This is a genomic window from Pseudarthrobacter sp. P1 (assembly GCF_050156935.1).
GTDB lineage: Bacteria > Actinomycetota > Actinomycetes > Actinomycetales > Micrococcaceae > Specibacter.
Window position 1 is genome coordinate 1309168 of the sequence record NZ_CP189584.1, and the last position, 111121, is coordinate 1420288.

Genomic DNA, 111121 nt, shown 5'->3' on the forward strand with positions numbered 1-111121 from the left:
GCACGACGCGCACACCGCCGCCCCGGCCAGCGCGGCCCGGGCCTGTTCGGTGGCCATCGTTTCCTGCACCACGCGCAGCAGGTCCTTGGCCTCGTGAAGGTGCAGGCCGAAGGTATCCGAGGAGAGGTGATCACGCTCGATGGTGAGCACGTCGCGGACCACGGCGGCGGCGTGCTCATCGTTGGGGTGGATGGTGACCGACACGGTGATTTTCATGGTGGTGTCCTTTGCGTCGTAGCCGGGGCGAGGTGGGCGAGGGTTTGGTTAAGGGCGCGGCGGTCGAACTGGTCCAGGCTCAGCAGCGGGGCCAGGCGTCGCAACTGGTCGAGGCCGTCGCCGCCGAGCGCCGCGGCAAGCGTGGTGTCGGGGTCGGCGTCGAGGACCTCGCGCAGGATGGCGGCCGCGCGCACGGTCGCGTCGAACACCCGGTGGGGTTGAGTGCGCTCGAGGTAGTCCCAGGGGCCGTCCCAGTCCTCGTCCGGGCCGGTGCGGCGCCCACCGGCACACCGCGGATACACGCGCCCAGGTGCGGCGTCGGCGATCTGCTCGACGCGCAGGTCCAGGCGCCACCCGGCGGTGAAGTTGTAGTCGTAGGCGAACCGCTCGCCCTCGCGCAGCCCCCACTCGCGCAGCCTCACCCGGCTGCCGCCGTAGCGGGGCTCGTGCTCCGCGCCGTGGACGGTGAACCGGCACAGGTGCTCCCCGGACCAGCCGAACGCGGTTTGCAACACCTCACCCAGCCCGGCGATCGTCATGTCATCGCGAACGATCAGGCGCCGCCAGATCAGCGGGCTGACGCCAGCCACCACGACGCGTAGCCGGTAGACCGCGGCGGGCGGGCCCGGTTCGAGCACCGGGTCACCCCTGCCCGTCGGACGCCGGGTGGGGGTCGACGCGGATGTGGCGGTAGACGGTCATCGGGGCGACCGAGCAGGACGCGGCGATCTCGGCCATCGTGAACGACCGCGAGTCATACATCCGCTGCGCCTTGTCGACCAAGGTCGGGGTCATCTTCGGTGTGCGGCCGCCGACCCGCCCGCGGGCGCGGGCCGCGGCCAGACCTGCGGCGGTGCGTTCGGCGATCAGGGCGGCCTCGTACTCGGCCATCAGCGCGAACATGCCGAACACCAGTTTGCCGTGCGCGGTCGTGGTGTCGATGATCCCGTCGGTCAGCGACCTGACCGAGACCCGGCGTTGGTCGAGGGTGGTGACGATGTCGATCAGGTCTTTAAGGTTGCGGCCGAGCCGGTCGATCTTCCACACCACCAGGGTGTCGGCGGGGCGCAGATCGGCCAGGCACGCCTGCCACTGCGGCCGGTCGGCCTTGGTGCCCGAGGCGTGGTCGGTGTAGACCTTCAGGCAGCCCTCGCCGGCCAGCGCATCCAACTGGGCCCGCGGGTTCTGATCAGCGGTACTGACCCTGGCATACCCGATCTTGTCTCCCACCAGGCGACCCTATCGCAACCCACCTGCGGACGGCAGTTTCGTGGGATTGATTCCGTGGCGAGCTCTGGTGCACCCCACCGCGGGGAAACACCCTCCACCACCAGCCCGTCCCGGGGTCTATCGCAAACGGTCGTCTCCGATAGACCCCCCACCTCCCACGGTTTTTCCCGCTCTCCCGGCCGGGTTGGAGAGGTGCCGGCATATCGAGCCGTATCTGATCGCGTTGAGCCGGGCACCGAACACCAAGAGCGGGGGCATCCTCTCTCCTGCCGAGCAGGCCCGCAGGATCCTCGCCGTGGCAAACTTCCTGCGGGAAATCACCGAATGGGGATGGTCGGATGCCCCGGCACGGCAACTGCTGTTCCGCTCCGATATTCCCCGCCTGCCCCGCCCTCTGCCCCGTTACCTGCCGCCGGACAGCGACAGGATGCTCGCCCACGCCCTGTTGGAATCATCCAACCGTCTGGTAGCCGATGCCCTGTTGCTGCAACGGGCCTGCGGACTGAGGATCGGTGAACTCCTGGACCTGGAAATGGATTGCGTCCACCAGCTCTCCGGCAACGGGGCCTGGCTGAAGGTCCCGTTGGGCAAGATGAAGACCGAGCGGATGGTGCCCCTTGATGATGACAGCGTGGCCCTGTTGGATCGGATCATCGCCACCCGGTCTCCGGGCCAGGCGATCACCCACCCCGTGAGCGGCAAACCCGTGCAGTTCCTCTTCACCCACCACGGGACGCGACTTCACGTTGGCTGTGTGCGCTCAGAGCTGGACCGCGCCGCGGCCAGCGCCGGGCTGGGGCACGTGACCACCCACCAGCTGCGCCATACCTACGCCACGGCCCTGATCAATGCCGGCGTCACCCTCCAGGCCCTGATGAGCCTGTTGGGGCACGTCTCGGCGGAGATGAGCCTGCGCTACGCCTCCCTCTTTGATTCCACCGTCCGCACCGAATACGAACGGGCCCTGGACCTGGCCAAAACCCGCATCGGCACCACGACCGGAGCGGGAAGGACGCTGCTGCCGATCACGGCCGTGACCGGCGGCAACTGGCGTGGGACACCGACCATCAAATCCCGCCTCGCCGGCGGCTATTGCCTACGCGCCCCGGCCCAGGAAGCATGCCCGTATGCGAACATCTGCGAGCATTGCCCCAGTTTCCGCACCGAGAACAGCAACCTGCCGGTGCTTCAAGCCCAACGCAAGGATGCCGCCCTGCTGGCCCAGGACGCCCGGGGCCGTGGCTGGGACAGCGAAGCACGAAGGCACCAAGCCCTGGTCAAACAGCTGGACCTGCTCATCGAGGAAACCGGCACGGCATGAACACGGAACCACTGAACGAGAGAATCGAAGCAGCCCTGCGCCAGCTCACCGGCCAGGGCGCCCGGATCAGCATCACCGCGGTTGCAGCCCAGCTAGGAATCCCGCGCTCGAGACTCTACCGCAACGCAGCGGCGCGCGAGCTCATTCACCAACGCATCTCCACGGCACACCGGGATGCGGGCGGAAACCTTGCCGCCGAGGTCAACCGTCTCGGCGTTCTCATCGATGCACTTGCCGCGCGGGTCCGCAACCAGGAAGAACGCCTCCGGCAACTCGAAGGCAGGCCGCACACCACACCGCAATAAGCCACCGCGATTAGCCGGTTATGGCGCAAGCCAACCCAAAATTAGCCGGTTAAGCCTACGACAACGCCCTGATGGAATCAACGATCGGGCTGTACAAGACCGAGCTCATCGACCGCGACCGCCACATGACCTGGAAGTCACGGCAGCAGGTGGAAAACGAAACGGCCCGCTGGATCCACTGGTACAACTCCGAACGGCTCCATTCCGGCATTGGTGATATCCCGCCAGCCGAATTTGAAAAAAACCATCAACAAGCGTGTATTCTGTCATCGCAGACTGCATAAACCGGGTCTCCATCAAACCCAGAGTGGTTCACACACCCGTGAGCGCAGCTCTCGCGCCAGGGTGGCGAACCCGTAGTCGAGGAGGTCGGGGTTGGCCACGGTGCGCGCAAAGAACCTTGAGATTGTCGCGTTCGAGGGCACCGTGCCAAACACGCCGGTCCCGGCGCGCAGGATGTCTAGGTCGGAGACGTGTTCCCCGCCGCCGGCGAGCATCACCGCCAGGGATCCCAGGATCGTGCCGGGCCGGTGTGTGGCGGCGGGCGGAACGAACTGGCCCAGCCGGTCCTCGCACAGGTCCCGGAACCCGAGCGGGTCAACGAGGGAGGTGACCACGTTCAGGCCGGCGTGGGAGACCAGCGACTGGCCGGTCGCGGCGACCGGAAGGGCGGGGAAAACTCCGGTATTCTTGGACATCAGAAAGGTGCTTCTTTCAGCCGGTGGAACAGTGCGTCAACAACACTATTTTCCCAGCCTGGGAAGCACCTTTCGTCGGTTAAACACACCCCCGAGGCGGCACCATCATGAAACCCCCGGGCTAAGGTTTTGGCGGGCGTCGTAGTGGCCTGTATTTGCCGGGTTTGATCTGGATGGTGCTTAACCGTGAACGCCACCTCGTTACCGGGGGCAGGCTTGGACATTCTCAGGGAGCTTGGATGTCCGGGTGACGGTTTTTGCGCAGTCGGATGAGGCGCAAGATGATGCCGGCGGCGAACATAAGGATGCCGAGCCCCACCGACAGTGGCGGAAGGGTCGCGACCAGGACCACACAGGCCAGTGCCCCGGTCACTTGGAGGGCTTTGGGGTAGCGGCGATCCGTGGCGGGCTGGGTGAAAGCGGCGATGTTGGCCACAAGGTAGTAGATGAGCACGCCGAAGGAGGAGAAACCGATCGCGCCGCGCAGGTCTGCGACGACGATGACTGCGCAGATCACCACGGCCAGGGCGGCTTCCGCCCGGTGCGGGACCTTGTAGCGGGGGTGGACGGCGGCTAGCCAGTGCGGCAGGTCGTGCTCGCGGGCCATGGCCAGGCTGGTCCGGCCAAGCCCGGCAATGAGGGCCAGCAACGCTCCGAGTGCGGCCACTGCTGCACCCACGCGGACGATGGGGGCAGCCCAGCCCCAGGACCCGTTCGCGACGGCCGCTGCCAGGGGTGTGGGGTTCCCGGATACTCCCTCGGGTCCGATGGTTGCCAGGAGCGTAACCGCGATGATGGCGTAGATGACGACGGTGATGGCCAGGGCGATCCCGATCGCGCGCGGGATGGTGCGCTTGGGGTTGCGGACCTCCTCGCCCATCGTCGCGATCCGCGCGTAGCCGGCAAACGCGAAGAACAACAGCCCTGCTGACTGCAGGATCCCGTACCAGCCGTGGGCCAGCAACCCGTCCCCAAGCATCTTCCCCGGATCGGGTGTGGAGCCGCCCCAACAGGCGGCAACGGCTATGGCCAGGGCCGCGATGACGCCTATGACCAGGATCCGTGTCAGCCCCGCGGTCCGGGTGACCCCGTGGTAGTTCACCGTGGCCAACAGCACGACGGCGGCGATTGCCACCGGCCGTTCCCAGCCGGCCGGGGCGGCATAGGCGGCAAACGTCATCGCCATGGCCGCTGCACTGGCCGTCTTGCCGATCACGAAACCCCACCCGGCCAGGAAGCCGGACCATGGCCCCAGACGTTCGCGTCCATAGACGTATGTCCCGCCCGACGTCGGATAAACCGCGGCGAGCTGCGCTGAGGACGTCGCGTTGCAAAAGGCCACCACGGCCGCAACGACGAGCCCGATCAGCAGGCCAGATCCGGCCGCGGCCGCGGCCGGGGTGAAGGCCGCGAACACTCCTGCCCCGATCATCGACCCGAGGCCGATCACGACGGCGTCAAAAGTGCCCAGCCGGCGAGCCAAGGCCTGGGGGTTGCTCACCGGTGTTCTCCTTCTGGAGGCTTGGGCAGGACTTCGGCGGCGAGTTCGGCAATGGACCGGCGGCCCTCATCCAGTGCGTCCAAGCCGGCCGCCGTGGCCCGGTAGACCCGGCGCGGGCGCCCATCGACCACTTCCGGCCGGGAGAGCAGCAGGCCCTCGTACTCCATCCGGTGCAGCGTCGGGTACAGGGTTCCAGGGGAAATGGTGTATCCGTGGTTCGCCAGTTCCTCGGACATCCAGGCGCCGTGGATGTCTTCTTCGGCGGCGTGGTGGAGGATGTGCAGCCGCACCGCTGCACGCATCAATTCACGCATGAATCTCCCCAAGTATCGTAGATGGATATCGGAAGTTGATATCCAAAGTGAAGAATACCGCACCACCTTCATGCGGCTTGCCCGGGCGCGAAAAATTCTCGGAAAACACTCGAAATCGCCCGATAGGATCGTCCCGGCAACCGTCGGTACCCTAGCCGTCGGTGCCCTGGCCGTCGGTGTCGACTCTAGGTGGTGTGGAGGTTGGTGGGCCGGTGGTCGGTGCCGCGCATTCGGATGGCGACCACTATCCCGGAGGCGGCGGTCAGCGCCGCGACGACGGCAACGGCGGCCGGGATGCCGTAAGCGTCCGCGAGCAGGCCGGAGAGCAGGGCGCCGACGGCGAATCCGCCGTCGCGCCACAGCCGGTACACCCCGACGCTTCGGGCACGCCAGGCCGGGTGGGCGACGTCCCCGACGGCGGCCAGCAGTGTGGGGTAGACCATGGCGGTTCCCGTGCCGAGCAAGATGGCGGCAGCGAGCCAGAGATTGAAGCTGTGTCCCAGCGCGGTCATGGCCAACGCCGCGGCCTGAACCAGCATGCCACCCGCAATCAGCAGCTTGCGCCCGATCCGGTCCGAGAGGGCACCGGTGACCAGTTGCCCGGCGCCCCAGACCGCGGGGTAGACGGCGGCCAGGATGCCAATGCGTCCCACGGACAGCCCGGCGGTGGCGAACAGGATCGGGAACAGGCCCCAGGCCAGGCCATCATTGAGGTTATTGACCATTCCGGCCTGGCTGACCGCTGACAGGGATCTGTCGCGAAAGCTGGTGAGCGTGAAGACTTCCAGGGTGCTCAGAGACGCACCCGCACCGGCATGGCTATCGACGTGGTTCGCGGCTTCCACTGCTGCGTGCTGGCGGGTCTCCCTGACGGCCAGAACGGAGAGTCCGAGCCCGAGGGCAATGTAGGCGGCGCCGAGCAGGAACGGGCCCGGGCGCAGGCCGTTGGATGCGGCGATGTAGCCGGTGGCCAGGGCCGTGGCCGCCAGGCCCAGGTAGCCTGCGGCTTCGTTGAGCCCCATGGCCAGGCCGCGCCGTGCCGGGCCGACAAGGTCCATTTTCATGATCACCGTGGTGGACCAGGTCAGACCTTGGTTGATCCCGAGAATAATGTTTGCTGCCACGATCCACCCCCACGTCGGGCCCCCGACCAACATGAAGGGCACGGGCAGAGCGATGAGCCAGCCGGCCACCAACACGGGTTTGCGCCCGTAGCGGTCCGAGAGCGTGCCGGCAAAGTAGTTGGTTCCCGCCTTGGCCAGGCCGAAGGCGAGAATATAGGTCAGCGCACCGGTATAGAGGCCCTCGTGGAAAACCTGCTGCGCGAGCAGGGGCAACACCGAGCGTTCCTGCCCGAGCGTCCCCCCGACCAGGGCGTTGACGGCCACGAGCAGGATGAACTGGGCCAGGTTTGCCCGCAATCCCAACACAATGCCACTTTACGACCAAATGCGCGCGGTCGCCCGGGCAAGTGTGCCGGAGGTCGGCTACCGCACCAGCGAGTACATCACCGCCGGCCGGCCCACCGTGCACGACGGCGGGCAAACCATGCAAGAAATGACACGCGAGGAACTGCTGGCCCGCGCAGCCGCCGGGACCGTCACCGTCCTTGATGTCCGTCCCACGGAGGAATTCACAGCCGCCCACATACCCGGGGCGCTGTCCATCCCGCTGGAATTGCTGGAGCCAAGGCTGGGCGAGGTGCCCGCCGGGCGCGACATCGTTGCCTACTGCCGCAGCGCCTACTGCGTCCTGGCCTACGAAGCCGTGGACCTGCTGCGGGCCAACGGACACGAGGACCGCCGGCTACACGAAGGCATTCTCGAATGGCGCCTGCCACCGAGGGGCGTGCAGCATAGTGCAGGCAAGCGGCCCGGCGATGCCGCTGCGGCCGGGATCGGGGATGGCTGTGCCGGGCTTCGTCCGGCAGGTGTGTGGACAGGCCGGCCATGCGCATGTTCGGCGGTGGCCGCGATGACGGAAGCCCGCACATCATGGTCCACCCCGGCCAAGGCCTAACGTGGTATTTTTTCCGTTTTCTGAAGCGCCCCCAGATAGGCGTCCGGGTGCAGGGGTGCCGACGAGCTACTGGCAGGAAACATTCCCGGCAGATGCCACTGGGGCAGATATCGTGATGCTTTTTTCCTGCGTTTTGAAGGATGCTGCGAAAGATTTATCGAAGAACTGTTCATGGAGTGCGCTGACGACCACCTCTGAAGCCCGGTCAGGGCTCCCGGAGAAGATTGCCGCGAACCATGCATCCCCTGATTTCCAGAGGGCCAGCCGTGCTCTGCTTTGAGTTCGGCTGGTGTGAGTCCGGTCACGCTAATGGTCCACATACTGTGACAGGAACACTTGTTCAAGTCAATGGTTCGACTAAAGATTTCTGGCCTATTTCCCGACCCAGGGAGGCATTTTCAAGGATCTGACACGAACGCTTGACTTGAACAATTGTTCATGTAGGGTCTATCGAAGCACGGTGACCTGCCTCACTATCACGACGATGTGACTGGCATTCACCGGGACACGTCTTGACAGAAGATTTCCGACTCTTGAAACGGTTGAAGCCATGAATGATGCAGGCACCATTCAGTCCCCTCCAGTGACGACGGGGAATGCAGTGGATTTCTGGGCAGCGAAGCCTTTGGAGGCCTTGGGCGGCGAATATGGGCGGCTACGCTGCCGGTTCATCAATTCCCACCCTGTAGGCAGCTGGGACGACTTCATTCTCTCGGAATGGACGCTGGATTCCTGCGCCTGGGAGGACTTCCACCCCCACAGTGAAACCGCTTTCGTACTGGAGGGCGAACTCCATATTGAGAGCCGGGGCAAGACTGTCATCCTGCGGCCAGGCGATTCGGCCCGCGTCAACCCGGGCAGCCTGGGCCGGTACTGGGCACCCGTCTACGCGCGAATGATCACCATTTACGGTCCCAACCCCGAAGGCCTCGAATCGCACTCCTTCAAGTATTCCGAGGTCTGATCCCGACATTCCCGTATATGACGGGACAACCCAGGCACCGCCGAAGCACTTCAACGCCCGGGCTTCAGCGCGTTCCGGACCGCAACGAAGCAAAAACCTCTGTCAGCGGTAGAAGTCCCCACGGTTCCATGAAAGGCACGACAAATGACACAACACACAACGTCCATCTCAGCGACCCTCATCCGTGATGCGCAGAACGCTACAGATCTGGACGATTGGGGCCCCTGCCCTGAAGCGACCGGACCGCAGACGATGGACACCCGCGGAATCTACCTGTGGAAAGACGAAAACGGTAGCGAATCCGGCATCTGGGAATGCACCGCAGGCCCCTCCCGCTGGGTACTGGAAACGAACGAATTCGTCCACGTCCTCTCCGGCTCGATGACCATCACGGCCGACGGCGGCGAGCCCGAGCTCGTCGGTCCCGGCGACACGATCTTCATCCCCCGCGGCTGGAGCGGCAACTGGGAGATTCACGAGACACTGCGCAAGATCTACGTCATTTTCTGACAGGAACGGGAGCGGCCCCCGGGGCGCAACCCACCAATGATCAGTCTTACAAAAAGTAAGCCAGAGATTCACAACACCAATCACAGGAGAGATCATGGAAACCACAACACAGGGAACGTTCACCAAGGCCGGTTCCATCCACAAGGTGGAAACCGGCTTTATCGGACTGCCGTCAATGAACGTCCCGGGAGTCGAGGCCGCCATCGCCGACTCCCTCACCCACCCCAACGGTTCGGTCATGAGCTCCGGATTCTTCGAGCTCAAGGCCTCCGAGCCGCTGGTCTACACGTACACCTGCGACGAAATGAAGGTTGTCGTGAAGGGTGAATTCATCCTCACCGACCGGGCCACAGGAGAAGTGACCCACGCCAAGGAGCGCGACGTACTCTTCTTCCCCAAGGGAGCAGAAATTACCTTTGAGACCCCCGACTACGGCCTGGGCTTCTTCACCGCCCACGGCTCCATGTCCTAAGCGGCTCCGCCCATGGCCTCCGCCATCAGGCGGTCATGAATTAGTTCACTGGTACCGCCACTTGCCCCTGCAACAGCTAGCCAACACCTGCTGCTGCAGGGGCAAGGACGTCCCATGACGCGCATCAGGAGAGCTCTTCACAGACCCTAGGAGAACAATTGACTTGAACATTTGTTCATGTAAGAATAATTCCGACCTAGTGAGCCACGTCACAAGAGAGTATTGACCATGAGTAGTCAGACAATCGAGTCTTTGCAAGTCCTCGTCGCCAGGCCGGAGGAACTTTACGAGTTGCTTAACGAGGCAGAGGCCTTGCTCCGGCAAGCAGCAATGGCCCATGGGTCTGCCGGCATTAGGGTCACCCGGCATGACCCTGCCCGGTACACATTCGAACTCAGCGACACGGTCCCGTTTGGCGAGACCTGGGAGCAGACAGCCCGGTGACCTTCCTCGCGGGCCCTGCTGCCAGTTTGGTCCGTGCGGCAACAATGGCTCCGTCCTAGCGGACACGCGGGACCGGCCCTTCGTCCCGTCCGCCCCTCGAGCCATCGTCATCGAACTCAAATCAGGCAAGTTCGAACCTGATCACGCCGGCTGACTCAACATTCGCCCTCAGCGGGACTGGCGGTGGCACAGCTTCAACCCACTTCACCGTCAACTCCTGCATTGAGAGGTTCGCTGCCGTCCGCTTGAGTCAGTCCAATAGATGCTGCTGCTAGACAAACAGCGAGGAGAGAATTGTGACTACAGGTATGAAACGAGCAGGAGTTACCGGCTGGGATAGTGTCCAAGCCGGGGACAGAGTGCAGCTGGTCGGCAGCGGACGCCCACAGTATGTTGGACTAGTAGACGCCCGTACAGCGGACGGTGACATCATTTGGGTCCACGACCCTGTTGGTGGCCGCCGCCTGTTCCACATTCAGGATGGCTACGAACTACAGCCGGCCGCATCATGACCGAACCATTTTCCAATGACCGTCATACTGCTCAGGACCGGGAAGCGGACCAGATGCCAGGCCGCAACGGACTGCATCTTTCCAAAACAGAATGATGGTGGCGTATCGCCTAATCTCAGGCAGGGTCCGTGCCTCCCAGCTTGGGTTTCAGGGTTCTTCGACAGTGAAATTCAGGTCTGTCGTGCGGGAACTTAACCCGCCATGACAAGTGGTGCTCTCTGACCGCGGCGTAGTCAGGCAACAGGTCATTGCCTTGCAAGCATACGTTGCCACATACGGTATGACGGGTTTGGCCAGCCAGTCCGCTAATCCCAATAATGGTAATTCGGATCCAAGTAGAAATTGCATCTACGGAAACCGGCTGGCCCGTTTGTCTGCCAACACTGGTTCCAACAGCACTGTTCTCAAACAGGGTAATTGTAGAAATGGAGAGCTCAATGAGTCAGAAATTGCGTTGGGGTGTCATGGGCACCGCCCGCATCGTCCGCAAGACCATTCCGGCGTTGCAGGAAACGAAAAACGGTGAGGTCGTAGGGATCGCGTCCCGCACCGAGGAAAAGGCCAGGGAGTACGCCGACAAGCACGGCATCCCACAAGCGTTTGGCTCGTATGAGGCGCTGCTTGCTTCCCCGGACATCGACGCTGTCTACATTTGTCTGCCGAACGCGCTGCACCTCGAATGGATTCTAAAATCCCTGGACGCAGGCAAGCACGTCCTCTGTGAAAAGCCTTTGGCGATGAGCGGCGCCGAGTGCGAGGAGATTGCGCGCAAGGCCGACGAGACCGGGCTCAAAGTCCTAGAAGGCTTCATGTACCGTTTTCACCCGCGTTTCGAGAAGCTGCAAGAGCTGCTCGCGGCCCATGCGGTGGGCAAATTGACATTCGTCCACGTCGGTCACACCTTCGATGCGGGCGGGGACGACAACATCCGCTGGTATGCCGGGCTCGGCGGCGGCGCACTTTTCGATGCTGGATGCTACTGCGTCAACATGAGCCGGATGGTCACGGCGCAGGAGCCGGCTCGAGTCGCCGCCTTTGGCAACTACCGCGACGCCAACGACGACGGCCGAATCGACACCAGCATTGCGGGCATGCTGCGCTTTCCCGACGGCGCAACCGCGCTATTTGATACCGGAGTGAACCTCGAGCGCCGCAACTTTCTGGAACTCACGGGCACCGAGGGCCGGCTCTACCTCGACAATCCTTTTGGGCTCTTGGAGGAGGATTCGGTCCTGGAGGAGCATCACTTCGGGCAGGAGACCATCTATCACGGGGTCAAGGGCGAAAACCACTTCGTACGGATGGGCGAACACTTCGCCGACAGCGTCCTGAACGGAACGCCGCTCCGCTACGATCTCACGGACGCGGCAAACAACGCGCGGGTGTTGGAAACTCTCGACGAGGAAGCGAGGAAGCAAGAATAGGCGTAACCCAGAGCTCGCTACCCCCCCCGGCGGGATCGACCACATCGCCGGCCTCAGCGCAGACGCCATTACCCAAGTCTCCGATCTGCGCATAGGCCTACTCATCCCCCGGTGCTCGTGCCCAAAGCAGCAAGCTCACCATAGACCCGACTCCCGCGACATACACGGGAAGCCAGTCAGCAAAGGACCTACTATGGCGTCTCACGACCACTTCGCCCGGCTTAACCGGCCCAATATAGAGCGCACGTCGGAGCTGCTCAGCACAACGGGCGGGGCACGCACCGCGACTGCCCTGCACTGCACTGCCGTTCTGTTCGACTGCGACGGGGTGCTCGTCGATTCGGACACCGCCGTTGTGCGTTCCTGGACCCGATGGGCGCACGAGATGAACCTGGACCCAGAGGAAGTCCTCCCTACCGTTTATGGACGACGATCGGTCGATACCGTCGCACAATTCATCGCCCCGTCGAAGCGCCCAGCTGCCGTGGAACTGATCGACGCGCTGGAAATTGAAGACGCAGCTACCGCCACCGAGATCCCCGGCGCCGCCGAACTCCTGGCAGCAATCCCCGCTGGCCGGTGGGCTACAGTGACCTCCGCGTCACGCGACCTGGCCCACGCCCGACTATCCGCCGCCGGGCTCACCGCTCCCGAGGTACTGATAACGGCCGGAGACGTCCGACACGGCAAACCGCACCCCGAAGGCTACCTGGCCGCAGCACAACGTCTAGGCGTGCCGGCAGATCAGTGCGTCGTGGTCGAAGACGCCCCGGCCGGCATTCGAGCGGCACGCGCCGCTCAAGTGGCACACGTCCTTGGCGTCGGCAGCCGTGACATCTGCGAACACCATCCGGACGCCTTAGTCCCTGATCTACGGTCCGTGTACTGGACCCGTGCCGGCCTCGAAATCCAGTAAACAAATCAAATGTTAGGTATGCTCTAACCAGACGTCAGGAATGGGACAAGCCAACGACAACCCTGGATACGTCGGGATCGGGATTCTCTTGGTCGTGGGTTCGATTCCCGCCCCGGAATTTTTCAAGCTGAACGGTACCAACGGGAGTTATGCGGCTATTTTTTCTGTCGTTTCCAGTGGCCGGTTGATCCACGCGGGGCCGGGCAGTGCGAGGATTTTGGGGTCGGCGTTGGTGGTGAAGCGTTCGGGATGGTTCGCACGCGCCTGGGCGAGCGTTGCCGAGCGTTCCCTGGCCACGCCGGCGGCGTGGCCGTAATGGACGTTCGCGGGCGTGTGGAAGCCGATGCCGGAGTGCTGGTGGTGGACTCTTCTATGTCTGTCAAGCGGCTTCCTGCACCTTTTTGGCCTGAGCCGAGACAGTCAGAATCCTGAACACCCGACGGGCCAGATAGCGCTTGACGCAACGTCGGATTTCCTTGTCGGTTTTACCTTCGGCACGTCGTTTCTCGACGTAGTCGCAGGTTTCAGAGTCGCAGGTCATCCTGGTGATCGCAGCCATGTGAAGAGCACTGTTGAGCCTTCTATCGCCTCCACGGTTCAGCCGATGCCGAACGGTGTTCCCGGACGATGCAGGGATGGGATTCACGCCGGCCAGACAGGAGAAGGCAGCCTCGCTACGGACCCGTCCCTCGTGCGACCACACCACCAAACATTTCGCCGCGGCGACCGCCTGGAAACCCTTCTCCTCAAGCAGGGGTGCGGCCTCGCTGACCTTGACCAGCTCGTCCAGCTTTTGCTCGTTGGACTTCAACTGCTCACCGAGGTCCAGGATGTGTTTGGCGAGGCGGACCGCCTCGGAGCGGGCGATACTCAAAGCCAGTTCTTCCTCGCGTTCACGCCAGCGTGAGATCTCCTCGATCTGGACCGGGGTGAGCTTCCTGCGGGAATCACTTCCGAGACTGTTACTTCGTACCAGAGCGTTCAATGCGTTGATCGAACGGGTACGGCCCTTGGTCATGGATTCCCGGGCGGTGACCAGGATCCGCAAGCCCTGGCGGATCCCTTCGTTCAAGCGGGGACGGCGCAGTTTCTCAACCGGCAACGACAGAACTGCCATGGCCATCCGGTGGGCGTCCAAGGCATCGGTTTTACCGACGCCGCGGTTCTTCTTGGCATCCATGCGAGGAGCCTCGGCGATGGGGAATCCGTGGGCGGCCACGGTACCGGCGAGGATCGCACCGTAGGACGCGGCTCCTTCGATCACCCAGAGGGTGTCGGCGTCGGCGTTGGTGCGGCGTGCGACCCACTTGATGGCACGGTTGATACCGGCTGCGGTAGTCGGGAAAGACTGGGTATCCAGCAGTGCGCCATTGGTGGCGTCAAGGATGGCGTAGACATGGTTGCGTGCGTGAGTGTCGACACCCACGACAAACGGGTGGCAATGAGAGACGATAGACAGAGCGGTCACCGTGATTTTCCTCTTGTGATGGACTTGGTTGGTGGCCGTTGACGGCCGGTGCCAGTCCGGGTAGGAATCACGACGGAACAGAACTGTGAGGGGTCACGCCCGTGAGGGTGGACAATCTTCTAATCAAGCTACCGTGGTGGGCCGGACGGGTACCGGCCGAACCATCCTGGTAGACGGACAAGTCCACAAAAGGACACCCTGAGGGTCAGTTGTACCAAGGGTCACGCCTGCAGTGTGGAGCGGCCGGTAACTATCCTGCCAGCCAGTCCCAGACCAGCTAAAACAAGTCTCACAGTTGTACCAGTCCACGAAGCACCGATGAAGGCCCAGGCGTCATGGACTGACGCGAAGCGCTCCGGGAATTCCGGACCGTATTTCAGGGTCTTGAACAGCGACTCGATGTTATTCCGAATTCGGAATAACAGCGATTATCCCGTGCCCGTGATTATGCCGAGTACGGGCCCGTTGCGGGATGTTTGTGCTGGTCAGAGGGCTGCCGCGGCTTGAATCCCTCGGCATAATTCAGAGTGCGTCGAGGTAGGCAAGCAGCGAGTCGTCCGAGGGCCGGTATCGGTTTGGTGCCGCGTCTGGAGGCGTGGTCCGGTCCAGTGCGCGTTGTTTGATGGCGAGGTCGGCGTGCATGTAAATCTGTGTGGAGGCGATGCTTTCGTGGCCGAGCCAGAGTGCGATGACCGAGATGCCCACACCGGCTTCGCGTAGGAACATGGCGGCGCTGTGGCGAAGAACGTGTGGTGTGATTCGCCTGGTCGCCAGCGACGGGCAGTGGGATGCCGCCGCGGTGGCGTATTTGTTCACGAGCCATTCAACGGCATCGGTGCTCAGCGGTGTGCCATTCCGGCTGGGGAACAGCGGCGAGTCCGGTGGGGCGTCATTTGCCTTCAACCATTCCCGCAGCGTGGCCACGGTGCCAGCCGTCAAGGGCGTGGATCGTTGTTTGCGACCCTTCCCACGGCAACGAACTGGGCTCCGGTCCTCAGGATCACGTCGTCACGGCGCAGACCGGTGAGTTCGGTGACGCGCAATCCGGTTTGGACTGCGAGGAGCAGTAGCGCGTGGTCGCGACGACCGATCCAGGTGTCTTGGTCGGGGATGGTGAGGATCGCCTCGACCTCTTCTTTGGTGAGGAACGTAACGATTGCTCGGTCGAACCGCTTCTGTGGGATCGCCAGGACCCGCGAGATCAAATCGGCATGTTCGGGGTGCTCGAGCGCGGCGAAGCGGAAAAGCGAATGGATCGCGGCCAGGCGGGCGTTGCGCCTTCGTACGGTGTTTCCCCGCCCGGTTTCCAGATAGGTCAGGAACGCCCCGATCGTTGGGGCGTCGAGGTCGGTGAAGTCCAGGTTCGCGGGCGCGAGGTTCTTGCTGTCGTCGATGAACCCCAGGAGCAACCGGAACGTGTCCCGGTAGGCGGCGATGGTGGCCGGGCTGACTTGCCGTTGGGTCAGGAGGCGGTCGCTGAAGAACTTTTGCAAGGTGGGGGCAAGAGCGCTCATGGCAGTTCTCCAAGGAATTCTTCCAGACGCTGCCCGACGATGGCGAAGAGCTCGGGTGCTGCTTGGAGGTACCAGTAGGTGGAGACCGGATCACTGTGTCCAAGAACTGCTGGGAGCAGCGGTATGCGGGCATCAACATCGGCATGCTGTTGGTGCCAGTCGATCAGTTGGCGAACGGCATAGCTATGGCGGAGGTCATGAATTCGGGGCCGGGGCCGCTCCCCTCACCCGGTCAGCCCGGCTTGGTCGATCAGGTGCGGAAACGTCGCGTGAATCGAGTCCTTGTTCATTCTGGTGCCCCGGATTGAGACGAACACCGACGGTGACACCGGGTCCGGGAAATGGCGGTCGACGCAGTCGAAATAGCGCTGGAGTGCCCGGAGGGTTGTTTCGTGCAACGGCACCTTTCGGCCTCCTCGCTTGGCATGCCGGATTACCAGCAGTAAGTGCTTTTTGTCGAGGTCCTCGCGGGTGAGCGCCAGAGCTTCCCCAAGTCGCAGGCCGGTGACTGAAAGCAACCCGATGAACGTCTCGTAGGTGGCGGCACGCAGTGGCGGGTTCAGGGACCGGGAGGCCGCCATCAGCGCTGCAATGTCTGCGGCGGAGTACAAGTACGGCGCAACACGCTGCTGCCGGGCCGGCAGCAGACCGCGTGGGGGCACTTCTGTGTCCGGGTCCAGGTAGCGCAGGTACTCGGCGAAGCCGCGGATGATACCGAGGCGTTGATGCCACCAGATCGGCTGAGCGTTTACGGGCTGGATTGCCCATGCAAGGGCCAGTTCGGTCCTGACATGCCCGGCGCCCTTCTCGTGAAGGTAGCCGATGAAGTCCGGCAACAACGATGCGGCATCGACGAGTTTGAAGCCCAGACCACGACGCATGGCGAGATAGGAGTCGACCGCTGCGGAAAGATCGGTCATGACGCACCCGGCCAGGGCCGCGCCAGCTCGCGCGTCAGCGCGGGATCGACGGTTGCATAGGACACGGTGACCGCCATGCTCCGGTGTCTCATGACCTGCGCGATCTCCGGCCATGAAGCGCCGTTGCGCACCAGCGCGGTCGCGGCGCCGCGCCGGAGCCGGTGTGCACCCAATACGGGCAGCCCAACGCGACGGCACAGGCGCGACACCACGTCACCAACGCCAGTGGGACTCATCGCACCTTCCGGTGCTCTCATCTGAACGAACAAGGCGCGACAACCCGGCGGGAGCCGCCGATGGCCGTCATGGAGGTAGCGCACGATCGCTTCACCGACGTCGATGGGGATCGGGAGAAGCTCCTGGCGGTTGCCCTTTCCCCGAATCATGATTTCACCATGCCGCCAGTCGACGTCATCGACCCGCAAACCGGCCACCTCACCACGGCGCAGTCCCAGCCGCCACAGAAGCGTCAGAATCGCGCGGTCCCGCAGCCCGACGTCGCGGCTGCAATCACAGCCACCAAGCAGCCGTGTGAAATCGCCTTCGTCGAGTTCACACGGCACGTTTTGACGGTATCCGGCAAGATTCGGCAGGGCCGCAGCGAGCGGTTCGGCGGTGATGCCCGTGACGTGGAGGAACCGCAGAAAAGAGGCCAACGCGCCCACCGTCTTCTTAGACCACCCGACGCTTGAGCGTGCGGCCAGTGCTGCGATATAGGCGGCCACCTCAGCCGCCGAGAGCTCCTCCAACCGGGAATCCCGTTCCTTGCAGAAGCATTCGGCGACATGCATGTTGCCCGATATCGAACTCTCGGCAAGGCCACGCTCAGTGACCAGATAGCTGCGATACCGCTCAAGAAGCTGCGCGACGTGATCCACTGGTGATGGGACCTCGGGCGCAACGTCGATCCCACGCAAATAAGCGATCGGAAGCGCAAAATTCGCGACCGATACCAATGTCGTCAGCCCCTCGGCCCGTCGAGCCGCAACCAACCGCTCCACGCATACAGCATCCAGATCACCGACGGCCAAACCTTGGTTGAGCATCCAACGAGCCAGCACGGCGAACTGCCGCAACCTCCAGTGAACGGAGTCTGGCGCATAACCCCGACCTTCGAGGCTAACCCAATACCCCTCGACATACAACGAAAGTGGACCAGCAACACCAACTGACTGCCGCTTCTTCATCTTGGCCTCCTCTGAACGAAAAACCCGTACAGAGCAAGCATCAAACGCCTCAGGATTATGCCGAAGGATTCAAGCCGCGGCAGCCCTCTGACCAGCACAAACATCCCGCAACGGGCCCGTACTCGGCATAATCACGGGCACGGGATAATCGCTGTACGGGTTGTCGGGGATGTGCGGGGCCGAAATGCGACCGGGTGATATCCATGTCCACCAGCAGCGAGGCCAGGGCCTTGGACGTCATGGCGGCCCCGCCGTCGGCGTGCAGGTCACCTTCGGCTCCACCGGAGGCGTGGCCCGCTTTCTGCGGGTGATCGTCGCCTCGACATCACCGCCGGAGTCGGCGTAGGCCGTGGAGACCTTCACGACCGTATCGGTGCACACCCCGGCCCGGGCGGCGACGGCCTGCTGGGTGGGTGCCGGCCCGTCGCGGCAGGGGTTGTCTTCATCGAGCTCCCGCAGGATCCGGGCCCGGCGGACCTGCTGGGCCGGATGGGATCCCGTGCGGGTGAGCCCGGTCAGCATCCGCCGCTCCGACGGGCTGAGCCTGACCGGCCGTGACTTTGTCCTGGCCATGACGGCCCCGTTCCCGGCGGGCGGAAGGGGAAGAACCCGCCGCCACCATCATGCCTCAAGTACTACGAGCATTAGAAGCGACGCTCTACTAGTAGATCGTCGTGGCTAAGGTGCGCAGTTGGAGGGATGATGTTCCTGGCGGGTTCTTCCCCGACCGCCCGCCGGGAGCGAGACCACGATGTCCAGGACGAAGTCGCGGCCGGTGGCGCTCAGCCCGGCGGAGCGGCAGCTGCTGACGGCTCTGACCCGCACGGGCTCGCATCCGGCCCAGCAGGTTCGCCGGGCCAGGATCCTGCTCGAGCTGGACGAGAACAGCCCCGGCCGCCACGGGCCGGTTCCCGCCCAGACGGTGGTGGCCGAGCGGGCCGGCGTTGCCGTTGACACGGTCGTTAAGGTCTCCAAGGCCTACGCCGACCGGGGCGGCGACGTCGTCGCCACGATCACCCGGAAGAAGCGGGCCACGCCGCCGGTGGAACCGACCGTCACCGGCGAGGTCGAAGCCCGCCTGATCGCGCTGGCCTGTTCCGCCCCTCCCGAGGGCAAGGACCGGTGGAGCCTGCGCCTGCTCGAGAAGCACGTCGCGCTCATCGAGGACATCCCCGACCTGGACCACTCCACCATCGGGCGGGTCTTAAAAACGGAACTTCGCCCCCACCTGAAACAGTGCTGGACCATCCCGCCGCACGCCAACGGGGAGTTCGCCGCCCGGATGGAAGACGTCCTGGACATCTACGCCACGCCCTTCGACCCGGATCGGCCGGTGGTGTGCATGGACGAGAAGCCCTACCAGCTCCTCGCCCACGCCCGGGACCCGATCCCGGCCGCGCCCGGGCGCGACCGCAAGGAGGACTCGGAGTACGTCCGGTGCGGGACGTGTTCGATCTTCGTGTGGGTCGAGCCCCTGGCCGGCTGGCGGCACGTGGACGCCCAATCCCGCCGCACCATGCTCGACTGGGCCCACCAGGTCGAGCGCCTGCTCACCGTCGACTACCCCGACGCCGGGAAGGTCGTGCTGGTGATGGACAACCTCAACACCCACACGATCGGCTCGCTCTACGAGACGTTCGCACCGGCCAAGGCCCACGCCCTGGCCCAGCGACTCGAGATCCACCACACCCCCAAGCACGGGTCCTGGCTGAACATCGCCGAGATCGAACTCTCCGCCCTCACCCGCCAATGCCTGGACAGGCCAATGCCTGGACAGGCGCATCGACGACCTCGACGTACTTAACCACGAACTGGCCGCCTGGCAAGCCAGCACCAACGCCGACCAGCGGCAGGTGAACTGGCACTTCACCACCAGCGACGCCCGCACCAAGCTCCGCCACCTATACCCCGAATATTAGAGACGACGATCTACTAGTGCCAATGCCGTGTAGTTAGGGACTGTCGCGAAATTAGTTGCGTTTCTTCCCGGGGTGGTGCCATCTGAAGTATGGGCGTAACGGTGGAGATTGAACAGGCGCTGGCGGCGAAGTTCCGGGTGCTTTTCCCTCATCTGGATGAGCGGCAGCGTCGTTTGTTGATGGGGGCCGAGGCCCAGGTGTTGAGCCATGGTGGGATCCGGGCAGTGGCCCGGGCCGCGGGATCCTCGGAGCATACGGTCTCGCGGGGAATGCACGATCTGGATGCCTGTGAAGCACCGTTGGGCAGAACGCGTCTGCCTGGCGGGGGCCGGAAGAGGCTGTCCGAGATGGATGCCGGGCTGCGGCCGGCGTTGCTCGCGTTGGTCGAGCCGGACGAGCGCGGGGACCCGATGTCGCCGTTGCGGTGGACGACGAAATCGACCCGCATACTCGCCACGACGTTGACGGCCCAGGGCCACCGGGTCGGTGCGGACACCGTCGCCGGGCTGTTGCACCAGGAGGGATTCAGCCTGCAGTCCAACGCCAAGACCCTGGAGGGCAAGCAGAGCCCGGACCGCGACGCACAGTTCCGATACATCAACGATCAGGCCAAGGCCCACCGGGAGACGGGGACCCCGTTCTCAGCGTGGATGCCAAGAAGAAGGAACTTGTCGGTGACTACCGCAACGGGGGAAAGGAATGGCGGCGGGCGGGTGATCCTGTGCCGGTGAACACCCATGATTTTCCGGACGAGGACCTGGGCAAAGCCCTTCCGTACGGGATCTATGACATGGCGGCGAATGCCGGCTGGGTCAATGTTGGCACCGACCATGACACCGCCGCGTTTGCCGTTGAGTCGTTGCGGCGCTGGTGGAACGGGATGGGTCGCGAAAGCTACCCGCAGGCTCGGAGGCTGCTGGTCACCGCCGACGCCGGCGGGTCCAACGGATACAGGCCCCGTGCGTGGAAGGACGGGTTGGCTGCCCTGGCCACCGAGACGGGATTGTCGATCACTGTCTGCCATTTCCCGCCGGGGACCTCCAAATGGAACTCCATCGAGCACCGTTTGTTTGCGCAGATCACCATGAACTGGCGCGGCAGGCCCCTGGTCAGCCACGAGGTCATCGTCAACACCATCGCGGCCACGACCACCCGCACCGGTTTGCGCGTGCACGCCGAACTTGACACAGGGCGGTACCCTACCGGGGTCGCCGTCAGTGACCAGCAGATGGCGGACCTGCCGATCACCCGCCACGACTGGCATGGCGACTGGAACTACACCCTGCGCCCGGCGGCTCCGGAACATTCCGCCCATGAGACTGACGGGGAGCCCCCACGCCCGGACCACGCATGGCTGCACCATCCGGCCCTGACCGGGATCGAGTACCCTGCCTGGGAACAGCTGATCGAGCAATTGGGCGTGGCCCGACACGCCCAACGCGAAGCAGCCCTTCACCAGCGCCGCGGCCACGCCAGGCGTGCAACTGCCGGCACCGGCCGCAAAGCAGTCCTCACCTTGGCAGACCGCACCGCCATCACCCTGCTCTATCAGCGGTTCGCCCCGCCACAACGCACCCTCGCGCACCTATTCGGTGTGACCCAGCAGACCATCCACCGTGTCATCCAACAGACCCGTGCACTGCTCACCGTCATCGGCTACACCCCCGAACCCGCCGGCCTCCGACTAACCACCGCGGCCGAGATAGCCACACACGTAGCCAATGCCGGCGCCGTCATCCCGGAACAAACCAAAGCCACAGGTTAATAATCGACAGTCCCTTAAGCTCGGTTTGGTGTTGTCAAGGCGGTTGCGCCGGTGAGGATTTCGACGTCAATGACTGCCGTGTAGCTTCTCCGGTTGGGTTTGGGTCCGCGGGCCTGGTATTTCGAGATCGCGCGTTTGACGATCCGGGGGCAAACCCGCAGGCGTCGTGCGGGCAGCAGGTGTGCCAGGACGTTGCGTCCGATGGTCCCGACGAGATCAATGGTGGAACCGGTGGTCGTGTTCGCGGCCTGGATGATGAGGTCGGTGGCCGTGTCCAGGGCGATGCTGAAACTGGCCCGGTCCGGGTCGAGGCCGGGGTCGGTGTTGGTCGCGTCGGCCATCGCGGTGCGCAGCAGCTGGTAGGCGACCAGGAACGCATAGATTTCCTGCTCGATGCCCCCGGGGGTGCGTGAACGCAGCACCTTTCCGCCGAGCATGGTTGATTTCAGGTCCCGGAAGGACGTCTCGATCTCCCAGCGTTCGTGGCAGGGCCGGATGAGTTCCGGCGCCGGGGCCAGCCGGTGGTCGGTCAGCGAGGTGGCCAACCGGTAAAGGCTCCGTTGTGTCCCGGCGGTGGTCTTGACGGTGATCTCGGCGTCGATGACGCGCACCTCGGTGGGTCCGAGCCGTGAGAGGTAGGACCCGTCGGGGTAGCGGGCCAGCACCGGGAGCTTGCGCCCAGCCTTGATGCGCACCAGGAACGCGGCCCCGGTCCGGGCGATGCCGGCCAGCAGGTCCCGGGCGGCGAAATTGCGGTCAGCCAGCACGATCATGCCCGGGCCCATGCTGCGGAACAGGGCCGGGGTGTAGGTCGTTTCCCCGGTTCCGGTCGGCCCGAACACGGCATCGAGCAGCGTGCGGGTGCCGCAGGCCACCAGGGCCACCAGGCGGGCCTGGGGAAAGCCGGTCCCGCCGTGGTTCCCGGCCTGCTTGGTGTAGCGGGTGAGGACGGCCGGGGCATCGGGCAGCGTCAGGATCGTCCCGTCGATCGCGCAGACCCTCAACCCGCGGAACCGATCGCCCCCGGCACCGGTGATGGCCGCCGGGCCGCGGAGCAGGTCGAAGATCCAGCGCAACGGTGCGGCCCCGATCCGGCGCCGGGCCTGGGACAACGCCCCTGCACTGACCGGCAGCACCCCGCAGGCCAGCCCGGAGGTGAGTTTGCGCCAAACCCGGGCATATCCGAGGCCGGGAAACAGGACAGAGGCCAGCACAAAGTAGACCACCACGCGGGCCGGCAACGAACGGATCCGTCCCTGGATCCTGCCGGTGGCTTCCAAGGCGTGGTCGATCATTTCCGGCGGCAGGTGCCGGGTCAACTCACCCAGATGCCCCGCGGCGAAAGGACCGGCGGGTGCAGCGGGGGGATCGGGCATGGCAGAATGCATGGGAGCGGAGTTTTCTGTTTCAGTTGGTCTTGGTCGATTACCTGAATACCAGAAAACTCCGCCCTTTTTCTCCCACCGACACGCCGGCAAAGCCAGGCCTTGACTACGGCTTGCCCCCGTTAAGGGACTGTCGATTATTAACCTGTGGCTTTGGTTTGTTCCGGGATGACGGCGCCGGCATTGGCTACGTGTGTGGCTATCTCGGCCGCGGTGGTTAGTCGGAGGCCGGCGGGTTCGGGGGTGTAGCCGATGACGGTGAGCAGTGCACGGGTCTGTTGGATGACACGGTGGATGGTCTGCTGGGTCACACCGAATAGGTGCGCGAGGGTGCGTTGTGGCGGGGCGAACCGCTGATAGAGCAGGGTGATGGCGGTGCGGTCTGCCAAGGTGAGGACTGCTTTGCGGCCGGTGCCGGCAGTTGCACGCCTGGCGTGGCCGCGGCGCTGGTGAAGGGCTGCTTCGCGTTGGGCGTGTCGGGCCACGCCCAATTGCTCGATCAGCTGTTCCCAGGCAGGGTACTCGATCCCGGTCAGGGCCGGATGGTGCAGCCATGCGTGGTCCGGGCGTGGGGGCTCCCCGTCAGTCTCATGGGCGGAATGTTCCGGAGCCGCCGGGCGCAGGGTGTAGTTCCAGTCGCCATGCCAGTCGTGGCGGGTGATCGGCAGGTCCGCCATCTGCTGGTCACTGACGGCGACCCCGGTAGGGTACCGCCCTGTGTCAAGTTCGGCGTGCACGCGCAAACCGGTGCGGGTGGTCGTGGCCGCGATGGTGTTGACGATGACCTCGTGGCTGACCAGGGGCCTGCCGCGCCAGTTCATGGTGATCTGCGCAAACAAACGGTGCTCGATGGAGTTCCATTTGGAGGTCCCCGGCGGGAAATGGCAGACAGTGATCGACAATCCCGTCTCGGTGGCCAGGGCAGCCAACCCGTCCTTCCACGCACGGGGCCTGTATCCGTTGGACCCGCCGGCGTCGGCGGTGACCAGCAGCCTCCGAGCCTGCGGGTAGCTTTCGCGACCCATCCCGTTCCACCAGCGCCGCAACGACTCAACGGCAAACGCGGCGGTGTCATGGTCGGTGCCAACATTGACCCAGCCGGCATTCGCCGCCATGTCATAGATCCCGTACGGAAGGGCTTTGCCCAGGTCCTCGTCCGGAAAATCATGGGTGTTCACCGGCACAGGATCACCCGCCCGCCGCCATTCCTTTCCCCCGTTGCGGTAGTCACCGACAAGTTCCTTCTTCTTGGCATCCACGCTGAGAACGGGGTCCCCCGTCTCCCGGTGGGCCTTGGCCTGATCGTTGATGTATCGGAACTGTGCGTCGCGGTCCGGGCTCTGCTTGCCCTCCAGGGTCTTGGCGTTGGACTGCAGGCTGAATCCCTCCTGGTGCAACAGCCCGGCGACGGTGTCCGCACCGACCCGGTGGCCCTGGGCCGTCAACGTCGTGGCGAGTATGCGGGTCGATTTCGTCGTCCACCGCAACGGCGACATCGGGTCCCCGCGCTCGTCCGGCTCGACCAACGCGAGCAACGCCGGCCGCAGCCCGGCATCCATCTCGGACAGCCTCTTCCGGCCCCCGCCAGGCAGACGCGTTCTGCCCAACGGTGCTTCACAGGCATCCAGATCGTGCATTCCCCGCGAGACCGTATGCTCCGAGATCCCCGCGGCCCGGGCCACTGCCCGGATCCCACCATGGCTCAACACCTGGGCCTCGGCCCCCATCAACAAACGACGCTGCCGCTCATCCAGATGAGGGAAAAGCACCCGGAACTTCGCCGCCAGCGCCTGTTCAATCTCCACCGTTACGCCCATACTTCAGATGGCACCACCCCGGGAAGAAACGCAACTAATTTCGCGACAGTCCCTAACTACACGGCATTGCTACTAGGGCGTGTCTCCCAATGCGGCGCTCCAGATGACGACGGCGTGCAGGACGGCCGCTGAGCGGTAGGTGAGGGCCAGTTTGTCGTAGCGGGTGGCCAGGGACCGCCATTGCTTGAGGGTGTTGAAGCTGCGCTCGACCACATTGCGCCGTTTGTAGGCGTCCCTGTCGTATCTGACGGGGCGTCCCCCGGCGGAGCCCTTGCGTTTCCGGTTGGCCTTCTGGTCGTCCTTTTCCGGGATAACGCACTCGATGCCCCGCCCGCGCAGGTACGCCCGGATTGCTTTGGAGGAATAGGCCTTGTCGGCCATGGCCCGGTCCGGGCGGGTGCGGGCCCGGCCGGGACCGGGCCTTTCTACCTTCAGGGCCTCCATGAGGTTCTCAAACATCGGCGAGTCCCCGCCCTGGCCCGGCCCCAGCAGCAGGACCAGGGGACGCATGTTGCCATCCACCAGGGCGTGGATCTTGGTGGTCAGCCCGCCGCGGGACCGGCCGATGGCATGGTCCTCAGGCTCGTCGAGCAGATTCCTGTAATTCGACAGGTCCCCCTGTGTGGCGGGGCAGGTTCGTGCCGTGCTGGTGGGCACGGTTGACCGTGGAGTCGATCGAGACCTCCCAGTTGATCAGCCCGGCCGTGTCCGCGCGGGTCAGCAACGCCGCCAGGACCTTGTCCCAGGTCCCGTTGGCGGCGTTGCGGCGGTGGTGCTTCCACACGGTCTTCCACGACCCGAAATAGGCAGGGAGATCACGCCATGGGATCCCTGCCCGGTAGCGGTAGATGATGCCCTCGGTCATCAGCCGGTGGTCGTTGAAGGGTCGGCCCGGTTTCCCCGACGAATCGGGCATCAACGGGGCAATGGACTCCCACTGGGCATCGGACAACACGGAATAGCGAGAAGGCACCCATCAATCATGCCAAACCGCAAAACCACTGATTAGGAGACACACCCTAGTCCCCCGTGACGAGGTGTGATCGGCCTACGTGGAATTCCACGCAGGCCGATCACTAGGGGCTATTGGTCGGTGGCGTTGCCGCGCCCATGCCTTCTATGTGGGGATTATGTCACCCGTTGTCGCCGGCCGGTGTGGTGGTGGGGGTGTAGCCTTCCAGTTTGTTCGCAGCGAGTGCGTACTTGTTGGTGAACGTGTTGGAGATGGTGACCTTGGAAGTGTCGACGCCGATCGTCTTTTCCATGTCGAAGATCACCTTGGGGCCGCCGGCCGGCATGATGCCGTCGGGCAGGAACTGACCCTTGTCCTGATTCAGCGCGGACACGTACTGGTCCTTGCTGATGGTGTTGTTCTGGACGTAGGAGGCGGGCAGCTTGTCGGCGATTTCTGCGGCCGAGTGGCTGTTGATCCAGTGCATGGTGTCCACCAGTGCGTTGACAACTTTCTGTGCCTCGTCCTCGTGGGTCTTGACCCAGTCGGCCTGCGCCAGGAGACCCGCGGCTGGCGACTCCCCGCCGAGGGCGGCCTTGGCGCCGTCCGAGGTGGCCAGGTCGACGGCGGTGTAGGCGAGGTTCTTGCTCTCGAGTGCGCCCACGGTCGGCTGCGTGGTCATGACGCAGTCGGCGGAGGCGCGCTGGATGGCTGCGATGGCCGTTGCCCCGGAACCCACGGCGAGGGTGTGGTAGTCGTTCTTCGACAGACCGGCCTTGGAGGCGATGAACTGGGTGAGCTCATCGGTTCCCGAGCCGAGGTCGGTGACGCCGACGGTCTTGCCTTTGAGGTCGGCTGCTGAGTGGACGCCGCTGTTGGTCGCGCACATCAACCGTTCGCCTGGTGCGCCGGAGAGCTGCACGAGGTTGATCACGTTTTTGCCCTTGGACTGGAAGTCAACGGTATGGATATACCAGGCGCCGGTCATGTCGACCTGGCCGGAGGCCATCGCGTCCTCGGCGCCCACGCCACCCTGCTGCTCGGTCGAGAGCTCGACGTTCACTCCGTACTTCTTGTAATAGCCCAGCTGTTCGGCGAGCTGGTAGGGCAGATAGATCTGTTTGTCGATGCCGCCGACCATCAACTTGACGGTGGGCACCGGAGCGGAGCTGCCGTCGGCGGCGGCGCTGCCGCTTCCGGAGTTGCCGCCGCAGGCGGCGAGGCTGAGCGCGATGGCTCCGGCTGCGGCGACGGCGTAGATTCTGTGCTTCATCATTGGGGCACGTTTCCTTTTGTTATCCATTGGATGGTGGCGGTTGTTATCAGTAGGTGGAATGAGTGACGGAGATTTTCAGATGGCCTGGGCTTCGGAACGGTTCGGTGGCTGCCATTTCAGCAGCGCGTGCTCCAGCAGAGCGATGAGGTATTCCGCGCCGAGGGTGACCACGGCGATGATCACCATGCAGGCGAAGACCGTGTCGGGATCGAAGGTCCCCTGTGCCTGGCTGATGATCAGGCCGATTCCGTGCTGGGCACCGAGCACTTCGGCGACGAGGGCGCCGATGATCGCGAAGCCGAACGCCGTGTGCAGGCTCGCGATGATCCAGGTCATCGCCGATGGAATTGTCACGTGGATCGCGACCTGGAGCGGTGATGCACCCAACACGCGCACGTTCCCGACCAGGTTCTGATCCACCTCACGGACGCCCTGGAAGGCGTTGAAGAAGACGACGAAGAAGACCAGTACTGCCGCGAGCAGCACCTTCGGGAAGGTTCCGAGGCCGAACGCGACGATGAAGATCGACCCGAGCACGATCCGGGGGATTGAATTCACGATCCGGATGTACGGGCCCACGACTGCCGAGAGGTACTTGTTCGAGCCCAGGAGGATCCCGAGCACGACACCGACGAGGGTGCCGAGCAGGAAGCCGTAGAACGCCTCCTGCACGGTGATTCCGAGGTTCTCCCAGATGCTGCCGAATGCGGTGCCCTCTGTGAAGAGGTTGAGCAGGCTGTTCCAGATTCCTGTGGGCTGGCCGAAGAAGAACTTGTCGACCCAGCCGGCCGAGGTGAACCACTGCCAGCCTCCGATCACGATAACCGCCAGGGCGATACGGCCGGTCCAGATCCATGTGGTGCGGCGCGTCATGGCGCGCCGGGCGGAGATTTGAAGCCCGGTCGCCTGCTCGTGTGCGGGAGCACCGTTATGGGTTGTCGTTGTCATGCTGCTGCACCTGCCGATTGCTTGTAGGCCCGGGTGACTTCGTCTTTCAGGGATTCCCAGATCCGGCCCTGCAGCTCCAGGAAGCGCCCCTCGTGGCGGATCTGCTGGACATCGCCGCGCGGCCTGGGCAGATCGATGTCGAAGACATCTTTGATGGTGCCGGGGCTGCTGGTCATGATGACTACCTTGTCGGAGAGGGCCACCGCCTCGTCGAGGTCATGGGTGATGAACAGGACCGAGGGGCGCAGTTCCTCCCAGAGCTGGAGCAGCTCGTTCTGCATGATGGCCTTGGTCTGCACGTCCAGGGCGCCGAACGGCTCATCCATCAACAGGATCCTCGGGTTGTTGATCAGCGCCGCCGCCATGGCGACGCGCTTGCGCATGCCGCCGGACAACTGGTGCGGATAGCGGTCCTCGAAGCCGGCCAGGCCGACGCGGCGCAGCCAGTCCCTGGCGAGCACGGTGGCTTCGCGTTTGGGCGTGCCGAGCAGGACCGGGCCGATCAACACGTTGCCCAGGACGGTCTTCCAGGGGAAGAGCGCGTCCGCCTGGAACATGTAGCTGACGCCCTTGGTGATGCCGTCGACGATATGATCGTGGACGCTCACTGAGCCGGCGCTCGGCCGCTCCAGGCCGGAGACCTGAGCCAGCGTGGTGGACTTGCCGCAACCGGTCGGTCCGACGATCGCGCAGAACTGGCCGGGTTCAACCTTAAGCGTCACGTCACGGATGGCGGTGAAGGTCTCGCCCTTGGGCGTGAGGTACCGCTTGGTCAACCCGACGATGTCGATACCTGCCCCCTCGGCTTTCTCGGGGGCCGCGGGTGGCCGGTTGGGATGGTTAGAATTCATAACGCTAAGACCTCTCTGTCTTTCGGTTCATGTGACTGCTCGTTACCAGACACACCACGAAGGTGCGTCGGGAAATCGGGGCGGCCGGTGTTTCTTTTCGGTTCTGTGGCATTGTGGAACTGTGGTTTTTGTGGCCCTGGAGTCGGCTGCACGCTGCCAACTTCAGGCCCGCTCCGGCCGTCAGGGTCGGGGTCGTCGACTTCCGACAGCCCATGGGGCCCGGACCGCCGGCTGTGGCGGCCGTGCGGCTGCTTCGTTGCAGTTCCGACACCGTGGTCACTTGCATCCCTTCCTTGAGAGCCGCTTGTGTCCGTGATGTGGATCACGGAAACTATGTGAAGCTTAGAAAGTGATTGTTCGTGATAAAAGACTTCAGTAAGTTGTGTGCCTTAACGGCTAAAGTGCACGTTTTGTGCGTTTTCCGCCACAGGGTAAATGCCCGGCCGGGATGCGGATTCCGTTGAGCCCCGCGTCACGGGCACAGCGCCTCCGGGCCGGCGGCCATTCTTCGACCCTGACCACCCAGATCCTCCTGGCCTCCCTCTCGCTGCTGCTCCTCACGGTCGTCCTGGGCGGGTTTCTGTTCACGCTGATCAGCAACCAGACCCTGGACCGGCAATACCAGCTGCGTGCCTTGGGCATTGCGACCACCTCCGCGCAGATGCCGGAGATCCGCTCCGCCCTGGCGGCCGGGGATCCCAAGCACGTCATCGACGGGCTCGCCCGGGAGATCGCGACTGCCGCTCAGTCCGCCTACGTCGTGGTCACCGACCGCAACGGCATCCGGTTTTCCCACCCCGACCCGGCGCTGATCGGCCAGAAGCTGGAAGAACCCGTCGCCGTACTGGACGGCGAAACCCACGTGGGATTCGACGTGGGCAGCCTGGGCACGTCGGCCAACGCCAGGGCCCCGATCTTCGGGGCGGACGGCTCGGTGATAGGCCAGGTGTCGGTGGGCATCGAGGAAACCAAAGTCCTGGACAACCAGGCCCAGAACATCTGGCTGATCACCGGGTTCTCGGCGCTGGTCCTGGCCCTGGGCGTCGGCGGTTCACTGTTGCTCTCCCGCCGGATCAAGCGTGTCACCTTCAACCTGGAGCCGGCCGAGATCGCCTCCCTGCTGCAAGAGCGTGAGGCGCTGCTGCACGGGATCCGGGAGGCCGTCGTCGGCCTTGACGACGACGGGAGGGTGACGGTCATCAACGGGGAGGCCCGGCGGCTGCTCCAGATCGAGGGGGCGGCGCTGGGAAAACCGGTTGCCGAGCTGATTCAAGACGGGCGGCTCCGGGACCTGTTCACCGGCGCCCTCTCCGGCGCGGACCAAGTGGCGCTGATGGAGGACGCCCTGCTGGTGGTCAACCGCATGCCTGTCTCGATCGCCGGGCGGAGCATCGGCTCCGTCGTCACCCTGCGGGACCGCACCGAGATCGAGGCCCTGGTCCGGGACCTGCACTCCATCCAGGGCCTGATGGAGGCAATGCGCGCTCTGGAGCACGAATACGCCAACCGGCTGCACATCGTCGACGGCCTGCTGGAGATGGGGGAAGTGGACCAGGCCAGGAGCTACGTCTCGCAAATATCCTCCATGTCCAGGTCACTGGGCGAAGGGCTGCGCGCAAGGATCGAGCCGCCGGAGCTGGCAGCCCTGCTGCTGGCCAAGATCACCGTTGCCGCCGAACAGGACGTGCACATCGAGGTAACCGCCGAGTCCCGGCTGGAACGCCCACAGGTTGACCAGGCGGAACTGCTGACAATCGTCGGCAACCTCCTGGACAACGCCGTGGACGCGCTGGCCAATACTCCCCGGCCACGCACGGTGACGGTACAGTTTGACGACGCCGACGGCGTTTTCATCGCCGTGCGCGACAATGGACCCGGCGTCCCGGCAGAGAAGATCGACCAGGTGGTGGTGGATGGCTATTCCACCAAGGACCCACGGCCCGGCATGCGGCGAGGAATCGGGCTGGCCCTGGTGCGGAGAATTGTGCACCGGGCCGGGGGAACCCTCGACGTGTTCCCGGGGCCCGGCGGTAATTTTGAGGTGTGGTTGCCGGCAAACTCGCACATTGCGGACAAGGACAGGAGGACAGGCGTTGATCAAGACATTGGTGGTTGATGACGATTTCAGGGTCGCCGGAATCCACGCGGCCCGCGTGGCCAAGGTTGACGGCTTCGAATGCGTGGGCCAGGTGTACAGTGCCGCAGCCGCGCGGGAGGCAATCGCGCGGCTAAACCCGGACCTGCTCCTGCTGGACGTGCACCTTCCGGACGAGGACGGGCTCTCCCTGCTGCGGTCCCTGCAGGCGGCTGGAACCCCGGTCGATTGCATCATCATCACCGCCGCTCAAGACCTGGCTACCGTCAAGTCGGCCATGAGCAGCGGCGCCGTCTATTACCTCGTCAAGCCCTTCAGCTTTGACCGGCTCCGCACACAGCTGGAGGCCTACCAGAAGTGGCGGCAGGAGCTGGAATCCGCATCAACGGCCAACCAGGCAACCGTTGACAGTCTCTACAACGCCCGCTCGGCCGGTGTCAGGCCCGCTGCCCCGGCGCCGCGCCTGCAGCCCACCATGCAGAAAGCGCTCGACGCCGTCCGCGGCGCCGGCGCTCCCGTCAGCGCTGCGGAGATCGCCGACCGGCTCGGTGTCAGCCGCCCGACGGCCCAGCGTTACCTCAGCGCCCTGGAACGCAAGGGCCTTCTCATCCTGGACCTCACGTACGGCGGCACCGGCCGGCCGCTGAACTCATACACCGTGCCGTAGCCGTGGGAGCGGCCAAACCCTCTGTTCTGGTGTGCAAAGCCCAGATTGGACGGCGTATGCCGTGCTGAGACCTGCCTGCGGGAAGCATCAGCGGCCCTCCTAGCAGGAGGTTGTCAGCTATCAGCAGGGCCGGTTTGATGAGTTCAGGGTCGTTGTTGCGCACTGAATTGACCCTGTCGATGACCACTCCGGGATCCAAGTGTGGTTCGGGCATGGAGTCCAGCAACGCGCGCACGTCGGCTTCGGAGGTGGTTTCGGGGTCCAGCCAATCGGTGTAAAGGTCCGGTGGCACGATCAGTGCCCCGTAAAAAGCGTTCCCGGCGTCAGAATCATCATCGCCGTACAGCATCCAATCCCGCAATAATTTGTTGGCGAAGCCCTCGAACCCGGTCATTCCACCGCAATCCCTCACCTGTTCGGCCACTTTCGATCCGGCGCCGACGGGATGAATGGATCGCCGCAGGCAGCTTTGCGGACCTCGAGCAGCTGTGCCTGGACACTTACGACCGGATCGTGGTCTGAATTTGACGGACCTGGCCGTGGACGGCTGCCTAGTCAAGGCCCCCTGCAGCAGCGAGGCCGCTGGCCGTTCCCCGATGGACCGCGGAAAAGAAGGCACCAAACGCTCCCTACTGGTCGACGGGACAGGCATCCCGCTGGGTACCATGGTCGCGGCGGCGAACCGGCACGACTCATCCCTGCTCCGCCCGACCCGGGAAACACTCTCACGCTTCGGGTTCCACCTGCCCACAATGATTACCGTACGCTTGGACGCCGGCTACGACACACGCAAAACCCATGAACTACTTAATGAGCGTTGTTCCAGCCCGTGATGAATTGCCGGATCTTGCGCATCAGGTCCGTCACCGAGGTGAATGTGCCGCGGTGGATGACTTGGCGCTCGATGTTCCAGAACCAGATCTCGACCATTTTCAGCCACAATCCCCGACGTGGGCGTGAAGTGGACGTGGATGCGCGGGTTCTCCGCCAGCCACGACCTCACGTTGGCGTGCTTGTGCGTGGCGTAGTTCTATGTTGGCCTCCGGATTATGCAGACCCATAGGTTGCTGGCCTCTCGTTTCGGGGCGTAGCGCCGGAAGGAGTCGGCATAATCGGGGGCGGCACACCAGCAAGCACTGCCAACGGCCGAGGACTCGGGAGTAAAATGGTAGACACGGACGGCGGCAAACACGGCCCGACTGCGGGGATCACCATGAACCTGTTTCGCAGAATTCGCACTCGAACCTCAGACGGCATCGAAGGGTTCGGAAGAGGAACCCACCTTTTTCAACCGAAAACCAACGCAATCGACGACCTTCGACAATGGCGAAAATTCCCGGAAATACGCTGATTTTGACAGCAACGACACCACTTAAGATCCACGTCATGGGATTCTCTTGGCCGCGGGTTCGATTCCCGCCCGGGGCACCACATGGCCCTGACCTGCGGTTTTGTCCCGCAGGTCAGGGCGGGAACGGGCCAACTCACGTTTTTGAACGAAAACCTGGCCACGATATCTGCGCCGTGAGCACCCGAAACGGGCCCACGTCCTGCCCAAGCTCTTCCCAGACCGCCCTGCAAAGCCTCCCGAAAGCTTTCAAATGCAGTCATTGTGCGCCAAGGCGGGCCAGCTGCACATGGACCCAATTATTTGGGCCTCCGATCGGTGTTCTGGCCGGTTCCGAGGACGCATCCCAACGAGCCCACGAGCCCACGGCCAGCTGTCTTCCGTCACGTTGTTTGTCGATTGTGACGGCAGAAACAGCCTTTGAGACTTCCACTCGTTTCCACGTACTGCCACGTCAATAGACTCATTTCATGAGTGAGACTGCCGCCAATTCCGTGACCCTTCGCTTCCTAGCGGCCCCCACCGATGTCGGACACAGCGGCTCCGTGGATGCCGGCACCGTGCTGGAGTGGGTGGACAAGGCAGCCTACGCCGCCGCGGTGGGCTGGGCCAAGTCCTACTGTGTGACGGCCTATGTGGGCAACATCCACTTCGCGGCCCCTGTCAACAGTGGCGACATGGTGGAGGTGGAGGCAACTATTGTCTACACCGGCCGGTCGTCGATGCATATTCGCACGGTGGTGTCCTCGGGGGACCCCAGGGGTGGAATCCCCACCATGCGCAGCCAGTGCATGGTGATCTTCGTGGCCGTGGGCGAGGACGGCAAACCCGTCCCGGTGACACCGTTTGAGCCTGCCACGCCGGAGGAGATTCAACAGCGTGATGACGCCGTGGCCCGGATCAAAGTCCGGGAAGAGATTGTGGCGGCCATGAAGGCCCAGGAATATACCGATGCAGGAACTGCCGAGCGCGTGGTCTTGAGATTCATGGCCGCACCCACGGATGTGAACTGGGGTGGCAAGGTTCACGGCGGGATTGTGATGAAGTGGATCGATGAAGCCGCCTATGTGTGCGCATCACGATACTGCGGCAATGACACCGTGGCGGTGTTCTCCGGCGGCGTCCGGTTCTACCGGCCACTGCTGATCGGCCACGTGGTGGAAGTGGAGGCCCGGCTGGTCTACACGGGAACGAAGGGCATGCACATCGCCGTCCATGTCCGATCGGGAGATCCCAAAGGACGCGAGATGGACCTGACCACCTACTGCCTGACCGTGATGGTGACACGGGACGACGCCGGCAACTCGGTGCCAGTTCCGCCTTGGGTTCCCGTTTCCGAGGAAGACAATCGCCTGCACGACCATGCCCGGGATCTGCTCGAAATCCGCGGCCGGGCGCCAGGAAACAGGCTCCCCAACCACCTGTTGCCGGCTGGAAGCCCGACGACTCCAGGCAAGACGGTGGGGACCGTTTCGTTCTAGTGGCCGGAAGCGGTCCGTGTGCATCTGCGGGTTGCTCCAGTGACCCAGGTAAGTTCTAGGCGTCAGCGCTCTTGGTATCAAGGTGGGGACTTATTGGGCGATGTGCCGCAAAACGTTCCGTATGACCAACCGTGATGAAGGACCCTTTGGGCCTCCTCCCGCCGCGCGTCCACTAGATGCCTCCCCCGCCGGTTCAGACCGTGCGGGCGTACTGGGTGATAACAACGCGGACGGCCTCGCGACGGGACGCCAGGCCCGGCCGCCCGGAGACAAGCCCTGTGGCGTCGGATCGAGCCCTTCCAAATCCAGGGCATGGGCGAACAGCCCGGCTGCCGGGGTTTGGTGGGGACATCCGGGAATGGTGCGCAGTTCGATGTGCAGCCCCCTCTGTCTCGGAGGATGCGGGCGCCGTACCCATCGGATAACTTCCCGGGGAAGCAACGAAAGCAATCCCCGGAACCCGCGCACCGCACAATCACCCGCACCGCAGCCCGTCACGGATGGCAGCCCAGCGCTGCCGGCAGGCACATTCCTGAAGACGCGTTGCCTTTTCTGAATATGTTCAGAACAGTGGATGCATGAGCACCGTTACCACCAGCCGCACCGCCAACTCCTCGGACCTCTCCAGGAATCCGGCACAGGTCTTCCGCGCGGCGGATGAAGGCCCCGTGACCATCACCCGCCGCGATGGCGAACCCTTGACACTCCTGCGCTCCAGCACGGTGGAACGCGAACACGAAGCCCTCCGGCTGGCGGCAAGCCTGGTCGCCGCCTCGCTCGCTTCCGGGGAAACAACCTTCGCCGAACGGCTCATGGGCCCGTTCCCTTGGCTTGACTTCCTGCCCAGCGACCAGCGCGAGCAGTTCGCGGCCGAAATCGTTGACGTCTCACGGGCCTGCGCATCCATCTCAAGTTTCGACAGGCTGTTTGTCGTGCTGTCCGAGTGGACGGCGACGGCGGAGGCGGTCGCCTCGGGCTATACCCCGGACACCTAACTCGACTGGCTGGACGACGCCGAGAATGTTGACGGTCCCCGGGCAGGGCAGTGAACCCCACGACGGAGGCAGTCCCCCGCCCCTTGCGCCGCAACGAGTATGCAATCGCCTTCGGAACGTCAACGCCCGCAAAGGGTGGGTCGAGGTCCTCGCCGTCCAGCGCAATGCCGTGGTCTCCGCGTGGGAACGCCTCACCAGCAATCCCCTCGGGGACGACACCACGTGCCACGGCATGAAGGGCGACCTCGAATCCGTTCCGCACCAGGGTGCCAACCACGGCCGGCAATACGAGCTATCCAACGGCGCCAGGATCTGGTTCTACGTCCAGGACCGGACCGTGGTCCTCGTTGACGTCCACACCCACCACCCGAACGCCACCAAGTAACAGCGGGGCTTGTAGCGCACACCTAGCTCCAATGCCGTTCACTTAGGGTTCTTTGGTACTCGTTTGAGCGGCCGGTTCGACATCGTCCGTTTGACCACGCGGGGGCTGGTGCCGGCGCGGGGGCAGGAGTTCGTGCAGGATTTCCCGGCAGAAGACGGCGAAGGCCTCAGCCAGGCGTTGAGGGGGAAAAAGCCGGGCGCCCGGCAAGGGAACGCTTGGCTGCCCGGAGGGTCCGTGTGAAGGAGAACCGCAGCGGGTCCTCCTCGAAGTGCCGGGCGACGCTCCCGATGAGGGAGCGGATGGCGTAGTGCACGCACAGGTGGCCGTAGATTTCCTGCAGGACCCCGCCGGGGGTTTTGGACCCCAGCACCATCCCCGGCCCGCGCTGGCGGGTCTTGAGTTCGTCGAAGCTGGACTCAATTTCCCACCGTCTGGCATACGCCCCGGCGAGGTCTTGTGCCGGTGCCGCCTCCGGGTCCAGGAGGGTGGTGATGAGGCGGAAGCCGCTGACCTCCTCCCCGGTGGTGACCGTGTATTCGATGACCCGCACCCGGACCGGGTCCGTGTCCTTCCTCCTGTCCTTGGGGCTGGCATAAAGGTCCGAGAGGTAGGACCCGTCGGCCAGCTCCTCAACGACGGGCAGCAGGTTGGAGGCCTTGACCCGCCACAGCAGCGCCGCCCCGGTTCCGGCACTGTCCGTCCAGGCGGTGTAGGAGAAGAATCCCCGGTCGGCCATCAGCAGCATCGAGGCATCCAGGTCCGCCTGCAGGGCCGGATACAGGTCGTGCTCGGAGGTGGAAAGCCCGGCGACCACGGCCGAGAGGACCGCGTGCGTGCCACATTCGACCAGGCCGAGCACCCGCGCCTGCGGGTAGGCGCTCTTGAAGTCCGTCGTCGTGCCCGGACGCCCGTAGGCGCGTTCGTTGGCCGGCGTGTCCGCCAGGTCCAGGGTGGTCCCGTCCACGGCCACCAGCCGCCACTTTTGTAGAACCCGGGCCCGTCCGGTGCCGCGAACGGCGTCGCCACCTCGGCGAACAGCTCCGCCATCACCGTGGAGCCCAGCCGGGTGCGGGCCTTGAAGATCGCGGCCTTCGTCGGCATCTGCCATTCCCCGAACCGGCCCGTGAGCCACTCCATCCCGGCCAGCAGCGACCGCATCACCTCCTCGTACGACCCGGCCGAAAACAGCGCCAGGGACATCACGTAGTAGACCATCAGCCGGGAGGGCAACAGCCGGGTGCGCTGCTCGGCGGCCCCGGTCCGCTCAATCACCGCATCCACCACATCCGGCGGAAACACACCGATCGAGACGTGGTCGCTCAACCGCTCGGGACCCTCGCGTGTCACCCCGCCACTGCGCGCCATGCCGAAAGATTAACAAAAGGAGCCTAAGTGAACGGCATTGCACGTAGCTCCCTGTTTCGACAACGGCCGTCAGGGAAAAGCCGGTCAAGTTTTACTCGCGTTTTTCACCCAAAAACAACGCCCATCGATGGCATGCCAACGTGCCTGGAATTGCACTTATACCCCGGAAATCCGCGGAAAACGGCGTTTCCCAGCAACCAACAACACATCTGGCCAAAGTTTCTCTTGGCCGTCGGTTCGAGTACGACCCGGTGCAAAAAACGCGCCTCTGACCCGCGACGATGTTTCGCAGGTCAGAGTGCGTAAACCTATGCGTGGGGGGATCAGGCCTTTGCGCCAGGTACTCCATCGGACCGGCCAGCTGGGCCGTAGACCGCGACAGATCTTCATCACCTGAGCTGACTTCCGTGACATCCGATGGGAGCCCCTGAGTCCGTTCCCCGCGCGATATTTTCAGGGTCCCCATGACGGGCCGTGTGACAAGTGCCATAGTCGTCATATGGACCTGTTGGACAAGTTGGACAGCTGGACAGCTGGACAGCTGCAAAGGATCGAGTCGTACGAGTAGGCGCGGCCGAAGCGGTCTTCGCATCCCTCCGCAGCGCTATCGAAGGCGGCAAGATCCCTGTCGGCACCCGCCTCGACTCGGAGGCCTCGCTTGCCAAACAGTATGGCGTGAGCCGCACGATGGTCAGGGAGGCGCTGCGTTCATGCACCGCATTGGGACTTACGGCCACCCAAACGGGTAAGGGCACGTTTGTCATGGCTGACAAGGTGGCCCAAGACCTCAAACTCGGCAAATATTCGGCCAGTGCGCTCGTTGAAGCCCGCCCCCACGTGGAAGTGCCGGCCGCGGGCCTCGCCGCCCAACGCCGCAGCAGCGAAGACCTGGAGGCTCTTCGGGAAATCCTTCGGGAAATGTCCGAGGAGGACGATCTCCAGCAGTGGGTGCTTTTGAACACTGAGTTCCATGTGACCATCGCCCGGTGCAGCGGCAATGGCGTGTTCGAATCATTCCTGTCAGACATCTGCGACGCCATGGCTAACCAATCAAACACCCTTAACCTCGTGGCTGACCGGCGCAAGGAATCGGGTCAGGAGCACGCCCGCATTTTCGCTGCCATCGAGAGTGGATCAGTCGAGGAAGCATCCCAGGCCATGAGAATGCATTTGCACGGCGTTGAATACGCCCTGGGCACCATCGTTCCCGGAAGCGGTAGCTCCAGAGCCGGCCATACGCGCTAGATCCTAACCCCCGAATTTCACGCTCCCTACCCCTCCTGCTGCAATCGCGGCAAGCCCTCCGCGGCCTCCTTGCCGGGAACCACCATGCCCACCGAGCCGGCTGCGGCGTCATTCAGGCCTGCCCTGGTCCCACCATTTACCGTCCAAACCCGTCAACGAAGCCCTGTGAGGACCCAATGACCATCGCCCTTACCGCCCCGGACACCCGCTCCGAACACGACCTTCTCGGCGACCGGGATGTTCCCGCCGACGCCTACTGGGGCGTCCACACGCTGCGGGCGGTGGAGAACTTCCCCATCACCGGGCAGCAGCTCTCCAGCAACCCCAACCTCATCCGCGGCCTGGCCATGGTGAAGATGGCCGCCGCCTTGTCCAACCAGGAGCTCGGGCTGCTTGATGCCGGGCTCGCCCGAGCCATCGAGGAGGCATGCACCGACGTCATGAACGGCAAGCTCAGCGAGAGTTCGTGGTGGACGTGATCCAGGGCGGTGCCGGGACCTCCTCGAACATGAACGCCAACGAGGTCATTGCCAACCGTGCGCTGGAAATCCTCGGCCATGCCAAGGGCGACTACGGGCACCTGCACCCGAACGACCATGTGAACCTGAGCCAGTCCACCAACGACGTCTACCCGACGGCGGCCAAGGTGGGCACCATCTTTGCCGTCCAGGCGCTGGGGGCCGCGATGGCCGTGCTGGCCGAGGCCTTCGCCGCCAAGTCCACCGAATTCCGCGATGTCGTGAAGATGGGCCGCACCCAGCTCCAGGACGCCGTGCCCATGACCCTGGGCCAGGAATTCGGCACCTACGCCGTCATGATCGGCGAGGACCGGGCACGCCTGGCGGAGGCCGCGCAGCTGGTCCACGAAATCAACCTGGGCGCCACGGCGATCGGCACCGGGCTCAACGCCCCGGCCGGCTACGCGCAGGTGGCCTGCCGCCACCTGGCCCAGATCAGCGGCCTGCCGCTGGTGACGGCCCTGGACCTGATCGAGGCCACCCAGGACGTGGGCTCGTTCGTCCAGCTCTCCGGCGTGCTCAAGCGCATCGCCGTGAAGCTGTCCAAGATCTGCAACGATCTGCGCCTGCTATCCTCCGGCCCGCGGGCCGGGCTGGGCGAAATCAACCTGCCGCCCGTCCAGTCCGGGTCATCGATCATGCCCGGCAAGGTCAACCCGGTCATCCCGGAGGTGGTGAACCAGGTGGCCTACGAGGTGATCGGCAACGACGTCACCATCACCATGGCCGCCGAGGGCGGGCAGCTGCAGCTCAACGCCTTTGAACCGATCATCGTGCACTCCCTCACGGGCAGCATCCTCCACCTCGAGGCGGCCTGCCTGACACTGGCGGAGCGCTGCGTCCGCGGCATCACGGCCAACGTCGAGAAGCTGCGCCTGAGCGTGGGGCAGTCCATCGGGCTGGCCACGGCGCTCAACCCGCGGCTGGGCTACGCCGCGGCCACGGCCATTGCACAGGAAGCCCTCGTCACCGGCAAGGGCGTCGCGGAGCTCGTGCTCGAACACGGGCTGCTCAGTGCCGAGCAGCTCACCGAGCTCCTCAGCCCGCACCGCCTGGCCAACCTCACCAAATAACCTCCGCAGACACACCACCCCACCCGACCAAGGAGCAGGGGCACGCCGCCGTGCCCAAAAATCCCGACCGACTACAGAGAAAACGGCACTCGATGGCGAGGACCGTTCCAGCACCGGGCCACCAACCCCGGCCTCTACCCAAGGACTGACTATGAAAAACAAATCAACGATGTTGATCCTGGCAGCGCTCGTGTTCGGAATCGTCAGCGGTCTGCTGTTCCACTGGCTGCTGCCGGTGGACACGCGCGGATCCGTCGTGGCGGTCCTTGACACCGTGACGCACATGTTCTTGAACCTCATCAAGATGATTATTGCCCCGCTGATCTTTGCCACCCTCGTCTCCGGCATCGCCGGAGCGGCCAAATCCGGCGGGGTGGGCAAGCTCTTTGGCCGCTCGATGGTCTGGTTCCTGTCCGCCTCCGTCCTGGTGGGCGCGTTCGGATTCATCATGGCGCATGTACTCAACGTCGGTGCCGGGCTCCACCTGATGCCGGGAGGCGACGCGGGGATGGAAACGAAACCCCTCGATTACCAGGATTTCATTACCCACATCATCCCCACGAGCGTCTTCGCCGCCCTGGCGGCCAACAACCCCCTTCAGATCCTCGTATTCGGCGCTCTCTTCGGCATCGCGCTGCTGAATCTTCGGAAGAAGGGTCGCTCCTCAATAGCGGATGCCATCGATGAACTGATGGGCGTCATGCTGAAGGTCACCGGGTATGTGATGCGGGTAGCACCCGTCGGCGTTTTCGCCGGCATCGCAGCGGCATTCACCGCCCAGGGTCTCGATGCGTTTGCCACTTACGCGGCATTCATCGGCGGTTTCTATGTGTCCCTCTCGGCCCTGTGGGTCATCATGGTCGCCGTCGCCGTCGCTTTCCTCGGACGGGCGGCCTTCCGGCTGGTCCGGATAGTGCGTGAACCGATGGTCATCGCGTTCGCCACTTCCAGCAGTGAAGCCGCCCTGCCCAAGCTCATTGAAGGCCTGACCAAGTTCGGCATCGAGAAGCGCACCACCGGTTTCGTGCTGCCACTGGGGTACTCGTTCAACGTGGACGGCTCCATGATGTACATGACCTTCGCGTCGGTCTTCCTGATCAACGCCTATGGCATCAACATGGACCTTGGCCAGCAGATCGCGATGACCGCAATGCTCCTGCTCAGCAGCAAGGGCATGGCCGGCGTGCCGCGCGGGTCACTCGTCGTCGTAGCCGCCGTCGTCCCTGCCTTCGGTATCCCCGCCGCCGGAATTGGTGTCCTGCTGGTAATCGACCAACTCCTGGACATGGGACGCACCGCCACCAACATCCTTGGAAATGCCATCGCCACCGCGGTCATCGGCCGGAAGCACGACAAGTCCACTTCCTTCGTGGAAGCGTCGCGCGCGGAGGCCTCCGAGGATGCGAAGGTCACTGAAGATAACAGGGAACCCGAGCGCGTTCCGAGCCACTGACCGGATCCCGCCCGGTCAACCTATTTTAGCCAAGGAACCTACCCTCACACCGGCTGCAAGGCCATGGCCAATGACCGCTGGCTTTGAAGTCCAGAGCCCGATGGACGTGCGCCGCATTGAGCGGGAGGAAAGGGTGAGAAGCGCACCGGTCAGATCACAAATCATCGACTACCTGCTAAGCCATGGTGCAAGCAAAGTAGCTGACATCAGCGACGGCATCGCGTCCTGGCGGGGTGCAGTCAGATGCCATCTGGCAGGGCTGGAGAACGCCTCGATCGTCCGTTCCAACATTTCCCCCGGAGCCAGGGGCCGGCTCACGGCCTTCTACGGCATCACTCCTGGGAAAACGGGGTCGGACTCCTAGACTGACGGCGCTGACTGCCATGTTTGAGGACGACGGCGGGACCTCCCGCCGTCGTCCTCTGTACTCTTGCGGCCGGAATCTCATGCCCCCACGAGCCAGGGAGGATCAGCGGCTCCGCACGGTCGCCAACTGCCGGGGAAAGCGCTGCGCGCCGGAACGCCGTTCGCCCATTCCGAACAGATTCAACCGGAGAAACACCACGTTTGATTCCCAACTTGCTGACACTCGTGGGGTTGGGCAGCAACATATGTCTGCCGTGAGGCGATCCCGTCTCCTGGAGCAAAGCTGTAGCAAGCACGCTTCCGATACAATTCGGCCGGCTCGTTCAATGTCAGAAGACGAGTGCACGGATGTCCGAAACCGGGTGCACCATTCTTGCCGGCGCTACTGGTTCCGCACCGATTCACTGCCACGGAGTCATCACAGGTCCTTGGAACCGGGACAGCCTACCGGTGCATGGTCACTTTTGGACGCGTTGGCGGTAGTGCCGTGGGGTCTTACCTGCGTCGTTGAGGAAGTGCCTGTTGAAATTGGACAGGTTCGAGAAACCCACTTCGTAGCAAATGTCGGAGATGGGTTTGTCGCTGCGCTCCAGCAGGCGTCGCGCATGGGCTAGACGAAGTTTTCGCACCAGATCACTGAAGTTCTGGCCGGTGGAGCGTTTGAAGTATTTGGAGAACGTCGGTTCGGACATTCCCACCAGGGCCGCGGCCTCGGACATCTTGACGGTACCGGCATGATGACTGAACACGTACTCCGGGACGATGTCCACCACGGCCGCGGCCTGGCCGTCCAGTTGCGGTCTGAACCAATCCTCGGCAAGGTAGCGCCGTTCTTCCTGCGGTGTGCGCACAAGAATCGCGAAGAGTTCCAAAAGGTGGTGGAGCCGCTCCAACCCGGCGGAGGCACCCATCGCCTCGATGGACGCAGCCGCGGCCTCGGCGGACTGCCCGAGGAATTCGATCCCGCGGGCGGACTGTTCCAGCAGGGGTTTGATCTCGGCCAGTTCGGGAACAATGGATGCTGCCTGCTGGATCCATTTTCCGTCGAACTGGATCACCGCGTCCCGGTTCTTCAGCACTTCTCCTGGCTCCAGGTCGCTGACCCAGTCGTGTGGCAGCCCCGATCCCATCAGCGAAACATGCCCGGCCTCAAACGTGCCGATGTGGTCGCCCACAATGAATTTTCCGGTGCCTTTCCGGATCACGTGGATCTCGTACTCGGGGTGGTAGTTCCAGCGTGCCAGCGGGCTGGGATAGTCATGTTCGGTCCAACGGACCGAATGGCTGGGATCAGGCGGAATGACCTCCCGGTTGGCGCGCATGCCCAGCAGCCGTTGGGCAAGCCTGGCCGTTGCTCCGTCGGCAGTGTCCACGGAAGTCATGGGAATCCCCGTATGTCAGGGTTTATGAAATCTGGACAGCGCCCAGGGGCCCTCCCCCAGATTAGCGCCTGCCACAGGGAACGGTTGCGGAAAATAAGTATCAGAAATCGGCAACCAGGGCGCTAGTTGTGCCCCGTGCCTCACGCCTAATCTTGAGGAACATCAGCGCGGCTCATCGGATTCCCGGTCATGGGCCCCGCTCCAGTCCAGCACTTCGACACAGCAGTCGAGGCGTGGTGGCTGTGCACCCCCTGAAGAACAAGGGAGTCCTCAATGCGCCCGAAAATACGCCCCGCCTCACTGGCCGCCGGCGCCCTGTGCATCGCACTTTCCGCCTCGGCCTGTGCAGGTGCCGGCGGAGGCAATTCCGCTGGAAACCCGAATAGCATCAACGTCCTGATGGTGAACAACCCCCAGATGGCGGACCTGCAGCGGCTCACCGCGGATAACTTCACCAAGGAAACCGGCATCAGGGTCAACTACACGATCCTGCCGGAGAACGATGTCCGGGCAAAGATCAGCCAGGAGTTCTCCAGCCAGGCCGGTCAGTACGACGTCGCGTCGCTGTCCAACTACGAGATCCCCTTCTATTCCGCCAACGGCTGGCTCGCACCGCTGGACGAGGTGGCCAGGGACCCCCAGTTCAATCAGGCCGACATTCTTCCGGCCTACACGGCCTCTCTTACCGGCGAGGACGGCAAGCTCTACGGCGAACCGTTCTACGGCGAATCGTCCTTCCTGATGTACCGCAAGGACATTCTGGACGCCAAGGGCCTGACCATGCCGGCGAAGCCCACCTGGGATGAGGTCGCGGACATAGCAGCGAAGGTCGACGGCGCAGTCCCGGGAATGAAGGGCATCTGCCTGCGCGGCCAACCGGGCTGGGGCCAGGTCTTCGCACCACTGACCACGGTGGTGAACACCTTTGGCGGGACCTGGTTCGACAAGGACTGGAACGCGGAGGTCAATGCCCCGGAATTCACCGCAGCCGTCGAGTTCTACACCAAACTGGTCCGTGAGCACGGCGAGGCAGGGGCGGCCCAGGCTGGCTTCACCGAGTGCCTGAACAACATGAGCCAGGGCAAAACAGCCATGTGGTACGACGCCACCTCCGCCGCAGGGGCCCTGGAGGCCGACTCATCACCCGTGAAGGGAAAGATCGGCTACGCCCAGGCCCCGGTAAAGGACACCAAGTCCTCCGGCTGGTTGTGGACCTGGTCCTGGGCTGTGCAGGCGGCCTCAAAGAAGCAGGATGCTGCCGGGAAATTCATCGCCTGGGCCAGTTCGAGCCGATACGAGGAATTGGTCGCATCCGAGCTCGGCTGGGCGAAAGTTCCCTCCGGCAAGCGCATCTCCACCTACGAGAACACCGAATTCCAGAAGGCGGCTCCGTTCTTCGAGGCTGAACGCTTCGCCATTGAATACGCCGACCCGAAGAACCCCGGCGCCCAGAAGCGTCCCGCCGTCGGCATCCAGTTTGTGGGCATTCCCGAGTTCGCTGCTCTGGGCACCACCGTCTCCCAGGGTGTCAGCTCAGCCATCGCAGGCCAGGGCACCGTGGCCGACGCACTGGCCAAGGGCCAGGAAGCCGCACAAAAAGTCGGCAACAAGTACAAGTAGCCATAACCAAACCGCAGGAGAACATCATGACTACCGCAACAGCGCGCATCTCCCGGCCGGGACGCAATGCAGCCACACCTTCTAGAAACGCCCGGTCGCGGGAACGCGCCCTGGCCTGGGCACGGCGCGCACCCCTGCTTCCGGCATTGGTCTTCCTCATTGTCGTCACGCAGCTCCCGTTCGTGGTGACCCTGATCATCTCGTTCCTGAACTGGAACAGCCTCAGCCCTGGCAAGACCGCATTCGCCGGTTTGGAGAACTACGCCACGGTCCTCACCGACCCGGACCTCCGCCAGGCAATCTTCACCACCATCCTCCTCACCGTCTCGGTGGTTCTGGCGAGCCTGGTCATCGGGCTGGGCCTGGCACTGCTGCTGGACAAGAAGTTCATCGGCCGCGGTCTGGCACGGACCCTACTGATCGCCCCTTTCCTGGTGGTGCCCGTAGCCGCGGCCCTCATCTGGAAGCACGCCCTCCTCAACCCCACCTACGGGCTGATCAACGGCATCCTGACCTGGGTCTGGTCCCTGTTCGGCAGCGCCACGCCGCCCCAGGCGGACCTCCTGTCCCAGGCTCCTATGATGGCCGTCATCGTCTCGCTCGTCTGGCAGTGGACGCCCTTTATGATGCTCATCCTGCTCGCGGGCCTGCAGTCACGTCCCATGGACACCGTGGAAGCGGCCCAGATGGACGGCGCCACGCCATGGGCAATCTTCCGGCACCTCACACTGCCGCACCTGCGCCAGTACCTGGAGCTGGGCGGACTGCTCGGAGCCATCTACATCGTGCAGAACTTCGACGCCGTGTTCACCCTCACCGCAGGCGGACTGGGCACGGCCAACATGCCCTACGCCATCTACCAGACGTTCTACTTCGCCAACGAATACGGCCTGGCGTCCGCCGCCGGCGTCGTATTGGTCATCGGCACCATCATCGTGGCAACATTTGCCCTCCGCACCGTCTTTTCGCTCTTCAAGAAGGAGGCAGCACGATGAGCACGCTCACTCATGCCGCACCCCGTAGGACAACCACCGGCCCCACCGTTCTGCACACCGGTTTCCGGCGAGGCAAGTCACGCATGGACCCGACGCGCAACAACACCGCCGCCGGCATCGCGGCCTGGCTGCTCGCCCTGATCTTCGCAGCCCCCGTGATGTGGATGATCCGGACCTCCTTCCACTCCGAAACCGACGCAGCAACGAACCCGCCGTCCATCGCCGCGAACCTCACCCTGGACGCGTACAGGGAGTTCTTCGGGGAAACGTCCGGCGTCAGCCCGTGGCCGTCCCTGATCAACTCGGCCACCGCTTCCATCCTGTCCACGGTCCTCGTCCTGGTCCTGGCCATCCCCGCCGCGTATGCCCTTTCCATCCGGCCGGTGAAGAAGTGGACCGACGTGATGTTCTTCTTCCTCTCCACGAAGATGATGCCCGTGGCGGCTGCGATCCTGCCGCTCTACCTGTTCGCCAGGACGGTCGGGGCCCTTGACAACATCTGGTTCCTGATCCTGATCTACACGTCCATGAACCTCCCCATCGCGGTCTGGATGATGCGGTCCTTCCTCGCCGAGGTACCGGTCGAAATGCTCGAAGCCGCCCAGATCGACGGTGCGGGCTGCTGCTGACCCTGAGGAAGGTCGTCGCCCCGGTGGCCATGCCGGGCATCGCCGCGACAGCGCTGATCTGCTTTATCTTCAGCTGGAACGAACTGCTCCTGGCCCGGGTCCTCACCGGCGTCGTCGCGGGAACGGCACCGGTCTTCCTGACCGGCTTCGTGTCAGGCCAGGGACTGTTCCTCGCCAAGGTGTGCGCAGCCGCCGTCGTGATCTCCCTCCCGGTGCTGTTCGCCGGCTTCGCCGCCCAGGACAAACTCGTCCAGGGCCTCTCCCTCGGCGCCGTCAAATAGCGGCCCCCTTCCACTCCGATCCCTCAAGGACTACGCCGATGGCAACCTCAACCACCCACTCCCCGGCGCTCGGACAGCCCGAACTCCCGGCCACCATGCGCGCTTCCGTCCTCAAGCGCCAGGGCGAGATGGCCATGGAAACCCTGCCCCTGCCGCATCTGGACGCCGACCAGGTCCTGGTGCAGGTGGCCGCCGTCGGCGTCTGCGGCAGCGATGTCCACTACTACGAGCACGGCCGGATCGGCGGCTATGTGGTGGACCACCCGCTGATCCTGGGCCACGAACTCTCCGGACGGATCGCCGCCGTCGGGACCGCCGTTGACCCCGCCCGCATCGGCAACCGCGTCGCCGTCGAACCCCAGCGCCCCTGCCGCACTTGCAAGCAGTGTAAGGCCGGCCGCTACAACCTGTGCCCGGACATCGGGTTCTACGCCACCCCGCCGGTCGACGGCGCCTTCGCCGAATACGTGACCATCCAGTCCGACTTCGCCTACGACATTCCGGACAGCGTCAGCGACGAGGCGGCCGCCCTCATCGAACCGCTCTCGGTCGGTCTCTGGGCCTGCGAGCGCGCCGAGATCAGGCCCGGCAGCCGGGTCCTGATCGCCGGTGCCGGCCCGATCGGCATCATCGCGGCCCAGGCCGCCCGCGCATTCGGCGCCACCGAAATCTACATCACGGACATCGCCGAGGACCGGCTCGCCTTTGCGCTGCAGCACGGCGCCACGCACGCGCTGAACGCCAGGACGGACAGTGTGGAAGGGCTCGACGTCGATGCGTTCATTGACGCTTCCGGCGCACCCCAGGCGGTCCGTTCCGGAATCAAGGCCGTCGGGCCGGCCGGCAGGGTCATCCTCGTCGGGTTGGGGGCAGACGACGTCGAACTTCCCGTCTCCTTCATCCAGAACCGGGAGATCTGGCTCTCCGGCGTCTTCCGTTACACCAACACCTGGCCGCTGGCCATCCAGCTTATCGCCGACCGGAAAGTGGACCTGGACATCCTGGTCACCGGCAAGTTCGCCCTCGCCGAGTCCGAAGAAGCACTCAAAGCGGGCAAGCAGGCAGGCCAGCTCAAAGCCGTGGTCTACCCGGGCCGCTGACAACTCCCGCCACACGGTGACAACAGCAACCAACGTTCACTACCAAGCTGCAAGGAAGCACACATGCCGCCACACGAGGACAGGCACCGGCCCAAGGCCTCCCACAACGGGGCATTGGTCACCGTCATTGGCGAATCGCTCGTCGACATCATCGATGATCCGCACCGGAGTGGCTTCAAACCTGAAACCCATCCCGGCGGCAGCCCGCTGAACGTTGCCGTCGGGTGCGCGCGCCTAGGAGGGCGCTGAACAAGGGGCAATTCGGGGCCGCGGGTTTGGCTGTCGCACCTTTCCGGGGCCTTTGGCGGCCCGCTGGGGGTCTCCTTTCTGATCGCCGGAGATCTGGTTCGTGATTTTTGCGGGCCTTGTACCTCCGTTCGTGGCTCCCCGCGGCTGGGATTTGGCCCAGGACCGGGGTGGGGGCCCTTTCCGGGTCTTATCCCAGGGCCCAGGCCCCGTTGTGGCGGGTGAGGCCCAGTTTCAGGAGTCGCCGGAGGTTCAGCGCGGCGGTGCGGACCTGCAGCCAGGCGTTGTTCTTTTCAACTCCCCGGTATCTCAGGGCCCGGTTGCCTCCGGCGACCAGCCAGCCGATGGACCGTTCCACCAGGGGCCGGTGGGCCCGGTAGTCGTGCCGGAACCCGGGCTCGAGGGCGGCGGCCCGGTGGGCGCGCTGGCGGGCGTGGTGGACGGTGATGACGACCTTGCGCCCGCCCTTGGCCGTGGTGCATTTCTCCCGCAGCGGGCAGGCCTTGCAGGCGGTGCCGAAGTTCACGTTGCCTCTGGCGCTGATGGTGCGCACCTCACCTTTGGGGCAGGTGAGCGTGTTCTTTGCTTCGTCGTGGGTGAAGTCGTCCAGGTCGTAGCCGCCGGGCACTGCCGGGCGCAGCGGCCTGGGCTTGACCAGCCCCTGGTGCCCGGCCCCGTCGAGGTGTTCGAGCATGGGCCCGGAGCCGTAGGCCGAATCGCCAAGCATTTGGTAGTCAACCTCCGTATCCTTCATGGTCGGATCGGCGGCGGCCAGCCCGATTCCGGCCTCCGCGTCGCTGGAACCGGGGCCGGCGGCCCGGGTCATCACGGCGCTGGTGTAGAGCCCGGTTTCCGGTTCGGCAATGATGTGTCCCTTGAACCCGTCCATCATCACCGAGCGGGACTTGTGCGCGTGCCTGGCCTCGGGATCCACGATGGAGACCATCCGGTCCCGGGCGACCTTCCGGGCGATCCGCCACCGCCCGTCGGTGCCGTCGGAACCCTCGGCCGGCTCCACGTCCTGGCCCGAAACCAACGCCAGCAGCACGTAGGCCTGCGCCTGCGGCGAGTCTTCTTCCAGGGTGTCGGGATCCACCGCGCCAAGCAGGGCCAGGGCGTCGGTGACCAGCCCCGAGACCAGGGCGTCCTTCGCTTCCTTGTCGTCCCAGGCGATGTCCGGCTTGCCCACGTGCGAGTAATCGTAGGAGGTGGCATGGACCGCCATGAGCGTGGCCCCGTGCTCCATGGCCCTGCCGAAACGGCGGATCACGGCAATCAGCTGGGTGATGGTGTCCTGCCGGGCCACCGCATCGGCGAACACGGTCGAATCCACCGCCCGGCGGTGCCGGCCGGTGAGGACACCGGTCGCGGTGATGACCTGGGCGACGGCTTCGGTGATGCGGTGCGGGTTGCTGCTGCCGCGCAGGCGGTTGCGCCAATGCACCAGCGCCGTGGGATGGAACGCGGTCTCGGTCAGCCCGTACCCGCAGGCGGCCTTCCACCGCAGGTCAAAGGTCAAGGCTTCGGCGGCGGCCCGGTCCGAGAGACCCTCCAGGGCCTGCAGGACCAGGACGGTGCCGATGACCGCGGCCGGGATCGAGGGCCTGCCCCGGGTGGAGGGAAACAGGTCCTCCATCATCGAGTCCGGGAAAAGCTCCGAGCGGTGCCCGGCCAGAAACGCGTAGGCACTCCCCGGGGCCAACAGCTCCCCGGCCAGCGCCTCCACATCCAAATACCCGCGCTGGGCCTCTTCAATTCCTTGCATGCATCCAGTCTTAAGGACCAGGACCCGAAGTCCAGCAGGCGCGCCTTAAACCACCCAAATTGTTCAGCACAGTCCTAGGTCTCCGTACCAACCTCGTCACTCACTTCGCCGACGACCCCCACGGGCTGATGGTTGCCGGGCATCTGGCGAACAACGGCGTCGGGGCCATCGTCGGCGGATCATTGCCGACATCAACAGCCCTGGCGACCTTGGAACCGGGAGGCGCCGCCCAATACTCGTTCTCCATCAGCTGGGACATCAATGGGGCCTCCATACCGGCCCTGGCCTCGGTGGAGAACTCGATCCATGTCCACACCGGATCCATCGGAACGGTGCTTTCCCCCGGCAACACGTCGGTGCGCGGGCTTATCGAGGCCTCCCGCGCCCACGCCACCGTCAGCTACGATCCGAACTGCCGGCCCGCCACCAGCCCGGACGTTGCCGGCGCCCGCCACCAGGCAGAACATTTTGTCGCCGCCAGCGACATCGTCAAAGCCAGCGACGAAGACCTGCGCTGGCTCTACCCCGACCGGACACAGGAGGAGACCATGGCCGCATGGCTGGACCTCGGGCCAGCTCTGATCGCCCTCACCCGCGGCGCGGACGGCCCCGTGATCCTGACCAGGGGCGGGCGCGTGGAGATGCCGGGGGAATCAATCACCGTGGCGGACACCGTCGGGGCCGGTGACTCCTTCATGGCAGCTCTCATCTCCGGACTCGCGCAGCTGGACGCCCTCGGCACCCCCGCCCGGGAACGCCTTCATGCCCTCACCGCGGAGGACTTGCAGGCCCTGGCCGCCTATGCGAACAAAGCCGCAGCCATAACCTGCTCCCGCCCGGGCGCCAATCCACCCGCGTCAACCGAGCTGGGGCCCTTGACGGGATCCTTGGCCTCACCGGAAGGCCAGCCTGTGGCCGGGCGACCCTGACCCCGGGCTGCCCGACGATGGCGATGGTTTTCACTGCGCTCACCTTGCCGTGAACCTGAACCGACTCCTGCCCGACTCCTGCCCGGCTCCTGCCCGGCTCCTGCCCGTGACGGTCGAATAGTGCGCTGTTTCGCTGGCCGTTCCGGGAGGAACGATGACTCCGAACGGTCATCAGTTGCCTCTGAACGAGTCTCCCGCCTGAACTCCATTGGTCGATGCTGAATGGGTTCAACCGAATCGACACCACGCAGGATGCCCAACGAGCCGCCTCATCGGGTTGAGCAGCAAGACAGGCCACAGAGTCAACGAAACCCGGGGCAGTTCCTAGTGCTAATTCCGACTCGCAACCTGGCGCGTCTTGTCCCCCTGACGCGAGCCCTTTCATGAGTCTCGTCGATCCCTTGCGCCCCCCGGCCGCGTTTGTAGACTGAACGGGAATCCACCAATTCGGCTGGCACGGGACGGGAACGACAATGGCCACTTTTCGCGAACTCCACCACACCGGGGCGCCACTCCTGCTGCCCAATGCGTGGGACGTCGGATCCGCCCTGGCATTTGCGGCGGCCGGCTTCCCCGCCGTCGGCACCACCAGCTTTGGCATTGCGGCAAGTGCCGGCCTGCCCGACGGCGGCCGGTCCAGCAAGGCGGCAACCGCCGCCCTGGCGGCGCAGCTGTGCCGCCTGCCCGTCTACGTCACGGCGGACATTGAGGACGGCTATTCCGACGACCCCGCCGAGGTTGCGGAATTTGTGGCCCAGCTGGCAGCCCTGGGCGTGGCCGGGATCAACCTGGAGGACAGCAGGGACGGGCATCTGGTGGATCCGGCAGCCTCTGCCGCCAAGATTGCCGCCGTCACGGAACGCACTCCGGACGTGTTCATCAATGCCCGGGTGGACAACCTATGGTTTGCCGAAGAAGCCACGGTGGACGCCGTCCTGCTCCGTGCCCGTGCCTACGCCGACGCCGGGGCGGACGGGATCTTTGTCCCCGGACTTGCGGCCCCGGAGGACATCCGGAGCATCACGGCCGGGATTGGGCTGCCGGTCAATGTGCTGGCACACCCCTCGCTGACTGTTGCCGAGCTCGGGGAATTGGGGGTCCGGCGCGTGAGTTCGGGCTCCCTGCCGTACCGCGCAGCAGTGGACGCGGCCGTGAACATTGCCAACGCCTTGCGCGACGGCAAGGCGCTGCCGGCAGCCACCCCCTACTGGGAAATGCAGGAGCGCCTCGTGGCATTCAGTCAGGGCATCGCGGGCTGACCGCCGTCGGCGTGAACCCGAAAGCAACGACGGCGGCACCCGGGAACACGCCCGGCCCACCAGGTTTCGGCTCCGCTTCGCTGCGCTCAACCAGCGGAGTTCGGTGGTCGAGCGCAGCTGTCAATACGCTAAGGCATTACGGGGCGGGGATGGGGAAGAAAACCCGCGGATCCTGCAGCAGTGCCGGGTAGTCAAAGTCCCTACGGTCCATGATCTTGCTGACTTCGAAGTTGCGGCCAAAACGGCCGTCGTCGAGCGTAATCGGGCGGCCCTGCAACTTGCCCAGCGCGAACTTCGCGCCCCCCTCCAAGGGGATCAGCACCGTGGTGTTGCCGGGGACCGTCCGGAAGGCCTCGTCCTGGAGCTGGCGGTTGCGGGTGGGTTTCTTCACCAGTTGCTTGGGCACCTTGCGGGCGCCCTTGGCTGCCGGGCGCCGCGACTTTTCATCGGCGTAGACGAATTCGTAGCCGTCCGCCTCGGCGCTCACGGGTTTGGGCTTGCCCACTGCCGGCATACCGACCTTGTCGATCTTTTCCGGGTCGACGTCGTCCAGCGGCGCGCGCAGGACCCAGACGAAGTCCTCGTCCGGGTCTTCGGGCAGGAACTCATGCCGGGGCTCGGGCCAGAGGAGCTCCAGATCCGTGGGGGTGCCGGCGAAGGCCTCCGCGTAGAAGTGCGGGTCCTTCTGGAGCAGCTTGGAGCGATGGCTCAGGTGGAAGTCGTGATCACCCAGCCACGGCGGCATGGGGATCTTGTCCACATAGGCGGGGTGGGCGGCCTGCGGGGCGAATTCCTTGATGCTGTCCCGGGTGTTGTCCGGGTTGCCGCGGGCGATCCACTCGTCCGCCATGGCCAGGCCGTACATGGTGAGGGCCGGGACGTAGCCCATCCACATGCGGATGGCGGGGTGCGACTGTCGGCCGTAGCCCGGAATCACCAGCGCACGAAGAGCCTGCAGCGCTTCAACACGCTGCTTGCCGAGCCTGGCGGTGTCCAGTGCGGCGGCACTCTGCTGGAAATCGGAGTATGGGAGGTAAGTCTGCATCCATTCAGTCTGACGCCCCGCGCGCCATGTGCCAATTGCAATACCCATTCAGCGGTGGAGACTTACCACACAGACTCGCGGCTGGCGTGCGGAATTGCGTGGCGGCAACTGTCCCCGGCTTCGCTTGCAGACGCAGCGTTCCAAGCGGGAGGGAAGGATCAGGACGGACGGTGGGAAGACTGGCTGGCCCCACCAGTGAGCCGTGTCAGGACCAATTCCAGCGGAGGCCAGGTGCCGCGTCCACGGCGGGTGCGAGCGTAGGCCCGCAATCGTACGTCGGGTCTGGTGAGGGGCACGAGGGTGATGCCGGCTTGGGTATGGCGGTCTGCCGGAAGCAGCCCGATGCCCATTCCGGCAAGAATGAGGTCTTCGACGAGGTCGAGGGTGTCCGCCTGGTGTCTTACCCTGGGGTCGTACCCGGCCATGGATCCAATGATCCGCAGTACGTCCTCGTCGGCACGGTTGCGGGAATTGCCGATCCAGTCGTGGCCTCGAAAATTGTTAAAGACCGCGAGGGCATCCCCGTCGGTCTTCGGGCCATCGTGGGTCTGCACGGCCAGGCTCCACGGGGTGGACCACAACGGGAGGGAGTCGAGTGCTGCGTCGGATTCGGCTGGTGCCAGGTTGTAGTCGTAGGTGAGGGCAAGGTCCACCTCCCCCGCTGCCAGCAGCGCCAGCGCGGCGTCCGGCTCATGCTCTTTCACGATCACCCGCACCTGAGGATGGCTGGCGGTGAGCTCGGTGACGATTGGCATGAGACTCTTGCGGATCGCAGTGACGAAGCCGGCAACACGGACGGTGCCTGCGGGCTCGGCGTCGGGGTCGAGATCGGCGTGTGCGGCCTCCACCGCGGCAAGGATGGGCCTTGCGTGCTCTGCCAGGCGCCGTCCGGCCGGAGTCAGCCGGACACCCCTGCCAGCGGGTTCCACCACGGCGGCGCCAATTTCCCGGGAGAGCATGGCAATCTGCTGGGACACGGTCGAGGTAGTGGTGCCCAGCGCATCGGCGACGCCACGCATTGAACCGACGCGCGATAGCTCGAGCAGCAGTGGCAGTCTTCGGGTCTCCATGGAGTTCATTGTGCATGATTCTTGAACGGAATGTTGCGGATTATCACGTGGACGCGAACAGAGCGGATACTGTCTACTGGCCTTATGAGTCCAGCCCTCCAGCCAGCCCGCGTCGGTACATCCATGGCTCTGGCGGCCATGGTCAGCGTGCAGTTGGGGCTTGCCGCGTCCGTGGGGATAGCAGGCCAGATCGGTCCGGAGGGTGCGGCCTGGCTGCGTTTGGCGTGGGCCAGCATCATCCTGGTTGCCGTCGGCCGCCCTTGGCGGTCGTCGTTTACCCGTTCATCCTTGCTGACCTGCATTCTCCTGGGGATCGCCACCGGCGCAATGACCCTGCTCTTCATGGCTTCCGCGATGCGGATACCCCTGGGAACCGCCAGCGCGCTGGAATTTCTCGGCCCGCTGGCCGTAGCGGTGGTCCGCGGCCGGGGACGGGCACGGTTGTGGGCGTTCTCCGCCGCGGCGGGAGTGCTTCTGCTCACGGAGCCGTGGCACGGCGCGGCCGATCCGCTGGGTGTGCTGCTGGCGCTGGGCGCCGGTGCATGCTGGGCGGGATACATCCTGCTGACCCAGCGCGCCGGTGACCAGCTGGCGGGCCTGCAGGCCCTGGCCGTGTCCATACCTGTCGCCGCCGTCGTCGCAACCCTCGCGGCAGGTCTCACCCTGATCAGCCACATCGACTGGCAACTGCTGCTCGTCGGCATCGCGCTGGCGCTCCTGTTGCCCGTGGTTCCGTTCAGCCTGGAACTGCTGGCGCTGCGCAGGCTGACCGCAGCCTCCTTCGGAACCCTGATGAGCCTTGAGCCGGCCATCGCTGTGCTCATCGGAGCCACCGTCCTCGGCCAGGTCCCCCGCATCAGCGCCCTGGCAGGAATCCTGCTCGTGGTCGCAGCCGGCGTCGGTGCGGCCCGCACTGGGGCACGCCCGCAGGAAACCGGAACCGTCAAAGCCCAGGCCGTGGATGTCCAATGCCGCCAGGCCGATGAGGGGCATGCCTGAGGGCCGCACAAGGAAACACCGCGACGTACAACTTCAGCAGTTCCCCGCTGCCGCGACATTCACCATGCCGCGGCGGCAGGCGGCGTTGGTGGGTTGCTACACAGGGAAGACCCCGTGCCAGAGTGCCTGGGCTGTGTGTGGCGCGGGATCCTCCCTGTCCAGGCGGTGAGGCCTAGCGACTACTCACCTGGCCGAACAGCTTCGCGATGGGCGCCAGCACGAGCGGGCGGGCGGCGTACCACCCGGCCACAGTGATGGCGATTGCGGCCGCGAAGAGCCAGAACCCGACCCAGTTGACCACGTCGGTGCCGCCGAACATGTGGTTCAGGTTGCGCAGCGCGCCGGTCGAAAACACCAGGAACACGTGGATGAGAATGAACAGCACGAAGAACAGCATCGTCGGGAAGTGGACCGCGCGCGCGGCCTCCACCGGATAGATCTTGTTCAGCGTCTTCGCGTTCTTCGGCCAGAACTCACTCAGGCGCACACCCGTGACCGCCGCGAGCGGAGCCGCGATAAACACCACGAGGAAGTACATGATCTGCTGCAGGCTGTTGTAGTTCACCCAGCCGGTCTCCACGGGCCAGTCGAGTGTCATGTACTGCAGGAGCGCGGAGAGCGCGTTCGGGAACACCTCCCAGCTGGTCGGGACGATGCGCATCCAGCGGCCCGAGGCAAACAGCAGCACCACGAAGATGAGCCCGTTGGCCAGCCACAGAATGTCGAGCGCCTGGTGCAGCCACAGGTTGATGCTGACCTTCTTGCCACCGCCCTTGGGCGTCCAGAACGCCGGCGGCTTCGCCTGGGTGCGCACCTGGTAGCCGGATCGAATGATGAGCACGATCAGGAAAAGGTTCAGGAAGTGTGCCCACTGCGCCCACCACGGGAAGCCGGGCTCGGCCGCATCGGGCAGGCGGTACTCGCCGGGGTACCTCTCGAGGAAGGCTGGCACGCCCGGCAGTGTCGTCACTCCACGCGCGGCGAGCACGAGAATCGCTGCAGCGGCCACAGCGCCAACCGCGAGGAGCGCGACGCGCCTGCTCCACTGGCCCAGTGTGCGCGAACCGTAGAGCTTCGCCTGGGCCTTTGGCCCCGCGGGCTTCTCGGTGGCGACGGGCCTGTCCATCGAGGCGGGGCCGGCCGTGGCTGCGGGTTGCTTCGCGGCGACGGGCGTTGCCGCCGAGGCCGGGGCGGGAACGACGGCGGATGCCCTCACTGGCGCCGAGGGCACCGGCTCCGCAACGGCCGCCACAATGCCGGCAGCAGGAGCGGGGGCTAGTGGGATGTGTTCCGGCTCTGCCTGCACCGCCGGGACGGGAACGACGGCGGGCGCGGCGGCGACGGGGGCCAGTCCGGCCGGCGGCCACGGTTCGCCACCGGGGACACGGGGAAGCCCGCGGCGAAGCGGGGTTGTTCCCGTCGCCAGCGTGGCGGATGGGGTGGCAGGAACATCTGCAGGTGCAGGCAAAGCCGTCGCTGCGGGCACCGTCGACGCAGCAGCATCCGCGGCGGGCGCGGGCGTGGCGGCAACGGGCGCGGGCGTGGCGACGGCCACGGGAGAACCGGACAGAGCCGCCGCTGGTACCACAACCTCCCCCACTGGCGGCCAAGGCTCACCGCCCGGCACGCGTGGCAGGCCACGGCGCAGCTGCCGCGCCACCGTGACGCCCAGGTTAACCACGACGTCTGGGTTCACTGTGGCGCCGCCGTCCGCTTCAAGGACTGGAACGGACAACACCGCCACGGCCGCCACCTCCGGGGTAGCAGCAGGGATGGAGTGCGCAACGGCCACCTGCCCGGCGTCGGCCGCGCCCACCGCGGGAACAGACGCCGACAGAGTTGCCCCTTTTTCCGCAACCAGGTGTGCGGGCGACTGGCCTGCTGGAGGCCAGGGGTCGCCACCTTCGACGCGCGGCAGGCCCCGCCGAATGGACCGAGACAGAGGTGCCATCATTACTTCTTCCGAGCCTCAAGTGCGCTGATCAGCTGGGGCACGACCTTGAAGAGGTCGCCGACCACACCAAAGTCGGCGATCTCGAAGATCGGCGCGTCCCCATCCTTGTTGATGGCGACGATCGTCTTGGCGGTCTGCATGCCAGCCCGGTGCTGGATCGCGCCGGAAATGCCCAGCGCGATGTACAGCTGTGGTGACACGGACACCCCGGTCTGGCCGACCTGGAGCGACGGCGGGATGTAGCCTGCATCCACCGCGGCACGCGAGGCACCAACGGCGGCGCCGAGTGCATCGGCGAGCTGTCCAACGAGGGCGAACTGTTCCTCCGACCCGAGGCCGCGGCCACCCGCCACGACTTTCGCGGCACCACGCAGCTCCGGCCGCGAGGAGGCGCCCACTGCCTCCTCGAACGAGTCGATCCGCGCCGCCGGTTTCCCGGAGCCCGCCACGGCCAAGGCCTCCGTCAACTCAGGCTGAGCCGTGGCACGCGCCTCGATGGAGCCCTGGCGGACGGTTATCACCGGCGCCCCAAACGTGGATGTTGACGTCACGTTGTAGGCACCGCCGTAGACGGAGTGGTGTGCCACGACGCCCTCGTCATCACGTGCCACACCGATGGCATCGGCGGAAACCGCTGCATGCGAACGAGCAGCGTAACGGCCGGCAAGGTCGCGCCCATTCAGCGAATGCGAGATCAGGATCGCGTCCGGCTGCACCCGCTCCACGGCGGCGGCAAGCGCGTCAACGCTCGGCACTCCGAGCACGGAAGGATCCGCAGTCTCCGCGATCAGTACGCGCGTGGCCCCAAGGACTGCGGCCTCCGCGGCGGCAGTTCCAGCGCCGGGTGGGGCAAGTACCAATGCAACAGGTGTGCCAACTTCAGCGGCAGCACCGAAGAGGCCGGCGGCGGCCTTCTCGAGCCCACCGGAAGCCTGGGTTTCGACGACGACGAGGATTGCGTCACGAGGGAATTCAGTCATGTCGATGCTCCTTACGCCAGTCGGTTCTCTACAAGGAAGTCGGCGAGCTTCTCGCCAGCATCACCGGCGTCGATGATCTTTACGCCTGCCGCACGCGGGGGCTTCTGGGCAACCGTCAGCATGATCGAACGCGCCGCTTCCGGGTTGTCGGCTGTGATCCCGAGGTCTGCGAGGGTAAGCACCTCAAGGGGCTTCTTCTTAGCGGCCATGATTCCCTTGAAGCTTGGGAAGCGCGCACCCGGAAGCGCCTCGGTAATGGAGATCACCGCCGGCAGGTTCGCTGATACCTTCTGCACACCGGATTCAATGGGCCTGGTGCCGGACACCACGCCGTCGCCGATTTCCACGGAGCTCAAGCCGGTGGCGTGCGGCACGTCAAGCAATTCTGCAAGCATCGCGGGAATCATGCCGCCGGAGCCATCGGTGGAGACATTGCCGGTGATCACCAGGTCAAACCCCACACGGCGGATCGCTGCTGCGAGGGCTTCAGCGGTCAGTCCAAGATCCGCACCCCGGAGCGCCTCGTCACAGACGTGGGTGGCGCTCCCGGCACCCATCGCAAGCCCCTTGCGTATCGTTGCCGTCGCACCATCGGGGGCGAGGGAGAGGACTGCGACCTCAGTGCCTTCGTTCGCGTCGGCGTACGTCAGCGCCCGCTCCAAGGCCCGCTCACCAATCTCATCGATGACCGTCTCGCTGGCTTCCCGGTCGGCGAGGCCTGTTTCAAGGTTCAGTATCCGGTCCCCGTACGTGTCGGGGACCTCCTCTACTAGAACGACAATCTTCATCGATGGCTCTTCCTGTGGCGGGCTTGTCTCCATGGAGGAGACAAGTCGAATCTCCACCGAGTCTACGAAAGCAGGACCCTTCCTGGCTGACAAAGGCCGTGTCGTGCCGTGAAGTGCCCGGTGTTCGTCTTTGGCGGCGCCCATGTCGGAGGCGGCCAGAGCCGTGGCGTTCGAGTCGGCGAGGGTCATGGCATCTCCGACCTCGCGGTTCCCAGCCACATCGCGGCGGAAGGTGGGGCATGATCTTGCCCGATCGGTTCTTGGACAGCTCGGGGACGATCAGGACCTTCTTGGGCTGGGCGGGCGCTCCGATTCCACGGCCATCGCGACGGTGTTCCGGGAGATCCCCCACTGTGACCACCCATCCAATCGTTCGGAACAGGTGGCTCAGTTTTCAACCGTCACCGACAGGCAAATGAGCCAGCTCGCCACTCTGGATACCGATGCCAGCCTCTTCTTCTACCACCGCGACCCCGCCATGGTGAGCTGGTTGGGGGACGCAGGATCGACTGATCCGGTCTGGCTTCCGTCCGGGTGACCCTACCGGTCACCCGGATGGGTTGCTTTGTCCCTCATGCCGTACGCACACGCAACCGCAAGTAAACGCGACCCGCAACACCGAGGTGCTGGCCGGCATGATCAGCACATCCATCGGCTGTGCTGTGCGCCGCATCGAGGCCGCCGCGCCCGGCTCCTCCAGAGCCGATCAAGCCCGACAGCGTGAGCTCCCCTCGGGACCGCAGCCTCGTCACGGTCGCCCGCCCGATCACCAGCGGCAGCACCGACCAGCTTCACGGACACCTCGACCGGGCCAAGGCCAACAGCTTGGGCGCCCACGGATTCAACGTCTACGACGCCTCCGAAACGGAGATTTGCATCAGACTCCACCGGCCGCCCGGGGGCATCGCGCCGGAAGCCGAATCCCATGTTTCCATATTGTGGAAATCAAATACCCCATTGCGAAAACATCGGAACCTATCTACAGTTGTGTTCTACCTCACATTGAGGAGCGGAACTTGAGATCGGCCCCCCATCATGACACTCACCCCCGAGGCCCCGGCGGTCGCAGCACCCACCGTGGACGTGCCTGACAACGGCGTAAGGCACCACCCGCACGCCGACCACATCCTGCACGCGCCGCCGGCCGGGGCGCTGGCCGCGAACCTGCCCCCGACCAGCCCGCAGCTGTACAACCAGGACCTGGCCCCGACCCAGGCCGCCGGGCGCCGCTGGACCTCCTACAGCATCTTCACCCTGTGGGCCAACGACGTGCACTCGCTGGGCAACTACGGCTTCGCGCTGGGCCTGTTCGCGCTGGGCCTGGGCGGCTGGCAGATCCTGCTGGCCCTGGGCGTGGGCGCGGTGCTGTTGTTCGGGCTGTTGAACTTCTCCGGCTTCATGGGCCACAAGACCGGCGTCCCGTTCCCGGTGATGAGCCGGATCTCCTTCGGCATCCACGGCGCCCAGATCCCGGCCCTGATCCGCGGCGCGGTCGCGATCGCCTGGTTCGGCATCCAGACCTACCTGGCCTCCCTGGTGCTGCGCGTGCTGCTCATCGCCCTGGTCCCGTCCCTGGCATCCATGGACACCAACTCGATCCTGGGCCTGTCCTCGCTGGGCTGGATCACGTTCATCGCGCTGTGGATCCTGCAGGTGTTCATCGTCTCCTACGGGATGGACATGATCCGCAAGTACGAGGCCTTCGCCGGCCCCATCATCCTGGTCACCATGATCGCCCTGGCCGTGTGGATGTTCTTCCAGGCCGGCGCCTCCATCGCCTGGTCCACCGACCACGCCCTTCAGGGCGGGGACATGTGGCGGGAGATCTTCGCCGGCGGCGCCCTGTGGGTGTCCATCTACGCCACGTTCGTGCTGAACTTCTGCGACTTCACCCGCTCCTCCACGACCCGCAAGTCGATCGTCAAGGGCAACTTCTGGGGCATCCCGATCAACATGCTGCTCTTCGGCTCCATCGTCGTGGTCCTGGCCGGGGCCCAGTTCAAGATCAACGGCCAGGTCATCTCCAGCCCCTCGGACATCGTCCAGACCATCCCGAACACGCTCCTGCTGGTCCTGGCGGCCCTGGCGCTGCTGGTGCTCACCGTCGCGGTGAACCTGATGGCCAACTTCGTCGCCCCGATCTACGCCCTGACCAACCTGTTCCCGAAGAAGCTGAACTTCCGCCGCGCGGGCCTGATCAGCGCCCTGATCGGCCTGGTCATCCTGCCCTGGAACCTGTACAACAACCCGGTGGTCATCGTGTACTTCCTCGGCGGCCTCGGCGCCCTGCTGGGCCCGCTGTTCGGGGTGATCATGGCCGACTACTGGCTGATCCGCAAGGCCCGCGTCAACGTCCCCGAGCTGTACACCGAGCAGAAGACCGGCGCGTACTTCTACAAGAACGGGTTCAACCCGCGCGCCATCACCGCCTTCGCGATCGCCGCGGCGATCTCGCTGCTGATCGCCTTCGTCCCGGCCCTGGTGTCCCTGTCCTCCTTCTCCTGGTTCTTCGCCGCCGGCATCGCCGCGGTGGTCTACTACGCCATCGCGGACCGCAAGCGCACCTTCCAGGACGTCTCCGGCGAGCCGATCGCCGTCCCCAGCGTCCACTAACCGGCCCACCCCCGACACCCACGACCAGAGCAATAGATGAGCGGCCCCCAACATGTTCGTTGGGGGCCGCTCAACTGCGTGCCGCCAGTTCGCTCCGGCGTGGACGCTCACAAGGAGGAGAACTAGCCAGGGCAAAGCCTGTTTTGAATTCGTGCCCCCTCTTCGGCGGAGTTCACGCCGCGTGTGCCACACATTGAAGGTCTTTCCGAGCCCATCCTGGCCTACGATTCTTGGAAGAAGTTTTCATCTTTGAGGGTTCCTTTGTGGACCAGCGGCTGGGCAAGACGGACCTTCGGAGACGGGGTGGCGGCCCGGGGCATGCCAGTCCTCGTGCAGCGCCTGGGGCAGGTGTTGCAGGGGAACCGGCTATGTCCAAACGCCGTCTCGCGTCCGGCTGCTGAGGAGCGGCGCGAAAAACTCCGCAAGCTCCGCCGTCGCCGTCAGCGGCAGGACGTTGGCCACGTACTGGTCCGGTCGCACGACCACGACGACGCCGTCGCGACTGAGCCCGCGCACGTCGAAGATGTCCGCCGCGGGATCGGTGGCGTAGACCTTCTCAAGGTAGGTGAGATGGAACGGTCCGACCTGCGGCTTGAACGCCGCCGGCACGGCCCCGATGTCGACGCCCGTGTGGTCCTGCTGGTAGACCACCTTCACGTCGAACCACGCGTCCTGGTCGACGCCCGACGGCGTTGCGGCCAGCGGCGAGTCCGGCGCGTCCGCGATCCATGCTGCGAACTCGGCGACGGACGACGCCGTTCCCTGCTGTCCCGTTCGGGGCGTTGCCGCGTCAGCAAAGACGTAGATGCGCCACCGGCCGTCCGCCGTGGCCTGATGGCCAAGGTGGACCGGGTTTGCATCACACACCCGCACAACGGGAGCGGACTTGAAGCGTTTGCCGATGGGAAAGCCGGTGGCCAGGTCCTGGTGCGCGGGCGCAGCGATCAGCATCGAGGGGGCGTACTTGGTCATGAATCCGAAGGGGAACTCCGAGGTGCGCACGTAGAAGTCCTCCAGCTCGGAGGGGTTCTCGAACTCCTCGGGCTTCTTCGCCATCAGCGTCGACCACTCCTTGTCGAAGTCGATGAGGTTTTTCGCGACGACCTGGCGCTCGGCCGAATATGTGGACAGCAGGCTCTCGGGGCTGCGGCCCTCCAGTACATGCCCGAGCTTCCAGCCCAGGTTGAAGCCGTCCTGCATGGAGACGTTCATGCCTTGGCCTGCCTTGGCGCTGTGCGTGTGGCAGGCGTCGCCGGTGATGAACACGCGCGGCGTGCGGGTGCCGCGCTCCTCCGGGAGAACGTCGTCGAACCGGTCCGTCAGGCGGTGGCCGACCTCGTACACGCTGTGCCAGGCGACGTCGCGCACGTCGAGCGTGTAGGGGTGCAGGATCTCGTTCGCCTTGCCGATGATCTCCTCGATGGTGGTGCTGCGCACGGCGCCGTTGTCATCCTGGCTGACCTCCCCGAGGTCCACGTACATGCGGAACAGGTGGCCGCCCTCGCGCGGAATCAGCAGGATGCTGCCGCCCGTGCCGGACTGGATGGCGCACTTCATGCGGATGTCGGGGAAGTCCGTGACGGCAAGAGTGTCCATGACGCCCCACGCATGGTTGGCCTGGTCGCCCGCGAGCGTGCATCCGATCGACGCGCGGACCTTGCTCCGTGCGCCGTCGGCGCCAACGACGTACCTGGCCCGGACGGTGCGCTCCTGCCCCTCGTTGGGTCCGGCCGTGTGAAGGAGGGTGACGGTGACGGGGTAGTCGCCTTCGCCGGTGACAGTGAGGCCACGGAACTCGTAGCCGTAGTCGGGGCTCATGCGGGTGGGGGCGTTCGCCATGTACTCGGCGAAGTAGTCCAGCACGCGCGCCTGGTTGACGATGAGGTGCGGGAACTCGCTGATCCCTGTTTCGTCGTCGAGGGTGCGGGCTGCCCGGCTGATGCGCGAGGGGTCCGCGGGGTCCGGCTTCCAGAATGCCATCTCGGTGATGCGGTACGCCTCGGCGATGATCCGCTCGGCGAAGCCGAAGGCCTGGAAGGTCTCCACGCTCCGGGCCTGGATGCCATCGGCCTGGCCGATCGCGAGCCGCCCGCCGCGGCGCTCCACGATCCGCGTCGTGACCCCCGGGAACTGGGACAGCTGCGCGGCGGTGAGCATGCCCGCAGGGCCGCTGCCCACAATGAGCACGTCGACCTCGTCGGGAAGGTCGGCCGGCCGGTTGATGCCGACGCCGGCCGGCGGCTGGACTCGCGGGTCACCGGATACGTAACCGTGGTGGTGGAACTGCACGGGCTTTCCTCACTTCGCTGTGTGGCGGTCTGTCGCTGTCGACTTGTGTTCGATATTTGAACTGCATGTTCTATAAATGACTTTTGATCTGTGATTCACAACTGTAGGCCAGGTGTGGCGTGGGTTACAAGTGTTGTGAAAACTCCCGGAAACGGAGGCTGTCCCCGTCGATTCCCCGAGGATTGATATCGTATATGATTTCGTACCTGATTGGGAGTGTCTCGTGGAACTTGCCACCGACGACATCCGGGCCATCGCTCCACTGGGTGCGGCGGCGCAACGACCTGGAGGCGTTCATGGCCTACCGGCCAATGACAAGGACTCCACACGAAGGACCGGGCGGGAGCACAGGCTTGGTCACAGCTCGGACCGAGGCGATCAGGCCTGGTCGGTGGGCATGATCCACAGTTCGGCGATGGAGGCGTGGCGCGGCCGGGTGACCATGTAGGCGACGGCGTCGGCTACATCCTCCGGGGCGAGGACCTTGGTCTGCTCATAGAAGGGGTCGATCAGCTCGCCGCGAACCTCGGGGGTGTTGTGTGAACCCAGTTCGGTGTCCACACCTCCGGGCTCCAGGACGCCGACCCGCACGTGGCGCTGGGTGATTTCCTGGCGCAGGGATTCGGTGAAGCCGTTGACACCGAATTTTGTCAGGTTGTAGACGCCGTACCCGTTCCAGGCCACTCGTCCGGCGATGGAACTGATGTTGACGATGTCCGCGGTCCGGTCCACTGCGGCCTGTGCCTGGGCGCAGTCCGTGATGTCGGCTTCGATGGCCAGCGCCGTGCCACCCGCATTCTCGATTTCCACGGCGAGGGCCTCCAAGCGGTCACGGCGTCGGGCCACGAGCGCCACGGAGGCGCCAAGGGCGGCGAGCTGTCGTGCGGTCGCAGCGCCGATGCCGCTGCTGGCGCCGGTGACCAGGGCGGCAGTTCCGGCCAGTTTCGATGTCATGGCTGTGTTCTCCTCGGGCATGACGCAGGGCCAGTCTTGATGCGGCGGTCAGGCGTCGATGTGGGCGAGGTTGCTGGAGAGTCCGCGGTGGGCGTCGGCCTGGTCCTTCAGAGCCTTGGCCCGGTCTCGAATACCTCGACGGCGTCGGCACCGGCAGCGAACCGCAGCGGCGGCTCGTCCAACTCGGCCAAACGGATCAGGGCGTCGGCAAGCTTGGCCGGGTCCCCGCCCTGCTGGCCGTCCATGCTGCGCCAGGCAGCGACGGTCTGCCGCGTGCGCTCGGCGTAGTCCCCGATGGTGGATTCCGCATAGTGCGTGGATTCCGGGCTGAGCAGCTCGGTTCGGAAGAACCCCGGCTCCACCAGCATGGTGCGGATGCCGAACGGGGCGACTTCAGGCGCCAGGGACTCCGCCCAGCCCTCTACGCCGAACTTCGATGCGGCGTAGGCAGTCAGGAACTCCCCGCCCGCGATGCCGGCGGTCGAGGAGATCGTGACGACCAGGCCCGAACTCTGTGCCCGCATGACGGGAAGGGCCGCGCGGGTGACGCTCATTGGCCCGAAGAGGGTGGTTTCGATCTGTGTCCGAAAGTCCGCCGGAGTGATTTCCTCGAAGAATCCGGCGTAGAAGTTGCCCGCGTTGTTCACGAGGACGTCGATCCGGCCAAACCGGTCCACGGCGGCCGCGATGGCGGCCGTGGCGTCGGTGACGTCGAGCTTCACGGCCAGCAGGTTCTCGCCGCCGCCCACGGCTTGGGCCACCTTTTCCGGGTTGCGGCCCGTGGCGACAACCTTGTGGCCGGCGGCCAGGGCCGCCTTCGCGATGTCGGTCCCCATGCCGCGGCCGGCGCCGGTGATGAACCAGACCTTCATCTCGGCCAAGTTTTCCTTTTGCTCCGCGTTGGTCTTCAGTTCAGTCATGGGATGGTCCCGTCTTTCCTGGGTTGCGTGTTCCCGGCTGCGCGGAGGGGCGCATGCCGGGGACGGTGGATCCACCGGCGGGGTCGCCGGCGGTGGTTGTTTCGGGAGGCGCGATGCCGCCCAACTGGCGAGGAACGCCAGCGCGTTCTCGGACGCGGAGCCGGGTTCGGCTGTGAAGGTGAACAGGGTCTGTCCCTCATCGCCGGGAAGGTCCAGCGTCTCGTATTGCAGGGACAAATCCCCGGCGACCGGGTGGTGGAAGCGTTTGGTTCCCGTGGTGTGGATCCGTACGTCGTGCCCGGCCCATAACGCGGCGAACAACCCACTGCGCGTGGCCAGCTCCCCGACCAGATCGGTCAATGCCCGATAATGCGGGTTCCGCCCCGCTTCCGAGCGCAGCATCGCGACAGTGCTGGCCGCGATTGCGCGCCAATCGGGGTAGAAGCCATCTGCGCCCGGATCGAGGAAAAGGTAGCGCGCCTGGTTGGGGAGCCGGCCCGGAGTGTCCGTCCCCATAGGTGGGGCGGAGGTGAACACTGGCCCGTAGAGGGCACGGCCGAGCAGGTTTGCAGCCAGTATGTCTGAACGGCCGTTCTGCACCGTGGCGGCCACGCCGGTCAGACCATCCAGCAGACGAAGCACGCCGGGTCGGACCCGCTGCTCCGGCGGTCGGCGTGGCGCCCGTCGAGATGACGTGTTGGCCGTCCGCACCAGATCCATCAGGTGCGCCCGCTCGGCCGCATCAAGCTGCAGGGCAGATGCCACTGCCTCGAGCACCGAATCCGAGACGCCACGTAGGCTGCCGCGTTCCAGCCGCGTGTAGTAATCCGTGCTCACCCGGGCGAGCTGCGCCACCTCCTCGCGGCGCAGGCCCGGCACGCGGCGCAGTTCCCCGTAGCTGGGGATGCCGGCCTGCTCCGGGCTGATCTTCGCCCGACGCGAGACCAGGAACTCACGGATGTCGTCTTTTCTGTCAACATCCCCCACGCTACGCAGGCCCGGTCCACGGTGGCAGTGTCCATCAGACACCCCCAGCCTGAAACTTCAGGAGCCGGCCACCGCAACGAACTCCCACAACCGACCCTTCTCTGGGAAGTGTCAGCGTGCGGCTGCGCCGACCGCGATGACGCCGCCTTGGGGGTCGGCGATCACCGCGCTGCGGAATCCGGGCGTGTTCATCGGTGCCATCACGATGGTGCCGCCCAGGTCGATGGCGTGCTGGGCGATGGCGTCCGCATCGAGGACGGCGAAATTGACGCTCCAGTGCTGTGGAACCGCGATGCCGTCCGTGGCCGCCACGACGGCGACGACTCGGCCTGAGCGCCGCCACAGTGAGAAGGCGGCGTCCGGCACGGACTCGAGTTCCCAATCGAACATTGCTCCGTAGAATGCCTGCGCCCGCTGGACATCGCTCGTGTGCAGCGAGCTCATCGCCCAGGAGTTCGGCTCATTGGCCAGTTCAGCGCCGCCGCTCCCGCCAGCCTGCCGCAGGCAGAACGGCACGCCGGTGGCGTCGGCAACCACAGCAAAACTGTCCTCCGAGCCGGCCCCAAACGGTCCTGCCAGGCGCGTGCCGCCCTCGTGCTCGGCACGGGCGATGGTCCGTGCGACGTCGTTGACACGGACGTGGGTATTCCACGCCGGCGGAGACAGTGGTGGCGCCTGGCCGATCCCGGCCACCAGCCGCCCGCGGAGTCGCGCAGCGAAATAGTCGCCCTCGAGTCCGGTCGGCATCGGGGTGGGTTCGTCGAAACTCCAGCCGAAGAGCGGGCCGTAGAAGTCCATGGCGGCCCGGGGATCTGGCTGGAAAGTGTCGACCCAGCACGGCGCGCCGGCTGAGTGGGTCTCTCGCCCTGTCATGGGGGTGCCCTTCTGTTCGTGGAAATCCTTGCGATGGAGTCAGGTATGGCGGGGGTGGGTGAGTGCGGCGCGGACCGCATCGCGCAGGGACTCCAGGGTGGGCTGCCCGGACAGACCCTGCGGCGCCGGGTATACGCGGCACGTGACCGCAGGGTCTGTCTCCACCGGGAACAGGTCCACCCCGTCGATGGTGAACGTGGGCGAACCCTGGAAGCCCAGGTCCGAGGCGTCATCGTCGGTGCTGATCACCCGGACGGCCAGTGCCGCCGGGTCTGCGCCTTCGAGTTCCAAGGCGCAGGCAAACAGCTCGGCGGCGGACGTTGCATGGGGGCAGCCGGGAATGGTGCGCAATTCGAGGTCCATGCCGCCATTCTCCCGCCGGGGTCCAGATTCCGCACCGTTAGCCGTTGGTTGCGCCGCGTTTGGCGGCCAGCACCGTGAAATGCGGCGCCTGGGCCCGGGAGGTCTCGGTCCCCAGCCGCTCCCACAGCTCGCAAGCTCGCTGCGGGCCCCTCGTGGCAGTGGGCCCCCGCTCGACCAACGAAGCCAACGGTTTTTGAGCGAAGCCAAGCGAGGTTAGGGTGGCTGGCGAACGGGAGCCGAAACCCGGTGGGCCGGGCGTGTCCCCGGGAGCCGCCTGACCGACTGGATGGATGTTGGGCACGCACTCGGCCCCGTGGTCAGGTGCTGATGAACCGCTCGACTGCAGTTTCCGGGCGGAGCCGGTCTTGCGGGTCGATGTCTCCGGCGAATGCCAACCACTGGTAAAAGCGATCTCCACGGGCGACGAGCTCCTTGTAGAGCCGGAGCCGCAAGTCCTTCACCACAACACGGTACACAGGTACCGCTATCGCGTTGTTGAGTTCGTCAGGGTCGACGGCCAGGTCGTAGAACTCGTCGATTCCTTCGGGGTTGGCGATGTATTTGTATCGTTCGTCGCGGATCATGCGCTGGGCGTAGGGGAAATGGTGTCCGTGGAATTCGCACACCATTTCGGTCCGCCAGCCGTCCGGGAGCCCGTCGATGGTGGCCGGGATGAGGGACTCCCCCCGGACACCGCTGGTGTCCCCGCCCGCGATGTCGATGAACGTCGCAGTGAAGTCCTGCAGCGAAATGAATTTTTGTTCGCGGCCCGGTGCCTGGCCGGGACGGGCGAGGATGGCCGGAATCCGGTAGATGTCCTCGTACATGGCCGGGCCCTTGTCGTTGAGCCGATGGGCGCCGGTGAACTCTCCATGGTCGGCGGTGAACATGGTCACGGTGGAATCAGCCAAGCCGAGTTCTTCCACGGCGGCCATGATCCGACCGATTTCATGATCGATCATGGACACGTAGCCCCAGTAGACTGCCGTGAGCTTTTTCCACTCCTCCGTGCTGAAGGACTCCGTCGACCAGTATTCGGCATACGTCTGCTGCACCATGGGTTTGCCGTTGAACGTCTCCGCGAACGAGCCGGGAAGCTCAATGCCTGCCGGGTCCACCAAGTCGTACCATTTCCGGGGGATCAGGTAGGGCAAGTGCGGGCCGAAGATGTGGCAGGACAGGAAGAAGGGTTCGACGGCGGTGTTTCCGTTGCGGGCGGCGGCGAACTCGCGCAGCTTCGCGATGGTCTGGTCCGCGAGCCACGCCTCGAAGGTCGCCTCGGTGGGCTGGTCCGTAACACCGGCTATCAGGTGCCCCTGGGTGCCGTCCCGCTGGGTGGTGTAGACGGGGTCCACGATCCGGAATTCCGGAAAGCCGTTCTCCTCAAGCCAGGAAACATAGGCTGGATGGTCGAAGGTGTTCAGGGCGCCGGCCAAGTGCTCTCCCTCAAACCCGTAGAACTCCGGCCCACGGTGGCGGCCTACATGCCACTTGCCCACATGTCCGAGCCGGTACCCCTGTTTGATCAGCTGGTCGGCAAACGTGGGCGTGCCGTCCGGCAGCTCCTCGCGGTGGCCCGAATTCCATTCGTAGTTGGACAGCAGCCCATGTTCAAAGGGGTGCAGCCCGGTCAACAATGAGGAGCGCGCCGGGGTGCAGATAGCGGTGGGAGTATAGGCACGTTCGAATACCGTGCCCCGGGCCGCCAGTGCGTCCAGGTTCGGTGTGTGGCCCGTGGTGTTGCCGTAACAGCCGAGGGTGTCGATCCTTTGCTGGTCGGTCATGAGGAACAGGATGTTCCCTGCTGGGGAATTTTTCTCTGACACGGTGAACTAGACCTTCTTCGCGCCGACGTACAGCGCGCTGTCGTAGAACTTGTCCGGACTGGTCACCGCTGTGAGTTTCTTGTCTGTGACAAACTGCTCCTGCAGGTTGGTGAGCCACTTGCCGACTGTGCCGTCCGTGCTGAGCTTTTCCAGCTCGGCGCTGGTGAAGGTCTTGGCAACCCCGGCCTGTGGCTTGAGCACATCCTCGCCAAGTTTGAGGAATCCCGCTGTCGCGGTGATGGTGGCAGCCTGGTTGTCCTGCCGGTAGTCGTTGGACGCCTTGACCACACCGATGAACCGTGTGGCAAGTTCCTTGTCCTTCGCGGCGCGTCCCGGCTGTGCCACATACGAACTCGGGAAGGTCAGCTCGGAGACGAAGTCCTCGTTCTTGGCCAGTTCCACCATGTCCGGGATCTTAGTCTTGATGGTGTCGATCAACGGGTACCACAGGGCGGCGCCGTCGATCTGCTTGGACGCGAACGCTGACACGGCAGTGGAGGGATCCATCGGCACAATATTGAAGTCGCTGCGCTGCAGGCCTGCCTTCTTCAGGGCGAGGCTGAGCAGCTGGTCCCCGGAAGTCCCGGCCGGAACCCCGACCTTCTTGCCCTTCAGGTCGGCGAGCGAATTGAAGCCGGGCTGGGCAATGATGCGATCCGCGTTGGAGACGGAATTGATGGCCCAGATTTCGGCTTTGCCGGACGCCGGAAGCCATAGCGCACCGGAGCCGATGTACGCGACGTCGACGTTGTTGGTGCCCAGTGCCTGGATGGCGAGCGGACCGTTGGTGAACGGCACGAACTCTGCCTTGAGTCCGGCTTTTGCCCAGAAGCCCTGTTTATCTGCCACGGCCAGCAGCGCCGCACCGTTGTAGTCGGCAATGTAGCCCACCTTGATGGACAGCGGCGCCGGAGCTCCGGAGGGGGCCGGAGTGGCTGATGTGCCGGCACAGGCCGACAGGGCGGCAACGGCGCCAAGGCCCAACCCTGCGGTGAGGAAGTTTCTGCGGTTGAATTTGCTGTTCATGGATGCCTCCGTTGGAATTCGTGAATGAAAGTGCTGGTGCGGGTTTACGGTTCAGGCGTCTTCGGCGTGGCCGGGCTGGTTGTAGACCGAGTCCCATACCTGCGCCCGGAGATCGGCGTATTCGCGGGTCAGCCGCAGATTGTTGTCACGCGGGTAGGGCAAGTCCACATCGATCACTTTGAAGATCCGGCCCGGGCGGGCCGCCATCACGATCACCCGTGATGCCAGGTAGACGGCCTCATCCACGTCATGGGTCACGAACAGCACGGTGCGCCGTTCCCGGCCCCATGTTTCGAGCAGCTGTTCTTGCATGTGCACCCTTGTCAGGGCATCGAGCGCACCGAAGGGTTCGTCCATGAGGAGGATCTCCGGGTTCACCGCGTAGGCGCGGGCGATCGCGCAGCGCTGCTTCATGCCGCCGGAGAGTTCCTTGGGCAGGGCCTCCGCGAAGCGGGTCAGGCCAACGAGGTCAAGGTAGTGGTCCACAATCCGGCGGCGCTCGGCGGCCGGTTTCTTCTGCAGTTCCAGCCCGAACTCGACATTCTTTCGGACCGTGAGCCAGGGGAACAGTGCGTACTGCTGGAAGATGACGCCGGTGCGCGGGCTGGGGCCGTCCACGGCCTTCTCATCCACCACCACTTGGCCGCTGGTGGGCTGCAGCAGCCCGGCGGCCGCGTTCAACAGGGTCGACTTGCCACAGCCGGAGGGGCCGACCACGGTGACGAACTCGCCGTCGGCAATATTCAGGGAGACATCCTCGACGGCAGTGAAGCTGGTCTTGCCGACGACAAATTCCTGGTGGATGTTCTCAAATCGGATCATGGGTTTGGTATCGGTGCTCATGGTCTCTTCCTAGCGGCGCTCTTGCCAGCGGGTCAGCCGAGCCTCGACCAGGAGCAACGTCCGGTCCATGATGAGTCCCAACGTGCCGATGCAAATGAGCTGGACGAAAATGGTGGGCAGGTCGTAGTAGAGCTGTGCTTGCTGCATCCGGAAACCAAGACCGCTCTGCGCGGCGATCAGTTCCGCCGCAACCACGGTTGCCCAGGATGCGCCAAGGCCAATTCTCATGCCGACCAGGATGAACGGACTGGACGCCGGGACCACTACCCGGCGGAACACCACAAAGCTCGAGGCCCCAAGAACACGTGCCGCGTTGATCAGGGTCTTGTCCACTGTCACCACCCCCTGGAACGTCGCCACGACGCAGGAGAGGAAGGATGCCAGGAAGATGACGAAGATCTTGGGTGTCTCATCGATTCCCATGATCACAATCGCCAGCGGGATGATGGCCAGTGGCGGGACGGTGCGGAAGAACTGGACGTACGGCTCCACCGCGGCCCGGATCAACGGGTACCAGCCCATAAGGAAGCCGACCGGGACGGCCAGGACGGTGCCCAGCAGGAATCCGCTGAGGACACGGGCCAGGCTCGCGCCCACGTCGGAGGGCAGCACACCGGTGCTGATCAGCTCCCCGGCTTTCTCCAGGACGGCCTGCGGCCCGGGGATGACCACGGCGCCGGTCGCCGAGACGAGCGCCCACAGGCCGATGCCGCCAATCACGGATAGAACGCTGATGAGTTGCATGGATTTGCGCCCCAACCGGCGCTCGCCGGTGGGGGGCCGGGTGTGCGGTGAGGGGGATGCCTGGCTTTCGCTGTCAGGGTCCGGTGGTGCGTCTTTCAGGGTGCCTTCGGCGGCGAACTGCGATGTCATGCAGATCACTCTAATGCGCAACGTGACTAACGACAATAGGTTTTACGTTAATCGATGGGTCGTCCACCGGAACACTCTTGGAAGCTCCCTCAACGGGGCTATGATTCAGACATGCTCGAGTCCATGGAAACCGGTACTGCCGACAGGCAGCTCGTCGAAACGCTATTGGTCGAAGGGCCGTCCACCCGCCTCGCCCTGCAGCGCAGCCTTGGCGTTTCGCGCCCGACGCTTTCCAGCGCCGTCACCCGGCTTCTGGGCCGCGGGCTGCTGGAGGAATCAGGAATGGCCGCCTATGGCCAGGGCCGAAACGGGCGCCCGCAGGCGCTGCTGGCCCTTCGCAGAAGCGCCGGGGCGGCTGTTGGAATCGAGCTCGGACGTGCCCGCGTGGCGGTGACGGTTGTGGCCGTCGACGGCACGGTCCACGCGCAAAAGCTTGCCTCTGTCGACAGCGGCCTGTCCTTGCAGAGGCGCCTTGGTGTGGCTCTGCAGTCCCTGAGGACGCTCATTGAATCCGGGACCCTCCATCCTTCATCCATCCTCGGCATTGGCCTGGGTGTTGCGGGCCGCCATCTGCCGCCGACTGCGGACGAAGAGACCGAGGCCGCCGAGCCGGATGGCCTGAAGTTCGACAAGCTTCGCGGGCTTGTCCCCGCCCCGGTTCTCTGGGACAACAACACCCGGCTGGCGGCAATCCGGCATCTCGGCGAGCTCCCGGCCGGCCCGCCCGGCACCGGGCTGCTGTATGTGGTCCTCTCCGCCGGCATCAGCGCCGGCATAGTCGACGGACTGTCCATCTTCCGGGGCGGTCACGGCACGGCCGGTGAGCTGGGGCATGTCTGCCTGGACCCGGCGGGGCCGCTGTGCTGGTGCGGTTCGCGCGGCTGCCTAGAGGCGTGCATCGGGGTTGGCGCCGTCATGGACCGGGCGAAGGCGGCCGGGCTGGACGCCGTCGATATCGCAGCCCTGGCAGCATCGGCCGACGACGGCGATCCCCGCGCCCGGGGGCTTGTCGCCGAGGTGGGCAGCACCTTGGGCATTGCGCTCACGGGAGCGTCGATGCTCATCGATCCACAGCGCATCATCCTGAGCGGACAGCTCGCCAGGCTCGGCCAGCCGCTGCTGGCGGCGGCGAGGGCGGAGCTTGAGGCCCGGCGCCGCGCTGTCGGCCTGCCGGTGCCGGAGCTGGTGCTGCACGAAGGTTCCGAGTTCGATGCAAGCCACGGCGCGGCCCTCAGCGCACTGCACCGCTGGGGAGCTGATTTCATGTTCCATCGCATGTAAGACCGCCAGGGGCAGTGATGCAACGCCCGTCACTTATGTCGTAATGGTTGACTCTAATCAATACTTGCACTTGCTTTGGGGATCATTGCACGGCCTCAAACGGCAGGTGCCGAATTGCGCCAGGAGTCGCCTCTTGCATGTTGTCATTGCGGCTCCGGTAGCGGTGGTGCCTAGCACCTTACTGGTGCCGGCGACCTCGAAGACCCCATCTGGACACGCACCGGCCACCGGCGCAGGGGACACGACGGATGCCGCGTGCCATTGCCTTGGACGGAGAAGGGAGCATCCTTCGTCTGTAGAGCCGGCGGCTCATGGCTGCCCCAGCCTGCCTGGTCCGGAAAGCTTGCCGCGTCCACACAGGAGGCCCACAAGGGACCAACCCTTGAGTTGTACCGGAACGCCATTTCCCTGTGCCGGGACCTGCGCTCACCCGCCGGCGTGGAATGGATCGAAACTCCCGGGGCGCTTCATTTCCGGCGGGGACACTGGGAAAGCATCACCAACTTCGGCTCGGCTCCGATCCCTCTCCCCTCCGGAACGGTGCAGCTCAGCAGCAACCCGGCGTTGGGCCACTAGGCGCAGGCCATTCCGCCCGACACGACACTGTGGCTGACCACCAACCAGCATTCCGGGGAGAACTGACCGAACATCCGTACGGAACCGCGGCAGGCCGACGTCGGACGAGTGGCGGTGGTTCAGGATTCCGACCCGTCACGCACGAGCGGCCGGCCGCCGTCGTCGGCCGCTGACGGCAGGTCCGCCGAGTCCCCGGACTCCCAACGCAACAGGTCCCCGGGCTGGCAGTCCAGCCCCTCGCACAGGGCGGCGAGCGTCGTAAAGCGCACCGCCTTGGCGCGGCCGTTCTTGAGCACCGCCAGGTTGGCCGGGGTGATGCCGACGCGTTCGGCCAGCACGCCCACGGGCATCTTGCGCCGGGCCAGCAGCACATCGATGTCCACGACGATCGGCATCAGATCACCGCATCCAGCTCGGTCCGCAGGTGCCGGGCCTCGACGTCGCGGGCAACCGCCTGGGCCAGCAGCATCCGCAGCACGAGGACGATCAGGGCCGCCCCGGCGATCACCGCGGCCGCCCCGCAGATCAGGAGCACGACGCCCGGGGCCACGGCGTCGCCCGGGGCCAGCGCGGCGGCCAGGGCGAACATGAGCAGGGATGCCGCCGCGACGGCGCCGAACACGATGTCCACGTAGCAGAAGGCGGCATGGGAGAACACCGTCCCGCGGCGCACCATCGTCAGCAGGCGCCACACGCACACCAGGGTGGCCTGGACGGCCATGATTCCCAGCACCACCATGACGAGCAGGGGGACGCGCACGCCCGCGGCCTCCGGGCCGGCGTGCTCCAGGTCGGTGGCCAGCAGGGGCACCATCACCACCTGCACGAACAGCGAGCCGGCAGGCACCAGCGCCAGCCCCATGCCTTCCACGCCCACACCCTGCACGCGTCGTTCAGGCGGATCCCGGCTCCAGCGCGCCCGCGGGCGGGTCGAACGGCCCCTGGTCCAGGCGGAACGGCGGGTACGTGTCCGTCAGCAGCGCCACATACGTCACAGTGCGAAGCACCCACCTGTTGATGCCCATGAGCAGATTGAACAAGCCCACGCGGTACACGCCCGTGCAGAGCAGGATGACGGCGGCAACCAGGACCAGCACGCCCATCAGCGAGATGCCCGAGGCGGACGAGGATGCCCATGCACCCCCGGACAGCGCCGAAACGACCAGCAGCTGCGGCAGGGCCAGGAGCCAGGACTTCACCAGCACCTTCCAATGGGACAGGCTCGCCGGATAGGCGACGTCGAATTCCGCCGGGTAGGCGGTCCGGGCCAGCGTGAACGGCGGATACTCGTCCGTCCCCAGCACGCCGTAGGCATAAAAGGACACCCGCCAGTTCCAGCGCAGGACGCCAACGGCAAACTGGAACAATGCCGCCGGGTAGCGCCCGGTGACCAGGATGGCCACGCCGGCAGCCACTGTTACCACCAGGAATGCAACCCAGAGCACGGCCAGAACGGCATAGTGGGGAATGGCAAGGAACCACTTGACAAGCCACTTCCACCGGGACAACACCGGATCAAGCTGCCCGGTCAGTTGTGCGGGCATGGACGAGGGGTCTCCGGTCCGGTCTGACTCCAGCGGCGCGCCCGGGGTGATGGCACGGCCGAGTCCTACGGCTCCGAGGAGGATCATGGCCGCGCCGAGCGCCATTCCGGCGGGAGCCCAGGGAAGGGGAAGGGACGTGCCCAGCGCTCCCAGGGAGCCGGTGCCCACGAGGACCCCGGCAATGAGCAGGAACATCTGCGCCGCTGGCATGCGGCCCGCTGGCGGGCCGGCCTTCGCGGGGGTTTCAAACGGTACTGATGCGGACATGGCTTTCTGCTTTCGTGGGTGTTGCGTGATGGGTTTGCAGGCATGGAGGCCCGCCGTTGGGAGGTGTGTGGCGGCGGGCGGATTATTGCGGCGCCCACACCGTGATGGCGACCTTCCCGCGCGCCTTCCCGGCGACGAGGTAGCGCATGGCCTCCTCCGCCTGCTCCAGCGGGAACGTCCTGTCCAGGCACGGGGTGACCTTGCCGGCGTCGATAAGGCCAGCGATTTCCTCCAGGTCGACAGCGCGCTGCCTGGCGGCGAACATGGCCAGCCGTTGGGATACGAACGGTGAGAGGGCCAGCGCGCGCAGCTGCCGGCCCATGCCTGTCACGTTGCCGCCATGCTCACCACCCCCGACGACGGCGGTGCCGGTTGCCGTGAGTGCGCGGCGGAGCCGGGACAGGGCGGGGTTCCCGGCGAAGTCAAGAATGAGGTCGTAGTGGCGGCTGCCAGCTGCGAAGTCTTCCCGGGAGTAGTCAATGACATAGTCGGCGCCGAGGGAACGGACCAGGTCCATTTTTGATGTACTGCTTACCCCGGTGACGTCGGCGCCGAACGCCTTGGCCAGTTGGACGGCGTAGCTGCCCACGCCGCCCGAAGCCCCGGTGACCAAGACCTTCTGGCCGGCCTGGACTCGTCCGGCGTCGCGCAGCCCCTGCAGCGCGGTGACCGCAGACACGGGGACCACCGCCGCTTCCTCAAAGGTCAGGCCCGCCGGCTTCAAAGCCAGCTTGTCTTCCCTGGCCGTGGCGTATTCGGCGAAGGAACCGTTGCCAAAACCGAACACCTCCTCCCCCACCTTGAACCGGGTCACGGACCTGCCCACCGCGGCGACAGTACCGGCGAGATCCAGGCCCGACACCGGGTTCCTGGGCCTGCGCAACCCCAAGAAAAGGCGCATCACATACGGGCGTCCCGTCATCAAGTGCCACGTGCCCCGGTCGAGACCCGCGGCGTGGACCCGCACAAGGACTTCGTTGTCCTTGACCAGGGGCCGCTCGATCCGGGCCTGATGCAGGACGTCCGCATCGCCGTAGCGGTCCCGGACAGTCGCCAGCATCTGCCCGCCCTCCGCCCCCAGGCTGGCCGAATTTCCATTCCAAACCTCGTGCTTGCCTGCGCCTGCCATGAGTGTTTCCTTCCGTTGAGTGTGGTCCCAGCAAGCCCCAGCCTTACTTAGTAAGAAAGCGTATCGTACGCTGTACGAAAATGCGATAGTCTGGGGCCATGACGGCAGAAGAACTTGCTAAGGGGTCCCCGGACCGTGTCGCGTTGAGCCGGGAACGGGTGCTGCAGTCCGCTGTCACGATCGCTGATGAGGCCGGAATTGGGGCGCTGACCATGCGTTCGCTCGCCCAGGCCCTGGGTGTGAAGCCAATGTCCCTCTACTACTACGTCGCGAACAAGGGCGAGATCCTCGACGCGATCATTGACATGGTGTTCGATGAGATCGGCCTGCCCTCGAGCCAGGGTGACTGGCAGACCGAGATGAGCCTTCGCGCCAGCGCCGTGCGCCAGGCTTTGCGCCGCCACCCCTGGGCGATCGGACTGCTCGAGTCCCGCACGGCGCCGGGTCCTGCGACGCTCCGCCACCATAATGCGACTCTTGGCGTGCTGCGCAATGCCGGGCTTTCCGTAGCACTGACAGCGCATGCCTATGCGCTGCTCGACAGCTACATCTACGGATTCGCCCTGCAGGAGGCCTCGCTTCCGTTCGACGGTGCGGACACGGCGTCGGAAGTCACCGGACCCATCGTGGAACTGTTCTCCACGGGCGACTACCCGTACCTCGTTGAGATTGCCACCGAGCATGTGCTCAAACCCGGCTACGACTTCGGTGACGAATTCGAGATCGGACTCAACGTCATCCTCGAGGCCCTCGCACGGTGGATTCCAAAGGCCAGGGGTCATGGCAGTCCCGCTGCTTGAGACCAAGCTGACCGTCCCGAGGCAGCGGCGCTCGCTGGTGGCGCGGCCGAGACTCGGCGAGCGCCTGGACCGCGGCACGGAATCAGCCCTCACGCTGGTGTCAGCGCCGGCCGGATTCGGCAAGACGACGGTGTTGGCGGAGTGGCTGGCTGCCGATGCTGCGGCCGGACGGTCCGTTGCTTGGCTCTCACTTGACCCGCGCGACAACGATCCCGTCTCGTATTGGACGTACCTGATCGCGGCGCTGGGGAGGGCAGCGCCCGGGGTTGGCGCGACGGCGCTCTCCCTCCTGAAGCCGCCGATGCCGCCGATCGAGACCATCCTTTCCCTCCTGCTCAACGATTTGCAAGCCAGTACCGGCGAGGTGGTGCTGGTGCTGGACGACTACCACGTCATCCACTCGCGCGACGTCCAGGATGGGATGGTTTTCCTGATCCAAAACCTGCCGCCGCAGACGCACGTGGTGATAGCGGGCCGCACAGACCCGGCCCTGCCGCTCGCGCGCCTGCGGGGGCGCGGCGCTCTCGTGGAGATCCGCGCAGCAGACCTGCGCTTCACACCCCTTGAGGCTGCGGAGTACCTCAATGGCGTGATGGGACTGGCGCTCACTGCCACCGACATCGAAGCCTTGGGCTGGCGGACCGAGGGGTGGATCGCCGCACTTCAGCTGGCGGCCCTTTCCCTCCAGGGGCGTGAGGACGCTGCCGCGTTCATCGCCGGGTTCACCGGGGATGACCGGTACGTCGTCGACTATCTGGCCGAGGAGGTGCTCCGCGGCCTGCCCGGGGACGAACGGGACTTTCTGCTGCAGACCTCCATCCTCGAGCGGTTGGGCGGACCCCTGTGCGACGCCGTCACAGGTCACCTCGGGGGCAGGGCCACGCTGGACAGGCTGGAGCGGGGGAACCTGTTCCTGGCCCCGCTTGATGCCCAACGCAGCTGGTACCGCTATCACCAGCTGTTTGCCGATGTGTTGAGGGCACGCCTGATCGACGAGCACCCGGCCGAGGTTCCGGAGCTGCACCGCAGGGCCAGCACATGGTACGAGCAGAACGGCGAGCCCGCTGAGGCTATCCACCATGCCCTTGCCGCGGAAGATTTCCAACGGGCGGCCGAGCTGGTTGAACGCGCGGTGCAGGCCATGCGCCGGAGCAGAAGTGAAGCGTCCCTGCTTGGCTGGCTCAGGCTGCTCCCGGCGGAATTGTTCCGCGCCCGGCCCGTGCTCAGCGTCGGCTTTGCCGGGGCACTGCTCGCTGCCGGTGAGACCGCCGGCGTCGAAGAGCGGCTGCGCGACGCCGAGCGGTGGCTGGATCCTACGACAGGCGGCCGTACCGGAACCCGCACCCCCGCTGCGGGGATGGTGGTCGTGGACGAGGAGGAATTCCACCGCCTCCCGGCAACCATCGGCCTGTACCGCGCAGCACTGGCCCTGGCGCGGGGCGACTCGAAAGGAGCTGCGCGGCAGGCAAGCCAGGCGCTCGACGCATCGCCCCTGGAGGACCACCTCGGCCGGGCCGCGGCATCCGGGTTGTTGGGGCTCGCGGCCTGGACAAGCGGAGACTTGGAGTCTGGGATCCGGGGGTACGATACATGCGTGGCGGGGCTCCGGCGGGCGGGGCACATCGCCGACACCTTCGGGTGCGCGATCGCGCTGGCCGACCTCCGTCTGGCACAAGGCCGCCTCAACGAAGCCATGCGCACCTGCCGGCAGGCGGTGGAACGCGCAGCCGGGCCGGACGGCACGCTCCTTCGGGGTACGGCGGACATGCACGTCGCGATGAGCGGAATCCACCTTGAGCGCAACAGCCTGCCCGCCGCCACAGCGGAATTGCTGCGGAGCCAGGAGTTGGGTGAACATCTGGGCCTGCCACAGAACCCGTATCGCTGGCGGGTCGCGATGGCCGGGATCAGGCAGGCCGAGGGGGATCTGGACGGCGCCCTTGGCCTACTCGATGAGGCCGACCGCCTCTACGTCAGCGACTTTTTCCCGCCGGTGCGGCCGATTCCTGCCCTGAGGGCGCGGGTGCTGGCCGCCCAGGGCCTGCTGGGCGAGGCGTTTGGCTGGGCCCGCGAACACGGCATTTCGCTCGACGACGAGCCCAGCTACCTGCACGAGTTCGAGCACATCACCCTGGCCAGACTGCTCCTTGCCCGCCATGGCGCCGATGGGGCGCCCGGAGCCCTGGACGATTCAACCAGGCTCCTGGAACGCCTCCTGCACGCAGCCGACGAGGGGCAGCGAGCGGGAAGCATCATCGAAATCCTGGTGCTGCGCTCGCTGGCCCAGCGGGCGCACGGCGACATCCCCGCAGCGCTGGCTTCCTTGCAACGGGCACTGGCGTTGTCCGAGCCTCAAGGCTACGTCCGCATCTTCGCGAACGAAGGTGCCCCCATGGCAGCCCTGCTGGGAACGGCGGCCCAGCACGGAATTTCCCCGGCCTACGCCCGTCGCCTCCGGGCCGCCGCGGGCGCGGACACCACCCCCGCGCAAACAGGGCTGATCGAGCCATTGAGCGGACGCGAGCTTGACGTGCTCCGGCTGCTGGCCACGGATCTGGACGGCCCGGGCATTGCCCGCGAGCTCCTGGTGTCGCTGAACACCGTGCGTTCCCACACCAGCCACATCTATGCCAAGCTCGGTGTCACCAACCGGCGGGCAGCGCTCCGCCGCGCCAAGGATCTGGACCTGCTCTCCCGCAACGGATAGCGCAAGGCCCGGCGGGCCGCCGTCGTTCACGACCCTGGGGACGGCGCCGCGGCGAAACCACCACCCTAATCACCACATATGGTGATGCCCGCTCATCACCGCTGCTCCTACCTTGGAACCAGGTCAAGGAATGCCTGCCACCTTGACCCGGATCCAGTCAGCCAGCAGCGGCGAAGGGAGCATCATGGGCGACATGCCGCAAACCGGCCACGACGGTGCCGGATGGTACGAGATCCGCCTTCAGGGCCATCTCGATCCACGTTGGTCAGCCTGGTTTGACGATATGGGCCTGACCAACAACAGCGACGGAACCACGGCGCTCCGTGGACACATCGCCGACCAGGCCGCACTTCACGGCCTGCTCCAGAAAGTGCGCGACGCCGGCCTGCCGCTCGTCTCGCTCACCCCTCTCGACCCCGACCACCCCCAGACACCCAGCACCTCACATTGACAGGCAACACCAAGCCATTCAAGGAGATACCGCCATGGCCACCACCGACCGCACCCGCGCCACGCAACGAGTCCCCATGGACTCACTGAGAAAGACAGCACTCGTTGCCGGCGTGCTGTACCTGATCACCTTTTCCTCGATCCCGATCCTCGGCCTCTATGCCGGGGCAGGCGACCCGAACTTCGCTGCCGGCCCCGGCCCGGACACACCGATCATCATCGGCTGCATCCTGGAGCTCATTGTTGCCCTGGCCGGCATCGGCACCGCGGTGGCGCTCTACCCGGTGGTCAAGAGGCAGAACGAAGGGATAGCGCTGGGCGTCGTCGGGGCGCGGATCCTGGAAGCGGGAACCATGTTCGCCGGCGTTGCGTGCATGCTGGCCTTGGTGACATTGCGCCAGGCTGGCGAAGGGGCCAATGCGTTGGCCACCGGCCAGACCCTGTACGCCCTGCACAACTGGTTCTTTATCGGCCAAAACCTCATGCCGGCTGCGAATGCCCTCCTGCTCGGCTCCCTGATGTACCAGTCCCGGCTGGTGCCGCGGGCCCTTCCCATCATGGGTTTCATCGGTGCGCCACTGCTGATCGCCTCCACCGTCGCCACGATCTTCGGCCTCAACGACCTGTTCTCCGCATGGTCAGGGCTCGCCGCTCTGCCGGTGGCGGCCTGGGAGTTCTCGCTCGGACTCCGGCTTACCTTCAAGGGCTTCAAGCCCTCCCCCATCACCGCGGGAATGGGCCGCGCCGGTAGCCGCGCCACCCACCGCGACGCCGGCTAAGGAACCAGGAAACGGCCGGACCCACTACGGGTCCGGCCGTTTCCGCGCGGGCCCGCGATGCCGGAATCGATCCTTCCCAGATCTCAAACAGCACTGTATGATTTATTTGGGTCATCAAAAGGACTTGGTTGAGCCCCATCGCAGCGCGGAGGCATCGCACCGCACACCGAAATCCCCGCCACTCCCCTGGAGTTCCGCCATGCTGCCACACCGCCTTTTCCGCCGTACCGATGCAGCCCCCGGCCGGCCGCCCCGCCGTCGTCGTCGGCGACGGCGACGGCGGGCTCTCCGGGTGGCGGGAGTGGCCGCACTGACCGTAGCCGGGCTGCTGCTCGCCTCCACCTCGGTAAATCTCATTTTGGAAGGGGCTGAGAAGTCCAATCCAGCGGTGTATGGAGAGATGGTCCAGATCGATGAGGGAACCATCAACGTCTCCCGAAGCGGCGATGCCGGTCCGACGATTGTGCTCCTCAGCGGACTGGGGACCCCGTCCCCGGTGCTGGATTTTGCCCCGCTCATCAGGGAATTGGGCGGCTTCCAGACAGTGGTTGTTGAGGGGTTCGGCTACGGCTACAGCGACATGGATGCCCGGCCCCGAACCGTGGAAAACATCGCCGAAGAACTTCATGAAGTGCTGTCAAAACTCGCCATCAAAACCCCCTACACCCTCATGGGCCACTCGATTGGAGGCTTCTACACCTTGTACTACGCCAACAGATACCCGCAGGAGGTCTCCGCCTTGATCGGCATCGACCCCACCGTCCCGGCCGGCAAAATGTCCACCAGCGAGGAACCGAACTCCAGGGAAATGCCTGCCGAGAACAACTTTTGGGCACACATACCGTCGACAACGGGCTTGGTCCGCTGGGCCACGGCCCTGGGGTATGGGGAACCGGGCGGCGACAGCTACACGAGCGCTGAACGCCAACAAATGCGCCAGATGACCAGCTGGACCTTTGGGAACCAGTCTGTCACCGATGAAACCCTCCGGGTCGGAGAGAATGCCGCGAAGCTCCAGGACGCCAGGTACCCCGGGAACCTTCCAGTCCTGGACTTCATATCCCAGGAGAGCATGGATCAGAATGCGGACTGGCTCGGCGCGCATGAACGCCAGTTGGCCAATGTCAAGCGCCAGGAACTGGTTGTCCTCCAAGGCCCGCATTACCTGCACTGGACGCAGTCAAAGGTGATGGCACAAAAGATCAGTGATTTTCTAAGCCAAAGTGGCCCGAAGTGACTCCGCCGGCACTCCGCTCCGATGCCCAGCGCAATCGCGCAGCAATCGTCGATGCAGCCCTGGCCTGCCTTGCCGTCAACGCGCGGGCCAGCATGACCGAAATTGCCCAGACAGCGGGAGTGGGCCGAGTGACCCTCTACGGCCACTTCTCCTCGCGCAAAGAACTGATTGACGCTGCCGCGGCACAGACAATGCGCCGTGCCGAGGCGGAGCTTGCGCCGCTGAATCTCGACGGCGATCCCGCGGCGGCGCTCGACCTTCTCGTTCGGTCCTCATGGCGACTCATCGACGATTATCACGGGCTGATCGCGGCGGCCGAGGATGAGCTGGGCTCGGACTACATTCGCGAGCACCACGATGCGACCATGCTGTTGGTTCGACACCTTATCGAACGTGGCCAGCACGCTGGAGTGTTCCGGACCGATCTGTCATCACACTGGCTCACGGCGTGCTACTTTTCCCTACTTCACGGTGCCGCGGCAGAAATCCGGGCCGGGCGCCTCAAGGAATCCGAAGCGGCCACGGCTCTCCCGTCGACGATCAAGTCGCTCGTGGCCGTTCCCGCGGCAGAGGACTCCCGCGCACACTGACGCTGTTGTCCACTCCGGAAGGGTTCAGCGGTGCAGCGCTCCCCGCCGAGCTGCCGGGCGAAGACCGTCGAGTGGTGTAGCCGCGCCCTGCGGGAAGCTAGTGGGTTCGGGGCGACCGGCCCGGTGCGCGCCGCCGGCCCCGTGCGAATCGGGGCGGATGTTGCGGTCCCTCGGAATACGCCAAGGGACCGCACGGGGATTCCCGTGCGGCCTTCAGGCGTGCGCGCCGCGCCGGCGTGGGGGCCAGGCTAAGCGTTCCTGTGGCCCGACATCGAACGCATGATGAACATGATCACTGCGACGACTGCGACCACAACGCCAACCCAGAGCAGGAACTGCAGGGAAGGGACGAAACCGCCGGTGAGCAGCAGCACAACGGCCACGATGGCAACGACAATAAGTAGTGGGGACATGACAAACAGCTTTCTACTGGATGAGGGAATACCCCATCATTACCATCGTATCCCCATATGCGGCCAAGAGTATGTTATAAGCTCAGGTTTCGGTTGGCCTGGTGGGCGGAACCGAGCACTCACGATGAGCCGACGGTCGAGGTCCGCGGTGTTCGACATCCCGTAACCCGGCCAGAACTCTAGATGCCTGTGTCGTCGTCTTTCGAGTCCGTGTCAAATGGACTACCCGCAGCGGGCGGTGCGCCAGCCGCCAGACGGTCCGACTCCCGAGCTCCGATGACGGACTGTGCCCCGCCAGATCCGGCTTCGGCGGGTGAAGGCCGCGGCGGCACGGCCTGCTCCGTGCCCGCGGAACCCGTCCCCGACCGCCCCGTGGTCATGGCGGGATCGCCAAACACCTGCTCGACGGGCGCCTCGCCCGACTTGCTTTGTTCTGAATGGGAGTGCATCCCCTGCACAGCGGTGCCCGATTCAGCGATCTCGATGGCTTCGGCCACATCCGCACCACTGCGCACGGGGTCAGCCGTGACGTCGGCACCGGGTGGGCGGTGTCTAGCCCGCGACGAGGCGTCCTGCTCGCCGTAAGGATTCTCGGTCATCGGCTTGGCCTCCAAGAGTGACGGCTATCGATTTTCGGTAGTGGACAACTTTACTGCGCGATGGGCGGCCCGTCCACAGCGTTCCCCGAGGTATTGACGTGTGTACCCACCCGCCTGTGCCTGATCAGAGTCGGGGGTCATCCGTTTCGGTCGTGCGCCTGATCACGCGTTGCCCGTCCGATTGGCCTATCACCGATCGCCGTGTTGCGGTGGACCCACGGCGGCGCAAAGCGAAAACCAGCCCCAGTGCTACGACCACGACTCCTGCTCCCATGAGGATGTTTCCAACTAAGGGGACACTGATCCACGAAACCTCGATGTTCAGGGCAAACCTAAGAATTGCACCCACAACAATAAGTAGGATTCCTCCTCCGATACTCATGCCGTTCTCCTTTCACCACGCCGCCAATGGCAGGATGCCCGGTTCGCCCGATCGACAAACTTGCCCTCTCCCCCAAGGCCCAAGAGCGTATAGGACCATTGTGCTCCCGATATGATCTCCGGGCATCGCAGAGATTCCATTAGCCGTTTTTGGTACTTGCCCTCGCTCAAAACGATCACCGACCGATATACGGTCGGACCGGGTCCCCCGGTCACCACGTCAGCTCCATGATCCAGGGCTGCTGCCCGGACTCCGTGACGATCACGGCACGGGCTTGACGTGCGCGTTCGACCAGTTCATCAACGCCTGAATCGCTGGCCGCAGTCGTGTTGATCAAACACTCGCTGTACCCGAGTGCTGCGAATGAGCGTCTTCCCATTGTTGCCCCCGCGAATGTTGGTATCTCTGGCCAGCTCCAGCCGGGCAGAGACGGGCGGCAGCGGTTTTTGGGGAATCGCTGCCGCCCTGAGGCAAGGAGTCCTTCTCAAACGTGGATGGCCCTGGCGCTAGTCCTTGCGGACGGCGTCTTTGACATCTTCAACGGCGTCCTTCAGCTTTCCCTTGGCTTGGTCCATCTTGCCTTCGGCTTCAAGGTTCTTGTCGTCGGTGATTTTGCCGGCGGCTTCCTTCGCCTTGCCCTTGACCTTGTCCGCAGCACTTTCCACTCTGTCGTCGAGTCCCATGGTTTCCTCCTTTCTGGCTAATTGCTGGTCAAAACCCCCACCAATCGCGGTCGCGGTGGGGGGGATCATTTGGTGTCCTCCAGGTGGGTGCTTCCGTCCTCGTCCGTGAATGTCACCAACCCCTCCTCCATTTCGCCGACGGCACCGGCCCTTGGCGGTTCGTCGATGGCCGAGCGATCCGCATCGCCCAGGACCGCCCCCAGGCCTTGGGAGTCCTCTGTGACCTCCCCGCCTCCGAGCATCTCGCCGTCTCCGCGGGCAACGGCCAATTCTGCTGGAACGTCGTCGTTCGTGCTGGAGTGCGTTTCGTTGATCCCCCGGTGCCAGCTGACGCGGACGGAGACCGACCCGTCGCCGGGCCGCTCAATGTGGGTCGCGATTTCGTCGTCGCCGGCCCCCATTTCCCGCAGCCGGTCCTGATACGATCCGACGAGCGTTCCCAAGGATTCCTCCGTCCACTCCGTGGGACGCATGCGGGTGGAGATTTCAATGGGGTCGGCGGGTGTTGGCGTCATGGTGTCCTCCCTTATCTTTGAATCCTTCTGCGCTCCCACTGCCCGGCTCTCAGGAGTTTCGCAGCGATTCGATCAACTCGCTCTTGCGCTGCTTGGAGTAGCCCTTCAGGCCAATGTCCCTAGCCTTCTTCCTGGGCCTGTCTACCGTCCAGTCCTCATAATCGCCAGCCTTGCCGCCCTTGCGGCCAATAGCGCTGCGGCCCTCCTTGGCGGCGGCATTGGAAATTCTGGCAGCCTTTTACTTGGAGGCTCCGTCATTGCGCAACTCCTCATACAGCTCGGGGTCCTTCAGATGTGGATCGCTCTTTCCTGGCATGGTTTCCCTCCGGCCGGTTTCGGGGCCTGAATGGTGGCGCGTATGCCCAGGCAAACCAGTCTGTGGAGTGGACAGGGGGTAGACGCTGTCGTTTTCGTGATCTGCCCTCTCGGCAGCGCCATCGCCCTGCGTCATCGCTGGTTTCCCTTGGGCCGCTTGCTGGGAGATTCCACTGTCGTCCTTTCGTCGAGGGGTATTGCCCGGACGGTGGCGCGCTGCTGGCTCTAGACCCACGGTAGATCCGTTGCCAACCGGATGCAATGGAGGGTTCTTTCCGGCTGATGCCGACCGTGGCTTTTCCGCCGGAGGGTGTGGACTAGATTCCGGGACGGGACTACCGTCAAGTCAGATTGCGCGAGGAACCGCGTGCCTGTTTTGGCTGATCGTGGCGCGGGTTCCCGACCTGTCTGCCGATGAATTGATGACCAAAGGATGTGTGATGGACGCTTCGAAAGAACTGCGTGAGAACCTTCAGCAGGTGCTCGTTGATCTGATTGAACTCCATGTCCAGGGCAAGCAGGCGCACTGGAATGTCGTGGGCAAGAATTTCAGGGATTTGCACCTGCAACTCGATGAACTTGTGGCCCAGGCCAGGGAATTTTCCGACCGGATTGCGGAAAGAATGCGGGCCCTCCATGCCGTGCCGGATGGGCGAAGCTCCACGGTCTCGGCCACGACCCATTTGGCCGCGTTCCCCCCGGGTCTCGTACGGACCAAGGATGTGGTCGACCTGATAGGGGCCCGGTTGGAGCAGGCGGCGGGTACCGTCCGCAGTGTCCACGACCAGGTCGATGAAGAGGATCCCACCACCGCGGACCTCCTGCACGCGATCATCGCCTCTCTGGAGCAGCTGGCCTGGATGGTCGAGGCGGAGAACATGTCGCCCGGGCCGGCCAAGAACAAGAAGACACGCACTGCCAAGACAAAGTCCCCCTAGGAGGAGATGAGCGTGGCAGACGAGTTTCACCATTCAAGCCCATCGGACGGGGCAGCGGACGATGAGCGATTCGACGCCGGTTAGAGGACCCGTACCAGCGCCAGCTACGGAAGATGCACCGGCCCAGGCCACGAATCGGATGGGAAGACCCATCCTCCTTGGAGACCCCGCCAACCATCGCCCAAACGCCCTGAATGCCCTCATGCGGCGGGTCACCGAGGCCACCGGCGATCCTGTTGCAGCACTGGCCCTCGCGCAGGACCTCGGACGGGACATGCGCCGGCTGGATCGCCCTGGATTCCTGGGGCATTGGGAGATGTTGGCGACGTTGGGTTCCGTCGATCTCGGTGTCGCCCGGATTGTTGAACCGCACCTGGATGCCCTGAACATTTTGGACGAGGCAGATTCCATTCTGGCGTCCGACGACGATCTCAGTTGGGGTGTGTTCGCAGCGGAAGGAGCCGGCCATGGACTCAAAGCAAGCCTCATCAATGAGGAGTGGACCCTCGACGGGACAAAACCCTGGTGCTCGGCCTCCGGGCTCCTGACGCGCGCCGTCGTGACCGCTCACGACGGCGGAGAACGGAGGACTTTTGCCGTCGATCTGCGGCACCCCGGTGTCGTTCCGGCCGGGCCACCGTGGGCTGGGCGTGGCCTCACCGAGGTGCCCAGCGGGGCGGTGGCCTTCCACCGGGTGCCTGCGGTGCCGATCGGTGCAGCGGGGTGGTATTTCCACCGCCCGGGTTTCTCCTGGGGCGGCATCGGGGTCGCCGCCGTATGGCACGGCGCCATGGTGGCCCTCGCCCGACGGCTCTTGGAGCACTGCACCACCAGGGATCCGGACCAGATCGCCCTCATGCACCTGGGCATGGCCGACGCGGCCATTCAAAGCAGCGCCAATGCGCTCCGCACGGCCGCTGATCTCTTCCGCGCCCCTACCAGCACCCACCCCTCGGCCACCGCCGCCCGAACGCGGGCCATCGTGGTCCAGAGCGTGGAATCCGTCCTGGCTGTCGCGGCCCGCGGCATGGGCCCCGCCCCCCTGGCGTTCGAGCCCGGCCATGCAAAGCGCGTCGCAGACCTGTCGCTCTACCTTCGGCAAGACCACGGGGAGCGGTCGTTGGCCGGGCTGGGGGCGCTACTCGTCGCTGCCGAGAAGGAACCTTGGTGACGTTCACCCTGAAGGATCCAGGAACCCCGGAACACGAATGGCTTGACGTCATCCACCGTGGCACCGTCGCGCCTCTTGAGCTCGATTGGTCGGCCTTTGACACGATGGTGGTGGTTGCGGCCCATCCGGACGATGAATCCCTGGGGGCAGGAGGACTCATCTGCCGGGCCCGCGCCCACGGGGTTGAAATCGTGGTGGTCCTGGCCACGCGGGGGGAGGCATCGCACCCGCGATCGGTGGCGTTCCCGGCTCCCGATTTGGCGGAAATCCGGATCACGGAACTGGGCGAGGCGATGCGCCATCTGGCACCGCAGGCCCTCATCGACGACGTGGGCCTGGGCGATGGACACGTCACCGCCCATATTGGACAGCTTGAGGATGCCGTGCTGGCCAGGTGTTGGGGGAACCCCGGACGGGTGCTGGTCGCGGCGCCCTGGTCCGGAGACGGCCACTGCGACCATGAGGCCGCCGGCCTTGCAGCCCAACGGGCGGCCGAGAAGGCCGGGTGCCCGCTACTGGAATACCCGATCTGGTTGTGGTTCTGGGGCGCACCCGGTGGCGGCGGCACCCCGTGGGCCGCCATGCGCACCCTGGCCCTCAGCCCGAAGGAAATAACTCAAAAGTCCCTGGCCATGGGTGAGCATCGGAGCCAGATCGAACCGCTCTCCGACGCCGACGGCGACGAGACCCTGCTGACCGAAGATGTCCTCCAACACTTTCGGAGGACCTTTGAGGTCTTCATTGATACCCGGGGGCACTTCGTCCCCACCAACGAACGCCACACCTCCTGGATTGGCGCCCGGTTCGATGTGATCCATGCCCACGGGGCCGAACCATGGCAGGCGCCCACCTCATGGTACGAGCGGCGAAAACGCCAACTGACCATGGGTATCCTGCCGCGGGACACCTTCAAGGCAGCGCTGGAACTCGGATGCTCCACGGGGGTGCTGACGGCGGAACTGGCCGGTCGCTGCAACAGCATTCTCGGCCTGGATGTCAGCGCAGAAGCCGTCCGGACCGCCACCGCCAGGACAAAGGCCCTGCCCGGTGCACAGATCCGAAACCTCCGGTTCCCCAGCGAATGGCCCCAAGGCCGCTTTGACCTCTTCGTCCTCTCGGAGGTCGGCTACTACCTCACCGCCGGGCAGCTCACGGCGACGGTGGATGCCATGTGCCTCTCTTCCCTGCCCGGAGCGGTCCTGGCCGCCTGCCATTGGCGCCATCCCATCGACGGCTGGCCCCTCGACGGTGATGCTGTCCATCGGTTGCTCCGGGGTGACAGCCGCCTGGATCTCCTCGGATCGTACTCCGAAGAAGATTTCACGCTGCAAACCTTTACCGTGAAGGAGCAGCCATGACCGCCCCAATCGAGGCTATGGCCATCATCATTCCCGCCCGCAATGAACAGTCGCTTCTCGCGGCCTGCCTGGCCGCACTCACCGGTTCAATCGCGGGTTTCCACGAGGCCACCACCTCGGTGCACGTGAGCGTGACAGTTGTCTTGGACCGCACCACCGACTCCTCACAGGACATCCTCGCCGGCTTCCCGCAGATCAACGTGGTGGCCTCGTCCGCCGGTCGAGTCGGATCCGCCCGCAACCACGGCATCCGCCACGCCCTCAGCCTCGCCGAGAGCCCCCGGGAACGGATCTGGATCCTGAACACGGACGCCGACAGCACCGTCCCGTCTAACTGGATGAGCCAGCATTGGCGGCTCGCCTGCGAGGGGTCGGACGTCGTCACAGGAACGGTCGAACCCCACCGGGACGGGATGACCGCCCGCCAACTGTCCCTGTGGCACCGGGCCCACGACCTCTCCGAAGGCCATGCCCACGTCCACGGGGCCAACCTCGGGTTCAGGGCAGACGTCTACCAGCGCCTCGGCGGCTACAGGGACGTCCCGGTCCACGAAGACAGGGACTTTGTCGAGGCCGCCCGGACCCACGGCTTCCTGGTCCGGGCCACGGACCTCTGCAGGGTCCTCACCTCGGGACGGCGGCACAGCAGGGTCGACGGCGGCTTCGCCGGCTATCTGGCCCACCTGTCTGCCCAGGACGCCGGACTGCCAGCCATCTAACCGAAAGGATGCACCAATGGGCAAGTACATCAGGAGCTTTTGGACCGAGAAGCCCTGTCCGGCTGCCGCTTGATGTCATCCCTCGGAGCCCCAATCCACGATGTCCCGGCGGCCCGCGTGGCTGCCGTCGTCTACAACCCCGTCAAGGTGGATCTGGCGGTGGTCAAAGCCGTGATCGCGGCGGAGGAAAAAGCCGGCGGGTGGGGACCAACCCTCTGGTTCGAAACCAGCGGGGATGACCCCGGCCAGGGCCCTGCGAAAGAGGCCCTCGCTGCCGGCGCGGACCTTGTCATCGCAGCGGGGGGCGACGGGACCGTGCGGGCGGTGGCCGAAGTGCTCTACGGGAGCGGGGCGTCCCTCGCACTGCTGCCATCCGGAACGGCCAACCTTTTGGCACGAAACCTTGGCCTCACGCTCGATGGCCCCAAACACGCCATCCACACCGCCTTCACAGGCCACGACCGCGACATCGATCTCGCCCTCATCGATATTGAGCGTGACGACCAATCAACAACCCGGCACGCCTATCTGGTCATGGCCGGGCTCGGCCTCGACGCGAAAATGCTCGTGGGCACCGACGACAAGCTCAAGGCGAAGGTTGGCTGGCTTGCCTACGTGGGCGGGCTTCTGACAGCGATGCGCGACAAAGAACAGCTTCGGATGCGCTACAGCCTCGACGGCAAAGAAGCCCGGTCGGCCCGCGTCCACACCATCATCATCGGCAATTGCGGTTCGCTCCCCGCCGACATCGTCCTGCTTCCCGATGCAGCCATCGATGACGGCATGTTCGAACTCGTCCTGCTACGCCCCAAGGGCTTGTTCGGCTGGCTGCAGATCACCATCAAAGTCCTCTGGGAGAACGGCGTGCTCCGCCGCACCGAGGCCGGACGCAAACTCGGGGGACCCGGCAAAGCTGTCCGAGCCCTCCACTACGTCAAGGGCCGCAAACTCGCCATCCGCCTCACCCAGTCCCACGACATCGAACTTGACGGCGACAGCTTCGGCACAGTCCGGGCCCTCACAACCTGGATCGAACCGGGTGCACTCACAGTGCGGGTGGCGGTCGATGACCAAACCAGTGAAGAATAACCGGCCACCGGCGATCTAGCATTACCCCATGGATACCCATCGGGCCCCCGAGGCCGCCGCCAAACCAAGTGCGAAACGCGTCACCCGCAGGTGGCCGCTGGTCAGCGGCATCGCCGCACTAGCGCTTGCCTGTGGCTTGGGGGCACTCATCGTGCTGCGCAACAACGGGTTGCCCTTCTCCATCGACACCGGGTGGATGGAGGAGCTGATCGAGCACCGCGCACCCGTCTGGGAGGTCCTCTCGCTCACCATGAATGTTCTCGGCGGGGGTTTGGTCGCCATAGTCATTGTTCCGGTGCTCGTCATTGCCGCCCTGCTGCTGGTGAAACGCCCCTGGGCCGCCGGGTACTACCTTGTGGCCACTCTGGTGACGGGGGGCGCTGTGCAACTGCTCAAACATTTGTTTGGCCGTGCGCGGCCAGAGGACATTCTGGTGACCGTCGATTTCGGGTCGTTCCCCTCCGGCCACGTGGCCAACGCGGCGGTCATGGCCGCGATTCTTGCCATCCTTTTCCCACGCCTCTGGGTGTGGGTGGCCGGCATCGGGTACACGGTCGTGATGATGTTCAGCCGCACGTACCTGGGTGCGCACTGGCTGACCGACACCATCGGCGCGTTGCTCCTTGGAATTGGTGTCGCGATCGTGATCTGGGCGCCGTTGGCCGCGAAAATCGACGGCGAACACCAACTCGCACCGCCGCATCCCACGAACTAACAGCGCCGAAAACACCCCAGGCGTTGCGAATCGGGCACAAGGGGCCGCGTGCCCCGCGGCCAATGGGCGTTCAGGACAACCGGGCCTGGCGCGCCCGCGCGCAGCAATACAGGCCATAGGCGATGAGCCCTGCCCCCACCACAACGAGAATCGCCGCGCCAAACGGCAGCGCCACGAGGGCTTTCAGTGCCCCATCGAGGCCAGTTGCTTTGCTGGGGTCCAGGGTGGCTGCCGCGATGACGAAGAGTATTCCCACGGCACAGAGGGCGACCCCTTTCGCGACGTAGCCCACCACCCCGAGCATGATGACGACCCCACCGGCTGTTCCGGAGGGAACGACGATGTCGTCGGTGAATTTCTTCATCGCACCCTTGTAGAAGAAGTATCCGCCAATGCCGAGCACGCCAATGCCGAGCACGATCAGCAGTATGACGCCGCCGGGAGCAGCAAGCAGCCCGGCGCTGAAATCGTACGTTGCGTTGACCGCGTTCGTCGGCCGGCCCCTCGCAAAGGTGAAGGTGGTGGCGGCAATGGCAAAGTAGGCAACAGCCTTGCCGAATTCGCCAAGGCGGTGCGCCCACTTCCGTTTCTGGTCAGCACCCACCACGACGATGGTTTGAACGATCTGCCACAGCCCGAGTGCGGCCAAACCGACAACAATGACCCACAGCAGGGCGGCGCCGCCGGGAACCTCGGCGAGCTTGGCGAGGGCGCCGGATTGGTCGGCTTCACCGCCGCCGGCCCCGATCGCGACGCCGATGGCGATAATGCCAATCACGCCATGCAGCAGACCATTGACCGCGTAGCCGGCCCGTGCCAGCAAACGCAGCGGCCCGCTGCGCGTCGCGCTTCGTGCGGCCTTGGCCGCAGCTCCACCCGCCATGGGCACAGAGTAACACCACGTGCGCGGCGCATCCATGGCCATTTTGGCCACAGCGGGCCACGCCCGCCCCGGGGCCGCCCCACCCGCGGGCCGGGAAGCTTCATTGCCGGCCAGCCGTAGGCAGCACAGCGCCGGCGCGGTAGGTTTCTCTCAACGGAGAATCACCGGATGAAGGGTCCCACAGATGAGCATTGGCCAGTCCCCGGCATCAATTCCGGTGTCTTAGGGGTCCCGGCATGGCACTCCCCGACGATAGCGCCCCGGCGCCGGACGACCGAATGGCCGTGGCCGGCATTCGGCAAGGACGGGCAACCATTGGCCTCTTCATCGCCGCAGGCGTGCTCGTTGCCGTGGGCACGGCAGGGTTTCTCCTCCTGCTTGCAGCGGTGTCCGGAGGCAGCGGTCCGACCGGTGCCGACCGGGCAATTCTGGCCTGGCTGGTGGACCAGCGGACGCCGGCCCTCACCACAGCCATGTCCGTGACCGCGACGGTTTCGGGCCCGGTGGGGATGCCCATAATTGTTCTCGTCACGACTGTCGTATGGTCCTTGACATCCCGACGCCTGTGGCGTCCGGTGCTCCTGGCAAGCGCGATGGTCATCGGTGTCCTCCTCACTTTTGTTTTCACGCACCTCGCAGGCCGTCCCCGGCCCCCGGAAGAGTTCATGTTGATGGGCTTCGACCCCACGTCGTCCTTCCCCTCCGGCCATGCGGTCGGGGCGGGCGACTTCCTGCTGGCTGGCGGGTACCTGCTGTGCTCGCGGATCAGGTCGGTGGCCCGCATCGTCCTGTGCACGATCACCGCAGTCGCGGGCATCGTCTGGGTTGACCTCTGCCGCCTGTATCTGGGATACCACTGGTTTACCGACGTCGCAGCATCCCTTGGGCTCTCCATTGCCGTCCTTGGCCTGGTCATCGCCGCCGACGCGTGGAGGCAGGGCGGCGGAGAACGAAACGCGCACATCCGCGCGAAAGGCTTTCACCTGTAGCACGATGCCCTTCATATCGAATGGGCGGGAGCGTCCGGGTTTTGCTCTGGGGAAGGGTGGGAAAGCCACAGGAAATCCGCAGCCGTGAAACCGCCGGTGGACCGGGCCTTCAACCAGTGATCCCGCGGAGGTATTGACGTGCGGCCATGGGCGAATGGCGGGGCGGTGGATGCCCGCGGCCCCTGGCCCGGACTTGCCTGCGGTGGCTCAGCGTTCGGCGGCGGAACCCGTGCCCAGCAGACGGGATATTGCGTGGTCCGTGGGCCGAAGACCGGCCAGGTCTCCCGCCAGGTATGCCTCGACCAATCGTGGATCAACGTACGAGGCGCGGGCGACGGCTGGCGTATTGCCCAGCTGATGGGCCACAACCTTGATGGCGGCGACCACTGCCTGCTGGCTCGGGGTGCCGCCCGTCCGGGCCAGCTCCGCGGCCGCAACCATTGTCCCCTTCCACGTCCTGAAGTCCTTGGCCGTGTGTCCGGCGCCGGCGATCTGGGCAATGTATCCGTTGATGGCCTCGGCGTCGAGGGAGATCCACGAGCCGCCGTCCGGATATGCCAAGAGTGGCGACCTGCCGCTCCGCCGGGCCAAGGGGTCCAGGAACCGCGCAAGGACGTTATCGCTGATGGTCACGTCCCACGGTTGTCCGCTTTTGCCCGGAAATGACAGATGAATGGTGCCCTCCTGCACGCTGGCGTGCCGGCACTGCAGCGTGGACAGCCCGAACGAGCCATGGGAGGCCGCATATTCCTCGGAGCCGATGCGCAGTGCACCCAGGTCCAGCAGCCGCACCGCCGCTGCCAAGGTGCGCGTTCGTGCCGATGCAGACTCGCGCAAATGTCGCGAAACCCGCCGGCGGATCCCTGGCATCTGGGCACCCAACCGGGCAGCCCGGATGGACTTCTCGGTGTCGCGGGCGTCACGCCATACGGGATGGTAGATGTATTGGCGCCGGCCGGCGTCGTCCACGCCCACCGCCTGGATGTGGCCGTGCGCATCGGGACAGATCCATACGTCCCGCCAGGCCGGTGGTATGGCCAGGGCTTTGATCCGCAGCTTCTGCCTGTGTGTCACGGGTGCGTTCAGCGCTGTGCGGTAGGCAAACCCGCTCCCCGTGCGGCGGCGGCGGATGCCGGGCCCGTCCGGGTTGCTGTGCTTGAGGGCGGTCATGATCCTTCCAATCCAGCCGGCCGCGAGACGGTCTCCACGGCTTGGCTGGCGTCCGATTCCACATCCAGTCCACCGGCCGATCGTGGGTTCGCCCGTGGTTCTTTGGCCACGTCAATTCTCACGATGTTTGCACGGTTTTGCACGGTATGGGCATCGACGGCGGAGAAACGACGGCACGTCCCCGGATACACCGGTTCGGTGGCTGGTGGCGCGCCCGCCTCTGGGGCGTCGCGGGAGGACATGGTCGGTGCCGGCGAGGGATGGACACCATGGCGGCAGCGGGCTTACCGTACCGGTAGGAACCCCGGCGACGTGGACATTTGAGGCTTGGACGCGGAGGGTTCCCGGCGGCATGAGGGCCCTGGGCAGACCCCGCCCAGTGGAAACAGAGATGGGAACAGCCATGGATGAGACAAGTTCACCCGACACCAGCCACCCGCGGGACGGTGGCTCCGGCGCTCGCGCTTGGGAGGACGAGGTTCTTGCCGCCCCGGACCTCAGCCAGTTTGACGATGAAGACCCTGACAGCGCAGGGGAACCCGGGGCGGGGAGGCTCGGCGGAATCGACGACCAGCTTCGTGCAGAGCAGATGATCACCGAACCGGATCTGGAACCATTGGATGTTGACGTTGAGGACGGCTCGACGGAACAGCCGGAAGACTACAACACGGATTAGATCACTGGAGTGCCAGAGATATAGGGAACGCTTCGAAAGTGTCCCGCAGTGCACCGCAGGCGAAGAGTCGAAATTCGGCAGGCTTACCCTGATCCACCGGCGCCGCCAGGTTGGGACTGCGCCCCCCGCCTTGAACCGGCGGTGGGAGGCGGCAGTGGACATCAGCATCGATCCCCACCCGAGCAGCGTGAAACAGATTCCCCGGAACGGAAACGCGAAGGCACCCAGGAGTGTGCGGAGGCCGTCTTGGTCCATGGCCAAGACAGCCAGGTAGACCGCAATCAAGCCAAAGCCCGTGAGCCAGAGGACCCTTCCGCTGGGCGGGTGGTGGCTCCAATCCCTGAAGAACCTGATCCGCTCGTGGGAACTGGCCAGTACCGTGCCAAACACGGCCCACCCTCCGCAAAGCGGTAGGAACATCAAAGCTGGCAGCAGCTGATTGCCGCTGGCCCCTATGGCCGGCCCACGCCGTCGACCTTGCGGTCGAGGGCCGCGCGTTCGGCGGCGTTCCCGCACAACTCAATGGCCGCACGGAGGGCGGACCGCGCCTCGTCGCGCCGGCCGAGCCGGCTGAGCAGCTCGCCGCGGACTGCCGGGAGCAGGTGGGAGCCGGCCAGTTCGCCCCGTGCAGCAATGGCGTCGGCCAGCGCGAGCCCATCGGCCGGACCGGAGGCCATCGCGACGGCGACCGCACGGTTGAGTTCGATGATGGGCGACGGCGCCAACCGTCCGAGGGCATCGTAGAGGAGAACTATCCGCGCCCAGTCGGTCCCGGCCACGGAGGGCGCCACCGCGTGGCACTCGGCGATGGACGCCTGCAGACCATATGCGCCCAGTCCACGTCCGGCCGCCACGGCACGTGCCAGCGCCGCGCGTCCACGCCGGATCGCCGACCGGTCCCACAACTGCCGGTCCTGGTCCTCCAGCAACACCGGGTGTCCTGAAGCGTCGAGCCGCGCCGGAAACCGGGCGGCGGTGAGTTCCAACAGCGCGAGCAACCCGAATGCCTCGGGCTCGGGCGTGAGCCGCACCAGCACGCGGGCCAGCCGGCGCGCCTCACTGGCCAGCTCCGTGCGGATCCACTCCTCGCCGCCCGAGGCGAACGAGCCCTCGGTGAAGATCAGGTAGATGACCTGAAGCACCGAGCCGAGCCGCCCGGCCAACTCGTGCGGGGCGGGCACGACGAACGGCACGCGCGCGGCGGCCAGCGTCTTCTTGGCACGGGTGATGCGTGCCTGGATCGTCGCCACCGGCACAAGGAACGCCTTGGCAATCTCGGCGCTGCCCAGGCCGCCGACAACCCGCAGCGTCAACGCGATCCGCGCCTCCTTCGACAGCACGGGATGGCAGGAGATGAACATCAAGGCGAGCACGTCGTCGTCGATCGCCTCGGGATCGAACAGTGCGTCCGCTCCGGGCTCCTCCGCGTCGAGACCACGGGCGAGGACGGCGTACCGCTCATCGCGCGCGGCCCGCCGCCGGAAGAAGTCGATGGCCCGGCGGCGGCCCACGGTGAGCAGCCAGCCGGCCGGCTGGGCGGGCACGCCGTCGACGGACCAGGAGACGAGCGCCTCGGCAACGGCCTCCTGTGCGAGATCCTCCGCGAGCGGGAAGTCGCCCGTGTAGCGGGCGAGGGCGCCGACGATGCGGGCGGACTCCATCCGCCACACCGCTTCGACGGCGCCCCCCGCCTCGGTCGTGTTCATTGCTGCCCTAGAGACGCCCTAGAGCTGTCCGGTCTGCTCGCGCCAGGCGCGTTCCTTCTAGATCCAGGGGTTGTCCTGCGGGAACTCGTCGATCGTCGGCACGCGGCGGATCTCCGCTTTGCTGCCCGCCATGTACGGCATCCGCTTGGCCCATTCGACGGCCTCCTGCTTCGAGGCGACGTCGAGGATGTAGTATCCGCTGAACAGCTCCTTCGTCTCCCCGTACGGGCCGTCGGTGACCAGCGGCGTCTCGCCGGTGAAGTCGACGACGACGCCCTCGCTGGGGTCTTCCAGGCCCTCGGCCGCCAGCAGGACGCCGGCGCGGATCAACTCGTCGTTGAACTTGCCCATCGCATTCATGATCTCCGTGAAGTCGACGTCCTGGAACTTCGCCAACGACTCGTCGGTTGCCCGCATGATCAACATGTACTTGGCCATCTCGCACTCCTTGGTTCTGGAAAGTCGCACCTCGACCTTCTCACCCATAGGTCGAACGGCGCGAGGCCGGATCGACACAAGCCGGAGAATTCTTTGCTTGCTTTCCGGTAGGGAGCGCAGCCTGCAGCTACCCGGCGTTGCCGGGCCTCCCGGTCCTGGACCCGATGCGGCTGAGCTGGGGCCGGGTTGAATCATTGTCAACACCCGGCAACGGAAACCGCTTCCGCTGCGGGCTTTGCCATCGTGCTCACCTTCACCGGATTTCCCAAGGAAAGCTGCCGCCGGATCTGGCCCTCGCCAGGAACGGCTCAGCCGCGAGGTCCGCCGCCGCACCGACGTCGTCGAAATCTTTCCGGTCAGGACAGCCCTGATCCGTCTCTGGGTGCGGGTATTGCACAGCTGCCGGGCACACAGTCCTTGCCCGTTGACGCGGCCACGGGCCGGGTGTAGCTTCCGACATATCCACGGAGTTTGCGGGGCGCTAGAGACGGCAGCATCTTGTTGGCCGTTTCGAGGGGGGAGCGAGGCGGATATTTCATCCGCCGTTTGCCGCGACTGAACTTCGTACATGCACCACGGTTCTGCATGCCCGCCATCAAGCGGCCGGTCTATGTCGTGCAGTCAACCACATTCTGGGGAGAATCCATGTGCGCAAACTAGTGTAGTGTCTCAGTTTTGCTTGACGGCTTGGAGCGCAACCCGGCCACGAGCCACTTTTTCCAGGATCGACTCCGCATCCGCGGTCCACACCAAAGGCTTCGGGTCGGCATTGTTCACCTCGATGTATTCCTCGATCTTCGCAATCAAATCAGGCACTGAATGAAAGACCCCACGGCGTAGCGCCTTCTCCGTCAACTCCCTGAACCACCGCTCCACCAGGTTCAACCACGAGGATGAGGTCGGGGTGAAATGCAGGTGGAACCGTGGGTGTTTGGCCAGCCACGCCTTCACGTTCGCATGCTTGTGCGTCGCGTAGTTGTCGATGACCAGGTGGATCTGAAGGCCGGCCGGGACTTCCTTTTCAATGGTTTTCAGGAACACCAGGAATTCATCGTGGCGGTGCTTGGGAACGCAGGAGCCGATGACCTTTCCGGTTGCGACCTCCAGGGCCGCGAAGAGCGTGGTGGTTCCGTTGCGCTTGTAGTCGTGGGTCATCGTCCCGGCCCGCCCCCTGGTCATCGGCAACGACGGCTGGGAGCGGTCCAGGGCCTGGATGGAGGTCTTCTCGTCCATGCAGAACACGATCGCGTTCTCCGGTGGGTTCAAATACAGTCCGCACACGTCGATGAGCTTTTCCTCGAACTTCGGGTCCGTGGAGAGTTTGAAGGTCTTCACCAGATGCGGTTTCAACCCGCGGGCAGACCAGATGCGTTGCACCTGCGCCGGGGAGACCCCGGTCTTCGCGGCCATGGTGCGCACCGACCAATGCGTGTGTCCCTCAGGCTTTGAGTTCTGTGTCAGCTCAACGATTTCGTCGATCGTCGACTGCGGGATCACCGGTTTGCGTCCCCGCCCGCCACGCACCTTCCCGAGCTTGGTCAGGCCTTCCTCGGCGAAGCGGGTACGCCAGGAGCGCACCGTGCCCGGGGTGATGCCCACCACCCGGGCGATCCACTCGTTGGCCAGGCCCTCGGCGGCCATCAGCAGAACCTGCGCCCGCTGCACCTCCCGGTGGGAGGCCACCTGGGATGCGGCCAGCGCTTCCAGGACGGTGCGCTGGGCGTCGGTAAGGGCCAGGGCGGGTGCTGGATTCGACATGATCCCAGCCTAAACCCAAAGTCATTAACTATTTTGGAGACACACCACTAGCTTTCATCATCATGCCCGTTGTCGCCGGCGCAGTCGTCGCGCTTGGCATCGCGGCACCTGCCCAGGCAGACACCACCGGCGGAACGCCCGTGACCGTTGAGGTCTCCGGCGGCCCGCTGAACATCAGTGTCCCCGCCACGGCCGTCAATCTGGGAACCGTCACCGCGAGCACCAACGCCCAGACGGTCACCTCCCGGCTGGGCCAGGTGAGCGTCACCGACGATCGCGGCAGCACGGTCGGGTGGACCGCAACGGCAGGAGTTGTCGCCTTCACCGGTCCGCAGGACATCTCGCTCGCCGTCCTCGGGGACAGTTCCTACACCGTCCCAGCGGCCACTGTGACCGGCACTGCGGTCCTCGCCCCAAGCGACCTCACCGCCCTGAATCCGGGTGGCGTCGTGCAGACCGCGACGGGAGTTGTGGGCATCAACGCCTCGAGCTGGGATCCGACACTGACTCTCACGATCCCTGCGAATGCGCTGGCGGGAACCTATTCGAGCACCGTCACGCACTCCGTCTCCTAAGCAGGCGTGCGGGAAAGGCAAGGCATGCCCTTCCCAGGGCTTGCTCGTTCTGCCGGGGCGGCTGTCCTGATAACCGCCGTCCTGGCAGGCGCCGTCGGGCCCCTGTCCGCAACGATTGCGTCGGCTTCCGATGCGATGGTGCAGGAAAGTCCAGGAAATGTCGGGGTTCGCCTTCTGGACGTTCCGGCAAATACGGCCAATGATTCCCGGGCCAGGCAATACATTGTTGATTCGCTGGAGCCCGGAACAACGATCGCCCGGCGGATCGAGATATCAAGATCGAGATATCAAACTCGACCGCCGCCCCGTTGCATGTTGCCGTGTACGCGGCCGCCGCGGACATTGTTGGAGGGGCTTTCGTCGGGAAGAATGCCCACGCCGCCAATGAACTCTCCGGATGGACGAGCCCGTCCTTGAGCACCCTAGATATTCCCGCCCATGCGTCCTTGACCAATCCGATCACGGTTGCCATTCCGTCAGATGCGGCGCCGGGTGAGCGCTACGCGGTCCTCTGGGTCGAAACCACCGGGCCTGGCGGCGGCAATGTCACCTTGGCCAGCAGGGTCGGCATCAGGCTTTACCTTGCGGTCAACGGTGACAACCCACCCGCAGCGAGCTTCACCGTTGACACCATGACGGCCGAACGCGACACGGAGGGCAAACCCATAGTCCTGGCCCAGGTCCACAACACTGGCGGACGCGCGGTCGACATCTCCGGTGTCCTGACTCTGGCCAAAGTGGCCGGCGCCGTGACCGCAGGACCGTACGACGCCGTCCTGGGAACCACACTCGCTCCGGGACAGTCTGAACCTGTGCGCATCATGCCAACCGATGATCTGGTGGACGGGCCATGGAATGCAACCCTGGACATGCAAAGCGGACCGACCCATGCCGTTGTTCAGGCCGAGATCAGTTTCCCGAGCAATGCCGGAACGGCGGCACCGGCGGCAACCCACGAAGTTCAAACAACAAGGACGCCGTGGGCCCTTATCGCCGTTGGCGCCGGGGTGCTTCTGCCCGCCACCGTCATTCTTTTCGTGGCTCGACGTCGCACGAAAGCGGCCCGGGCGCCGGTTGTTTGAACGACGCAATCTCCGCATGAAAAACAGAACTGGGGAGTGGCTCATGGCATCGATTATTGGAAGAGCGCTGCAGGCCCACTATGAGGAAAGTGCGGCAGCGCAGAGGTGCTACCCATGCTTGGACTCATGAGCGGGGCCGGCCCCTTGATCGGGCGCTCCATGGACGCTGCCACCAAATCGAACCAGCAACAAGACACACGGCAATGGGAGAGCCCCAGGTTCCTGATGCTCACCACCGTGTTCTGGCTCATCATGGGCGCGGTCAGGCTGGCGTTGGCTGTCGAATCGGTTTTGCGGAGCGACCATGGCCCTGCCCATTTGGTGCTCGGCGGCCTGTACTGGGCCTTGGCCGCAATCCATTTCACAAAGTGGTGCCGGTCCGCGCCCAGCAATCCAGCCAGTGAGGCATCCGAGCCACCGGCAGCATGAATGCGCGTGAGGACGTCAGCATGGGATCAGATCTAACAGCGGCTATGCGGGCGGTGGGCGCCAAGCGCAGCAGAGCGGAGAACCGGACATGGCTACCCGACGGGCCGGCCGGCGACGTCGTGGATGTCGACGTTGGTGGTCTCACCCGACCGGGACAGCGCGCCGGTCGGACCAAACAGGTCCGTTGGATCGTCCGGGTTCGCGACAAGGTCGATTTCCTCGACGAAGTCCGAACCCGCCACCGAATCCCGCACATATCGCAGGGCGGAAAATCGGCGATGGAGACCCCGAATCAAAAATGGTGATTTGGGCCCAACACCCTGCGAAATGCCAATGCCTGAAATTCAGTCTGTTTCCCGGTCCCCATCATCGCCATGTGGCGAGAGTCGGGGCGTGCGAGTCTTTTGGCCACCATGGCGGAGGTTGCTGCCGTGCGCAATGCGGTGACTACCGTCATCTCCGAGAGGAAGGCCTCATCGCCGAACTGCGCACGGAAAGCTTGGGCAGTTTCGGCCAGGTCCTGGGATAGCCGGCCTGCCCGGCACGCTCCGCGAACGGGCTCAGCAGCTGACGCCCGGTTCAGTCGGTTCGGGGTGTCTGGACCAGCTGGGGGTGGTGGATCCGTGCGACTTCGGGGTGGGCGCGGAGCCAGCCCTTGAGCACATTCGCCCCGTAGGAGGCGAGCATCGGGTTTTCCGGGTCATCGGTGATTCCCCGTGTCTGCTCGGCAAGGGCCGGCGGCAGTTTGACGGGGTCGATGACGGCATCGAGCCGAGGCGAGAAGAAGAAGGGGATCGTATAGCGGTCGATGCCGGGCGGCGGTGCCTGGACACGATGGATGGTGGCAGCGAGGTAACCCTGGGTCGCGACCTCGAGCATCTCGCCCAGATTGACGACAAGTGCACCAGGGATGGGCTCCACCGGAATCCAGCCAGCGCTGCCGGGAGGCAGGACCTGTAGGCCGCCGATCTGGTCCTGCAGCAAGAGGGTGATGAATCCGTAATCGGCATGGGCGCCGACACCCTGGCTGCCGGCCTCCTTGACCACTCCCCCGACGTAGTGGACGAGCTTGGCCATCCAGGCCGGCGTCCCCGTGAAAGCATCCGTGAAGTGGCCCTCCGGCAGCTCGAGGGAAACGGCGATGGCGCTTAGCAGCTCCGCGCCCACCACCGACATGCGCTCGGCCCAGGCCATGGCCACCCCGCGCAGCTGCGGCATTGCCTTGTCGGGCCACAGGTTCGGTCCCTGGACCAGCCAGTACGGCTGGTTGGCGGGGTAGTTTTCGAGGGCCGGGCGTTCGGGCCCGAAGTCCAACTGTTCGCGTGCATCAGGGCGTCCCTGGGTGATTTCATGGCCCAGCCGCGTATAGCCGCGGAAATGCGGGGACCTGCGGTTGTCCAGCTCCAGCCGGTCCTCCAGAGGAAGGTCAAAGAAGTGCCGGGTGGCATCGAAGAGTTCGCTGACCTCCTCCGTGGTTGACCCGTATCCCGTCAGCTGGAAGAAACCCACCCGGTGGGCCGCGTCGCGAAGCTTGCTGATGAACGCCGGGCTGAAGTGACCGTCTTCGCTCCTGGCCGTGCTCAGGTCCAACATGGGAATCGACTGGGATCTTGCGTCCATGACTGCAACCTACCACCACCCGTTCGCGTACTGAACGTAGATGCGGGATTCAAAATCCGATGCTCCCGCCAGGTGCCATCCCCTGGCACCACCACGGCTGGGGATTCTCTTGGTCAATGATTTTTGCTCGGCCGTGCCCAGATTGACCGGTGGCCGAGATCCCAAAGCTCCGGACGGTGCCACACTTAAGGGACGACCATCGGACCCGGGAGGGTGGCATGCGCAGATCAGTATCCTCCGGCGTCGCGGTTCCCGCGGCACTTCTTGTCGCCTTGCTGCTCGCCGGATGCGGTCCACAGGCAGGGCCGCCGGCGTCGACGCCAGAGGGCACGAGCAATCCCGCCATCTCCCTGGCGACAACCACCATGCCGAGCCAGACGGCGTCGGCGGCCTGGACGGAATACACAACGGCGGACGGCCAGCTGACCTTCGACCTTCCCGCCGCATGGAGCGTCACGGATCCCGCGGGAGAGTTGGCCGAAGGTGGTGGCGCGTTCGCGGAGATTGCCAACCAGGCAGGGAAGCCATTGGCTACTCTTCGGACCAACATGGCCACGGGGTCAGAGTGCACGCAGCGGTACCCGTACTCCGTCCTGGAATCGCAGGAGATGACGGCGCTGGCGCAGAACGGCGCGACGCCACGGTATGTTTTCGAGACCCGCGGCAACGCCACGGAACCCGGACCGGCGAACACCCCTGCGGCGGCCTACGGCATCACGTCCGGCCCGGCACCGGAGGGGGACTCGGCGTGCGCCATCTTCCACTTCTTCACCTGGCCGCCCAATGCTGCCATGTTCGGCGCGTTCTACAATCCCGCGAACAACGAGACGCCAGCAGACGCGTCCCTGCCATATCTGGAGAAGGCGAAGAAGTATGCGCAGACGCCCGAGTACCGGGACATCAAACGGATGATCACCTCGCTGCGGCCGGCGAGCTAGGGTACCTCTGCCAACGCCGCACTCGGGGGACGACCGCCTGCGGAGTCGAAGCTGGCGTATACCTCGCCGTCCTCACTCGCGGCTTCCGCACAGCTCCGCCGGAGCTCGAGCTGGAGGGCTGGGCCGGCCAAGGGAGAGTTGCCGTGCCTGGAAGGTGAAGTGGAGCGTCGGGTGGGCGTCGACGTCGGCCCGGGACATGCGTGGGTCAAGAAGCGGCCCCACCGGACGGGGAAATCCATCCCACAGGCCAGGGACGACGCCGTCTCCCGGCCCAGGCTCCTCACCGGTTCAGACCGTGTGGCCATTGCGGGCCAGCGCGGCACGCACGGCGTCGCGGAGCGATGCCAGGGTGGGCTGCCCGGACAGGCCCTGCGGCGTCGGGTAGACGCGGCACGTCACCGCAGGGTCGGTGTCCGCAGGGAAGAGGTCTTCTCCATCGATGGTGAAGGTGGGTGAGCCGTGGAAGCCCAGGGCCGCGGCGTCGCCGTCTGTGCTGATTTCCCGGACCGCCAGCGCTGCCGGGTCGGCTCCTTCCAGGGCGAGGGCGCGGGCAAACAAGTCCCGGCCGGAGGTTGCGTGGGGGCAGCCGGGAATGGTGCGCAATTCGAGGTCCATGCCCCATTCTCCCGCCGGCGGCCGAATTCCGTACCTCTAGCCCGGATTTTTCATCGGACGGCGGTCGGGGCGTTGGGTGCGGGTTTTGCCGTCCCGGCGGGCTGAATCGGATTTCGGGTGTGGCTGATGGACCCGGGGGCGCCGGGCTGTGCGCGGGCTTCCACTGTTCCCGTTGGTGTTCTTCTTTCCTGCTCGTTGGTTGACGGGGGGTTGCGGTGTCAGGCCCGCAGGAGGACCGCGGGGCGGTTCGCGGCTGCGGCGATCCGTTCAATGGCTTCGAGCAGGGCGCTGATCAGGGGTTGCTCCGGCGCGGCGGCGGGCAGCAGCAGGTGGTTCCGGCGGGCGCGGGTGATGATTTTCCCGGCGGTGGCGAAGAGCCGGTAGCGCCAGCGTTTGATGTCCCAGCCCCGTGCTTTGTGGCCGTCGGGCAGGGCGGTGAGCTGGAGCCAGGAGACCAGGTTCGCGGCCAGGACCGCGAGGTTGGCCCAGGCCTGGTTGGCAGCGAAATCGAAGAAGGGGAGCTTTCCGAGCCCGGTGTTCTTTAGGGTTTTGATGCGGTTCTCGGCCCGGCCGCGGGCCCGGTGCCGGGCATCCAGAAAAGGTCCGTGCCAGCGCGGGGAGTTCGTCAGAAACGCTGTCACACGGTGACCGTCGATGTCGAGCAGGGTCGGTGTCGCGCCGGGGTGCAGCGGTTCGGCGCGCAGGAAGATCTTCGTCCCCGGCGGGTAGTCATCGAGCGGGATCACCTGCGTGGCGTTGATGACCCAGGCGTCATCGCGTTCGACCCCGTCCTGGTCCAGGGCCGGTTGCCAGTATTTCTTGTCGTTGATCCAGTCGATCATGTGGGCCTTGCCGACCGGCACCGGGTACGAGGCGGAGAACTGCACGCCCCGCGAATGCAGGTACCAGAGGAACTTCCGGGACGCGCCGGCGCTGTCGGTGCGGACCAGGATCTTCTCCCCGTCCAGTTCCCCGGTCCCACCGTAGAGGGAGTCGGGCAGGACGGCGATGGCGGCCTCGAAGATGCGGATGTGGTCCTCGGCGTTGTTCGCCGTGGCCCCGCCGTGACGCAACAGTACCGCGAGTTCCTCCCCGGTGCCGCTGCCGGCACCGTAATCGAGGCTGGCGGTGAACGGGGCGAATCCGAACCCGCCCTTGTAGTTTCCGGTGGCCTGTTCCTTGTCCGAGTGCGAGGTCACCAAGGTGGCGTCGAGGTCGATGAGCAGCGGGTCCGCGGCCGTCGCCTTCACCGCCGGGCTGCGGTCTCCTGCGGCTTCCCATGCCCGGGTCCGCAGTTCCTTGGCCAGGGTCGAAAAGCCGTAATCGAAGACGTCCGGGTTCTTCACGGTGCGTTCGAAGAACCGGGAGACTGTTGCGTTCGAGGGCACGTTGCCGAACACGCCGGGCTGGGCGCGCAGGATGTCCAGGTCCGAGGCGTGCTCGCCGCCGGCGGCGAGCATCACCGCCAGCGACCCGAGCAGCCTCCCGGGCCGGTGTGAGGCCATCGCGGGGACGAACTGCCCGAGCCGGTCCTCGCACAGGTCCCGGAACCCGAGGGCGTCGATGAATGAGGTCAGGATCCGTCCCCCGGCATGGGAGACCAGCGACTGGCCGGTGAAAGTGACCGGGAGGGACGGGAAGACCTTGGTAGGCTGATGCATCGAAAAGGTGCTCCTTCAAGACACGGAAATAACGGCGTAGACACCCCTATTTTCCCTTGTCAGAGCACCTTTTCGTGTCTTAAACACACCCCTCAGCCCAACCCTGATGAAAACCCCGGGCTAGTCTTTGGGTGCGCCGAGTTCGGTGGCCAAGGCCTGGACGCGGGCCTGGATGCCGTCGCGGACCAGGCGCATCCGTTCCATGCCGCCGATGCCGCGTTCGGAGGGTTCGTCGGTGTCCCAGTTGCGGCTCTCGATCCCCGGGACCGGGTCGACGACGGCTTCCTTTCCGAGAGTGATGATCAGGGAGACGTCGGCGAGCATGTCCGCGGTGATGGGTTTGGTGTGCTCGGTACTGATGTCGATGCCCAGCTCCGCCAGGGACTGAACGGATTCGGCGTTGAGGTCCTTGCCCGGTTTGGTGCCGGCGGTGTGGACTGTGACGGCGTCGCCGGCGAGGTGGCGCATGAGGGCGCCGCCCATCTGGGATTTGCCGCCGTTCTTGACACAGACGAACAGGACGCCTGGTGTGGTGGCCATCGGTCTGGCGCCTTTCCTAGTGGGTGGCCGTGAGGTCGCTGAGGAGTCCGCGGACGAGCAGGTCGATGTCGTCGCGGATCTGCCGGGCCCCGTTCAGGTCCTGGCCGGCCGGGTCCTCGATGGTCCAGTCCAGATACCGTTTGCCCGGGTAAATCGGGCAGGAATCCCCGCACCCCATCGTGACCACCACGTCCGCGGCGCGGACGACGTCGTCGGTGAGGGGCTTGGGGAACTCCTCGGAGAGGTCCACGACGGCCTCGGCCAGTGCAGCCACGATCGACGGTTCCAGGAGGTCGGCCCCGTAGGGCAGGGAAGTCAGCCGAGGTTCGGCCCAGCCGGTGGGTTCGAGCAGGCGGCGGGAGGCGGGGTCGATGTTGTGCCGCCACGGGGAGAACAGGCGGATGTGTCTCCACTTCCGGACGGCCGCACCGATCTGGTCTCCGGATTCGAAGATGAGTGGTGTGATGCCGCGTTCGATCAGGTGCGCGGCGGTGGCCAGGCCCACCGGGCCGGCGCCGATGATCGCGACCGGAAGGTCGTGGCGCTGTTCCGTCATGTCCGTCTCCGTCATGTCCGTCTCCGTCATGTCCTGGGGTTCTCCTTCGGGTTGTTCAACGTCAGGTGCGTGTCGGGTCCTGCGGTACCCTGCCGGGTGGTGGGCCGCCAGGGCACCGGGTGGATCAAGCGGTGGTGCCGGTTAGCAACAACCGCATCCGCAGTCCTGCTCGTCCCCGGTCTGTCCGGTGCAGCAGTTCTCATCCATGGCCTTCACCTCCCTCCCCCGTGGTGGGTCAGGCGTGGCAGGGTTCTTCGAGGAGGGCGGTGGCGATGCTGTCCGCGTCGGCCAGGGCGGCGAGGTAGCGTTCGGCGTCCAGGGCCGCGGCGCAGCCGGTGCCGGCGGCGGTGATGGCCTGCCGGTAGCGGTGGTCCACCGCGTCCCCACAGGCGAAGACCCCGGTCAGGTTGGTCACCGTGGTCGGGGCATCGACCCGGATGTAGCCTTCCTCGTCCAGATCGATCTGGCCGGCGACCAGGTCGGTGCGGGGCACATGTCCGATGGCGACAAAGATGCCCGTGGCCTCCATCCCCCTGACCGCCCCGGTGGCGGTGTCGGTGAGGGTGACGCCGGTGACTTTGGTGTCGCCGTGGATGGCGGTGATCGCCGAATTCCAGGCAAAGCGGATCTTGGGGTTGTCCTTGGCCCGCTGGGCCATGATCTTGGAGGCACGCAGCTCGCCACGGCGCACGATGACGGTGACGGACTTGGCAAACCGGGTCAGGAAGGTTGCCTCCTCCATGGCCGAGTCCCCGCCGCCGACGACGATGATGTCCTGGTCGCGGAAGAAAAACCCGTCGCAGGTCGCGCACCAAGAGACGCCGTGGCCGCTGAACTTCTTCTCCTCGGCCAGGCCGAGTTCCTTGTAGGCGGAACCGGTGGCCAGGATGACGGCCGGGGCCTCGTACCGTTCCCCGGCCCCGGTCACCACGGACTTGATGTGGCCGGTGAGTTGGGCCGACACGACGTCGTCGAAGATGACCCTGGCGCCGAACTTCTCGGCCTGCTCCTGCAGGCCCGCCATCAAGTCCGGGCCCTGGATCCCGGCGGGGAAGCCGGGAAAGTTCTCCACCTCTGTGGTGTTCATCAACGCTCCCCCGGCGGTGACGGCCCCGGCAATGACCAGCGGGGCCAGGCCGGCGCGGGCGGCGTAGATCGCGGCGGTGTAGCCGGCGGGGCCGGAACCGATGATGATGAGCTGTTCCGTTGCCATGGTGGTTTTCCTTCGCCGGTGGGGCTAGTTGTTGGCCGGGACCAGGTCGGCGATCAGGGCCTGGATGCGGGTCTTGATCTCGTCGCGGATGGGGCGCACGGAGTCGACACCCTGCCCGGCCGGGTCCTCGAGTTCCCAGTCCTCGTAGCGCTTGCCCGGGAAGATCGGGCAGGTGTCCCCGCAGCCCATGGTGATGACGACGTCGGACTCCTTGACAGCTTCAACGGTGAGGACCTTGGGGATCTCGGCGGACATGTCGATGCCCTCCTCCGCCATCGCGGCCACCGCGGCGGGATTGACCGAGTCCGCCGGGGCGGAGCCGGCGGAGCGGACCTCGATCGCCCCCTTGGACAGGGTGGTCAGATAGGCGGCTGCCATCTGGGACCGTCCGGCGTTATGGACGCAGACAAACAGGACGGAGGGCTTCTTGGCGGTTTCGGTGCTCACGGGTTTCTCCTGGAATCGGTTGGGTGGTGGAATTCGGTCTGATTGGGTCATCGTGTCCGCACCCTTGCCCCATAGTCTTGATATTGATGACTGTCGATATATGGAGTATTGACCAATATATTGATGATTGTCAATATTTAATCCGGGCTGATCCTCCACCGGTGGAGCACCTGCAGGCGCGGGTGGTGTCAGGCGGCGTGGAGGCGGGGCGCGAGGTCGTTGACGCGGAGGGAGATGTCAGCAAAAGCTTCCTCGAAGGCCTCCCGGGTGTTCAGGCGGAGGGGGTCCGGGATGGACCAGTGGATACCGCGCAGGCCCGGGAGTTCCTCGTGGGCGTTGTCGCACACGGTGACGACGAGGTCTTCGTCCCTGGCCACCTGGTCCAGTTGGCGGGGTGTCAGATCCGCCAGTTCGAGACCGTGGCGGCGGGCGACGTCGATGGCCCCCGGAGCGATGTGCTGCGCGGGGTGGGTCCCTGCCGATGACACCGGGATGTCGCTGGCCCTCTGCCAGAGTGCTGCGGCCAGTTGAGATCGGGCGCTGTTGCGCGTGCAGACGAACAGGATGCGGCGGGCTCTGTGGTCGGATCCGGGCACCAGTCCGTCCAGTGCGCCGGAGGCGAGGCGGATGTAGCTGCGGCGCTTGTCGGCTTCCGAGCGGTGGCGTGTCGCCAGTCCGGCATCTTCTAGGGTGCGCAGATGGTGGGAGAGCAGGTTGGAGGGCATGCCGAGTTCGGACTGCAGTTCCGTCGGGGAGAGGTCGCCCAGGGTCAGCAGGTCCACGATGCGCAGGCGTGCTGGATCTGCGAGGGCGGCGTGCTTGGCGACCCTCGTCTGAAAGGCGTTCGTTTGCTCAATATCCATTGGTTCAATTTTGACTGAGTTAGTTTCATCGGTCAAGCTGGTGTCCATGACTTCACACCAGCCGCCGTTGTGGCGCCGCGCCATTGCAGAACTGCTCGGCACCTGCCTCCTTGTTTCCATCGTCGTCGGCTCCGGGATCGCCGCCCAGCGCCTCTCCCCCAACGATGTCGGCCTGCAGCTGCTGGAGAACAGCACCGCCACGGTGCTGGGTTTAACGGTGCTGATCCTCGTCTTCGGGCGCGTGAGCGGCGCGCACT

Annotated in this window: 106 protein-coding genes and 11 pseudogenes (2 of these 117 running past the window's edge); 52 read left to right on the plus strand and 65 right to left on the minus strand. The window is 65.2% G+C overall.

Annotation, left to right across the window (positions count from 1 at the left end; translation table 11 throughout):
• The 3 genes in view from ACQCSX_RS06200 to ACQCSX_RS06210 are tightly spaced (at most 4 nt apart) and all read right to left on the minus strand, a layout consistent with a single transcriptional unit that may run on beyond the window.
• Positions 1-216, minus strand: the beginning of a protein-coding gene (locus ACQCSX_RS06200) for an ISKra4 family transposase (RefSeq protein WP_427018175.1). Its footprint begins 1248 nt before the window's first position; the window shows 216 of its 1464 coding nt (coding positions 1-216); it begins with the start codon at positions 214-216; the stop codon falls past the left edge of the window.
• Entirely contained in the window at positions 213-854 is a 642-nt protein-coding gene (locus tag ACQCSX_RS06205; RefSeq protein WP_427018176.1) for a plasmid pRiA4b ORF-3 family protein, read from the minus strand. Before ACQCSX_RS06205 ends, ACQCSX_RS06200 begins: the two co-directional genes overlap by 4 nt.
• Positions 855-858: 4 nt before the next feature.
• A complete protein-coding gene (locus tag ACQCSX_RS06210; protein WP_427018177.1) occupies positions 859-1446 on the minus strand; it encodes a recombinase family protein in 588 nt (195 codons plus the stop codon).
• Positions 1447-1669: 223 nt separating this feature from the next.
• On the opposite strand from ACQCSX_RS06210, the gene ACQCSX_RS06215 reads away from it, so the two are divergent.
• The 3 genes and pseudogenes from ACQCSX_RS06215 to ACQCSX_RS06225 all read left to right on the plus strand — a co-directional run.
• Positions 1670-2767, plus strand: coding sequence for a tyrosine-type recombinase/integrase (locus ACQCSX_RS06215; RefSeq protein ID WP_427018178.1), 1098 nt, complete (start codon positions 1670-1672; stop codon positions 2765-2767).
• On the plus strand, positions 2764-3072 hold the full coding sequence (locus ACQCSX_RS06220) for a hypothetical protein (protein ID WP_427018179.1): 309 nt from the start codon (positions 2764-2766) through the stop codon (positions 3070-3072). Before ACQCSX_RS06215 ends, ACQCSX_RS06220 begins: the two co-directional genes overlap by 4 nt.
• Positions 3073-3125: 53 nt before the next feature.
• Positions 3126-3356, plus strand: a pseudogene (locus ACQCSX_RS06225) (integrase core domain-containing protein); the annotation flags it as partial.
• Positions 3357-3392: 36 nt separating this feature from the next.
• On the opposite strand, the pseudogene ACQCSX_RS06230 reads toward ACQCSX_RS06225, so the two are convergent.
• The 4 genes and pseudogenes from ACQCSX_RS06230 to ACQCSX_RS06245 form a co-directional block, all read right to left on the minus strand.
• Positions 3393-3770, minus strand: a pseudogene (locus ACQCSX_RS06230) (IS1380 family transposase); the annotation flags it as partial.
• A gap of 226 nt (positions 3771-3996) precedes the next feature.
• A complete protein-coding gene (locus ACQCSX_RS06235) occupies positions 3997-5271 on the minus strand; it encodes an APC family permease (RefSeq protein WP_427018180.1) in 1275 nt (424 codons plus the stop codon).
• Positions 5268-5585 carry a PadR family transcriptional regulator gene (locus ACQCSX_RS06240; protein WP_427018181.1) on the minus strand — a complete coding sequence of 106 codons (318 nt, stop codon included), beginning with the start codon at positions 5583-5585 and terminating at the stop codon, positions 5268-5270. The genes ACQCSX_RS06235 and ACQCSX_RS06240 overlap by 4 nt, the downstream gene beginning before the upstream one ends.
• A gap of 185 nt (positions 5586-5770) precedes the next feature.
• A complete protein-coding gene (locus ACQCSX_RS06245; RefSeq protein ID WP_427018983.1) occupies positions 5771-7018 on the minus strand; it encodes an MFS transporter in 1248 nt (415 codons plus the stop codon).
• 16 nt (positions 7019-7034) lie between these two features.
• On the opposite strand from ACQCSX_RS06245, the gene ACQCSX_RS06250 reads away from it, so the two are divergent.
• The 6 genes from ACQCSX_RS06250 to ACQCSX_RS06275 all read left to right on the plus strand — a co-directional run bounded on the left by ACQCSX_RS06250 (position 7035) and on the right by ACQCSX_RS06275 (position 12846).
• Positions 7035-7604: a rhodanese-like domain-containing protein gene (locus tag ACQCSX_RS06250; RefSeq protein WP_427018182.1), complete on the plus strand. Its 570-nt coding sequence runs from the start codon at positions 7035-7037 to the stop codon at positions 7602-7604.
• 550 nt (positions 7605-8154) lie between these two features.
• Positions 8155-8568, plus strand: coding sequence for a cupin domain-containing protein (locus ACQCSX_RS06255; protein WP_427018183.1), 414 nt, complete (start codon positions 8155-8157; stop codon positions 8566-8568).
• Between the two features lie 144 nt (positions 8569-8712).
• Complete coding sequence (locus ACQCSX_RS06260) at positions 8713-9078, plus strand: cupin domain-containing protein (RefSeq protein WP_427018184.1); 366 nt, start codon at positions 8713-8715, stop codon at positions 9076-9078.
• A 94-nt stretch (positions 9079-9172) separates the two neighbouring features.
• On the plus strand, positions 9173-9550 hold the full coding sequence (locus ACQCSX_RS06265) for a cupin domain-containing protein (RefSeq protein ID WP_427018185.1): 378 nt from the start codon (positions 9173-9175) through the stop codon (positions 9548-9550).
• A 1393-nt stretch (positions 9551-10943) separates the two neighbouring features.
• A complete protein-coding gene (locus ACQCSX_RS06270; protein WP_427018186.1) occupies positions 10944-11930 on the plus strand; it encodes a Gfo/Idh/MocA family protein in 987 nt (328 codons plus the stop codon).
• A 193-nt stretch (positions 11931-12123) separates the two neighbouring features.
• Complete coding sequence (locus ACQCSX_RS06275) at positions 12124-12846, plus strand: HAD-IA family hydrolase (RefSeq protein WP_427018187.1); 723 nt, start codon at positions 12124-12126, stop codon at positions 12844-12846.
• Positions 12847-12993: 147 nt separating this feature from the next.
• On the opposite strand, the pseudogene ACQCSX_RS06280 reads toward ACQCSX_RS06275, so the two are convergent.
• From ACQCSX_RS06280 to ACQCSX_RS06315, 8 genes and pseudogenes are all read right to left on the minus strand, one after another.
• Positions 12994-13206 (minus strand): annotated as a pseudogene (locus ACQCSX_RS06280) (IS3-like element ISAar46 family transposase); the annotation flags it as partial.
• Positions 13207-13225: 19 nt separating this feature from the next.
• On the minus strand, positions 13226-14314 hold the full coding sequence (locus tag ACQCSX_RS06285) for an IS110 family transposase (protein ID WP_427018188.1): 1089 nt from the start codon (positions 14312-14314) through the stop codon (positions 13226-13228).
• A 294-nt stretch (positions 14315-14608) separates the two neighbouring features.
• Positions 14609-14712 (minus strand): annotated as a pseudogene (locus ACQCSX_RS06290) (IS3-like element IS1141 family transposase); the annotation flags it as partial.
• 124 nt (positions 14713-14836) lie between these two features.
• On the minus strand, positions 14837-15238 hold the full coding sequence (locus tag ACQCSX_RS06295; RefSeq protein ID WP_427018189.1) for a tyrosine-type recombinase/integrase: 402 nt from the start codon (positions 15236-15238) through the stop codon (positions 14837-14839).
• Between the two features lie 11 nt (positions 15239-15249).
• The gene (locus ACQCSX_RS06300) at positions 15250-15828 is read right to left on the minus strand and encodes a tyrosine-type recombinase/integrase (protein WP_427018190.1); all 579 of its coding nucleotides are present in this window, start codon (positions 15826-15828) and stop codon (positions 15250-15252) included.
• 224 nt (positions 15829-16052) lie between these two features.
• Positions 16053-16748, minus strand: coding sequence for a tyrosine-type recombinase/integrase (locus ACQCSX_RS06305; protein WP_427018191.1), 696 nt, complete (start codon positions 16746-16748; stop codon positions 16053-16055).
• A complete protein-coding gene (locus ACQCSX_RS06310; protein ID WP_427018192.1) occupies positions 16745-17935 on the minus strand; it encodes a tyrosine-type recombinase/integrase in 1191 nt (396 codons plus the stop codon). Before ACQCSX_RS06310 ends, ACQCSX_RS06305 begins: the two co-directional genes overlap by 4 nt.
• Positions 17936-18172: 237 nt before the next feature.
• A complete protein-coding gene (locus ACQCSX_RS06315; RefSeq protein ID WP_427018193.1) occupies positions 18173-18508 on the minus strand; it encodes a hypothetical protein in 336 nt (111 codons plus the stop codon).
• Positions 18509-18686: 178 nt separating this feature from the next.
• Here ACQCSX_RS06315 and ACQCSX_RS06320 point away from each other — a divergent pair, with 178 nt between their 5' ends.
• Positions 18687-19739 (plus strand): IS630 family transposase, encoded by a 1053-nt coding sequence (locus tag ACQCSX_RS06320; protein ID WP_427018194.1) that lies wholly within the window; start codon positions 18687-18689, stop codon positions 19737-19739.
• A 204-nt stretch (positions 19740-19943) separates the two neighbouring features.
• Positions 19944-21619, plus strand: a pseudogene (locus tag ACQCSX_RS06325) (ISAzo13 family transposase).
• Positions 21620-21633: 14 nt separating this feature from the next.
• Here ACQCSX_RS06325 and ACQCSX_RS06330 read toward each other — a convergent pair.
• From ACQCSX_RS06330 to ACQCSX_RS06355, 6 genes are all read right to left on the minus strand, one after another.
• Complete coding sequence (locus ACQCSX_RS06330) at positions 21634-22995, minus strand: IS4 family transposase (RefSeq protein ID WP_427018195.1); 1362 nt, start codon at positions 22993-22995, stop codon at positions 21634-21636.
• A gap of 149 nt (positions 22996-23144) precedes the next feature.
• The gene (locus ACQCSX_RS06335; RefSeq protein ID WP_427018196.1) at positions 23145-24821 is read right to left on the minus strand and encodes an ISAzo13 family transposase; all 1677 of its coding nucleotides are present in this window, start codon (positions 24819-24821) and stop codon (positions 23145-23147) included.
• Positions 24822-24893: 72 nt separating this feature from the next.
• A protein-coding gene (locus tag ACQCSX_RS06340) for an IS5 family transposase (protein WP_427018933.1) occupies positions 24894-25737 on the minus strand; the annotation gives its coding sequence in 2 pieces (ribosomal slippage) (positions 24894-25430 and positions 25432-25737; 843 coding nt in all).
• 217 nt (positions 25738-25954) lie between these two features.
• Entirely contained in the window at positions 25955-27049 is a 1095-nt protein-coding gene (locus ACQCSX_RS06345) for an ABC transporter substrate-binding protein (protein ID WP_427018197.1), read from the minus strand.
• A 75-nt stretch (positions 27050-27124) separates the two neighbouring features.
• Positions 27125-27997 carry an ABC transporter permease gene (locus ACQCSX_RS06350; RefSeq protein ID WP_427018198.1) on the minus strand — a complete coding sequence of 291 codons (873 nt, stop codon included), beginning with the start codon at positions 27995-27997 and terminating at the stop codon, positions 27125-27127.
• Complete coding sequence (locus ACQCSX_RS06355; RefSeq protein WP_427018199.1) at positions 27994-28848, minus strand: ABC transporter ATP-binding protein; 855 nt, start codon at positions 28846-28848, stop codon at positions 27994-27996. The genes ACQCSX_RS06350 and ACQCSX_RS06355 overlap by 4 nt, the downstream gene beginning before the upstream one ends.
• A gap of 460 nt (positions 28849-29308) precedes the next feature.
• Between ACQCSX_RS06355 and ACQCSX_RS06360 the strand changes: the two genes are divergently transcribed.
• The 3 genes and pseudogenes from ACQCSX_RS06360 to ACQCSX_RS06370 form a co-directional block, all read left to right on the plus strand.
• Entirely contained in the window at positions 29309-30964 is a 1656-nt protein-coding gene (locus ACQCSX_RS06360) for an ATP-binding protein (protein ID WP_427018200.1), read from the plus strand.
• Complete coding sequence (locus tag ACQCSX_RS06365) at positions 30942-31610, plus strand: response regulator (protein WP_427018201.1); 669 nt, start codon at positions 30942-30944, stop codon at positions 31608-31610. The genes ACQCSX_RS06360 and ACQCSX_RS06365 overlap by 23 nt, the downstream gene beginning before the upstream one ends.
• Before the next feature lie 410 nt (positions 31611-32020).
• A pseudogene (locus tag ACQCSX_RS06370) lies at positions 32021-32425 on the plus strand (transposase); the annotation flags it as partial.
• On the opposite strand, the gene ACQCSX_RS06375 reads toward ACQCSX_RS06370, so the two are convergent.
• On the minus strand, positions 32418-32540 hold the full coding sequence (locus tag ACQCSX_RS06375; RefSeq protein WP_427018202.1) for a hypothetical protein: 123 nt from the start codon (positions 32538-32540) through the stop codon (positions 32418-32420). The pseudogene ACQCSX_RS06370 and the gene ACQCSX_RS06375 overlap by 8 nt on opposite strands.
• An 888-nt stretch (positions 32541-33428) precedes the next feature.
• Here ACQCSX_RS06375 and ACQCSX_RS06380 point away from each other — a divergent pair.
• The 3 genes from ACQCSX_RS06380 (at position 33429) to ACQCSX_RS06390 (ending at position 35819) form a co-directional block, all read left to right on the plus strand.
• Positions 33429-34439 (plus strand): acyl-CoA thioesterase, encoded by a 1011-nt coding sequence (locus tag ACQCSX_RS06380; RefSeq protein WP_427018203.1) that lies wholly within the window; start codon positions 33429-33431, stop codon positions 34437-34439.
• A 578-nt stretch (positions 34440-35017) separates the two neighbouring features.
• Positions 35018-35434 carry a type II toxin-antitoxin system Phd/YefM family antitoxin gene (locus ACQCSX_RS06385; protein ID WP_427018204.1) on the plus strand — a complete coding sequence of 139 codons (417 nt, stop codon included), beginning with the start codon at positions 35018-35020 and terminating at the stop codon, positions 35432-35434.
• A gap of 25 nt (positions 35435-35459) precedes the next feature.
• Entirely contained in the window at positions 35460-35819 is a 360-nt protein-coding gene (locus tag ACQCSX_RS06390) for a hypothetical protein (RefSeq protein WP_427018205.1), read from the plus strand.
• 166 nt (positions 35820-35985) lie between these two features.
• On the opposite strand, the pseudogene ACQCSX_RS06395 reads toward ACQCSX_RS06390, so the two are convergent.
• Positions 35986-37184, minus strand: a pseudogene (locus tag ACQCSX_RS06395) (IS4 family transposase).
• Positions 37185-37790: 606 nt separating this feature from the next.
• Here ACQCSX_RS06395 and ACQCSX_RS06400 point away from each other — a divergent pair.
• The 4 genes and pseudogenes from ACQCSX_RS06400 (at position 37791) to ACQCSX_RS06415 (ending at position 41837) form a co-directional block, all read left to right on the plus strand.
• Entirely contained in the window at positions 37791-38429 is a 639-nt protein-coding gene (locus ACQCSX_RS06400) for a FadR/GntR family transcriptional regulator (protein ID WP_427018984.1), read from the plus strand.
• A 176-nt stretch (positions 38430-38605) separates the two neighbouring features.
• Positions 38606-40020 (plus strand): annotated as a pseudogene (locus tag ACQCSX_RS06405) (aspartate ammonia-lyase).
• Between the two features lie 151 nt (positions 40021-40171).
• A complete protein-coding gene (locus ACQCSX_RS06410; RefSeq protein WP_427018206.1) occupies positions 40172-41473 on the plus strand; it encodes a dicarboxylate/amino acid:cation symporter in 1302 nt (433 codons plus the stop codon).
• 133 nt (positions 41474-41606) lie between these two features.
• The gene (locus ACQCSX_RS06415) at positions 41607-41837 is read left to right on the plus strand and encodes a hypothetical protein (RefSeq protein WP_427018207.1); all 231 of its coding nucleotides are present in this window, start codon (positions 41607-41609) and stop codon (positions 41835-41837) included.
• Between the two features lie 460 nt (positions 41838-42297).
• Here ACQCSX_RS06415 and ACQCSX_RS06420 read toward each other — a convergent pair whose 3' ends face one another.
• Positions 42298-43221 carry an AraC family transcriptional regulator gene (locus tag ACQCSX_RS06420; protein ID WP_427018208.1) on the minus strand — a complete coding sequence of 308 codons (924 nt, stop codon included), beginning with the start codon at positions 43219-43221 and terminating at the stop codon, positions 42298-42300.
• 273 nt (positions 43222-43494) lie between these two features.
• Between ACQCSX_RS06420 and ACQCSX_RS06425 the strand changes: the two genes are divergently transcribed.
• The 5 genes and pseudogenes from ACQCSX_RS06425 to ACQCSX_RS06445 form a co-directional block, all read left to right on the plus strand.
• Positions 43495-44841, plus strand: coding sequence for an ABC transporter substrate-binding protein (locus ACQCSX_RS06425; protein WP_427018209.1), 1347 nt, complete (start codon positions 43495-43497; stop codon positions 44839-44841).
• A 26-nt stretch (positions 44842-44867) separates the two neighbouring features.
• Positions 44868-45836 carry a carbohydrate ABC transporter permease gene (locus tag ACQCSX_RS06430; RefSeq protein ID WP_427018210.1) on the plus strand — a complete coding sequence of 323 codons (969 nt, stop codon included), beginning with the start codon at positions 44868-44870 and terminating at the stop codon, positions 45834-45836.
• Positions 45833-46746: pseudogene (locus ACQCSX_RS06435) on the plus strand (carbohydrate ABC transporter permease). Before ACQCSX_RS06430 ends, ACQCSX_RS06435 begins: the two are co-directional and overlap by 4 nt.
• 38 nt (positions 46747-46784) lie before the next feature.
• Positions 46785-47846: an NAD(P)-dependent alcohol dehydrogenase gene (locus tag ACQCSX_RS06440; protein WP_427018211.1), complete on the plus strand. Its 1062-nt coding sequence runs from the start codon at positions 46785-46787 to the stop codon at positions 47844-47846.
• Positions 47847-47960: 114 nt separating this feature from the next.
• A pseudogene (locus tag ACQCSX_RS06445) lies at positions 47961-48086 on the plus strand (carbohydrate kinase family protein); the annotation flags it as partial.
• Positions 48087-48282: 196 nt separating this feature from the next.
• On the opposite strand, the gene ACQCSX_RS06450 reads toward ACQCSX_RS06445, so the two are convergent.
• Positions 48283-49857, minus strand: a complete 1575-nt coding sequence (locus tag ACQCSX_RS06450) for an IS1182 family transposase (protein ID WP_427015623.1) — start codon at positions 49855-49857, stop codon at positions 48283-48285.
• 59 nt (positions 49858-49916) lie between these two features.
• Between ACQCSX_RS06450 and ACQCSX_RS06455 the strand changes: the two genes are divergently transcribed.
• Together ACQCSX_RS06455 and ACQCSX_RS06460 are read left to right on the plus strand one after the other, a co-directional pair.
• On the plus strand, positions 49917-50786 hold the full coding sequence (locus ACQCSX_RS06455; RefSeq protein WP_427018212.1) for a PfkB family carbohydrate kinase: 870 nt from the start codon (positions 49917-49919) through the stop codon (positions 50784-50786).
• Positions 50787-51259: 473 nt separating this feature from the next.
• Positions 51260-52045 (plus strand): isocitrate lyase/PEP mutase family protein, encoded by a 786-nt coding sequence (locus tag ACQCSX_RS06460; RefSeq protein ID WP_427018213.1) that lies wholly within the window; start codon positions 51260-51262, stop codon positions 52043-52045.
• A 136-nt stretch (positions 52046-52181) separates the two neighbouring features.
• On the opposite strand, the gene ACQCSX_RS06465 is transcribed toward ACQCSX_RS06460, so the two are convergent.
• Entirely contained in the window at positions 52182-53090 is a 909-nt protein-coding gene (locus ACQCSX_RS06465; RefSeq protein ID WP_427018214.1) for an MSMEG_6728 family protein, read from the minus strand.
• A gap of 158 nt (positions 53091-53248) precedes the next feature.
• Positions 53249-54160 carry a LysR family transcriptional regulator gene (locus tag ACQCSX_RS06470; RefSeq protein WP_427018215.1) on the minus strand — a complete coding sequence of 304 codons (912 nt, stop codon included), beginning with the start codon at positions 54158-54160 and terminating at the stop codon, positions 53249-53251.
• A gap of 84 nt (positions 54161-54244) precedes the next feature.
• Between ACQCSX_RS06470 and ACQCSX_RS06475 the strand changes: the two genes are divergently transcribed.
• Positions 54245-55159, plus strand: coding sequence for an EamA family transporter (locus tag ACQCSX_RS06475; RefSeq protein ID WP_427018216.1), 915 nt, complete (start codon positions 54245-54247; stop codon positions 55157-55159).
• A 172-nt stretch (positions 55160-55331) separates the two neighbouring features.
• Here the strand turns inward: ACQCSX_RS06475 and ACQCSX_RS06480 are convergent, their stop codons facing one another.
• The 3 genes from ACQCSX_RS06480 to ACQCSX_RS06490 form a co-directional block, all read right to left on the minus strand.
• Positions 55332-56714: a cytochrome b/b6 domain-containing protein gene (locus tag ACQCSX_RS06480; protein ID WP_427018217.1), complete on the minus strand. Its 1383-nt coding sequence runs from the start codon at positions 56712-56714 to the stop codon at positions 55332-55334.
• 398 nt (positions 56715-57112) lie between these two features.
• Positions 57113-58093: an electron transfer flavoprotein subunit alpha/FixB family protein gene (locus tag ACQCSX_RS06485; RefSeq protein ID WP_427018218.1), complete on the minus strand. Its 981-nt coding sequence runs from the start codon at positions 58091-58093 to the stop codon at positions 57113-57115.
• Positions 58094-58104: 11 nt separating this feature from the next.
• Complete coding sequence (locus tag ACQCSX_RS06490; protein ID WP_427018985.1) at positions 58105-58881, minus strand: electron transfer flavoprotein subunit beta/FixA family protein; 777 nt, start codon at positions 58879-58881, stop codon at positions 58105-58107.
• A gap of 232 nt (positions 58882-59113) precedes the next feature.
• Here ACQCSX_RS06490 and ACQCSX_RS06495 point away from each other — a divergent pair, with 232 nt between their 5' ends.
• On the plus strand, positions 59114-59419 hold the full coding sequence (locus tag ACQCSX_RS06495) for a hypothetical protein (RefSeq protein WP_427018219.1): 306 nt from the start codon (positions 59114-59116) through the stop codon (positions 59417-59419).
• A gap of 497 nt (positions 59420-59916) precedes the next feature.
• The gene (locus ACQCSX_RS06500; protein WP_427018220.1) at positions 59917-61494 is read left to right on the plus strand and encodes an NCS1 family nucleobase:cation symporter-1; all 1578 of its coding nucleotides are present in this window, start codon (positions 59917-59919) and stop codon (positions 61492-61494) included.
• A gap of 366 nt (positions 61495-61860) precedes the next feature.
• Here the strand turns inward: ACQCSX_RS06500 and ACQCSX_RS06505 are convergent, their stop codons facing one another.
• From ACQCSX_RS06505 to ACQCSX_RS06545, 9 genes are all read right to left on the minus strand, one after another.
• Positions 61861-63783, minus strand: a complete 1923-nt coding sequence (locus ACQCSX_RS06505) for an FAD-binding monooxygenase (RefSeq protein ID WP_427018221.1) — start codon at positions 63781-63783, stop codon at positions 61861-61863.
• Between the two features lie 378 nt (positions 63784-64161).
• Positions 64162-64737 (minus strand): SDR family NAD(P)-dependent oxidoreductase, encoded by a 576-nt coding sequence (locus ACQCSX_RS06510; RefSeq protein ID WP_427018222.1) that lies wholly within the window; start codon positions 64735-64737, stop codon positions 64162-64164.
• A gap of 107 nt (positions 64738-64844) precedes the next feature.
• On the minus strand, positions 64845-66644 hold the full coding sequence (locus ACQCSX_RS06515; RefSeq protein ID WP_427018223.1) for an SDR family NAD(P)-dependent oxidoreductase: 1800 nt from the start codon (positions 66642-66644) through the stop codon (positions 64845-64847).
• A 111-nt stretch (positions 66645-66755) separates the two neighbouring features.
• Entirely contained in the window at positions 66756-67517 is a 762-nt protein-coding gene (locus tag ACQCSX_RS06520; protein ID WP_427018224.1) for a VOC family protein, read from the minus strand.
• Positions 67518-67556: 39 nt separating this feature from the next.
• On the minus strand, positions 67557-67880 hold the full coding sequence (locus tag ACQCSX_RS06525; protein ID WP_427018225.1) for a hypothetical protein: 324 nt from the start codon (positions 67878-67880) through the stop codon (positions 67557-67559).
• A gap of 317 nt (positions 67881-68197) precedes the next feature.
• On the minus strand, positions 68198-69706 hold the full coding sequence (locus tag ACQCSX_RS06530) for a sulfatase-like hydrolase/transferase (protein ID WP_427018226.1): 1509 nt from the start codon (positions 69704-69706) through the stop codon (positions 68198-68200).
• A gap of 6 nt (positions 69707-69712) precedes the next feature.
• Positions 69713-70732 (minus strand): substrate-binding domain-containing protein, encoded by a 1020-nt coding sequence (locus ACQCSX_RS06535; protein WP_427018227.1) that lies wholly within the window; start codon positions 70730-70732, stop codon positions 69713-69715.
• Positions 70733-70783: 51 nt separating this feature from the next.
• Positions 70784-71575 carry an ABC transporter ATP-binding protein gene (locus ACQCSX_RS06540; protein ID WP_427018228.1) on the minus strand — a complete coding sequence of 264 codons (792 nt, stop codon included), beginning with the start codon at positions 71573-71575 and terminating at the stop codon, positions 70784-70786.
• A gap of 9 nt (positions 71576-71584) precedes the next feature.
• Positions 71585-72448, minus strand: a complete 864-nt coding sequence (locus ACQCSX_RS06545; RefSeq protein WP_427018229.1) for an ABC transporter permease — start codon at positions 72446-72448, stop codon at positions 71585-71587.
• A 123-nt stretch (positions 72449-72571) separates the two neighbouring features.
• Between ACQCSX_RS06545 and ACQCSX_RS06550 the strand changes: the two genes are divergently transcribed.
• Complete coding sequence (locus ACQCSX_RS06550; RefSeq protein ID WP_427018230.1) at positions 72572-73729, plus strand: ROK family protein; 1158 nt, start codon at positions 72572-72574, stop codon at positions 73727-73729.
• A 695-nt stretch (positions 73730-74424) separates the two neighbouring features.
• Here ACQCSX_RS06550 and ACQCSX_RS06555 read toward each other — a convergent pair.
• The 4 genes from ACQCSX_RS06555 to ACQCSX_RS06570 all read right to left on the minus strand — a co-directional run bounded on the left by ACQCSX_RS06555 (position 74425) and on the right by ACQCSX_RS06570 (position 77245).
• Positions 74425-74700 (minus strand): helix-turn-helix domain-containing protein, encoded by a 276-nt coding sequence (locus tag ACQCSX_RS06555; protein WP_427018231.1) that lies wholly within the window; start codon positions 74698-74700, stop codon positions 74425-74427.
• Complete coding sequence (locus ACQCSX_RS06560) at positions 74700-75167, minus strand: DUF2975 domain-containing protein (protein ID WP_427018986.1); 468 nt, start codon at positions 75165-75167, stop codon at positions 74700-74702. The genes ACQCSX_RS06555 and ACQCSX_RS06560 overlap by 1 nt, the downstream gene beginning before the upstream one ends.
• A gap of 31 nt (positions 75168-75198) precedes the next feature.
• Complete coding sequence (locus ACQCSX_RS06565; RefSeq protein ID WP_427018232.1) at positions 75199-76116, minus strand: DUF4389 domain-containing protein; 918 nt, start codon at positions 76114-76116, stop codon at positions 75199-75201.
• A gap of 82 nt (positions 76117-76198) precedes the next feature.
• Positions 76199-77245, minus strand: coding sequence for an NAD(P)-dependent alcohol dehydrogenase (locus tag ACQCSX_RS06570; RefSeq protein ID WP_427018233.1), 1047 nt, complete (start codon positions 77243-77245; stop codon positions 76199-76201).
• Positions 77246-77343: 98 nt separating this feature from the next.
• Between ACQCSX_RS06570 and ACQCSX_RS06575 the strand changes: the two genes are divergently transcribed.
• The 6 genes from ACQCSX_RS06575 to ACQCSX_RS06600 all read left to right on the plus strand — a co-directional run bounded on the left by ACQCSX_RS06575 (position 77344) and on the right by ACQCSX_RS06600 (position 83808).
• Positions 77344-78045 carry a TetR/AcrR family transcriptional regulator C-terminal domain-containing protein gene (locus ACQCSX_RS06575; protein WP_427018234.1) on the plus strand — a complete coding sequence of 234 codons (702 nt, stop codon included), beginning with the start codon at positions 77344-77346 and terminating at the stop codon, positions 78043-78045.
• On the plus strand, positions 78026-80752 hold the full coding sequence (locus ACQCSX_RS06580; RefSeq protein WP_427018235.1) for a LuxR C-terminal-related transcriptional regulator: 2727 nt from the start codon (positions 78026-78028) through the stop codon (positions 80750-80752). The genes ACQCSX_RS06575 and ACQCSX_RS06580 overlap by 20 nt, the downstream gene beginning before the upstream one ends.
• A 142-nt stretch (positions 80753-80894) precedes the next feature.
• On the plus strand, positions 80895-81203 hold the full coding sequence (locus ACQCSX_RS06585; protein WP_427018236.1) for a hypothetical protein: 309 nt from the start codon (positions 80895-80897) through the stop codon (positions 81201-81203).
• Between the two features lie 34 nt (positions 81204-81237).
• Positions 81238-81981, plus strand: coding sequence for a DUF4386 domain-containing protein (locus ACQCSX_RS06590; RefSeq protein ID WP_427018237.1), 744 nt, complete (start codon positions 81238-81240; stop codon positions 81979-81981).
• A gap of 301 nt (positions 81982-82282) precedes the next feature.
• Positions 82283-83218, plus strand: a complete 936-nt coding sequence (locus ACQCSX_RS06595; protein WP_427018238.1) for an alpha/beta fold hydrolase — start codon at positions 82283-82285, stop codon at positions 83216-83218.
• Positions 83215-83808, plus strand: a complete 594-nt coding sequence (locus ACQCSX_RS06600) for a TetR/AcrR family transcriptional regulator (protein WP_427018239.1) — start codon at positions 83215-83217, stop codon at positions 83806-83808. The genes ACQCSX_RS06595 and ACQCSX_RS06600 overlap by 4 nt, the downstream gene beginning before the upstream one ends.
• A gap of 248 nt (positions 83809-84056) precedes the next feature.
• Here the strand turns inward: ACQCSX_RS06600 and ACQCSX_RS06605 are convergent, their stop codons facing one another.
• The 7 genes and pseudogenes from ACQCSX_RS06605 to ACQCSX_RS06635 form a co-directional block, all read right to left on the minus strand.
• Entirely contained in the window at positions 84057-84221 is a 165-nt protein-coding gene (locus tag ACQCSX_RS06605) for a hypothetical protein (protein WP_427018240.1), read from the minus strand.
• Between the two features lie 179 nt (positions 84222-84400).
• Positions 84401-84820 (minus strand): hypothetical protein, encoded by a 420-nt coding sequence (locus tag ACQCSX_RS06610; protein ID WP_427018241.1) that lies wholly within the window; start codon positions 84818-84820, stop codon positions 84401-84403.
• A gap of 124 nt (positions 84821-84944) precedes the next feature.
• Entirely contained in the window at positions 84945-85202 is a 258-nt protein-coding gene (locus ACQCSX_RS06615; RefSeq protein WP_427018242.1) for a DUF6458 family protein, read from the minus strand.
• A gap of 211 nt (positions 85203-85413) precedes the next feature.
• Entirely contained in the window at positions 85414-85539 is a 126-nt protein-coding gene (locus ACQCSX_RS06620) for a hypothetical protein (protein ID WP_427018243.1), read from the minus strand.
• 169 nt (positions 85540-85708) lie between these two features.
• Complete coding sequence (locus ACQCSX_RS06625; RefSeq protein ID WP_427018244.1) at positions 85709-85954, minus strand: CsbD family protein; 246 nt, start codon at positions 85952-85954, stop codon at positions 85709-85711.
• On the minus strand, positions 85951-86400 hold the full coding sequence (locus ACQCSX_RS06630) for a hypothetical protein (RefSeq protein WP_427018245.1): 450 nt from the start codon (positions 86398-86400) through the stop codon (positions 85951-85953). Before ACQCSX_RS06630 ends, ACQCSX_RS06625 begins: the two co-directional genes overlap by 4 nt.
• Positions 86401-86449: 49 nt before the next feature.
• A pseudogene (locus tag ACQCSX_RS06635) lies at positions 86450-86716 on the minus strand (DUF7218 family protein).
• A 439-nt stretch (positions 86717-87155) separates the two neighbouring features.
• On the opposite strand from ACQCSX_RS06635, the gene ACQCSX_RS06640 reads away from it, so the two are divergent.
• The 6 genes from ACQCSX_RS06640 to ACQCSX_RS06665 all read left to right on the plus strand — a co-directional run bounded on the left by ACQCSX_RS06640 (position 87156) and on the right by ACQCSX_RS06665 (position 92705).
• Complete coding sequence (locus ACQCSX_RS06640; RefSeq protein ID WP_427018987.1) at positions 87156-87653, plus strand: Dps family protein; 498 nt, start codon at positions 87156-87158, stop codon at positions 87651-87653.
• 202 nt (positions 87654-87855) lie between these two features.
• Positions 87856-88824, plus strand: coding sequence for an acyl-CoA dehydrogenase (locus ACQCSX_RS06645; protein ID WP_427018246.1), 969 nt, complete (start codon positions 87856-87858; stop codon positions 88822-88824).
• The gene (locus ACQCSX_RS06650; protein WP_427018247.1) at positions 88821-90182 is read left to right on the plus strand and encodes a PIG-L family deacetylase; all 1362 of its coding nucleotides are present in this window, start codon (positions 88821-88823) and stop codon (positions 90180-90182) included. The genes ACQCSX_RS06645 and ACQCSX_RS06650 overlap by 4 nt, the downstream gene beginning before the upstream one ends.
• A complete protein-coding gene (locus tag ACQCSX_RS06655) occupies positions 90179-90901 on the plus strand; it encodes a glycosyltransferase (protein WP_427018248.1) in 723 nt (240 codons plus the stop codon). The genes ACQCSX_RS06650 and ACQCSX_RS06655 overlap by 4 nt, the downstream gene beginning before the upstream one ends.
• A 72-nt stretch (positions 90902-90973) precedes the next feature.
• On the plus strand, positions 90974-91990 hold the full coding sequence (locus tag ACQCSX_RS06660) for a diacylglycerol/lipid kinase family protein (RefSeq protein WP_427017456.1): 1017 nt from the start codon (positions 90974-90976) through the stop codon (positions 91988-91990).
• 28 nt (positions 91991-92018) lie between these two features.
• Complete coding sequence (locus ACQCSX_RS06665; RefSeq protein WP_427017457.1) at positions 92019-92705, plus strand: phosphatase PAP2 family protein; 687 nt, start codon at positions 92019-92021, stop codon at positions 92703-92705.
• A gap of 70 nt (positions 92706-92775) precedes the next feature.
• Here the strand turns inward: ACQCSX_RS06665 and ACQCSX_RS06670 are convergent, their stop codons facing one another.
• On the minus strand, positions 92776-93630 hold the full coding sequence (locus tag ACQCSX_RS06670; protein ID WP_427017458.1) for a DUF1206 domain-containing protein: 855 nt from the start codon (positions 93628-93630) through the stop codon (positions 92776-92778).
• A gap of 194 nt (positions 93631-93824) precedes the next feature.
• Here ACQCSX_RS06670 and ACQCSX_RS06675 point away from each other — a divergent pair, with 194 nt between their 5' ends.
• Positions 93825-94577: a phosphatase PAP2 family protein gene (locus tag ACQCSX_RS06675; protein ID WP_427017459.1), complete on the plus strand. Its 753-nt coding sequence runs from the start codon at positions 93825-93827 to the stop codon at positions 94575-94577.
• 207 nt (positions 94578-94784) lie between these two features.
• Here ACQCSX_RS06675 and ACQCSX_RS06680 read toward each other — a convergent pair whose 3' ends face one another.
• Positions 94785-95747 carry a DNA topoisomerase IB gene (locus ACQCSX_RS06680; protein ID WP_427018249.1) on the minus strand — a complete coding sequence of 321 codons (963 nt, stop codon included), beginning with the start codon at positions 95745-95747 and terminating at the stop codon, positions 94785-94787.
• A 403-nt stretch (positions 95748-96150) separates the two neighbouring features.
• Between ACQCSX_RS06680 and ACQCSX_RS06685 the strand changes: the two genes are divergently transcribed.
• A complete protein-coding gene (locus ACQCSX_RS06685) occupies positions 96151-96423 on the plus strand; it encodes a hypothetical protein (RefSeq protein WP_427018250.1) in 273 nt (90 codons plus the stop codon).
• A gap of 452 nt (positions 96424-96875) precedes the next feature.
• On the opposite strand, the gene ACQCSX_RS06690 is transcribed toward ACQCSX_RS06685, so the two are convergent.
• Positions 96876-98129 carry an RNA polymerase sigma factor gene (locus ACQCSX_RS06690; protein ID WP_427018251.1) on the minus strand — a complete coding sequence of 418 codons (1254 nt, stop codon included), beginning with the start codon at positions 98127-98129 and terminating at the stop codon, positions 96876-96878.
• Positions 98130-98186: 57 nt separating this feature from the next.
• Positions 98187-98567 (minus strand): YciI family protein, encoded by a 381-nt coding sequence (locus tag ACQCSX_RS06695; RefSeq protein ID WP_427018252.1) that lies wholly within the window; start codon positions 98565-98567, stop codon positions 98187-98189.
• Positions 98568-98802: 235 nt separating this feature from the next.
• Here ACQCSX_RS06695 and ACQCSX_RS06700 point away from each other — a divergent pair, with 235 nt between their 5' ends.
• Entirely contained in the window at positions 98803-99126 is a 324-nt protein-coding gene (locus ACQCSX_RS06700; RefSeq protein ID WP_427018253.1) for a transposase, read from the plus strand.
• A gap of 110 nt (positions 99127-99236) precedes the next feature.
• On the opposite strand, the gene ACQCSX_RS06705 is transcribed toward ACQCSX_RS06700, so the two are convergent.
• Complete coding sequence (locus ACQCSX_RS06705; protein ID WP_427015746.1) at positions 99237-100325, minus strand: IS630 family transposase; 1089 nt, start codon at positions 100323-100325, stop codon at positions 99237-99239.
• 62 nt (positions 100326-100387) lie between these two features.
• Here ACQCSX_RS06705 and ACQCSX_RS06710 point away from each other — a divergent pair, with 62 nt between their 5' ends.
• The 3 genes from ACQCSX_RS06710 to ACQCSX_RS06720 all read left to right on the plus strand — a co-directional run bounded on the left by ACQCSX_RS06710 (position 100388) and on the right by ACQCSX_RS06720 (position 102411).
• Positions 100388-100900, plus strand: coding sequence for a hypothetical protein (locus ACQCSX_RS06710; RefSeq protein ID WP_427018254.1), 513 nt, complete (start codon positions 100388-100390; stop codon positions 100898-100900).
• Between the two features lie 320 nt (positions 100901-101220).
• Complete coding sequence (locus ACQCSX_RS06715; RefSeq protein ID WP_427018255.1) at positions 101221-101982, plus strand: hypothetical protein; 762 nt, start codon at positions 101221-101223, stop codon at positions 101980-101982.
• Positions 101983-102108: 126 nt separating this feature from the next.
• A complete protein-coding gene (locus ACQCSX_RS06720) occupies positions 102109-102411 on the plus strand; it encodes a hypothetical protein (protein ID WP_427018256.1) in 303 nt (100 codons plus the stop codon).
• Positions 102412-102503: 92 nt separating this feature from the next.
• Here the strand turns inward: ACQCSX_RS06720 and ACQCSX_RS06725 are convergent, their stop codons facing one another.
• The 3 genes from ACQCSX_RS06725 to ACQCSX_RS06735 are packed head-to-tail and all read right to left on the minus strand — an operon-like array spanning position 102504 to position 104031.
• Positions 102504-102665 (minus strand): hypothetical protein, encoded by a 162-nt coding sequence (locus ACQCSX_RS06725; RefSeq protein WP_427018257.1) that lies wholly within the window; start codon positions 102663-102665, stop codon positions 102504-102506.
• 38 nt (positions 102666-102703) lie between these two features.
• The gene (locus ACQCSX_RS06730; protein WP_427018988.1) at positions 102704-103063 is read right to left on the minus strand and encodes a hypothetical protein; all 360 of its coding nucleotides are present in this window, start codon (positions 103061-103063) and stop codon (positions 102704-102706) included.
• Positions 102991-104031, minus strand: coding sequence for an isopenicillin N synthase family dioxygenase (locus tag ACQCSX_RS06735; RefSeq protein ID WP_427018258.1), 1041 nt, complete (start codon positions 104029-104031; stop codon positions 102991-102993). The genes ACQCSX_RS06730 and ACQCSX_RS06735 overlap by 73 nt, the downstream gene beginning before the upstream one ends.
• A 218-nt stretch (positions 104032-104249) precedes the next feature.
• Between ACQCSX_RS06735 and ACQCSX_RS06740 the strand changes: the two genes are divergently transcribed.
• Positions 104250-104969, plus strand: a complete 720-nt coding sequence (locus ACQCSX_RS06740; protein WP_427018259.1) for a hypothetical protein — start codon at positions 104250-104252, stop codon at positions 104967-104969.
• 288 nt (positions 104970-105257) lie between these two features.
• On the opposite strand, the gene ACQCSX_RS06745 is transcribed toward ACQCSX_RS06740, so the two are convergent.
• The 7 genes from ACQCSX_RS06745 to ACQCSX_RS06775 form a co-directional block, all read right to left on the minus strand.
• Complete coding sequence (locus tag ACQCSX_RS06745) at positions 105258-105584, minus strand: hypothetical protein (protein WP_427018260.1); 327 nt, start codon at positions 105582-105584, stop codon at positions 105258-105260.
• Between the two features lie 218 nt (positions 105585-105802).
• Entirely contained in the window at positions 105803-107245 is a 1443-nt protein-coding gene (locus ACQCSX_RS06750) for an IS1380 family transposase (protein ID WP_427015697.1), read from the minus strand.
• Positions 107246-107365: 120 nt separating this feature from the next.
• Positions 107366-107785, minus strand: coding sequence for a low molecular weight phosphatase family protein (locus ACQCSX_RS06755; protein ID WP_427018261.1), 420 nt, complete (start codon positions 107783-107785; stop codon positions 107366-107368).
• A 16-nt stretch (positions 107786-107801) separates the two neighbouring features.
• Complete coding sequence (locus ACQCSX_RS06760) at positions 107802-108371, minus strand: FAD-dependent oxidoreductase (RefSeq protein WP_427018262.1); 570 nt, start codon at positions 108369-108371, stop codon at positions 107802-107804.
• Between the two features lie 205 nt (positions 108372-108576).
• Complete coding sequence (gene trxB / locus ACQCSX_RS06765; protein ID WP_427018263.1) at positions 108577-109554, minus strand: thioredoxin-disulfide reductase; 978 nt, start codon at positions 109552-109554, stop codon at positions 108577-108579.
• Between the two features lie 24 nt (positions 109555-109578).
• Complete coding sequence (locus ACQCSX_RS06770) at positions 109579-110001, minus strand: arsenate reductase ArsC (RefSeq protein ID WP_427018264.1); 423 nt, start codon at positions 109999-110001, stop codon at positions 109579-109581.
• Between the two features lie 188 nt (positions 110002-110189).
• Positions 110190-110864 (minus strand): metalloregulator ArsR/SmtB family transcription factor, encoded by a 675-nt coding sequence (locus tag ACQCSX_RS06775; protein WP_427018265.1) that lies wholly within the window; start codon positions 110862-110864, stop codon positions 110190-110192.
• A 46-nt stretch (positions 110865-110910) separates the two neighbouring features.
• On the opposite strand from ACQCSX_RS06775, the gene ACQCSX_RS06780 reads away from it, so the two are divergent.
• A protein-coding gene (locus tag ACQCSX_RS06780) for an aquaporin (RefSeq protein WP_427018266.1) crosses the window boundary here: on the plus strand, positions 110911-111121 show its beginning. Its footprint extends 530 nt past the window's final position; only the first 211 of its 741 coding nucleotides appear in the window; its start codon is at positions 110911-110913; its stop codon lies off the right edge, out of view.

What these genes read in the sequence shown, in the direction of transcription:
- ACQCSX_RS06220 (WP_427018179.1), top strand. Translation starts at nt 2,764, where the DNA reads ATGAACACGGAACCACTGAACGAGAGAATCGAAGCAGCCCTGCGCCAG.
- ACQCSX_RS06240 (WP_427018181.1), bottom strand. Translation starts at nt 5,585, where the DNA reads ATGCGTGAATTGATGCGTGCAGCGGTGCGGCTGCACATCCTCCACCAC.
- ACQCSX_RS06250 (WP_427018182.1), top strand. Translation starts at nt 7,035, where the DNA reads ATGCGCGCGGTCGCCCGGGCAAGTGTGCCGGAGGTCGGCTACCGCACC.
- ACQCSX_RS06255 (WP_427018183.1), top strand. Translation starts at nt 8,155, where the DNA reads ATGAATGATGCAGGCACCATTCAGTCCCCTCCAGTGACGACGGGGAAT.
- ACQCSX_RS06260 (WP_427018184.1), top strand. Translation starts at nt 8,713, where the DNA reads ATGACACAACACACAACGTCCATCTCAGCGACCCTCATCCGTGATGCG.
- ACQCSX_RS06265 (WP_427018185.1), top strand. Translation starts at nt 9,173, where the DNA reads ATGGAAACCACAACACAGGGAACGTTCACCAAGGCCGGTTCCATCCAC.
- ACQCSX_RS06270 (WP_427018186.1), top strand. Translation starts at nt 10,944, where the DNA reads ATGAGTCAGAAATTGCGTTGGGGTGTCATGGGCACCGCCCGCATCGTC.
- ACQCSX_RS06275 (WP_427018187.1), top strand. Translation starts at nt 12,124, where the DNA reads ATGGCGTCTCACGACCACTTCGCCCGGCTTAACCGGCCCAATATAGAG.
- ACQCSX_RS06300 (WP_427018190.1), bottom strand. Translation starts at nt 15,828, where the DNA reads ATGAGCGCTCTTGCCCCCACCTTGCAAAAGTTCTTCAGCGACCGCCTC.
- ACQCSX_RS06305 (WP_427018191.1), bottom strand. Translation starts at nt 16,748, where the DNA reads ATGACCGATCTTTCCGCAGCGGTCGACTCCTATCTCGCCATGCGTCGT.
- ACQCSX_RS06310 (WP_427018192.1), bottom strand. Translation starts at nt 17,935, where the DNA reads ATGAAGAAGCGGCAGTCAGTTGGTGTTGCTGGTCCACTTTCGTTGTAT.
- ACQCSX_RS06315 (WP_427018193.1), bottom strand. Translation starts at nt 18,508, where the DNA reads ATGGCCAGGACAAAGTCACGGCCGGTCAGGCTCAGCCCGTCGGAGCGG.
- ACQCSX_RS06320 (WP_427018194.1), top strand. Translation starts at nt 18,687, where the DNA reads ATGTCCAGGACGAAGTCGCGGCCGGTGGCGCTCAGCCCGGCGGAGCGG.
- ACQCSX_RS06330 (WP_427018195.1), bottom strand. Translation starts at nt 22,995, where the DNA reads ATGCCCGATCCCCCCGCTGCACCCGCCGGTCCTTTCGCCGCGGGGCAT.
- ACQCSX_RS06335 (WP_427018196.1), bottom strand. Translation starts at nt 24,821, where the DNA reads ATGGGCGTAACGGTGGAGATTGAACAGGCGCTGGCGGCGAAGTTCCGG.
- ACQCSX_RS06345 (WP_427018197.1), bottom strand. Translation starts at nt 27,049, where the DNA reads ATGATGAAGCACAGAATCTACGCCGTCGCCGCAGCCGGAGCCATCGCG.
- ACQCSX_RS06350 (WP_427018198.1), bottom strand. Translation starts at nt 27,997, where the DNA reads ATGACAACGACAACCCATAACGGTGCTCCCGCACACGAGCAGGCGACC.
- ACQCSX_RS06355 (WP_427018199.1), bottom strand. Translation starts at nt 28,848, where the DNA reads ATGAATTCTAACCATCCCAACCGGCCACCCGCGGCCCCCGAGAAAGCC.
- ACQCSX_RS06375 (WP_427018202.1), bottom strand. Translation starts at nt 32,540, where the DNA reads ATGGTCGAGATCTGGTTCTGGAACATCGAGCGCCAAGTCATCCACCGC.
- ACQCSX_RS06380 (WP_427018203.1), top strand. Translation starts at nt 33,429, where the DNA reads ATGAGTGAGACTGCCGCCAATTCCGTGACCCTTCGCTTCCTAGCGGCC.
- ACQCSX_RS06385 (WP_427018204.1), top strand. Translation starts at nt 35,018, where the DNA reads ATGAGCACCGTTACCACCAGCCGCACCGCCAACTCCTCGGACCTCTCC.
- ACQCSX_RS06390 (WP_427018205.1), top strand. Translation starts at nt 35,460, where the DNA reads ATGTTGACGGTCCCCGGGCAGGGCAGTGAACCCCACGACGGAGGCAGT.
- ACQCSX_RS06410 (WP_427018206.1), top strand. Translation starts at nt 40,172, where the DNA reads ATGAAAAACAAATCAACGATGTTGATCCTGGCAGCGCTCGTGTTCGGA.
- ACQCSX_RS06420 (WP_427018208.1), bottom strand. Translation starts at nt 43,221, where the DNA reads ATGACTTCCGTGGACACTGCCGACGGAGCAACGGCCAGGCTTGCCCAA.
- ACQCSX_RS06425 (WP_427018209.1), top strand. Translation starts at nt 43,495, where the DNA reads ATGCGCCCGAAAATACGCCCCGCCTCACTGGCCGCCGGCGCCCTGTGC.
- ACQCSX_RS06430 (WP_427018210.1), top strand. Translation starts at nt 44,868, where the DNA reads ATGACTACCGCAACAGCGCGCATCTCCCGGCCGGGACGCAATGCAGCC.
- ACQCSX_RS06440 (WP_427018211.1), top strand. Translation starts at nt 46,785, where the DNA reads ATGGCAACCTCAACCACCCACTCCCCGGCGCTCGGACAGCCCGAACTC.
- ACQCSX_RS06450 (WP_427015623.1), bottom strand. Translation starts at nt 49,857, where the DNA reads ATGCAAGGAATTGAAGAGGCCCAGCGCGGGTATTTGGATGTGGAGGCG.
- ACQCSX_RS06460 (WP_427018213.1), top strand. Translation starts at nt 51,260, where the DNA reads ATGGCCACTTTTCGCGAACTCCACCACACCGGGGCGCCACTCCTGCTG.
- ACQCSX_RS06465 (WP_427018214.1), bottom strand. Translation starts at nt 53,090, where the DNA reads ATGCAGACTTACCTCCCATACTCCGATTTCCAGCAGAGTGCCGCCGCA.
- ACQCSX_RS06470 (WP_427018215.1), bottom strand. Translation starts at nt 54,160, where the DNA reads ATGGAGACCCGAAGACTGCCACTGCTGCTCGAGCTATCGCGCGTCGGT.
- ACQCSX_RS06475 (WP_427018216.1), top strand. Translation starts at nt 54,245, where the DNA reads ATGAGTCCAGCCCTCCAGCCAGCCCGCGTCGGTACATCCATGGCTCTG.
- ACQCSX_RS06485 (WP_427018218.1), bottom strand. Translation starts at nt 58,093, where the DNA reads ATGACTGAATTCCCTCGTGACGCAATCCTCGTCGTCGTCGAAACCCAG.
- ACQCSX_RS06490 (WP_427018985.1), bottom strand. Translation starts at nt 58,881, where the DNA reads ATGAAGATTGTCGTTCTAGTAGAGGAGGTCCCCGACACGTACGGGGAC.
- ACQCSX_RS06500 (WP_427018220.1), top strand. Translation starts at nt 59,917, where the DNA reads ATGACACTCACCCCCGAGGCCCCGGCGGTCGCAGCACCCACCGTGGAC.
- ACQCSX_RS06510 (WP_427018222.1), bottom strand. Translation starts at nt 64,737, where the DNA reads ATGACATCGAAACTGGCCGGAACTGCCGCCCTGGTCACCGGCGCCAGC.
- ACQCSX_RS06520 (WP_427018224.1), bottom strand. Translation starts at nt 67,517, where the DNA reads ATGACAGGGCGAGAGACCCACTCAGCCGGCGCGCCGTGCTGGGTCGAC.
- ACQCSX_RS06525 (WP_427018225.1), bottom strand. Translation starts at nt 67,880, where the DNA reads ATGGACCTCGAATTGCGCACCATTCCCGGCTGCCCCCATGCAACGTCC.
- ACQCSX_RS06535 (WP_427018227.1), bottom strand. Translation starts at nt 70,732, where the DNA reads ATGAACAGCAAATTCAACCGCAGAAACTTCCTCACCGCAGGGTTGGGC.
- ACQCSX_RS06540 (WP_427018228.1), bottom strand. Translation starts at nt 71,575, where the DNA reads ATGAGCACCGATACCAAACCCATGATCCGATTTGAGAACATCCACCAG.
- ACQCSX_RS06545 (WP_427018229.1), bottom strand. Translation starts at nt 72,448, where the DNA reads ATGACATCGCAGTTCGCCGCCGAAGGCACCCTGAAAGACGCACCACCG.
- ACQCSX_RS06550 (WP_427018230.1), top strand. Translation starts at nt 72,572, where the DNA reads ATGGAAACCGGTACTGCCGACAGGCAGCTCGTCGAAACGCTATTGGTC.
- ACQCSX_RS06555 (WP_427018231.1), bottom strand. Translation starts at nt 74,700, where the DNA reads ATGCCGATCGTCGTGGACATCGATGTGCTGCTGGCCCGGCGCAAGATG.
- ACQCSX_RS06560 (WP_427018986.1), bottom strand. Translation starts at nt 75,167, where the DNA reads ATGGGGCTGGCGCTGGTGCCTGCCGGCTCGCTGTTCGTGCAGGTGGTG.
- ACQCSX_RS06565 (WP_427018232.1), bottom strand. Translation starts at nt 76,116, where the DNA reads ATGTCCGCATCAGTACCGTTTGAAACCCCCGCGAAGGCCGGCCCGCCA.
- ACQCSX_RS06570 (WP_427018233.1), bottom strand. Translation starts at nt 77,245, where the DNA reads ATGGCAGGCGCAGGCAAGCACGAGGTTTGGAATGGAAATTCGGCCAGC.
- ACQCSX_RS06575 (WP_427018234.1), top strand. Translation starts at nt 77,344, where the DNA reads ATGACGGCAGAAGAACTTGCTAAGGGGTCCCCGGACCGTGTCGCGTTG.
- ACQCSX_RS06580 (WP_427018235.1), top strand. Translation starts at nt 78,026, where the DNA reads ATGGCAGTCCCGCTGCTTGAGACCAAGCTGACCGTCCCGAGGCAGCGG.
- ACQCSX_RS06590 (WP_427018237.1), top strand. Translation starts at nt 81,238, where the DNA reads ATGGCCACCACCGACCGCACCCGCGCCACGCAACGAGTCCCCATGGAC.
- ACQCSX_RS06605 (WP_427018240.1), bottom strand. Translation starts at nt 84,221, where the DNA reads ATGTCCCCACTACTTATTGTCGTTGCCATCGTGGCCGTTGTGCTGCTG.
- ACQCSX_RS06610 (WP_427018241.1), bottom strand. Translation starts at nt 84,820, where the DNA reads ATGACCGAGAATCCTTACGGCGAGCAGGACGCCTCGTCGCGGGCTAGA.
- ACQCSX_RS06615 (WP_427018242.1), bottom strand. Translation starts at nt 85,202, where the DNA reads ATGAGTATCGGAGGAGGAATCCTACTTATTGTTGTGGGTGCAATTCTT.
- ACQCSX_RS06625 (WP_427018244.1), bottom strand. Translation starts at nt 85,954, where the DNA reads ATGATCCCCCCCACCGCGACCGCGATTGGTGGGGGTTTTGACCAGCAA.
- ACQCSX_RS06630 (WP_427018245.1), bottom strand. Translation starts at nt 86,400, where the DNA reads ATGACGCCAACACCCGCCGACCCCATTGAAATCTCCACCCGCATGCGT.
- ACQCSX_RS06640 (WP_427018987.1), top strand. Translation starts at nt 87,156, where the DNA reads ATGGACGCTTCGAAAGAACTGCGTGAGAACCTTCAGCAGGTGCTCGTT.
- ACQCSX_RS06645 (WP_427018246.1), top strand. Translation starts at nt 87,856, where the DNA reads ATGCGGCGGGTCACCGAGGCCACCGGCGATCCTGTTGCAGCACTGGCC.
- ACQCSX_RS06655 (WP_427018248.1), top strand. Translation starts at nt 90,179, where the DNA reads ATGACCGCCCCAATCGAGGCTATGGCCATCATCATTCCCGCCCGCAAT.
- ACQCSX_RS06660 (WP_427017456.1), top strand. Translation starts at nt 90,974, where the DNA reads ATGTCATCCCTCGGAGCCCCAATCCACGATGTCCCGGCGGCCCGCGTG.
- ACQCSX_RS06665 (WP_427017457.1), top strand. Translation starts at nt 92,019, where the DNA reads ATGGATACCCATCGGGCCCCCGAGGCCGCCGCCAAACCAAGTGCGAAA.
- ACQCSX_RS06670 (WP_427017458.1), bottom strand. Translation starts at nt 93,630, where the DNA reads ATGGCCATGGATGCGCCGCGCACGTGGTGTTACTCTGTGCCCATGGCG.
- ACQCSX_RS06675 (WP_427017459.1), top strand. Translation starts at nt 93,825, where the DNA reads ATGGCACTCCCCGACGATAGCGCCCCGGCGCCGGACGACCGAATGGCC.
- ACQCSX_RS06680 (WP_427018249.1), bottom strand. Translation starts at nt 95,747, where the DNA reads ATGACCGCCCTCAAGCACAGCAACCCGGACGGGCCCGGCATCCGCCGC.
- ACQCSX_RS06685 (WP_427018250.1), top strand. Translation starts at nt 96,151, where the DNA reads ATGGATGAGACAAGTTCACCCGACACCAGCCACCCGCGGGACGGTGGC.
- ACQCSX_RS06690 (WP_427018251.1), bottom strand. Translation starts at nt 98,129, where the DNA reads ATGAACACGACCGAGGCGGGGGGCGCCGTCGAAGCGGTGTGGCGGATG.
- ACQCSX_RS06695 (WP_427018252.1), bottom strand. Translation starts at nt 98,567, where the DNA reads ATGGCCAAGTACATGTTGATCATGCGGGCAACCGACGAGTCGTTGGCG.
- ACQCSX_RS06705 (WP_427015746.1), bottom strand. Translation starts at nt 100,325, where the DNA reads ATGTCGAATCCAGCACCCGCCCTGGCCCTTACCGACGCCCAGCGCACC.
- ACQCSX_RS06710 (WP_427018254.1), top strand. Translation starts at nt 100,388, where the DNA reads ATGCCCGTTGTCGCCGGCGCAGTCGTCGCGCTTGGCATCGCGGCACCT.
- ACQCSX_RS06720 (WP_427018256.1), top strand. Translation starts at nt 102,109, where the DNA reads ATGAGCGGGGCCGGCCCCTTGATCGGGCGCTCCATGGACGCTGCCACC.
- ACQCSX_RS06735 (WP_427018258.1), bottom strand. Translation starts at nt 104,031, where the DNA reads ATGGACGCAAGATCCCAGTCGATTCCCATGTTGGACCTGAGCACGGCC.
- ACQCSX_RS06740 (WP_427018259.1), top strand. Translation starts at nt 104,250, where the DNA reads ATGCGCAGATCAGTATCCTCCGGCGTCGCGGTTCCCGCGGCACTTCTT.
- ACQCSX_RS06745 (WP_427018260.1), bottom strand. Translation starts at nt 105,584, where the DNA reads ATGGACCTCGAATTGCGCACCATTCCCGGCTGCCCCCACGCAACCTCC.
- ACQCSX_RS06750 (WP_427015697.1), bottom strand. Translation starts at nt 107,245, where the DNA reads ATGCATCAGCCTACCAAGGTCTTCCCGTCCCTCCCGGTCACTTTCACC.
- ACQCSX_RS06755 (WP_427018261.1), bottom strand. Translation starts at nt 107,785, where the DNA reads ATGGCCACCACACCAGGCGTCCTGTTCGTCTGTGTCAAGAACGGCGGC.
- ACQCSX_RS06760 (WP_427018262.1), bottom strand. Translation starts at nt 108,371, where the DNA reads ATGACGGAGACGGACATGACGGAGACGGACATGACGGAACAGCGCCAC.
- trxB (WP_427018263.1), bottom strand. Translation starts at nt 109,554, where the DNA reads ATGGCAACGGAACAGCTCATCATCATCGGTTCCGGCCCCGCCGGCTAC.
- ACQCSX_RS06775 (WP_427018265.1), bottom strand. Translation starts at nt 110,864, where the DNA reads ATGGATATTGAGCAAACGAACGCCTTTCAGACGAGGGTCGCCAAGCAC.